Raw genomic sequence first — 113,762 nt, 5'->3', positions numbered from 1 at the left:
TCCTTAATTTCTCCCAAACGAGCTTTCTTATAAAGACCTTTAGTATCCCTATTTTCGCAAACTGAGATATCAGCAGCACAATAAACTTCAATAAAATCCTTAGATCCAATAATTTTTCTCACCTTATCTCTATCGCTAATAAATGGCGAAACGAATGCTGTAATAGTTATTATCCCAGCATTCATAAATAAATTCGCAACTTCGCCAATTCTTCTTATATTTTCTTCTCTATCTTCATCCGAAAAACCAAGATCTTTACATAAACCGTGTCTAATATTATCACCATCCAACACATAAGTCGAAAAACCATCTAAGTGTAAAACTTCATTTAAAGCATTAGCCAAAGTACTTTTCCCAGAACCAGATAAACCTGTAAACCAGATAACCATACCTTTATGACCTCTCATTTTCTCTAACTTTTCTCTATCAATAGTTAAGTTGTGCCACTTTATATTGGTTGACTTTGTTTGATCTTGTTCTTTCATTTTTTACTTCATCAAAATTAGAAACCTATCCTAACCCTTGCTTCATAAATTTTGAAATCCCTCTTTACGAAGAAACTCAATTGATTTCGATACCATATCACCCTGTAACTGGATATTGCTATCAATTAATGTTCCTCCAGTCCCACAAAAAACTTTAATTTTTTTTAGTAATTCTTTTAATAAAATTTCGTCCTCAGTGCCTAAACCTCTAATTAAAGTTATAGTTTTGCCCTTTTTACCTTTTTTTTGTTTTGAAATATTTATTTTTGATCTTTTATTAAAAGTATCTACCTTAGCTGTTTCTTCAGATTTCTTTTCTTGATTATCAAATTCGATCCAATTCTTTTTTCCCATTATTTTCAATATAATCTATAGTTAGTTAATACTTATTCTATAGAAAAAGTGGTAAGTACATTTTCTCGCAAAGATCAAAACTATAAAAATGACGATTTAAATCAACCCTCCATAGAGGGAAGATTTGGAAAATATGGTGGTCAATATGTTCCTGAAACGCTAATGCCCGCTCTTTTTGAGCTTGAAGACGCTGCGTCTAATGCATGGAAAGATAAACTTTTTGTAGAAGAATTGAATCACCTACTCAAGACTTATGTAGGAAGAGAAACACCACTTTATGAAGCCAAAAGACTTACTGAACATTACAAAAATAAACAAGCAACTCCTAGGATATGGCTTAAAAGAGAAGATTTAAATCATACTGGGGCTCACAAAATTAATAATGCTCTTGGACAAGCTTTATTGGCAATAAGAATGGGCAAAAAAAGAATAATTGCAGAAACTGGAGCAGGTCAGCACGGAGTTGCTACTGCTACTGTTTGTGCGAGATTTGGCTTGAAATGTATTATCTACATGGGTGCTGAAGATATAAAAAGGCAATCCCTTAACGTTTTCAGAATGAAACTTTTAGGAGCTGAAGTTAAAGTTGTAAATTCTGGAACTGCAACACTTAAGGATGCTACTAGTGAGGCCATTAGAGATTGGGTTTCTAATGTCGAAACCACACACTACATTTTAGGATCTGTTGCAGGCCCACACCCTTTCCCAAAGATTGTGCGCGATTTTCATGCAGTTATAGGTGAAGAAACTAAAAAACAATGTTTGGAATCATTTGGATCTTTACCCGATATTTTGCTTGCTTGTGTAGGTGGAGGATCAAATGCAATGGGGCTTTTCCATCCTTTTGTTAAAGAAACTTCTGTGCGGCTTATTGGAGTTGAAGCCGCAGGAAGCGGAGTTGATACTGACAAACATGCTGCCACTATCACTAAAGGGTCAGTTGGAATTTTGCATGGATCAATGAGTCTTCTCTTGCAAGATGATAATGGTCAAGTACAAGAAGCTCACTCAATAAGTGCAGGTTTAGATTACCCTGGAGTAGGTCCTGAACATAGCCATTTAAAAGATATAGGCAGAGCAGAATATGGATCAGTCACAGATCAAGAAGCTTTGGACGCTTTAAAACTTGTTAGTGAACTAGAAGGAATTATACCTGCACTTGAAACTGCCCATGCTTTTGCTTGGTTAGATAAATTATGCCCTACTCTTGAAAAAGATACTAATATAGTAATCAATTGCTCTGGTAGAGGCGACAAAGATGTTAATACTGTTGCATCTTCATTAGATATTTAATCAATACCTTGGGATTGATGGGTCAATATATCTACTCCATCCATCAATACCCTCCTCCAAATTCCATATTTCGCTCACAATATTATTATCCAAGCACCATTGTGAAAAGTTATAACTCCTTATTCCTGCATGACAAGTAACTACAATTTCTCTGTCTAATAAACCAGCAAATATTTCTTCAACATATTCAGATGTGACTTTACTAATTGGTATATGTAAAAATTCTTTTGAGAAGCGAGCTATTTCAAGCTCTGACTGTTCTCTTACATCAATCAAAACTGGATCTTCTTTCTCAGAATTAAACCAATCATTGAGACTAGAAGCATTTATAGATTTTGGATAAATTCCCAATTTATAGGATAAATTATGTGTTATTTACAATTTAATAAATTAAGTTGCAGTAGGAAATTTATTGTTAAAAATAAAAATAAACATTGATAATGAAACTTAGATTAGTAGCAATAATACTATTATTATCTTTATTACTTTTTTTTGGTTTTAAAAAAGTTTCTGCTAATAAAAATAAAGAGCAAAGTACAAATATTGAGCAACTAAATATCTTAAGATATATACCTGAAAACAATAAATTATTATTTATTTCAAATTTAGATAGTTTTCATATTGTTAATAATAATGAAAAAGATAAAAATTCAACAAACAAAGATGACTTTGTTTTAATAAAAGACTCTATATTAGATTACTTAGGTATAGATCTAGGCAACAATAAATTAGAAGATATCTATAACAATGAACTTATAATCACATTTTTTGAAAATAATAAAAAGCTTAAAGATGATATTTTGATTATCTTTAAAATTAAGCCAGAAAAAACAATAGACGATTTATTAAATTTGCCTAATAAAATTGATCAAATTGATAAGATAATTTCAATTAATAGAGAAAACAAAATAAATTTCCTTAACTATATATACCGGACCGACGATAATTATATAATTGCCTCATCAGATAAAAAATTGATCAAAAATAGTATTAAATCCAGTAATTATTTTAAAGAAAAAAAATTTCAATATGACGGAGAACTTTCTGGACTCAAAAATCAAAAAAATATATTAATTACAAAAAAATTTGGGGAAAGTATATTTTTTGATAAGGCAGTTTTTACTGAGAATAAAGGGGATATTATAGCTACAACATTTGACTTAAAAAATAAACGTTTAATTTTAAAATCATATTTACTAAATAATAAAAAAAATATTGATATTCTTGCTTATGATAAGTTTATAAATAAAAAAAATAAGCATAAAGATAATCCTCAAGTTTCAATTTTTACTGAAATTAAAAATTTTGAAAAATATCTAAAACCTCTTATGAATAATTTTGAATTAAGTTTTTTTGAAGATTTTAACCAAAATACAAATCAAAACATCTTAATGCTTAATTCAAAAAAAGATTGGCTTTTTACATTTGAAAAAAATCCCGAAAATCAATTTGATTTAAGTGCTTTAAAAAAACTAAAAGATTTCAACAAATATACTTTGAAAAAAAATGAAGATACTTACTCAATATATTCCAAAGATATTCTTGAAGAAAAAAATGATGCAATAAAACATTTAACTTTTGAAAATATCTATTTAATAGAATCAGGAGGGTTGCAATTCTTAAGTAATTTTTTAATAGATAGCAAAAAATTAGAAACAATCTCAAAAGAATTTTTCAACCTAAAAAGTTATAAAGACAAATCAACTTTTCTTTACACAAAAGTTGATATCAAAGATGAAAATTCCAATAAAATAAGATATTTACCTGATTTGGAAGATCTTAATTTTCTTACTACAAATATTCTAAAAATATCAAATGAAGAATATCTAGAAATCATAAGTCAATCTATTCCAGAAAAAAATCCAATTCTTTATACAGAAACAAGTTTTAAAATACCTTAACAAGGTTATCCAAATAAGCTTCAAAGACAATCATTTGAAATTTTTGTGAAGTTAATAACTTGTGGTTAATTAAAAAATATTTGACTATCTTTAATCTATAAGTATTTGATATTGAAATTAAGCAATTGGACAGTAACAAACTAATTTTAAAACCAGGATTAGAGGGTGTCCCAGTTACTAATTCATCTATCTGTGATATTGACGGCAACAAAGGTAAATTATTGTACAGAGGGTTCTCCATTGAGGAACTATCCAAAAAAAGCAGTTTTTTAGAAACTGCTTACCTTTTGATTTGGGGTGAATTGCCCACGGCTATTCAACTTAGAGATTTTGAACAAGAAGTCCAGATGCATCGAAGGTTAAGTTTTAGAGTCAGAGATATGATGAAATGTTTTCCTGCTACCGGTCATCCTATGGATGCTCTTCAATCTAGTGCAGCTTCTTTGGGGTTATTCTATTCACGTAGAGCAATAGATGATCCTAATTACATTTACAACGCAGTGATAAGACTAATAGCAAAAATTCCAACAATGATTGCTGCGTTTCAACTTATTAGAAAAGGACAAGACCCAATTCAACCAAGAGATGATTTAACTTACTCATCAAATTTTCTTTACATGCTGACTGAAAAAGAACAAGATCCTATAGCTGCAAAAGTTTTTGACAGGTGTTTAATCCTACATGCCGAACATAGTTTAAACGCAAGTACATTTAGCGCTAGAGTTACTGCAAGTACTCTTACAGACCCATATGCTGTCATCGCCTCTGCAGTAGGAACCCTTGCTGGCCCACTGCATGGAGGAGCAAATGAGGACGTAATTGCAATGTTAGAAGAGATTAAAACTCCAGAAAATGCTGGGTCTTTTTTAGATAATGCAATTAAAAATAAAAGTAAGATAATGGGCTTCGGCCACAGAGAATATAAAGTTAAAGATCCAAGAGCAATAATTCTACAAAAACTGGCAGAAGAGCTTTTTATTAGATTTGGAGCAGATGAAATGTATGAAGTTGCTAAATCACTTGAGGCAGAGGCAATACCAAGACTTGGACCTAAAGGTATATTCCCTAACGTGGATTTTTATTCTGGTCTTGTTTATAGAAAACTTGGTATTCCTCGTGATTTATTTACTCCAATTTTTGCCATATCTAGAGTGGCTGGTTGGTTAGCTCATTGGAGAGAGCAACTTGGAGCAAACAGAATTTTCAGGCCATCGCAAATCTATACGGGTTCAGCACCAAGAGATTGGATCAGCCTAGAAAATAGAGAATAATATTTGCAGCTTTTCATAAAAAACACACATATTGTTTGTGAAGAGTTAATCTATTAAGTAAATAACATAAAAATTTTGGAATACGGATTAGATCTCGAATATAGTTTTAATGAATTTTTAAAAGGCTTTGGCCTTTCCAGCGAAATCGCCCATATAATTTGGCTCCCTCTGCCAATGCTTTTGGTTTTGGTAGCGGCAGTAGTTGGTGTTTTAGTAACAGTTTGGCTTGAAAGAAAAATATCTGCTGCTGCTCAGCAAAGAATAGGTCCTGAATATGCAGGAGCACTTGGCGTACTCCAACCAATTGCAGATGGGCTTAAGTTACTTGTTAAAGAGGATATTATTCCTGCTAAAGCGGATGGAATTCTCTTTACTGCAGGACCTATATTAGTACTTGTCCCAGTGATTCTATCCTGGTTAATTGTTCCTTTTGGACAAAATCTTTTAATAAGTAATGTTGGTATTGGAATTTTCCTATGGATTGCTTTAAGCAGTATCCAGCCAATAGGACTTCTCATGAGCGGATATGCATCAAATAATAAGTATTCTTTATTAGGAGGTTTAAGAGCAGCAGCTCAATCAATTAGTTATGAAATTCCTCTAGCTTTATCTGTACTAGCTATTGTACTAATGACAAATTCTCTAAGTACTATTGACATTGTCAACCAACAAAGTGGTGCTGGAATCTTAAGTTGGAATATATGGAGACAACCAGTTGGTTTTATAGTCTTTTGGATTTGTGCTCTTGCAGAATGTGAGAGACTTCCATTTGACTTACCCGAAGCTGAAGAAGAATTAGTTGCAGGATATCAAACTGAATATGCAGGGATGAAATTCGCATTGTTCTACCTAGGTAGTTACATTAATCTAATCCTTTCAGCTTTATTGGTATCAATACTTTATTTGGGAGGATGGGGTTTTCCTGTTCCAGTTGAATTAATAGCTAAGTTTCTAAACTTGCCCATTAATGCACCCTTTTTACAAGTGTTCACTGCATCAATAGGAATTGTAATGACTGTATTGAAAGCATATCTTTTAGTTTTCATTGCAATATTATTGCGTTGGACAACTCCTAGAGTAAGAATAGATCAACTATTAGACCTTGGATGGAAGTTTCTTCTTCCAATTTCTCTTGCTAATCTTTTGATAACTGCAGGATTAAAACTTGCTTTTCCGCAATTCTTTGGTGGTTAAACTTAAGTAAAAATACTTAAATTTAAAATTAATCCACTAAAATAAAATAACTAAGTAAATTCTTCAAAATGAAAAATTTTCTTCAACAAATAAATAGCTATATCAAAGAAGCATTTAATGCTGGTAAATATTTATATAATGGCTTATCAGTAACTTTTGATCATCTTCGAAGAAGACCTGTTACAGTCCAATATCCATATGAAAAATTAATACCTTCTGAGAGATATAGAGGAAGAATACATTATGAATTTGATAAATGTATTGCTTGTGAAGTTTGCGTGAGAGTTTGCCCCATAAATCTACCAGTTGTTGATTGGGTAATGAATAAAGAAACTAAAAAAAAGGAACTTAGAAATTACTCTATAGACTTTGGAGTTTGTATATTTTGCGGAAATTGTGTTGAATATTGTCCAACTAATTGTCTTTCTATGACCGAAGAATATGAATTAGCTACTTTTGACAGACACAATCTAAATTTTGATAATGTCGCACTTGGTAGGTTACCTACAAACGTCACAACAGATCCTTCAGTTAAACCTCTAAGAGAACTTGCCTATCTTCCTAAAGGTGTCATGGACCCTCATGAAATCCCAGCTTCAGATACTAGAGTTGGTAAATTACCAGAAGAAGTCTATGATTGGATGAGGCCAGAATCCAATAAAAATAAAGATAAAGTTTCTAATTCAAACAATTAATTTCCATTAATTTATGTCCATTGCAATAACAACTCAAATTATTTGTTTTACAGTTTTATCTTTAGTTATCCTTATCGGAGCACTTGGTGTTGTATTACTCGAAAGTATTGTTTATTCAGCCTTTCTTCTAGGAGGAGTTTTCATGAGTGTGGCAGGATTATATCTTCTTTTAAATGCAAGTTTTGTTGCTGCAGCTCAAGTATTAGTTTATGTAGGTGCAGTTAATGTATTAATAATATTTGCAATAATGTTAGTCAATAAAAAAGAAGATTTAAAGCCCATAAGTGACATTAAATCAAGAAGAATCATATCAACATCAATATGTTTAACCCTGCTTAGCCTGTTAATAAGAGTTGACTTGACTAATGTATGGCGCCTATCAAATCCTCAAAACTCTATAGGAGAAGAATCAACTATCAGAATTGGTGAACATCTATTTAGTGATTATTTACTACCATTTGAAGTAGCATCAGTTTTACTATTAATGGCAATGATTGGAGCTATTGTATTAGCTAGAAGAGATGTAATGAGCAAGGATATTTCTACTGGATTACCAGTTGATCAAGAATTAATTGAAAAATCATCAGAACCATTACTTACAAATAAAAATTAACCATTCACTTTTCTTATGATGAATTTAGAATCAATTCCTATTCAAGCATTTTTAATAGTATCTTCAGCACTTTTCTGTATTGGGATTTGGGGATTATTAAATAGCAGAAATGCAGTAAGAGTACTTATGAGCATTGAGTTAATGCTAAATGCAGTAAATATAAACTTAATGACGTTTTCTTCCTATGTTGATAATAATTTAATTCAAGGACAAGTTTTTACAATCTTTGTAATTACTGTGGCTGCCGCAGAAGCAGCAGTTGGATTAGCTATCTTATTATCCCTTTATAGGAATAGGGTGACTGTAGATATGGAAAGTTTTAATTTATTAAAATGGTAAAAACACTAAATGAAACTTTCATTAGTGCTTATTGTATATCGTTCAGATAGTTCTATTGCTCAAGAGGCTTCTCAATTCTGTGAAGAGGTCCTCAAAGCTAAAAATATAAAATCAAAAATAATTGAAAGTGATTTTTATAAAGATGAAATTGAAAAATATTTTTGCAATTTAGAATTAAGACCAAATATTGGCATAGTTCTTGGTGGAGATGGAACCTTTCTAAAATGTGCAAATGCTTTATCTGATTATGATATTCCATTGTTGAGTATTAATATTGGTGGTAATTTGGGTTTTCTTACGCAAGAAAAAGATTTTTTGTTCGATAAATCTTTTATTGAAATTCTTGAAAACGAAGAATATAAAATTGACTTTCGTAATAGATTAAATTGTAAAGTTTGTATTAATGGGACAAGTTCTGAAAAAAAGATTATAAAAAGCTACGATGCCTTAAATGATTTTTATTTTAAATCTGTTGAAGGAGACATTTCTCCAACCAACCAAATACAAATTGAAATAGATAACGAGAAGGTTAATGAATACAAAGGTGATGGATTAATTATATCTACATCTACTGGTTCGACAGCCTACTCAATGGCCGCAGGGGGGCCAATTGTCCACCCTAGTATTGATGCAATGATAATTAACCCTATATGCCCGATGAGTTTAGCTAGTAGACCAATAGTTATACCTAATACAAGTAAGGTAATCATAAAACCTGTAAAAAAAAGTAAAGGGGGAATTAAATTATGGAGAGACGGTTCAAAATGTATGACCATTAAGGAAAATTATTATTGTGAGATCATAAAAGGTCAATCACCTTGCAAAATAATAAAGTTTAAAAAAAGCACAAGCTACTATAATACCCTAATAAAAAAACTAGATTGGAAAGGTGATTTATCTCAAAAAAATTTCAAAAATTAAATGGCCTTAGAGATAGAAAGAAGATTTCTTATAAAAAATGATAATTGGAAAGAATTCATAAATAAAAAAATTTATATTGAACAAGGATATTTATCTAAAAGTTTAGATGGTTGGATTATTAGGGTAAGGCTAATAGGCAAAAACTCTAAAATTGCACTTAAGAAACATATCAAGGGCTTTACCAACTTTGAATTTGAGTACTCCATTCCACGAAGTGATGCTGAAACAATAATGTCAAATCTTTCAAATACAATTAAAAAAGATAGATTCTTTCTAGAAATTGAAAAAAAATCTTGGATTATAGATTGCTTTAAAGAAAATAATTATCCACTTGAAATTGCAGAAATTGAACTTTCTAATGAAGAGGAAGATTTATTTCTTCCATCTTTCATTTCAAGAGAAATTACTGGGCTGACCCATTATTCCAATTTCAGTCTCGCTAACAATCCTTTTTCACAGTGGAAAGATGACTAGTTAATAACTTTCAAAAGTATCTAGTCAAAAGAACCAATTATCCTTTATATTTTCTTTATATTTAAGCAAATTATTTTTTATTTTCTTCAGATGTATGGTATTTATGACAAAGAAGGTATATTAAGATTTGTTGATTCAGACAAGGATGCTTGTATTGCATATGCAGAACTCTTTGAATTAGGGTCTACAAATTATTGTCTAGTTGATTTGGCTAATGATACAAAAAAAGTAAAGTCTAATACTAATCTTGATCAGAGTCTGGGAGTGTACAACAATTAAATCCATCTCTACAAATCTTGCCGTTGTCCATTGCCCAATTCAAAAGTGCAACTCTGTTTTTAGAACCAGTTTTTGTAAACATATTACTTACATGATTATCAACAGTTCTTTTACTAATAGTAAGTTTTACCGCAATTTCTTGATTTGTAAGTCCATCAGCTACGAGATCAATGATTTCCATCTCTCTTGCTGAGAGACCCATCATATCAATGTTGTTTACTTCTTCTTCAACCATTTGCATTTAAACAGTTCCTTTTTTATATTAATTAAGTTTAGCAATCTCAGTACACTTGTTAACCAACTAGGAAACAAAAGCAATTGAAATCAAAACTTCAGAAGACTTTAGAAAAAAAATCTAAGGTAATAACGGCAGAGTTAATGCCGCCAAGAGGTGGAAGCCCCATAAGATCTCTTAAGATAGCACAACTTTTGAAAGATAAGGTACATGCTGTTAACATTACCGATGGAAGTAGAGCTGTAATGAGAATGTGCAGCTTGGCAATGTCTAAACTATTACTGGAAAATGGCATAGAACCAGTAATGCAAATTTCTTGCAGAGATCGTAATAAAATTGCTTTACAATCAGACATTCTTGGAGCAAATGCTTTAGGAATTAGAAACATCTTATGCATTACCGGTGATTCAGTAAAAGCTGGGGATCAACAAAATGCCAAGGCCGTACATGAGTTTGAGTCTGTTAGATTACTTCAACAAATTCAGGCTTTCAATAAAGGAATTGATCCTACCCTAGGAGAACTTTGCGATAAAAAAACATTTATTTTTGCAGGTGCTGCTGCTGATCCAAATTGCAGAAATAAAAGAAGTCTCGAAAATAGAATGAGAAAGAAAAAAGAGGCTGGAGCTGGATTTATACAAACTCAAATGGTTATGGAAAAAGAAAATTTGATAGAGTTTTGTGAAAAAATTAGCAAGCCTCTTGAAATTCCCGTAATTGCAGGAGTATTCCTATTGAAGTCTTACAAAAACGCTCTCTTTATAAACAAATACGTTCCAGGTGCAAACATCCCAGAAAATATCTTAAAGCGTCTTAAAGATGCTAAAGAGCCATTACAAGAAGGCATTAAAATTGCAGCTGAACAAGCTCATGATTTTATGAATATCGCAAATGGTGTTCATTTAATGGCCGTAAAAGCAGAGCACTTAATTCCCGAGATTATTGAAAAAGCTAATCTTAGTCTGGAATATTAATCAAATCAGTACCTAATAATTCTGCCATAGCTTTCTGTTGAGGCGATGGCTCAGTCAAATCAGATCTTCTTGAATCAGCTATTAACCAATCTAAAGATGCATCTTGCAAATCAAAATGATCTCCATTTTTCCCAACACAATATTTACCAAACACTAACTTATCCATAAGTCTTACACCTTTACCAATTTTAGAATAATCAAAAATAATTGAGTTATCTATAGTTGCGCCCTCGCAAATGCAACAACTTGGTCCAATCATGGAAGGGCCAATAATAGTTGCTCCATCCTCGATCCTAGTCATACCTCCTATATAAACCGGCCCGGTAATATTAACCTTTTCCCAGTTAGCCGCTACATTCAAGCCAGTAAAAACTCCGGGTTTTATTTCCTTACCTGGTATTTGTACTTGTCTTACCTTACCTAGTAATACATTTCTGATGGCAGTCCAATAATCAGGAACTTTTCCAATATCTACCCATTCAAAATCCATTGGTAATGCAAAAAATGGTAAATCCATTTCAACAAGTTTAGGGAAAAGATCAGCTCCAATATCAAATTTCTCTGCTGAAGGTATGTAATTAAAAATTTCGGGTTCGAAAAGATAAATTCCTGTATTTATAGAGTCACTTAAAGCTTGATCAACTGTTGGCTTTTCCTGAAAAGCCTTTATCCTCCCATTTTCATCAGACACTACAACACCGTAACTTGATACTTGATCTTTAGTTACCTTCTTTGTTATCAAGCTCGCAATCGCTCCTTTCTGCTTATGTTTTTTAACAGCTTGAGTTAAATCTAAATCAACTAAAGCATCACCACATAACACAACAAAAGTTTCATCAAAGAAATTTTGAAAATCCTGAATTTTTTTTAATCCTCCTGCAGATCCCAAAGCATCACCTATTAGTTCCCCGTCTTCAATTCTTCCCTCAAAACTATAAGCAATTTCTACTCCAAATCTTTGCCCATCTCTAAAATAATTTTCAATTTCTTCAGCGAGATGAGAAACATTTACCATTATTTCCTTAAAGTTATGTTCTCTTAAAAGTTCCAAGAGAAACTCCATAACGGGTTTTTGTAAAATCGGAATCATCGGTTTCGGAATAACATGAGTAATAGGCTGAACACGTGTACCTTTACCTGCCGCAAGTATCATTGCCTTCATAAATTCAAAACCATTTTTTAAAATTATACGTTATTACTATTAAGCTTCTAAGCAGCCGAGGAAGAGACATTACTTACCTCAAGATTTTCTATAGGCAGTTGAGCTAAGCCACCATCAGGTATTATTCTTTTAATTTGAATTGGACCATACAAGGAATTAATTTGTTTGATTTCAATTTTGTTTTCAGATGATAAAAATAACAAAGCCCAAAAAACTCCCAAACGATCTTTATCTAAGTCATTTTTTACAACTGTTTGCCATTTTTTGACTAAATATTCAAAGTCTGTCCATTGTAATGCTTTTTCCCATCCGTCGATAAATTTCCCCAATGCTTTAGTTGTTTCTGGAAGTTTCTCGCGATGTGCTAAAGATTTTACTTGAGAAATTAAAGCCTTATCAGAATATTTTTTATTTCTTTTTCTCTTCATAAGCAGAAGATCTTGGGTTTCTATAACTTCTGCTATGGACTCTAACTGACTTACAAGTTCTCCCAACGTTGTTGTACGTTTAAGAATTGGTTGGGCAATTGATCTTCTTCTTAGATATTTTTCAGGATATTTTGGGACGTCAAATTCTTTATCTATCCAATCTTGATCATCCAAATCAAATTCATCTTCAAAGTCTGAAGAATTCTCTTTAAAAACATCAGCTTCCAAAACCTCAGCCTTAAGATTAACTAGTACGGAAGCCGCAAAAAATGCTTCGCTGGTCTCGGCTAAATCCTTCTGATATGAGATTTGACTATTTGAAGATTGATTAAAAGTATAAGTGTATTGCTCTAAAAAACTATCAATTACACTTATTACATCAATATCCCATGGATCAAGCTCACCTTTACCTGCGGCATCTTGAAGAAACTTAATCAACAATCTAGGGCCTAATTGTTGCCTATCAATAGGATTGAAATAAGTTATTTTAAAATAGATAAAATCTACTCACAAGATATCTTTTAATTTATTTAATGCCAAACAATATTGCATTAATTTAAAAAATTATATTGTTGGAGCTTTTAGGATATCATTTTTTTTAGTTCCTGAAAAAATATTTGCTTTAGCAGCACTTTTAATGGCAGTTAAATCTCTATCGACTAAATTATTGATAGATGCAATATAACTTTCAGTAACTAATCTTGGGTATAAACCTATTCCAATAATCGGTAAAAGTAAACAGGCAATAATATAAACTTCCCTTGGCTCTGCATCTATGAGTTTTCGTTCTTCTATTAATTTAGGATTTTCTTTACCAAAGAAAATTTCTCGTAACATTGAAAGTAGATAAATAGGAGTAAGTATTACACCGATAGCTGCTAAAGAAGCCATCACTACCCTAAAAGGAAGAGTATACACTTCATCAGTAACAAATCCTGTAAAAACCATCAATTCGGAAACAAATCCGCTCATACCAGGCAAAGCAAGAGAAGCCAATGAGCAAGCAGTCCATAAGGCAAACATGATTCTCATTTTTTGTCCTACACCACTCATTTCATCAAGTTTAAGAGTTTTTGTTCTGTCATAGGTAGCACCAACAAGAAAAAATAAACTTGCACCGATTAATCCATGACTAACCATTTGCAGCATAGCTCCACTTGTTCCAAGGCTACTGAAACTGCCTATTCCAATAAGAACGAAACCCATATGACTTATCGAACTATATGCAATTTTTCTTTTAAGATTTCTTTGAGCAAAAGAAGTTAATGCAGCATAAATGATATTGACTACCCCTAGAACTATCAATAATGGAGCAAATTGAGCATGAGCGACGGGTAATAATTGTGCATTAAATCTTAAAAGAGCATATCCTCCCATCTTTAATAAAATTCCCGCTAGAAGCATATGAACTGGAGCTGTAGCCTCTCCATGAGCATCTGGAAGCCAAGTATGCAGGGGTACTATTGGAAGTTTCACACCAAATGCAATTAAAAGCCCTACATAGCATAAAATTTGGAATTTTTGACTAAAATCTTGAGCTGCCAAGTGAGAAAACTCAAAGTTAGGAATTTCTGTACCATAGAAACCCATTGCTAACGCGGCAAGAAGAATAAAGATAGAACTACCAGCTGTATAGATAATGAATTTTGTCGCAGCATATTGTCGATTTTTGCCACCCCATATAGCGAGTAATAAATAAACAGGAATTAACTCAAGTTCCCAAGTTAGAAAGAATAAAAGCATATCTTGTACGGCAAACACAGCGATTTGCCCACCATCCATAACCAATATTAAAAAGAAAAATAACTTTGGTTTGAACTTTACTGGCCATGCAGCAAGAACTGCTAAAGCAGTTATAAAACTAGTCAATAATATTAACGGCATAGACATACCATCAGCGCCAACAGACCAAGTAAGACCTAAATCAGGGAGCCAACTAATATTTTCTTTAAGTTGAACATTTTCATTACTAATATCAAAGCCATTTATGTATGAACCTACAGTTATTAAAAAAGTAATTAATGCAATAGACAATGCAAACCATCTCACCTCTTTGCCATCCCCTTTATCTGGAAAAAAAGGTATCACAAATGCACTACCAATTGGGAATAAAATTGAAGCAGATAACCAAGGAAAATTAGACAATCCAGCGCCCAAAGTTCCCAACATTTGTGTCGCAAAATGTGTATAAAAATAAGTACTCAATTTAATAAGAAATTTATCTTAAATAAAGTCTAGAAATTTTCTGTATTTTTTCACCCCAATGGACAGTGAAGACACACAATTGTAATTATGATACTTAAGGAGATTGAAAACCAAATATAGCAACTAGTAAAATGACTCCTCCAAAAACAATAAGCGCATAAAATTGAGCCCTACCAGTCTCAAAATATTTTAAACCTTCTCCACTTCCTAAAGTTACAAGTCCAGTAAGATTAACGACGCCATCAACAACCTTAGAATCAACCTCTAAAACTTCTTTAGCAAGTTTCCTACTACCCTTAACAAAAAGTTTTTCATTAATATCATCTAGATACCATTTGTTGGATAAAAATCGATTAATGCTAGGAAACTTTTCGGCAAATAAAACTGATAAATTAATTTTTTTCACAAAATATGCCTGATAAGCAATAATGATGCCAGCTGATGCGATAAGTACCGAGGCAATTGCTAAAGGCAAAAATTCTTTAAATTCGAAGGCTTTTGCAGCAGTCTCTGCTTCTTCAGGATCTAGTAAATTTGCAATTTTGCTATCCCATGGAAGTCCCATAAAACCAATTATTACCGACGGTACAGCTAGAAATACTAAGGGAAATGTCATTGACCAGGGTGACTCATGGATAGAGCCATGTTCTTCATGCTCTTCTTCATTTTCTTCATCTAGGTTTGTTTTAGAGGCTATTAGAAGCTGTTTTTGCAATTCTTTATTATCCCCTCTGAAATCTCCTTCAAATGTCAAGAAATAAAGCCTAAACATATAAAAAGCAGTCATACCAGCTGTTAAAAGTCCTACGAACCAAAAAGCTGGAAATGATATAAAAGCATTTCCGAGTATCTCGTCTTTACTCCAAAAACCTGCCAGTGGGGGAATTCCACTAATTGCTACACAACCTATTAAAAATGTTGTTGATGTGTATGGCATTTTTTTTCTTAAACCGCCCATTAATCTCATATCTTGAGCTAATACAGGCTGATGACCAACTACTTCTTCCATAGCATGTATTACTGAACCAGATCCCAAAAATAGCATTGCTTTAAAGCAAGCATGAGTTACTAAATGAAAAATTCCTGCAACTGGTGCTCCACAACCCATTGCGAGCATCATATACCCAAGCTGAGAAACTGTGCTATATGCTAAACCTTTTTTTAAATCCATTTGTGTCAAAGCTATAGAGGCTCCTAAAAAACAAGTAATGGTACCAACTAAAGCAATAATGAACTGAATAGAGGGGAATATTGAATACAAAGGTTGAAGTCTTGCTACAAGAAAGATTCCTGCTGCAACCATTGTTGCAGCATGGATAAGTGCAGAAATGGGTGTAGGACCTTCCATCGCATCAGGCAACCACACATGAAGAGGAAACTGAGCGGATTTAGCCATTGGCCCTAAAAAAACTAAAAAACAAAGTAATAAAGCAGCCCAAATAGGTATCGAATGGTCAGATATCGATTGAGAAATTCCAGTAGCTATTTCATTAAAATCAAAACTATTTGTAGCCCAAAATAGGCCAAGAATTCCTAGTAATAAACCAAAATCTCCCACTCTATTAACAACAAATGCTTTTTGTGCAGCGTGTGCAGCGCCATCCCTGTCGTACCAAAAACCAACTAATAAGTAAGAACACATCCCAACCAATTCCCAAAAAACATAAATTTCTAATAAATTCGGACTAACTATCAATCCCATCATTGAACTACTAAATAATGCTAAATATGTAAAAAATCTGACATATCCTTTGTCATGCGCCATGTAACCATGAGAGTAAATCATTACCAGCAAAGTTATTGTAGTTACTAACGCAAGCATTACACTCCCCAAAGGATCAAGGACAAATCCCATTGGAATTGTAAAATCCCCTGCATTGGCCCATACAAATAATTTTTCTACTGATTGATAACCATTAACTTGTTCAATTAAAGCTTTATAACTAATTACCGCAGAAATCCCAACGAAAGAAATCAGACCTACAGAAACTATTTCTCTTGAATTATTAATTTTCTTGTTAATGCTTATTAGTCCTAAGCCAGAAAGCACTGCTCCAATTAGTGGAAAAACGGGGATTAACCAGGCAATTTCTGAAGCTTGTGGCATTTTTTAAAGAATTTATATTTTGATTTTAAACTGTCAATTGAAAAATTCAGACAAAAATGATGAATTAAATGTTTTAACAGCAATATTTATATATTGATGAGACCACCAAAGTACGCCTATTGCAATTAATATGCCAACTTGAGATAACCTAAAAAATTCTTTAATCTTAAATTCTTGCCTCCCCTCAAATATCGCCAAGAAAGGAATTATGGAAGTATTTTTTTTAAAATTTTCAAATTCTTCTCCAAATCTATATGCTAATCTCTTATCGCCATGCCAGATTGCAAAAAGGTGATGCAAAACTAAGCCAATAGAAGTTACTAATGTGAATGATGTGCCAATCCATAAAGTATGTGCAAAACACCAAATTATCTGACCAAATGCTTGTGGATGTCTTGTGATTCGCATTATCCCAGTTCCATAGATTCGTACTTTAGGTTTTAAAACGGATGGAATTTCTAGCAAATTGTAAGTAGCGGGATATAAAAATAAAAAACTTATTGCAGTTAAGACCCAAACGACCATAAAAACAAAATTATTGCCCTGTAAATTCCATAATCTGATTCCGTCATATCTATGAGCCAAAAAATAACTAATCAAGATAATTGCAGATGGCAAACTTAGAAAAACAAAACATAACCGCCATAATCTTGGACCCATAATAGATTCTGCTTTGATTCTTAAAGCAGCTCCGCCACTATGAATAACCGCAAAAATCAAAATTAAAATTAAAATGATAAGCGAAGTTTTATGAGTCTCCATATATTTAAATTGTTCAAATAATTTTTGTTCTTAACAAGAATGCTCCTAAGCATTAGAATTATAAGAAATTGTAGGCATAATAGATGCCAGAATTACCATTTACACTCGACCAATTAAGAATATTAAAAGCTATAGCAGCGCAAGGAAGCTTTAAAAAAGCAGCAGATCTCTTATATGTAACCCAACCTGCCGTAAGTTTACAAATACAAAATTTAGAAAAACAACTGGAAATCACAATTTTCGACAGAGGTGGTAGGAAGGCTCTATTGACTGAAGGAGGGAGACTATTACTTGAATATTGTGAACGAATTTTGAATCAATGCGACGAAGCTTGCAAAGCTATTGAAGATTTAAATAGCTTAAAAGGTGGCACACTTGTCATTGGAGCGAGCCAAACAACGGGTACCTATTTAATGCCGAGAATGATAGGACTGTTCAGACAAAAATACCCTGATGTATCTGTTCAACTTCAAGTTCATAGTACAAGAAGAACTGGTTGGAGTGTGGCCAATGGACAAATTGACTTAGCCATTATTGGCGGGCAATTACCTGGAGATTTGGAAAATTTGCTACAAGTCATCCCATATGCCACTGATGAATTGGCATTAGTTTTACCATCTAAACATCCACTTTCGACCAAAAAAGAGCTTCTAAAAGAAGACTTATACAAATTAAATTTTGTAACGTTAGACTCACAATCTACAACAAGAAAAGTTGTTGATAAACTTCTTCAAGATTCTGGGCTTGATATTCAAAGATTAAAAATTGAGATGGAACTTAACTCTCTTGAAGCAATCAAGAATGCAGTTCAATCAGGTTTAGGAGCTTCCTTTTTGCCTGTGGTTTCCATTGAAAGAGAATTATCAGCTGGAACAATCCACAAAGCATTCGTAGCTGACTTAGAAGTTAAAAGAGAACTTAAATTAATTACTAATCCGTCAAGATATACGTCAAGAGCATCAGAAGTATTTAAAAAAAATATTCTGCCACAATTTGCTAGTTTAGAAAGCCCTTTAAGGCATATATAATTTTTCAAAACTGAATTGCTTCTTTATTAATACCTACTCCTCCGTCTTCGGCTTGTCCATCGCCTTTTATTATAAATTTATTTTCATTTACATCAGTCTGATAAACGCACTTAACTATTGGCTTATCTCTGATAGAACCAATATAAGCAAAAGTATTCATCCTTTGCTTACATTCTCTTACATCTTCATTACTAATTGCACCCTGTTTTTGTAAAACTGTCCAATTCTCTCTTCTAATAACACAACCCGGCTGAAGAGCTGGTTGCGTTACAAAACTCGTAGATGGATTTAGAGTCGTATACATTTCAACATCAATTACAAAAGCACTAGCACCCCATTGTCTGCAAAATTCAGGATCTGGAACAGCCATATCTAATTGTTGTTGACTTGCTATATTTCCCTGCCCGCCATCAGTTGTGCTGGTAATAGCGCTCCCGATACCAACTCCTAAAATTAATACTCCAGCAAGGACTGCTATGGTTCCTGTACTAAAATTGATCTTTTGTTCAGAAGAAGCAGGCAATCTATTATTTCTTTGACCATACGGATCAATGTCCCTTGGATTTGGTGAATAATAACTTCTATTTGAGCCTCTTCTTGGCCTTCTATTTGAGAATGATCTATTCACAGCACTTCATTTGTCTTTGGTAAACCCATTGAATAATTCATTACTCTACAATCAGGGTTATAGCTAAGCTGACCATTTTGAAGCAAAAATTTAATCAAACCTTCAATTTCTGATCCTATTTTTCGAAGTTCATAATCATCTAAATCCTTTCCTGCTCTCTCTTTTATTAATTCATTGAATTTTTCATTTATTTTATTTAGAGAATCTTCGTTCCAAATAAATTCGTTATCAGGATCTAAATCAAGAGTTAGTTTATTGGGATGAAACTTTAATTCTTCATCTACCACTTCGGCAGTAAAAATTCTTACATGCCTAGTAGTCGATTTTAAAAGCATTTTTTCCATAATTTTAAGAAATAATCAACGAAAAAAACTATTATGTTCTAACTTTAATGTAGCTTATTAGTAAGTGTTAATTTATTTCTTGATTTAATAATGCGTGTTGTAATTGCTGGTGCAGGTTTAGCAGGTTTATCTTGTGCTAAATATTTAGTCGATAATGGACACATCCCTATCGTACTTGAAGCTAGAGATGTTTTAGGCGGTAAAGTTGCCGCATGGAAAGATGAAGATGGAGATTGGTATGAAACTGGGTTACATATATTTTTTGGAGCCTACCCAAATATGTTGCAACTTTTTAAGGAACTGGATATTGAAGATAGACTCCAATGGAAAAGTCATTCAATGATTTTTAATCAGCCATCAGAGCCCGGAACTTACAGCAGATTTGATTTTCCCGATATACCCGCGCCAGTTAATGGTGTATCAGCAATACTAAGCAATAATGATATGCTTTCATGGAATGAAAAGATTCTTTTTGGGTTAGGTTTAGTGCCTGCAATGTTGAGAGGACAAAAGTACTTAGATAAATGTGATACAAAATCATGGACAGATTGGCTAAAAGAGCACAATATACCGGAAAGAGTTAATGATGAAGTATTTATAGCGATGAGTAAAGCTCTTAATTTCATTGGACCGGATGAAATATCATCTACAGTTTTACTAACAGCATTAAACAGATTTCTACAAGAAAAAAATGGTTCTAAAATGGCATTTCTTGACGGAGCTCCTCCAGAAAGACTATGTCAACCAATTGTTGATTATATTACTGCTCGTGGTGGTGAAGTTCACATGAATAGTCCATTAAGGGAAATCAATCTTAATGAAGACAGCACTGTTAAAAGTTTTACTGTTGCCTCCTTAGATAAAAACGAAAAGAAAGAGCTAACGGCTGATGCTTATGTAAGTGCAATGCCTGTAGATCTCTTTAAATTAATGATCCCAAAACAATGGAAAGGGTTAGATGCTTTTTCAAAATTAGATGGCTTAAATGGTGTGCCAGTCATTAATATCCATTTATGGTTTGACAAAAAATTAACAGATATTGATCATTTATTATTTAGCAGATCACCACTGCTCAGCGTTTATGCAGATATGAGTATTACCTGCAAAGAATATGAAGATCCAAATAGATCAATGCTTGAGTTGGTTTTTGCACCAGCAAAAGATTGGATAAATAGGAGTGAGCAGGATATTGTTAATGCAACTATGGAGGAACTTAAAAAATTATTCCCAACTCATTTCATGGGAGACGATAAAACAAACTTACGAAAATATAAAGTAGTCAAAACTCCAAGATCTGTTTATAAAGCAGTTCCTGGATGCCAAGAGTTCAGACCTAGTCAAAAATCGCCTATTAAAAACTTCTTTTTAGCAGGTGATTATACTATGCAAAAATATTTAGCATCAATGGAGGGTGCTGTTTTAAGTGGTAAATTATGCGCAGAATCAATTAATAAGGAGTACTCCAAAATTCCTCAAAATGTTTCTGCATGAGATTTTCATCCCAGTAATTTAAAATTCATCTAAAACTTTTTGAAAAATTCAATTTCTCAACTAGATCAAGCATACGAGATATGCCGAAAAGAAACCCAAAAATGGGCTAAAACCTTTTACTTGGGAACGCTTCTGCTACCTGTAGAGAAAAGAAAAGCCATTTGGGCTATTTATGTTTGGTGTAGAAGAACAGATGAAATAATGGATAGCTTAGAAGCTTCAACTAAATCGCAAGATGAACTAGCAGAAAATTTAAACGAATGGGAAGAAAATACAAAGAATGTTTTTAAAGGCAACATTAAATCCGAATTAGATGCCGTTCTACTAGACACCATCGAAAAATATCCACAAAGTATTCAACCTTATCTAGACATGATAGATGGCCAGAGAATGGATCTTAATAAATTTAGATACAAAGATTTTGATGAATTAAAACTCTATTGTTATAGAGTCGCAGGGACAGTTGGTTTGATGACTCAGAATGTCATGGGAATTGATAGTGCGTACACATCCGCTCCATGGAGTGCCAAACCTGACCCCTCAGAAGCCGCTATAGCTCTAGGTATAGCTAATCAATTAACGAATATATTGAGAGATGTCGGCGAAGATAGGCAAAGAGGTAGAATTTATCTTCCTCAAGAGGATATTGAAAAATTTAATTATTCTGAAGAAAAACTTTTAAAAGGTGAAATAAACAAACAATGGAAAGCACTAATGAACTTTCAATTAAATAGAGCTCGCGATTGGTTCCAGAAATCTGAAGATGGAATCAAATGGTTATCTTCTGACGCAAGATGGCCTGTTTGGACATCCTTACGACTTTACAGAGGAATATTAGATTCTATAGAAAGGCTAGACTATGATGTCTTTAATAATAGAGCTTATGTAAAAAATTCAGTAAAAGCTTTTGAAATTCCTATATCTTTTTTAATTTCTCGAATTAGATGACTAAGCAGGAGTCTTCTGATTAGCCAACAAATCTTTTAATTTAGATAGTTCTCCAGCCCATCTTGGATCAGGAGCTTCTAAGTTAGGTGCATCACTGTGAACAATTTTCTTAAAGTCTTTCCGCTTCTTATTCTTATTTAATTTTCCACTATTTCTTTTATTTGAAGCAGAATCTTTCTTTTCTGATAGCTCTACTCTTAATTTAGAACCATTAAATTCAAAACCATTTAACTTTTGAATTAATAAATTAGCATTATCTTCATTATTAGAAGTCGCAAAACCAAAACCCCTGCATTCCTTAGTTTCCTTATCTAAAACTGCTTTAAATCTAATCGAATCAGAAACTGACTTTAAAAGTGTATCAAATTCTTTTGGATTAAATCCTTGTGGTAAGTTACCAATGTAAATGCGAATACTCATAAATTTTTAAAAATGATTTTGAAGTCTGAACTTCTAAACAAAACTAAGCTATGTGTATTTAATCACATTTTGGCGCATTTTGTTCAATCCATCGCTTTGCTTTATAAATAGCTTCATCAAAATTATTCAATCTCTTATATGCAAGTTCCTTAGAAAGATACTGTAAAAGCTCTCCCAAGATAGGTCCATCCTTGATTTCCAAATTTTTTTTAATTACATCACCATTAACTATGTTTGAGGGATGAAATAATTTATCATCGTTGTCACGCCATCTATGAAGCCAATCTAATTGTAAGTTTTCAGGTAAATAAAAAATAAAAGATGGCAGAAACATTTCTAATTCTTGATGTAATTTAAATCTGTCAAATTCATCTAACTGAGCGATATTTTTGTTTTTCAAGAGAAGGTGCCATTTTCGCAATAACTTATTTTTTGCAATATCAGCTTTACTAAATTGCAGTTTCTCTAAAGTTACAACATCTAAGATTTGAGCAATAAAAAATGATGGTAAATATTTATCTTGTTCTTCCTGATCAAGTTCTCCATAATTAATTTTCTCTAAATCCAAATAAAAAGAATCTTCAAATAAATTTTCAGTATCAAATATATTTAATTTTTTTATCAACAATACTGCATCAAGAGCATTTGCACCATTTACTATTTTCTGTATTTCATAAGTAATTCTCTCTTTTGCGACAAGATGTAAGTTCCTTTTATTTTTTTTTATAAAATCAAGTAATCTTGAATCAATTTTAAAATTCAATTCTGAAACAAATCGAAAACATCTTAAAATTCGTAAAGGATCATTTAATAAATTGTTTTCAGAATGAGTTCTAAGCAAAGAAATCTCAAGATCTTTAAGACCATTTAATGGATCAAACAAACTCTTCTTATCAAATAAAAAAGCAATTGAATTAATCGACAAATCTCTAGAACATAAATCTCCTTCTATGGAAGATGAAACTTGATTAGCAATATCAATATAAATATTGTTAAGAATAATTCTTACTACTTCTCTTTTTTTATCTAAAATTATTAATTTTGATCTAATATTATCTGCAATCTTTTTACCAATTTCAATTGCATTTAAAGGTACCACAATATCAACATCCAACTTTTCAGTTTTTCTTCCCAAAATAATATCTCTTATATAACCACCAACCAAATATGATCCTGTAGGTAAAAAACCTAAGATTAAATCCAAATTATGAACTTTTATACTTGTTTCTAATTCATCAATTATTAGTGTATGATCTGTGTGAAAGCTCTTTTTCATTTTATTTATTAATTATGTGCATTTGCATCAACTGTAAATGGGTTGATAGATGTATCACATATCATGATGTTGAAAATAATCATGGTGTTGATCATATTTGTGATCTACCTGATTTTAAAGCAAAAAAACCATTCATTCATGTCAATATAGTTAAAGATAATAATGGTGATTATAAAACTGATTGGGATGTTCAATCTTGTGAAAGTTTTGAAAATGAATTTGGTAAATGGTCTAAATGCAACCCTGGTATGGAATTACCTGTTTAAAGGTAATAGATGACAAATAAACTTCAACAAAGAGAAAATTTCTCTACATTAGTGATTCATAGCACAGATAATTCTTTTGGCTTTGGGTATAGAAAAAACAGTAATTCTGAATCTGATGAATTATTCATCAAAAAATTTGATAATGACCTTTGCAACATCTTAATAAATGATCTTAACAACTTCATTTCCAAAGAAAATTTACAAGAAATAAATAGGTTATCTGTCAGTGTAGGTCCTGCAAATTTTAATGCTTCTCGACTTATTGTAGTTTTAGCAAGAACTATCTCACAACAAATCAATTGTCCTCTAGACAGTTTTAGTTCATTTGAAATAATGGCAAAAAGAATTGCATCAAAAAATAATATCTTGATAAACAAAAAATCATTCTGGATCTACAAAAAATTAAAACGAAAGGGTGTTATTGCTGGTAAATATGAAATTTGTCATAACGAAAACAATCCCTCGGATCTAGTCATTCGAGAAACAGTTTTACCAAAAGTAGTCAAAGATCTTGATAGTAGAGAACCTTTTTTTGAAGCTATTTACGATGATAAAGAAGATTTAAGAGAACTATTAGATTTATCTAATAAAAATTTATTAAATTCAAATATAGATTCCTGGAAAAAAGTTTTGCCTCTTTACCCTCTTTCTCCAATTAACTAAATATTCATCCAATTAAAGAATTAATTTGATCTTGAAGATGCATTGTTACATAATTCAGATCATCTCTTGATGAACTTTGTGGAGGTTGAACAGGTTTTCCCACTTTAATAACTATTTTTGAAAATAAAGGAATAAAATATCTAAATCTTATTAGTCTATGTGAATTAACTATTGCAACAGGCAATAATAATTTTTGATTTTTAAAGGCTAATAATGCTGCACCTTGTTTGGGCTTATTTACTCGACCATTTTTTTGACGAGTGCCATCAATAAAAATTCCAATACAATTATCATCTGATAATTTCTTACATGCTGTTTTAATTGTGTTTTTATCAGCAATTCCTCTTCTTACAGGATACGCTCCACAAGCCTTGATAATAAAGCCGAGGAAAGGGATTCTAAAAAGCTCTGCCTTGGCCATAAAAGATATATTACGTCCAAGGGCATGCCCTAATAAAGGAGGATCAAGTAAAGAACCATGATTAGAAACCATGATAAAGGAATCTTTTTGCGGAATATTGTCTCTACCTATTAAATGACCTTTAAAAACAAATTTATAAATAGGAAATACAAAAAGCTTGCTAACTAATTCATAGATTAATTTTTGAATAGTATGATTTTTCATACAAATTAATAAGATATTTGATCAGAAGATGATACTTGAGAAATTTTTACATCTTTAAGATGTCTTTTTGCTAAACCACTTAGTACATTAGAAGGGCCAATTTCGACAATATGAAGATCACTATCTTTTGCCATTAAATCCATAGTTTCTCGCCACCTCACTCCATTACACATTTGCTTTTCTAATCTAATTTTAAGCTCGTTTGGATCGCTACACAGTGAAGGTTCATAATTACTTATCACAGGGAAAGAAGGATTGTTAAATTTAATCTTTTTTAAATACTCACAAAATTTTGATGAAGGTTCATTCATAAATGGTGAATGAAATGCTCCTGAAACATTTAATTTCAAGAATCTTTTACAAGCAATTTCTTTCGATAAATTATCTAAGGCTTCAGTAGATCCTGATAAGACAACTTGGGAAGAGCTATTATCATTAGCAATTACAATATCATCAATTTTTTGCACTAATAAATCAAGTTGATTTCTATCAAAACCAATTACTGCTGCCATAGATCCTTTACCAGCATTGACCATTAATTGAGACCTTTCTTTTATAAGAGAAACACAATCTTCGAATGAAAAAACATCCGAACAATATAGTGCAGTGATTTCTCCAAGACTGTGTCCCGCAACATAAGTTGGTTTAAATCCATTTTCCTTTAATGCATCTAATAAAATTGATTCAACTAAAAAAAGACAAATTTGTGTATTTTTTGTGTAATTCAAATCAAGAAGAGGATTTGTTGGTTCAGTATTTAATTCACAAATTTCAAATAAATTTCTCTCAAATATCTCAGAAGCATAGCTAAACCTCTCTTTTGTGATCGGCAGATTTTCAATTTGTTTTGCCATTCCAATTTTTTGCGAACCCTGTCCAGGGAATACCCATGCAACTTTCATAATGCTCCTTTTTTTAACCCCATTTAATTAGGGCTGCACCCCAACTTAGCCCAGCACCGAAACCACTTGTAGCAATAATATCATTTTGTTTAATTCTATAATCTCTTACAGCCTCATCCATCATTAGTGGAATTGTTGCTGCTGACGTATTGCCATATTTTTCTAAATTGCTAAGAATCTTTTCTCTGGGAATTTTTAACCTTTCTCCTACAGAATCCAATATTCTTTGATTAGCTTGATGCAACAAGAGCCAATCAACTTGATCAGAATTATATTTCATTTTTTTCAACAACTTTTGAAGAATTAGGGGAACTTCTTTAACTGCGAATTTATAAACTTCCTGACCATTCATCTGAATTGGAGAAAAACCTCCACTTAAAAAGTCAATTTCATCAACTATTGAATCCTTATTATTTATTGATGGAAGATTAAGAAAAGAACCCCTCCCCCCATCAGTTCTCATATCAAAACCTATAAAATTATCAAATTCATTTGTGGCTTCAATTGCTAATGCACCGGCACCATCTCCAAAGAGAATACAACTTCTTCTATCATTCCAATCAACAAAACTTGATAATTGATCTGCTCCAATAACAATAGCCCTTTTAAAACTACCCCCTTTTAAAAATTGTGAGGCTGTTATTAAGGCAAATAAAAAGCCACTACAAGCTGCAGTTAAATCGAAAGCTACAGCATTAGCTGCCCCTAATTTAGCTTGAATGGATGGAGCTGATCCAAATAAATCATGAGGAGTAGAAGTAGCTAAAACAATCAAATCAATCGTTTTAATATCCCAATTAGCCATTTCTATAGCAGTTAGAGCAGCCTTATAGCCCATCTCAGTAACATTATCTTCTACGCTCGAGATTCTTCTCTCAGAAATACCAGTTCTAGATTGTATCCATTCATTGCTTGTATCAACCTTTTGACTAATTTTTTGATTGGTTAGGATTTGATCAGGTACATAACTTCCACTTCCCTTGAATGACACTCCAATCTGATTAAAATTTATTCCTTCCAAAAGAATTTTTTAGTTACTTATATTAGTCAAACATAAATTTGACTCAATATGTTTTATGAATTTAAAACTTGAAGCTTTTGCAGTTGATTTAAATTGTCCATAACACCATGATTTACTGCAGAGTGGGCCAAGCGAAGAGCACTAACTACTGATAAAGATTTGCTACTTCCATGACCAATAACGCAAATACCATTCACCCCAAGTAATAAAGCTCCTCCATGTTCGGCATGATCTAACCTTTTCTTAATTCTTAGTAGATTACTTCTTAAAAAAGCTGAACCAACTTTCCCCCTTCTTCCACGAGGTAGCTCAGATCTCAAAATATCTAATAAAACTCCTCCCACAGATTCAAGAAATTTCAATAATATATTTCCAGTAAATCCATCACAGACTACTACGTCGAAACTACCTGATAATACATCTCTCCCTTCACAGTTACCTCCAAAATCAAAACTTTTTTCAGAGGAAAGTAATTCATATGTTTTTAGGGATAAATCATTACCTTTACATTCTTCTTCTCCAATATTTAAAAGACCAATTCTTGGTTTTTTTACTTGTAAGACATCCTTTGCATAAATATTACCTAGAAGTGCAAATTGATGCAGATAAGATGGCTTACAATCAGTATTAGCACCGACATCTAAAACTAATACCGGGCGAGTTTGATCCCTTGTTGGAAATAATGCTCCTATGGCTGGTCTATCAATCCCTTTCAATCGCCCAATTCTAAATATGGCAGAAGCCATCATGGCGCCTGAATTACCCGCTGAATAAACAGCTTCAGCTTTATTATTTTTTACTAAATCCATTGCAACATTTATACTTGCATTTTTCCTTTTTCTAACTGCAGTAGCTTCTTCATTCATCCCAATAGGATCTCCACTATCAATTAATTCAAGACGATTATTATCAACTGCATTTTCTAACAATTCTGCTAAACCTGTTTTTTCTGCTGCAACTTTAACTGTTTCAATTTTGCCTACGAATTTTATATTTATTGGAAATCTACTTATTGCTTCAAGGCAACCCTCAAGAATTGGACCAGGAGCATAATCTCCACCCATACCATCAACAGCAATCCAAATTCTTTTAGATTGAGATTCTTCCACCCTATCTAAAATATTATCGTTATTTTGTAATCTTTTTAATGGGTCAAAAACTAATGGCTGTAATGTATTTTTAGCTATTGAGCTAGCATTTGAAACAACACTGCTGGCGGTATTCACAACAGATTCAGCGCTTGAAACCACATTACCTGCAACATTACCTGCAACATTACTCGCGACATTACTAGCTGTGCTCACGACAGAGCCAGCACTAGAAACTACATTACCCGCAACATTACTAGCAGTTACCGCAGAACTAGCAGCAGTATCTACTAATGAAGTTACAGCCGTGTTTCTTTTGTACCAGATAACTAATCTTCTGATAGCTCTGGGCTTGTTAATTTTTTGTGCACTTTCTTTCCCCATTTATTTACCATCAAAAGGAGTAATATCTACAATTCTTTGAAAAAGATATCCTGTGCCCCTCGCTGTTAATATCAATTCAGGATTTGCTGGATCAGCCTCAAGTTTTGATCTTAATCTTGATATATGGACATCGACTACTCTCGTATCTACATGTCTCTCAGGTGTATATCCCCAAACTTCCTTCAAAATTTCTCCTCTACTAAAAGGCTCACCTGACCTACTTACCAAAAGCTCTAAAAGACTAAATTCCATACCGGTTAATCTAATTCTCTCATCGCTTTTAAAAACTTGTCTTCGATTTGTATCAATTTTTATATCAGTAACTAAAATTAATCCTGAATTAGGCATTCCAGGAATTTGTTCTTTGTCAATTCTTCTTAAAACACATCTAATTCTAGCTTCTAATTCCTTAGGACTAAATGGTTTAACAACATAATCATCAGCACCTAATTCTAAACCTGTTATCCTGTCTGCAACATCTCCTAACGCAGTTAACATAACAATGGGAACATCAGAATCTTTCCTTAATTCTTGACAAACTCCATAGCCATCTAATTTTGGCATCATAACGTCAAGTACTACTAAATCAGGCTCATAATCTTTAAATAACTTTAATGCTTCTTTACCATCACTTGCAGTTACTACTTTGTAACCAATCATGGAGAGGCGCGTCTCCAAAATTCTTCTAATACTTGCCTCGTCATCTGCGACAAGAATTGTTTCTTTAGTTTGACTAGATAGAGCCATTTGTTTCTATTAGCTAATCAGTAAGAGAATTAATTATTATCCTAATCTAACTTGTAGAGGGGCAATATCCCAAACATTCTAGTTCTAATACTTGATTAAAAAACTAAATGTCTAGCAAATTATCTACTTTTATTTGTCAGAATTGCGGATCTGAAACTTCACAATATTTTGGTAGATGCTTAAATTGCAACTCATGGAATTCCATTGTTGAAGAAATAAAAAGTAAGAGGTCTAAATATCAAGAAATAAAAAATAGTAAACAATCTATACCATTTAACGAGATTTCATCAAAAAAAATATCAAGATTTACAAGTGGTTTTAGGGAATTTGATCGAGTGCTTGGAGGTGGAATCGTACCTGGATCTGTTGTTTTACTTGGAGGAGAACCAGGCATAGGTAAAAGCACAATAGTTCTTCAATCAGCAGGAAAAATATCTCTCAATGAGAAAGTTTTATATGTAACTGCAGAAGAATCTTTAGAACAAGTAAAAATTAGGTGGGAAAGATTAAATCAAAGTAGTATTGATTTAAAAATTTTTGCAGAAACCAACTTATCCCTAATTATTGAAGAAATCAAACGGTTAAATCCAAGTTTCGCAATTATTGATAGTATTCAAGCCATCCATAATCATGAAATGGAAAGTTCGCCAGGATCGGTCTCTCAAGTAAGAGCATGTTCATCTGAATTGCAAAATCTCGCCAAAGACAATAACATTGCCCTTTTAATCATTGGTCATGTCACCAAAGATGGTGCTTTAGCTGGCCCTAAAACTCTGGAGCACTTAGTTGATACAGTAATAAACTTTGAAGGAGATAATATTTCCTCACATAGATTATTAAGAAGTATAAAAAATCGATTTGGATCAACCTTTGAAATTGGAATTTTTGAAATGCTTGAACAGGGCTTACGAGAGATAAAAAATCCAAGTTCAATTTTTACAAATAAAGAAAATATTTCAGGTGTAACAACTACTATTACAAATGAAGGTACTAGACCATTAGCAGTTGATATACAAGCACTTGTAAATAAAACTTTCTACAGTAACCCAAGACGAACTACAACTGGAATTAGCATAAATAGATTACATCAAATTCTAGCTGTTATTGAAAAACACGTAGGCATAAAATTATCTGAATTTGATTGTTATATAGCTACTGGCGGGGGTTTTGAGATTAATGATCCTTCATCTGACTTAGGTGTAGCAATATCAATTTTATCAAGTTTGAAAAATATTCCTCCTTTAGTAAATAGCTCATTTATTGGGGAATTGGGATTGAGCGGTCAGGTTAGAAAATCTAATAACCTTCGAACAAAGATAGAAGAAGCTATAAGACTAGGTATCAAAAATATCGTAGTACCAAAATTAGAGGAGGAAATAAATAATAATTTTCAAAATCTAATAAATATCAAAGAAATTTCCAATATTAAAGAAGCAGTTGACTATTCTTTATCAGAGTAAAAAAATTACAGGTATATATCTATTGAACTTCTTCCTGAGTTTTTCAACCAATTTTCAATATCTAGATACCCACCTGGATAAAGTCTCACTGCTTTAGACCAGACTTCAGCAGCTTTATCAAACCAAATATCTCTCTGATCTAAATCACCATTTTGCTCTGCATATCTTCCCCTTTTCTCATAAATTAAACCTATATTTTTCAAGCATGATGGCTGTTTGGGATTTTCTTCTAATGCTTTTTCATAAGTTTCAATAGACAAATCCTCTTCACCATTACTCATATATATTATTGCCATATTTTTTAAAGTCTCGCCCCTATCAATTTTATTTTCTTCAAGCAGTAAACTCTCTTTATAATACTCTAACGCCTCCGAATAATCCCCATTATTTTGTGCAGCTAAGCCATCTCTATAATATATATAGGCCTTTTTTTCTTTCTCAGCGATAGGCATTATTTTTACAATAGATTCAGCAATTACAGTAAAAGCTTTATCAATAAAGTTGTCTCTGTTTTGATTACTAGGCACTGTTCTAAATCTAAATAAAATTAATATAGTAATTTAAAAAATAACTATTTAAAAAATCTATTACATTTATTATTATAGTTAAAAATAAGGTCAAGCATTAACTTGCTTTTAAAGTGAAAAATATGGAGAGCATTCAATTAAACATTACAGGAATGAAGTGCGGAGGTTGTGTTAGTACTGTTGAAAAAATATTGAATAATTCTGACGGTATTGAAAATGTTTCTGTTAACTTGCTTACTGAAAGTGCATATTTTGAAATTACCCAGAATCATATAGAGATAGAATCAGTTCTCGAAAATCTAAAAGAGAATGGTTTCCCATCAAAGATTTACATCAATGATTTTTCAAAAAAAATAAATAAATCAGAACTAGAAAAAAAAAAGAAATGGAATAATCAATGGAAAAAACTAACTTTTGCCCTATTACTTTTATTCTTTTCAGGTTTAGGTCATCTAGCAGAAGGAAGATATATAAATTTTCCAATATTAGGTAATATATTATTTCACGCTTCATTAGCAACGTTAGCTCTATTATTTCCTGGCAGAGGAATAATTATTAATGGATTTAAATCATTTATTAAGAACCATCCAGATATGGATTCTTTAGTAGCCCTTGGAGTAATTAGCGCATATACAACAAGTCTTCTATCACTAATATTTCCTGCCACTGGTTTTCCTTGTTTTTTTAATGAACCAGTTATGCTGTTAGGCTTCATACTAATTGGGCGTTTCTTAGAAGAAAGAGCAAGATATCAAACTGGTTCATCCATTGGAGAATTATTAGATCTTCAACCAGAAATGGCAAATATCTACACAGAAGACAATCACATAAAGTCGATAAGAGTAAATACTTTAAGACCTGATCAAGAGATTCAAGTTTTAGCAGGAGACAGAGTACCTGCTGACTGTATCGTTACACAAGGTAATTCATATGTTGATGTTTCACATATTACTGGAGAATCCAAACCTATCGAGGTAAAAGAAGGCGAAATTCTATCTAGTGGGTCTTTAAACCTTAATTCAACTCTCAGACTTAAAGTACAAAAGGTCGGAGGGGATTCTTCTCTTGCAAAACTAGTAAATCTTATTGAGTCTGTAAACGCAAGAAAACCTCGTATTCAAAGAGTTGCTGATGAAATTGCAGGCAAATTTACTTACTTTGTACTTATTTTTGCTACTTTAACCTTCTTCTTTTGGTGGAAGGGGGCAAGAAACATATGGCCAGATTTATTAAGTCATAATAATCAATTAATCACACATTCAAGCCACACACTTCATAGTTCGCTTGGTAGTAATGCTGAGAATTTCCTTAGTTTAGCAATTCAATTGTCAATTGCTGTTTTAGTAATAGCTTGTCCTTGTGCCTTAGGTTTAGCAACCCCAACAGTAATAACTGTTGCATCAGGTAAAGCAGCAAAAAAAGGAGTTTTATTTAAAGGAGGTGACAAAATAGAAATGGCTTCAAAAATTAATCATATTATTTTTGACAAGACAGGTACTTTAACAAAAGGTAAGCCTTTCATTGTTGATTATAAAAATAATGATGATCATTCATTTTTATTAAGAATAGCTGCCAGTTTAGAAAAGGAAAGCAGGCATCCAATCGCAGATGCCTTAATTCAAGAAGCAAAAAAACAAAATTTAAGTTTATTTCCAATAAAAAAAATTTTCAATCATACAGGTAGAGGTATTTCTGGAGAACTAGAGTCAATTGATGGACTTATAAATATTGGAAATATTGAATGGCTAGTAAGTAAAGGAATAATTATTGATAGTGATGCAAAAAAAGTCATTGAAAATGAAGAGACAAAAACGAACACCATCATTGGAGTCAGTATCAAAGATAAGTTATTAGGCTTTGTCTTCTTAGGAGACTTACTCAGAGATGATTCAATTAAAACAGTTCAAAATTTAAGAGAAAACAAATTTAAAATTAATATTTTAAGTGGTGATAGGAAACAAACAGTTTTAGCTTTAGCAAAAAAAATTGGTTGTAAAGAAACAGAAGTAAAATGGGATCTTCTTCCTGAAATGAAGCTAAAGACTATAGAAAATTTAAAAATTAATAATAAAGTAGCAATGATTGGTGATGGAATTAATGATGTTCCAGCCTTAGCATCTTCAGACCTAGGAATTGCGGTGGGATCAGGTACTCAAATAGCCAAGGCAAATGCAGATGTAGTATTGATGGGAGATCAACTTAATAGATTACCCTACGCCTTTAATCTTGCAAAAAATACTATAAGAAAAATAAAGCAAAATCTAACATGGGCTTTTGGTTACAACTTACTAGCTATCCCTTTAGCAGCGGGCATTTTATTCCCTAAATACGGTATTCTTCTTACTCCCTCAATAGCAGCATTATTGATGGCTATTAGTTCTATTACAGTTGTAATCAATGCTTTATCTTTGGATTGAATGAAAGGAAAATTTATCGTTATTGAGGGTATTGATGGATGTGGTAAAACCACCCAAATAGATGAACTATCTAAGTGGCTACCCAACAGTGGTTTAATAAAGAAAGGGTCTAAATTAATCACAACTAGAGAGCCAGGAGGCAGTCTTTTAGGAAAAAAACTTAGAGGACTGATTCTTGATAATAATAAAAATAACAAGCCTTCATCTCTTGCGGAATTATTACTTTATTCAGCGGATAGAGCTGAACACGTTTCCAAAATTATTTCACCTGCTTTAAATAATAATGATTGGGTAATAAGTGATAGATTTTCTGATTCCACACTGGCTTATCAAGGTTATGGAAGAAATATAAATTTAGAAATAATTAAAAATATTGAATCTATTGTGTGTCAAGGAGCATCCCCTGATCTCACTTTCTTCTTAGAAATTTCTCCAGAAGAGAGCATATTCCGAAGAAAAAATGAAATTCCAGACAGAATAGAATCAGAAGGTATTAGATTTTTAGAAAAAGTAAATGAAGGATTCAAACTAATTGCCAAACAAAAAAACTGGAAAGTAATATCAGCTTCACAAAATATTCAAACTATTTCTAATCAAATTAAAGAGACTTTGCTAAACAATTTTTCTAATAACAAATGATTAAGGTTAAAAAAGATAATTTTTTCTTGAATGAAGAAGTCAATACCTGTCTTAACAACATAATTAAAAATAAATCATTTGCTAATGGTTATATATTTTATGGTGCTGAAGGACTAGGTAAAAAGCAAACTGCTCTTCAATTTATACAAGAGATTTTCAAAAAGTCTTCACCAAGCAAAAATCTTGAAGAGAAAATTAAAAACAATAACCATCCTGATTTTTTAATTATTGAACCTGATTCTCTTTTAGAAACAAAAAGTTCAGGTGGTTCCGATCTTGAAAAAAAAACAAAAAGTGGATCTGAGATTATTAAAATTGCTCAAATACGTAATATCAAAACTTTTCTTAGTCAAAAATCAATAAACTCAGAAAAAAAAATTGTTTTAATTATTGATGCACACCTCTTAAACGAAGCAGCCTCAAATTGCCTTTTAAAAACTCTAGAAGAACCTAGTAACGGCATTTTTATTTTACTAACATCTAAATTAAACCTTCTCTTAGATACGATCATCTCAAGATGTCAAATCGTAAGATTTCGATCTTTTTCTAGTCAACAAATAAAGTCTATTTTAAAAGAATATTTAGATACTTCTAAATCAAATATTAATGCAAAATTAGAATTTGAAGATTTAATAAACTCTGCAAATGGATCTCCAAATCAATTATTGAAAAATATTGAAATTTGGAATGATTTTTCAGATGAAATTATAATTAAATTGAATTCTCCAGTAAAAAATAGTCTCGAAATATTAGAAATATCTAAATTAATATCTGAAAAATTAGAAATTTTTCAACAGATCAGTTTAGTAAATTTAATTCAAACTGTTTGGTGGAGAAAGACAAAAAATATAGGTTTAGTTAAAAAACTTGAAAAATTAAAATACCTCTTAAGAAAAAGCATCCAACCAAGGTTGGCATGGGAAATTACTTTTTTAAAAATTTCGATGGAAGATATATGATTTTAATCTACTGCAGAATTAATCAAATCAGGATTTCTGGTTTTAATAAACTCCTGCCTTGCAGTTTCAACTTGAGAACCAATAGGTAACTCAAGACAATATCCAGCACCGTATACAGTTTTTATATAAATAGGTTTACGGGGATCGGGTTCAAGTTTAGTGCGCAAGTGTCTAATATGAACTCTTATTGTCTCAATATCATCATCAGGTTCATATCCCCATACTTCTTTAAGAATTAATGCTGGCGATACAGTTTGACCATGCCTCTGCAAAAGACAATGGAGTAGTTCAAATTCAAGATGCGTTAACCTAACAGGAGATTCAAACCATATAGCTTCAAATCTTTCCGGAACAAGAGTTAATGGGCCATAATTTAATATTTCTTGCTGGTTACTAGAATTTAATTGTGCTCTGTTGGTTCTTCTTAATAAAGCTTTTATGCGCACGTGTAACTCTTCTAGATCGAATGGTTTAGTAATGTAATCATCTGCTCCAGAATTAAACCCAGTAACTTTATCTTTAAGGCCGCCCAAAGCAGTTATCATCAAAATTGGTATATTCGATGTTCTTTCATCTCTTCTTAGTCGCTGGCATAAAGTTAATCCATCAACACTTGGTAGCATTAAATCTAAGAGTATTAAATCTGGTGAGTATTGAAGAGCTAATGCTTGTCCTTTAATTCCATCTTCAGCTTTTTGGACATCGAAACCAGAATGTTCTAAATGCCTAGCAACTAAATCACGCATGTCACGATCGTCTTCAATTAAAAGGATTGAAATTTTCATATTAATAAACTATTAAATTAAAATTAAGTTTTGGTAATATGATTCTCTCAAGAATTTATAAAGATTGCTGAATTAGTGTTAACAATTTTATCAATTCAATTTATCAAATAACTAAGTAATAACAGTCGATTAGGGAGAAATTACAAATTTTTAAAAAGTTTAAATTTTAGAATTTCTTCCGATTCTATTTACTTTTTCTTCATAATCAAGGAATTATTAGAAACAAACCATGGTTTAAATTGAAAGATTATCCGACTAAGATTTGCAATGTTAAGTTTAGAAAAATTTAATTAATTGGATATTTTCAGTTTTCAAATAATAGTTAACAAAGTTAATATTTTTGATTTCTCCAGAATGATTAAACTCATAATTTTGTATATATTAAAAAAAAATTTAAATATCTATGAAAAACAAGTCTATTATCTATTCTGATTTATCAAAAAAACAACTAGAAACTCTTAAAGAACTATACATTCAAAAAAAAGTTGAATCAATGAGTCACCAAGAACTTAAACAATATGTATTAGAAATTATTTCTCATCAGATAAACGACACTATTGGCAAAGAAGAGGAAATGGAGGCATGGAGAGAAATGTCAGCTTTTTTTGGAGAACAATTTGAAATAAATATCTTAGAAATACAAACAAAATACAATGACAATATAAACGTAATTGAAACAGAAATAGATTCTCAGAAGCAAAGAATAGAATTACTTGAAAGAAATAATTTGGATCAAGAAAAAAAGGATATGTGGGATGATTAGAATTTCCCAAATGGTGTAGTAATTCAAATGATATAAACAAAATATGTCTTAATTTTAAAAAATGAAAATCATTCAAAGAGCTTATTTTTTTTATGGAGAATTTAGTAAATGTTCTAATTACTGTTCTAAAAAATATTTTCTTAATTAATAACTAAAGTTTAAAAAAGGGGTAAATTGAATTTTGTTTAATGTTCTATATACTGTTCTTAATATTATATCAAATATACTGATTTTATCTTCAGCAAACCACTATTTGAAAAATATGAGGTCAAAGAAATAAAAAAGTCACCTTTTAAGGGTGACTTTAGATAACTTTTTAAATTTATAAACTCCCCGGGCGGGATTCGAACCTGCGACCAATCGATTAACAGTCGATCGCTCTACCGCTGAGCTACCGAGGAATATAGGATGAATCTAGCTCTTTAAAGTGCCTTATGACAAGTACAAGGATCAATTATATTGAAATTTTGATGGTTCTTGCCAACTAGATAAAAAACCATTTTTTAACTCTGCTACTGCATCAGCATAAGTTAATTCTTCATAACGATGTGTAATCCACAAAGCAGATAAAGGTTTTCTATGGTCACTTGTAAGATTTTTAATAGTTCGTAAAACTTTTAATTGGCTGGTTTGATCAAGTAAAGCTGTAGGCTCATCTAAAAGAATAAAATTTCTATTACTAATCAGAGCACATGCAATACTTAAGCGTTGTTTTTGTCCACCGCTTAAAGTATGAACTGGCCTTTTTTCAAAACCAGTCATTCCTACCTGATCAAGCACATATTCAATTTTTTTATTAATTTCATTTTGATTTATATTCTGATTAATATTAATCAAAAGTTCACTCCTACAATTTGGCATCAATATTTGATGATCAGGGTTTTGAAACACCATGCCAATATTTGCATTAGAAACAATGTCACCATTTTTGGGGTTGACTATTCCATTAATTAATTTTAAGAGAGTACTCTTTCCGCTCCCGTTTTTACCTACCACCATCCAAAAACCAGGTTTTTTTATTGAAAAGTTACATTTAAAAATTAAATTTTCTTTTTCTCCAGGATATGAAAAAGAAACATCTTTGAATTTTATATGAGGTATTTCATTTTCAAAGGATTCTCGCATTAATTCAATCAATCTATATTGAGAGAAAATCCTGGTCTTTTAGCTCCTCCTGCTACTGACGATTTTTCATATATCTGAACAGAAATAATTTCTTTAGCTCTTACAGCAATTACTTTATCTTGCACTTTGTCACACCTTAATTCGATCAAGTTTGAGGATTCTAAAGTTTCATTCATAGAACTTTTTATTTCTTCATAAATTCTTTTAACATCATCAATTTCTTTCTTCTGAATTGAAAGTGGAAAAGGTGAATATCTCAGACTTAGTTCCAACGAATACATAAACATAATTAAAGCTACCTCTTATATTACTAAATATTTTTTCCGCAGGAAGTTATTAAAATTAAATTATTTTGAGAAAATTATATAAAAGAACATTAAATACAATTATTATTATGATAGGAGATTTTATTTTGCATTTTAAAAAATAATTTTCATGGAAATAGCAAATGATATAACTTCTCTAGTGGGAAATACTCCATTAGTAAAATTAAATCGAATCAGAAAGTATTTTGATTGTTATCCAGAAATAATAGCCAAACTAGAAAGTTTCAATCCATCAGCTTCCGTCAAGGATAGGATCGCTTATTCAATGTTGTGTAAAGCTGAAGAAGAAGGATTGATAACACCAGATAAAACAACGTTAATTGAAGCAACTAGTGGGAATACTGGCATCGCATTAGCAATGGTTGCTGCAGCAAAAGGCTATAAATTGATATTAACTATGCCTGATACTATGAGTATTGAGAGAAGGGCAATGTTGAGAGCATATGGAGCTGAATTACAGCTAACTCCAGGAAAAGACGGAATGAAAGGAGCTTTAGATTTAGCTAATGAGTTGTCTTCAACTATTGCAAATAGCTATCAATTTAATCAGTTTGAAAACTTTGCTAATCCAGATATTCATGAAAGAACAACAGCCCAAGAAATATGGTCTCAATCCAATAACAATTTAGATGGACTAGTTACAGGGGTCGGCACAGGAGGAACAATTACTGGTTGTGCACGTTTTTTGAAAAAAGTTAATCCAAATTGCAAAATTTATGCCGTAGAGCCAAAAAAAAGTGCTGTGATTTCTGGAGAAAAAGCAGGCTCACATTCGATTCAAGGAATTGGAGCGGGTTTCGTACCAAAAGTACTTAATACGAAATTAATTGATGAAATTATAAAAATAGATGACGATGAAGCATTTTATTTTGGGCGTTTATTAGCTCGATTGGAAGGTCTTTTATCTGGTATCAGCAGTGGAGCAGCTTTAGCAGCAACTATAAAAATCGGCAAAAGAAAAGAACTAATGAAAAAAAGATTGATAGTTATTCTTCCAAGTTTTGGAGAAAGATATTTATCAACAGCAATGTTTGAATCTAATACCTCAATTCAAGCCAGAAAAGATGGTTATCTTTAATGCAAAATTTATAAAAATGGAAAAAAATTTATATGAAGAATTAGGTCTCAAAAACAATGCAACCAGAAGTGAAATTAAATCTTCATATCGCTCTTTAGTTAAGCAACATCATCCTGATGCAGGCGGAAAGAAAGAACGATTTCTTGCAATACAAAATGCCTGGGAAACTCTAAATGACCCTATCAAAAAGCAACAATACGATAGCAGTTTTTTCTCTTCCAGTTCATCATTTGATTCATTTAATGAAAATTGGGAAGAGAAATTTAATTCAAAAAAATATAATTCTTCAATTAAGGACAAAGAAGTTGAAACATGGATTAAAGAGATTTATAGTCCGATAAATAGATTAATTAGTCAAATAATTAAACCTTTGAATAACGAAATAAAAGAACTATCTGCGGATCCATATGATGACCAACTTATGGAAAATTTTTGCAGGTACATAATTCTTTCAAAAAATAAAATAGAAAAAGTTGAAAAAATTTATAACAAAAAAATAGTTCCAAAGTCTATTACAGCTTTAGGCCTTAATCTTTATCATTGTTTTTCACAAGTTAAAGATGCGCTATCAGAATTTGATAGATATACACAAGGATACGTAGATAATTACTTATTTGATGGCAAAGAAATGATCAAAGAAGCAAAAAGAATCCAATCAAAGATGTCTACAGAGAAAAAAAATAAAAACTTTTAGATATAAAAATTTTAATGAGTATATTCTTTAAGTTGATCTAATTTCAACCAAACATCTGGAACAGGTCTCCGCCATCGAACCTGAGCATATTCGTCTTTAAGTGAAAGAATCTCTCCGGGACCTTCAAAGACATAATTAGGTAGATCATTATCACTAGCTAACGCTTCGATACTTTTTATATAATTTTCTTTATCGACAAAAACTAAGCTTCCTTTCTTGAGAGGTTTCTTTGGAATAGAATCTGTCATAATAAATTCAAGAAAGTTATTTGAAATTTATTATACAAAAACTTGTTTGAAAAATATTGAAAAAAATTTATACCGGAATAATAATTACAAACTTCTAAAAAATTTAATAGCCTTAAATGATAAACATCAATATGATATGCGTCTTTTACTACTTGGCTGCACTGGATTTGTTGGGAAAGAATTAGTTCCAACACTACTCAATGAAAATCACGAAATATACATTGTAAGTAGAAAACCCATTAGTAAATTAAAGGTTGATTTAGATTTTAATAAGTTTAAGTTTTTTCAAATAGATTTATCAAAAGAAAAAAACTGGAATAACGAAAATCTTCTAAATATCCTAAGAGAGACCGATGGAATTATTAACCTGATGGGAGAACCCATAGCAGAAAAAAAATGGACTTCTGAACAAAAACAGGAGATTGAAATTAGTCGTATTAATACTACTAAATTTATGATGAAGACCCTTAAAAATTTAAAAATAAATCCAAAAGTCATTATAAATGGATCAGCAATAGGTTATTACGGTACAAGTTTGTCTGGTGAATTCTCTGAAAATAGTATTGGAGGAAAAGACTTTTTAGCTAATCTTTGCAAAAAATGGGAAGCGGTCGCTGCTGAAAAACCATTTTTCTCAAGGTTAGTTATTTTTAGAATTGGAATAGTTCTAGAGGCAGATGGAGGAGCATTAGGAAAAATGCTCCCTATATTTAAAGTTGGATTAGGTGGACCAATTGGAGATGGTAAGCAATGGATGAGTTGGATTCATAGAACTGATTTATGTGCATTAATTACTCAAGCATTAGTTGATAAAAAGTTTTCGGGAGTATTTAATGCTGTTGCACCAAATCCAGTATTAATGAGAGAATTTTCTCAGACTTTAGGCAAATGTCTGAATAGACCTAATTTACTTCCAGTGCCTGGAGCGGTTTTAAAAATATTGTTAGGAGATGGAGCAAAAGTTGTATTGGAAGGACAAAAAGTAATAAGCAGTAAACTTAAAAACTATACTTTTAAGTATCCTCTTCTTGAGAAAGCAATTTACGCCTCCACCAAGAATTAATACCGTTTACTAAAGCACCAATAATAAGAATTGTTATCAATGGAACTACAAGAGGATTCCAAACTATCTGAATAAAATTAATAAAAATAAATATGCCATTAAATTGCATGATGATTGCAAAAATAAAAAATATTGCAAAAAAAATAACTGTAAATAAATTTATTAATAACAAATTATCGATAATTTGTTTTAACTTATTTTGATTATTCTCCTTAGTCATTTTTTATAACAATATTCATATCATCAACCATTTTAAGACAAGCTTTGTTTTCACCCAGTCTTTTTTTAGCATTTTCATTACATGAGATCATAAACTTCTTATTAAGCTGTATAAGGTAAATTATTTTTATAATCAATTTTATTGTCTGATTGATTTGATCATTCTTATCTTTATAATTAGTGGCACAAAAAACATATTTTCCTAGCAAACGTCTTTGCGCTTCTGCAAAAGTTTTTGTAAATTGTGGACCTTTACCTTCAATCTGAATAACTGGTTTTCCTAATCCAATCGCTTGCTCTGCTGCTGTTCCTGCCATGCTGATACAGCATCTACTTTTGTATAATATTTTGTCAAAATTATTCCAATATATATTCACTTCTAAAAATTTATATTGAAATTTCAAGAGATTATTTTCTTTAATATTTTCTATTTTTAACCATCCTCTTTTTTGAAATATCTCCTTTATTTTGAATGAAGATAGAGCATTAACTATTGCAAAATTAAACTGAATTTTTTGAAAATATCTTAAATCTGACAATGCCTCTAATACCTCTAAAATAGAAACAAAATTATCTAAAATCTCAGGGAATCTACTTCCTGGAAATAATCCAATACTAAATTCAGCTTTATTTAATTCTTTTTTTCTAGGAAAAAACTTATCCATAAATGGGTTGCCTAAGAAAGACACTTTCTTTTTTAATTGCAATGTTAAATCATTAGCTGTAAGGGAATCTCTCGTATATATTTTTTTTGCTTTTTGTGAGAGCAAGAAAAATTTAGAAGGCCATGGTAATTTCAACTTCCCTTCATAATGGCTGGAATAAGCAACTAGATATGTAAAAAAATCTTTCTTACAAAACCAGGCAAAAAAAACTGGCACAATATCTCCAATTACAAAAAAATAATCATATTTTTTTTTAATTGTAAAAGTTAAATATAATCTTTTTAAGACATAAAATATTTCTCCTCCTAATAACTCAGTAAGTCTTCCCTTAAGAGAATTATAGCCAATTCCTCCAGTTCTAAATTCTTTAGTTTTACCGATAATCTTAATTTGTTCTTTTTCGTAATGGTTTCCCTTACCAACAATTGGCAAAGCATGAACAGAATAACCACTTTTTACGAATTGTTTAGCTATTAGACTGCCAGATAGATCTTCTCCATGCCCATTACTTAATATTAAAATCTTAAACAATTTAAAATTCCAACCATTTTTTTACTTTGGTTAACTCAGGCCAATCTGGATATCTACTTAATCCGTCTTCAACTGATTCTTTCAACTCACTTTTCACATCTGGCATCATCATAGACATTTTCTTTATTAACTCAATATGATCCCTAACACCTTTATTATTGGTAGCCAAAAGAGCTAAAGACAAATTCATTCTTGCTTGTGGATCTTGCTGATTTAATCGAACCGCTTGTCTGGCAGCTGACAAAGCTTCTTCATTATTTTTCAAAAGTAATTGAAGCCATGATAAACAAGTCCAAGCAGCAAAATGATTTGGAATTTGGTGTATAATTTTTTGAAAATCCTGAACGATTGGAATTAAATCTTGCCCTGCTTTATATCTTGATAAAGCTGCATTAAAATCCTCTTCGATCGGATTAATTTCGTTATTCATTATTTATTAAACTGCAAAGGAGCTTCCACAACCACAAGTTTGAGAGGCATTGGGATTTACAAAATTAAAGCCACCTCCAATTAATTCCTTACTAAAATCTAACTGCATTCCATAAATATATAAAAGACTTTTAGGATCACAAACCACTTGAAAGCTTTGATCAGCTTTTAATGAATAATCATAAACTTTATCATCAGGACTTATTTCATCGGTTCCTATAAAATCCATCGTATAACTCATTCCACTACAACCGCCTGATCTTACTCCCACCCTTAGTGCTTTTTTATCACTTTGGCCCTTCAATAAATTTGAAATTTGTTCTATAGCATCATTCGTAATTAAGATACCTTTGCCATCATCAGAATTTTTAATTTCCTGTTTAACTTCTACATTTTCCATAAACATAGGATTTCTACTATTTATAATATAAAAACTTAATCGAGAGGATGCATAGAACAAACGTTATCCAAACTTGATTTGTTATAATTATTAGAAAAAAGTGAAAATTGCAATAGTTGGTTCTGGATTAGCTGGTCTTACAGCAGCAGTCAATTTAGTTGATGAAGGTCACGAAGTAGAAATTTTCGAGAGCAGGTCATTTTGGGGAGGTAAAGTAGGAAGTTGGGAAGATAAGGATGGTAACCACATAGAAATGGGCTTACATGTATTTTTTTATAATTATGCAAATCTTTTTAAATTAATGAACAAAGTGGGAGCTCTAGACAATTTACTCCCGAAAGACCATACTCATCTATTTATTAATAATGGTGGTAATTTAAAATCTTTAGACTTCAGATTCCCTTTAGGTGCTCCATTTAATGGACTTAAAGCTTTTTTTACCACCGAACAACTAACTTGGGTAGATAAGTTCAGGAATGCCTTAGCTTTAGGGACAAGCCCAATAGTTAGAGGATTGATAGATTATGAAGGCGCAATGAAAATAATTAGAGATCTAGATAAAATTAGTTTTAAAGAATGGTTTTTAAACCATGGTGGAAGTGAAAAAAGCTTAGAAAGAATGTGGGATCCTATCGCATACGCTTTAGGTTTTATTAATTGCAAAGATATTTCAGCAAGATGCATGCTAACTATATTTATGATGTTTGCTTCAAAAACAGAAGCCTCAAAACTTAATCTTTTAAAAGGTTCTCCGCATAAGTGGTTAACTCAACCTATTGTCGACTACATCACAAACAAAGGCGCAAAAATACATCTTAACCATAAGGTAGAAGAAATCATTTATGAAAAGGAATCTTCCTCTTATTCAGTAAATCAATTAAAAATATCTTCTCCTGAAGGAATTAAGGCAGTGTTTGCAGATAAATTTCTAGCTGCCTGTGATGTTCCTGGAATAAAAAAAATAATTCCAAAAGAATGGTATCAATTTAAAGAATTTGAAGGTTTAAAAAAACTTAGAGCTGTAGCTGTAGCCACAATCCAATTAAGATACGACGGTTGGGTTACTGAATTAGAAAAAGATAATACTGGAAACGAACCAATTGGACTAGATAACCTTCTTTATTCTGCTGATGCCTCTTTCAGTTGTTTTGCTGATTTAGCACTAGCAAGTCCAGCAGACTATAGAAAAAAAGATATGGGATCGCTTCTCCAATGTGTTTTAACTCCTGGCGATAGATGGATGGGAAGATCCACAGAAAGAATTACAAAAGCAATAGATAAAGAGGTTCGCCGTCTATTCCCATCCTCAAAAAACCTTAAATTGCTTTGGAGTAACGTGGTACAAATTCCACAATCACTCTATAGAGAAGCTCCCGGTATGGAACCTTTCAGACCCGATCAAAAAACATCTATATCTAATTTCTTCATGGCTGGTAGTTATACAAAACAAGATTATATAGACTCTATGGAGGGAGCTACAATGAGTGGTCATTTAGCTGCCGCCGCAATTTTAGAGAAGAAAGCCGAATTAGCAAAAAATCTTGCAGTAAGTTAATTCATGGGTACTTGGCTAAAACATGACGTTATAACAATTGTTAATGCGCCTCTTGAAAATGTATGGGATACATGGAGCGATTTAGACTCAATGTCACTTTGGATGAGCTGGATTGAATCTGTAAAAACAGTTGACGAAGAAACTAATACGTTACCAGATTTAACAGAATGGACTTTAGCTGCAAATGGCTTTAGGTTTAAATGGAAAGCTCAAATTACAGAAAGGGTTGAAAAAAGCAAACTCAAATGGAAATCAATAGGAGGTTTACCAACTGAGGGATCAGTAGTTTTCGAAAGTAAAACTGATCAAATCACTACGGTCAATTTAGCCATAACTTATGAACTACCAAAAATGATTGCTCGGTTTATGGAAGAAAATATTTTAGGCAAAATGGTTACAAACGAATTACAGGCCAATATTGATAGGTTCAAAGATTTAGTTGAAAAGAACTATACAAAAAATTTTTCTAACTAAAAATATTAATTGCTACATCTAGTAGTCCTTCAAAAGTATATTTTTGTGCCTGACTATCAAATCTTCCAAAAATCTTGTTACATATTTTTGTTGTCTGAGGTCCAATAGTTAATAACTTAATTTGATCAAAATATTCTAACCATTTTTTACCAAGATTTTTTTCTAGTAAAAAAGCAGCATTTACTACGGTTTTACCACTTGAGAAAATAATTGCATCAACTTTTCGATTAGAAATAATATCAATTGTTTCTTCCGGAATTGATTCAGGACATCTAGTCTCATATGCAGCAACCTCAAATACACGAGAACCAGCCTTTCTAAATTGATCTGCAATGAAATCCCTACCACCTGTTTGAACTCTTGGTACAAAAACTCGAAGTCCATAACCAGATACTGGGAAATTATCAATTAAACTTTCAGCAACAAATTCTGGAGGTATGAAATCAGCCTTAATCCCAAAATCATCAAGAGTTTTTGAGGTTTTTTCTCCGACTACGGCGATTTTTGTTTTTTTAGAACATTCTTTTAATGAACTATTAAAGTATCTAAGTCTTTTATCCACAAATTTGATCCCATTACTACTGGAAAAAATAATCCAATGAAAATCATTTATTTGATTTAATGCTTCGTCAAGAGGATTCAAATCATCTGGATCACCAATACTTATTGCAGGTAAATCAAATACATTAGCGCCCTTGCTTATGAATATCTTTTTTATATCCAATATCCCTTCTTTTGATCGAGTAATAATTATATTTCTTTGATCAAGGGGTAGATCAACTTTTGGCATCCTTGTCCTCAACATTATGATTTTGATTTTTATTTTTTAATTCATCGAGAAGTTTCAAGACTGATAATCCTTTATCAAGAACAACATCGTCTTTAAAAATTATCTCTGGAACTCTTCTCATCTCAATTCTTTTTCCTAAACTATGCCTTATAGAACTTTTAGCAGTATTCAAGTTTTCAACAATCTCTGTCCTCACTTTCTCTTGAGCAGTTGAAGTTATATAAATTTTACAGTGTTGCAAATCACCTGATAAATCAATCTTAGAAATATTGACGAAATGATCTCTAATAAGATCATTTTCTAAATCATTCTGCAAAATAAGGGTTATTTCTTTCTTCAAAAGAGAAGAAACTTTTTCAAGACGGTAGTTATTCGGCATTATGGTTGTAAATTTATTGGGTTTGTCATCGCTTGCAAGACAAAATAAACAGTTATGAAAGCACTTAAGACAGAAGATATCAAACCTACTATTGTGAGTGGATTTGATCTATTCTTGAATAAAGGTTCAAGCAAAGCAACAAGTCCCCCTACAATGATGGATATCAAATACTTTGGATATCTTGCAACATTAGAGAAAAATTCGCCCATCAGCTCCACAAATAGATTACTTTTTTAGCTAGGTTTTAACAAACATTAAACAGCATGATTACATTATATCAATTTAGGCATAGTGCTTTTTGTTTAAAAACAAGAATGGCTCTTCATGCAAAAAAAATACAATATCGAGTTGAAGAAGTAACACCTGGAATAGGCCAATTTGAAATCTTTAAATTATCAGGTCAAAAACAAGTACCTGTAATAGTTGATAGTAATGATCAAGTTATTAATGACTCTTCAACTATTTGCGAATATATAGATAAAAAAAATGATAACAATCCACTATTTCCAGAGGACCCAATATTATTTGCACAATGCAAACTAATTGAAGACTGGGCAGATACTACAATGGCTACAACTTGTAGAAAAGCATTAATAAAATCTGCAATAGAAAATCCACAGCTAAGAACAGCATTACTTCCAGATGAACTACCTTCTACAGTTAAAAGTATTGTTGATAAATTACCTCTTGAAAATCTTAGTAAAATTTCTAATGTAGTTTTGTCTTCTAAAGATAATTTAGAACTCCAAAAATTACTGGAAGCTTTATCAAAATCCTTGATCAACAAGAAATATTTAGTTGGAGATCGTTTATCAATTGCAGATATTTCAATTGCTGCTCAATTATCCCTTCTTAAATTTCCAAAGTCTGCAGGACCAATTCTTTCAGGAGAGGGGAGCCAAGAATATATAAACAACCCTTATTTAGAAAATCTTTTCATTTGGAGGAACAACTTAGAGGAATATCTATTTAGTGCTAACTCTCAATAAATTCAAATGTCAATTTATATTTATTTGTTTTTATAGCATGAATAGAAGGATCACCAACTTTTGAACCATAAGAAGCAACATATTGCACTCCACATATTGATGGTTTCATTGAATTATCAACATCCAATATTTCTTCGGAACATTTTTGAAATTTACTAATGGTCTCTACCTGATTAATCCTTGAAGCACCTGGCTTATGTGCAGTTTGTATAACAAGCTCATCTGCGAAAAAAATATCATCGTCTTGGATCTGATTTCTCCCTGTAATTCTTGAATCGATATAAAAATCATCTTTTAAATAGGTAATTTGATTATTAATAGATTGAGGATCATTTACAACCTTGATTAAGGTATCACCAAATATTGCTTTTCCAATAGATTCAGAATTTTTTGCACGATTACCAACAACTAAATCTGAATCATTCTTAAAGAAATTTACTTTATAAATAACTGGCTCTTCTGAATTATTAATTATATCTTGAGAAGTGACAAGCCAATTCCCTTCGAACCATTTAGGATATATTAAGTCCTCAGAAGTATCCGACAATTTAAAATTTGGTAAATATAGTTCTGGCCATTGATTTACACGATTTTCCAAAAACTCTCGTACATTAGAATCGACAAAAGCAAAAGAACTTTCTAAAAAAATTACTTGAAAAATCAAGCAAAGAACTAATCCAAGAAGAATCTTCATTATGTCAAATCCACTAATAAGAGCATCAGATCATTATGTATTATTAGAGCCAGATTCAAAAGAAAAAATTGTACCAAAGCAAGAAGCAATTTTATGGTTAAAGAATTGGTTCAGTAAGACAGAAACACAAACAATATATCAAAATATAGAAGATCCTGATCAGGAATTTTTTGAAGAATTATTAGAAAGCACTTATGAATTAGAAATAAAATTAGGATACGTTATCAAATGGTTTGCAGTAAGAATTGAACCAGATTAACTAATTATTTCTTTATGAATTGCATTAATTATTTTCATAGCTACTTCTTCAATATTTTCCCTTTTTACTTGAATTCTTAAATCTGCTTGAGAATACAAATTTTCTCTAGATTGAAAAATGCTCATATATAAATCATTTAGATTCTTTCCCTGAAGAAGTGGTCTATTTTCAATTTCATTTTTCAATCTTTCAATTGCTATATCTTTGTCTAGATCTATCCAAGCAATTATTCCCTGTCTTAAGATTCCCCAGTTTTCCGATTTGGTAACTATTCCTCCCCCAGTTGAGATTACTAATGAAGGAATTTTGATAGTTTCTTTAAGGCAGTTTGCTTCTAATTCACGGAATTTCTCTTCTCCTTCATCATTAAAAATTTGATTAATAGATTTTTTTGCCAACTTCTCTATTAATGAATCTAAATCAATGTATTTATACTTCAATAATTCAGCCAACTTCAAACCAGTTTTTGACTTGCCTGAACCCATCATTCCTATTAAAAATATGCTTCTGCCCTTTAAAGTAAGAACTGTTTTTTTGATAATGGTTTGTTCCATAAAGACAAAAGCGTATTTAAAACCTTAAGATAGTATTATCGCAGAAAGGTATGACTTCTACACAATCCAAACCATTACATGGAAAAGGACGTGAATGCGTCATAACTCGACGTGCCTGCTTTAGTTCTAGTCACCGTTATTGGCTCCCTGAAAAAAGCCCAGAAGAAAATTTATCTCTTTTTGGGAAGTGCAGTATTGCACCAGGTCATGGTCATAATTATGAACTAATTGTTTCAATGGGTGGAGAACTAGACTCTAATGGAATGGTACTTAATCTCTCTGATGTAAAACACTCTATTAAAGATAAGGTGACTGGACAATTAGATTTTCATTTTTTAAATGATGTCTGGCCTGAATTTAATGTTAATAATCAAGAGGGTATACTTCCTACAACTGAAGCATTAGTAAAGGTCATTTGGAGTCGGCTAAAGGATGATTTACCTCTTACAAGTCTAAGACTTTATGAAAACCCAAATTTATGGGCAGATTATTTTGGAAAAAACATGGAAGCATTTTTAACAGTACAAACTCATTTTGCAGCCGCTCATAGACTTGCAAAAGAAGAGGTATCCTTTGATGAAAACAAAAAAATCTATGGGAAGTGTGCCAGAGTTAATGGACATGGTCATAACTATCTTGTCGAAATAACTGTAAAAGGAGACATTGATAAAAGAACAGGAATGGTTTGCGACTTATCTGCCCTCCAAGAGATAATTAATGATTTGGTTGTTGAACAACTAGATCATACTTTTCTAAATAAAGACATCGAATTTTTTCATAATTGTGTTCCAACCGCTGAAAATATAGCTTTATATATTTCTGATATCCTTAAAAAGCCAATATATAACCTTGGTGCAACATTACACAAAATAAGACTCCAAGAGAGTCCGAATAACGCTGCAGAAATTCATGTTGATCAAAAGTTAACCAATTCATTAAATTTGAAATTTGCAAATAATTTAGTCACACAAACTTGAGTATCCCAAGAGTAATAATTGTTATAGCATCAAGTCTTGATGGGAGAATTGCATTTCCTAGAGGAGGAGAATCGCATCTTGGAAGTGAAGAAGATAAAAAAATGTTAAATCAACACTTATCAAAGGTTGATGCTACGATTTTTGGTTTAGGTACTTTAATAGCTCATCAATCAACTTATTTAATTAAAAATCTCAATGATAATGACGAAGTCCATATATCAAAAAGACAACCAATTTCTATAGTTGCTTCAAATAGCAAAAACTTTAACAGTAATTGGATATACTTTCGTCAACCAATTAGAAGATGGCTAATAAGCTCAAGTAAAGTTGATAATTCTTCTAATAATGACTTCGAAAAACAACTCTTTTTCAAAGATTCATGGGGGAAAACTTTAATTTCACTAAAAAAACTAGGGATAAATAATCTAGCTCTTCTAGGAGGTGCAAAACTTATAAATTCATTTATAAAAGAGGATCTAATAACGGATATAAAAATTACAATAATTCCACGAATTATTGGAGGAAGATATACATGGATCCCTCCAGAACAAACAAATGAGATTTTTAATCTCAAAAGACTATGGGAAATAAAATCAATTAAAAATTTAATGAATAATGAAATCCATGTTCATTACAAAAAAATTTGAAATAGATTCAATAATAAATGAACCAAAAAATACATAAAGTTGAAGTCAAATTATCAATTAAAGAAATCTCCAAGGAGATATGGAATGAATTAGCAAATGAAATCAATAATCCATTTTATGAATGGACTTGGCTTAAAAACCTTGAAATATCAAAAAGTGTTTCAAGAGAAACTGGTTGGCAGCCTCTATATTTTGTTGCTTATAAGAATGAAGAAATATTAGGTATCGCTCCACTTTTCTTAAAAAGTCATAGCTATGGAGAATTCATTTTTGATCAATCATTTGCACGATTGGCTCAAGAGCTTAATTTAAATTATTACCCTAAATTAATTGGAATGAGCCCTTATAGTCCTGTAAATGGATATCAATTTCTTTATAAAAAAAATAAAGATAAGAAAGAAATTACAAATTTACTTATAAAAAATATAGAAAGCTTTGCGATTACAAACAAAATTTTAAGTTGTAATTTTTTATATATTGATGAAAGCTGGGGCAACCATCTTAAATCTTTGGGATACTATGAATGGATAAATTCCAGCAGTGAATGGAGAAGTAATGGAGAAAAAACGTTTGATGATTTTCTTTCTAGATTTAATTCTAATCAGAGAAAAAATATCAAAAAAGAGAGGAAATCAATTACTAAACAAGATATTAAAATAAAAATTTTTAATAAAGATGATATCAACCAAGAAATCCTCAAAAAAATGCATAATTTTTATGAACAGCATTGCTCGAGGTGGGGAGTTTGGGGAAGTAAATATCTAACATCTACATTTTTCGAAAAAATTGTTGATAATAAAAAAAATCTTTTACTTTTTAGCGCATCAAAAAATAATTCAAATGATATTTTTGCTATGTCGATGTGCGTTAAAAATAAAAACAACTTATGGGGTAGATATTGGGGTAGTGAAGAAGACATATCTAATTTACATTTTGAATTATGTTACTACCAGCCAATTGAATGGGCAATAAAAAATAGTATCTATTTTTTTGATCCTGGGGCAGGTGGTAAACATAAAAGGCGGAGGGGGTTTTTTGCAAAAAGCACCATTAGCTTGCATAAGTGGTTTGACAAAAATATGGAAAATATAATTTATCCTTGGCTAAATGAAGTTAATAAACAAACCGAGACCGAAATTGAATTTGAGAATGATTCTATACCCTTTAAATAAAAAATTATTTGGCTTTATGGAAGATTATATTAGTAATATAGTTTTTATTAACTTCTAAGGATGGATTCTAGTAAAAGTTTAGATGAAAAAATCAAGATTGATAATAATCTTTCCAACCGATACATAGACTTAGATCCAAATGGTTATTTTATTATAAAAGTAGATTTAGAAGAAAATAAAATAATTTTAGAGCACTTTTTAAATAACATCGATGAGGAAGGCTATGCGGTTGACCCCGAAACAAATGAACCAATCAAATGCAACTCTCAAAATAAAAGAGTTAGTAATGAAGTTTTTAAAGGTATTAGTGCGAAACAACTTGGAATATTGATCACTGAAGAAAGAAATGACTTAATAACCAGATTCGACCATGCTCTATATTTAGGCCGGGAACTACAAAAAGCAGAGGAATGTTTATACAAAAAATTACCATATAGCCAAGATTAAGAAATTAAACGAAAAAATCTAATCTTTTCATCTGATGTTAAATTAAATGAAAATAAAAAAATTAATGAACATCATTTTCTATTTTGCATTTATTGGTTTTGGTTTTGGAGCTGCTTTCGCATTAGATAAGCTCTTAAGAGCAGTTAAATTAATTTAAAAAACTACAAAATTTTAATAATCTCACCATACAAATCATATTCATCTGCAAAAGTAATATTTGCTTCAACAAATTTACCAATATAATTTTTCAAATCAATTTTATCTTTAACAGATAAAATTACAGTTCCATCAATTTCAGGAGCGAAATTATAGGACCGACCTATTAATTCGTTATTGTCTGATATTTTTTCTACCAAAATCTTCATTTTTGAACCAACATATGTCTGATTTTTATCTTTAGAGATATTTTGTTGAACTGAAATAACGTTATCTTTTCTTGCCTCTGCAACCTCTAGAGATACTTTATTTGGTAAATGAAAAGCTGTAGTTCCTTCCTCAGGAGAAAAAATAAACACTCCAACATGATCAAATTTGTGCCTATCCAAAAATTGGAGAAGATGTTCAAAATGTTCTTTTTTTTCTCCTGGGAAACCAACAATGAGACTAGTTCTTAACACAGCAGATGGAATTTCTTCTCTAATTTTCTCCAAAATTGATTCATTCAAAGAAGCTTGCCAAGGTCTATTCATACTCTTCAACACATCGGGATGACTATGCTGAAGTGGCAAATCAAAGTAAGGTACTATATTCTTTGAATCTTTGAAAGCTCTAATAACTTCATCAGTTAAACCTGTTGGATAAGCATAATGTATCCTTATCCAAGGAATTGAAACTTTAGAAAGCTCATTCAAAAGTTTGGCTAATGATGGTTTTCCATAAATATCTTGACCATAATTAGTTGTTATTTGACTAATTAATATGATTTCTTGAATACCCTTTTTTGCAAGACTTTTGGCTTCTGATACTATAGATTCTATTGTTCTACTTCTTTGAGGACCTCTCAACTTAGGAATAATACAAAAAGCGCAATTGTAGTTGCAGCCTTCAGCGATGCGAAGATAAGCAACAAATTTATTTTTATCTACAAAACGAGGCATTTCCTCATCTGCGATAAATTCGGGTATTTTTGAAACTTCATTAACGATTTCCCCTTGTTCTACTCTGTCTAAAACCTTGGCTATCTTTTGATAATCTCCTGTTCCAACCAAACCTTTTATTTCAGGGATTTCTCTTATAAGCTCATCTTTAAAATGCTGAGCCATACAGCCTGCAACTATTACTTCCTTTCCTTGATTTGTATATTCTAGAATTTTTCTTATAGATTCTTCTCTAGCTGTTTCAATAAAACTGCAAGTATTTACAACAACAACATTTGCATCATTTATATTGCTGTCAACTTCATAACCCTCTTTATCTAATAAGCCTTGCATATGTTCAGTATCAACAAGATTTTTCTCACAGCCAACATGACTGAATGCAACCTTAGATAGTTTTTTTTCTTTTACATTGAGACTATTTTGTTTCACAACTTAAAAAATAAGAATTAAAAGATTTAAACAGCATTTCGTATATAACTCTCATGCCAAGATAATATTAGGATAGATAATGTAAATAACAAACCTTCTTTTTTATGGCCCTTAAGACTTTAAACAGAAGAAATAAAAAAGATTTGAAATGGCCGAAAATCATAATTGCAATTCTTAGCACTATAGGCATAGTTGATACAGGTTCAATTACTTTAAAAAACTGGGGAATATTTACTTCGCTTTCATGCCCAGGGATACAAAATGGTTGTGAAACAGTTTTAAATAGTCCTTGGGGTACTTTATTTGAAAATAATAAAGTTAATATACCTCTCTCATTAGCTGGATTTATAACATATTTATCAATATTAATTATCACAATAATACTCTCGCTTAATTTAATTTCCCCAAAAGAAAAACTAAATAAGTTTTTATGGTGGTTAGTATTTCTAATTTCTTGTGCTTCATCAACATTTAGCTTTTTATTGATAAATATAATGTTTTTTAAAATTCAAGCATATTGCTTTTTTTGTATACTTTCAGCAATTTTATCGTTTTCTATCTTTATAATTTCTATTATTGGAGCAAAGTTCGAGAGTAGAGAACCTATGATTTTTAGAGGTTTCATTGTAGCCATTAGTGTCCTGCTGGGGGGACTAATTTGGTCAACAAACGTTGACCCCTCTAATGCTATTGATATTGCAAACCCCACTGAAAATGTATCCCCAATAATTTCCACCTCAAGCTCCCCCCAGAAGGTAAAGTTTGCAAAATTTTTAAGTGAAAACAATATTGTTATGTATAGTGCATACTGGTGCCCGCATTGCCACGATCAGAAACAATTATTTGGTAAGGAAGCAGTTAAAGAATTAAAAGTAGTTGAGTGTGCTAAAGATGGTAAAGATAATGAGTATGAGCTATGCCAAACAAAAGGAATAAGTGGATTTCCTTCTTGGGAAATCAATGGAGAAATTATTAGTGGTACGCGTGACTTAAATGAATTAGCGACAAAAACCGACTATCATGGAGATCTTAATTTTTAATAAATCTTTTTTGAATTTTTTGATCTAACTGTTGTCTAGTATGGCATTCCCAATTTTTATCTTTATCAGGGAAATCATCTCTATAATGCCCTCCTCTACTTTCTTCTCTAAAGAGACAAGCTTTTAATAAAGTTATTGTTGTTATTTGTCTATTCTTTAAATCAAGTAAAAGATTTAATGCTCTTCTATTACGTTCACTAAGTTTTATTTTTTGATCAAATTTTATTTTTTCAAGACTATTTAGTAAATCATTTTTATTTAATTTATCTATATCATTTTGAATATAATTTAAAAATTTACTCATATTTACCTTATTTCGCGATACACCTAAATTTAACCAACAAAGTTTTCTTAGTTCATCAATTTTTTCAGCAATTATAGAAATTTGATGTTCTTTAGGATCTTCAATATTAAACTCTTGAAATGATCTATCAAATTTTTCAAATTTAGAAAAGTCATTCAAAACAATTGAAGACATTTTTCTTGCGAAAACAAGACACTCCATCAATGAATTACTTGCCAGTCTATTAGCACCATGCACACCTGTAGAAGCAACTTCTCCAACGGCATATAATCCTTTTCTTGTTGAAGATGCATTTAGATCAGTTTTAACACCTCCCATCCAATAATGAGCTGCAGGAGCTACTGGAATAACCTCATTTAAAGGGTTAACGCCATAATCCTGACATCGACTTAAGATCGTAGGGAAGCGCTCTACAATTTTTTCTGGGTCAATATAACGAAGATCTAAGCCAACATGGTCTACATTATTATCATGCATATTTTTCATAATTGCTCTACTTACCTGATCTCTAGTTGCTAGATCACGATTTTCAAGATTTTTAACTGGACTTTCACCATTTTTATCAACTAATATCGCTCCTTCCCCTCTAAGCGCCTCAGATATTAAGAAGCAAGGTGCACCATAAAATTTTAAAGCTGTTGGATGAAATTGCACGAACTCTAAATCTTCGATAGCAGCTCCTGCTTTCCATGCAAGAGCAATCCCTTCACCAGAGGATTGAGCAGGATTCGTTGTATTTGTAAATAAGTGCCCACCCCCACCTGTAGCCAAAACAACAGCTCTAGATTTAATCCAATATAAATTTGCTCCATCAAGAACCTGAACTCCTCTACATTCTTTATTCTCAATGAGAAGTTCAGTTACTCTTACACCCCTGCAATGAAGAATATTTTTTTCATTTTCAATATGATCTTCTAGAACTTCAACTAATGCTCTTCCAGTACGATCTTTAACATGTAAGACTCTTCTTCGTGAATGGGCTGCTTCCAAGGTAGTAGCTAGTTGATCAGAGCTTTGATCAAAAATCATCCCTAAATTCTGCAACCTTTCTACACATCCTGGAGCTTCTTTAACTAACATTTCTACAGCTTGAAAATCACATAATCCATCACCTGCTTTTAAAGTATCCTCAGCATGAAGATCAAATGAATCATCTTGTCTAACAACAGATGCAATTCCGCCTTGAGCCCATCTACTGGAAGATATCTTACTAGTATTTCTATTTAAAAGAAGCACTTTTAAATTTGAGGGTAATTCAAGACAAGTCATAAGGCCAGCTGCTCCAGCGCCTATAACGATTACATCCCAATTGTTGATTGGTATCGGTTCTTGCGAAAATGGAGGCCTTAACATTAAACCAATCCACTAAAAGTTGGTTGCAGAATTGCTAAAACAATAAAAATACCATCAACAATTAATGTCGTTTGAATTACGTAACCAGAAACTAAGAGTGCTTTACCACTAGTGGTATTAATTGTACCAGAATCTAAAATTTCTTTTGAAATAAACCAAAGTATAAGAGCAACAAAAACGATAATAGATAATGATTTTATTTGAATAAGACTCTCTGAAGTTTGTTGAAGAATCATGGGTGCATTTTCAGAATCTGCTGTAATTACCTGCCTCCATTGATCCATGATTCCAATTAAAAATATTGTAATGTCGGTAACTGCGGTTCCAAATAAAGAAGAGATATAAAAACTTGAACCTATTTTCCAATTAGTACCAAATCCAATTAAAGCTAATGGGAGAACTACAGCTTCAACAGGTATGTGTAGGATAGGAAATGGGCTCAACCATCCCCAGAACAAACATCCACCAAGCCAACTACCTGATATACCAAGTAATAATGAACTGACAATAAACCACTTATTTGATCCTTTTTGATTCAAAACAACTGCCACTAAGACAATAACAAAAGTAAAACAAAGGGCACTTATTGGTTCTAATCTAACCCAGGGGGCTTGAACAAAAATAGGTAAAATTACAAAAAAAGAAGACCACAATCTTAAAGATAAAGGGTTTGATAAAAAACTATTTTCGTATGAATCAACTGTATTATGGGATTCATAGTTGAATTTATCTTTTACTTCTAAATTTTTTGTAATTAATTCTTTCAATGAAAAACGTTATTTTAATTAATCTAAATCGTGTTTTAGAAAACTGCGAATGCCATATTTTAATAAATAAAAGGCCCATAATTTCACACCTATATTTAGTTTTTTAAAAGTATTTAATACACTTTGAGTCATATATAAGTCTAGAATAAATATAAATAAGAGTATTGGGCCTTTAATTGTGTGGCAAGAAATTAATTACAAAGAAGATCCCGCTGACCTTTTGGTTCCTGATATTACTTATAAAATAAACCCTGCAGAAATTGAAAGTATTGAAGCTAATTCTATTGCTGAAGAAATAGGTTTTGAATCAGGTGATTCAATTATTAGTATTAACGGGAAAAAGCCAAGAGATTTAATTGATTATCAGATTCTGATTAGTGAAGAAATTTTAGACATATCAGTTTTAGATAAAAATCATGGGATTCACAATATAAATATTGAAAAAGATCAAGACGTTAATTTAGGTTTAAATTTTAAAGATGCATTATTTGATTCAATCAAGCAATGCAATAATAGATGTCCATTTTGTTTTATTGATCAACAGCCAAGTGGTAAAAGAAAAAGCCTTTATATAAAAGATGATGATTATAGATTAAGTTTCCTATATGGCTCTTATTTAACTCTCACGAATTTGAAAAAAGAAGACTGGGAAAGAATTGCTATGCAAAAACTATCCCCACTTTTTATTTCAGTTCATGCTACTGATCCGGCCACAAGAGAAAAATTATTAAAAAATAAAAAAGCAGGAGTGATACTTGATCAAATTTCGTGGTTTGAAAAAAACTCTATTCAAATACATGCTCAAATTGTTGTTTGTCCAGATATAAATGATGGGGATATTCTTGAGAAATCAATTTTGGAACTTGCTGAATTCTACAAAAAAACCTCTCAAACAGTACTTTCAGTAGCAATAGTTCCTGTAGGACTTACAAAATTTAGACCTGAAAATGATGGCTTAAAATCAATAAGCCCAGAATACGCCAAAAAAACTATTAAAAAAGTAGAGAGAATTCAAGCCTCTCTACAAAATACTCTTGGAACTCGTTTTTGTTGGCTAGCAGACGAATGGTATTTAATTGCCGGTACAAATTTACCTAGTTACAAAACCTACGAAAATATGCCACAAGAATCTAATGGAGTTGGGACTATTAGAAACTTTCTAGAAGCATTACGAGAGAAGACTCAAAACCTACCCCAAAAAGTAAAAAGGCCAAAAAAAGTTAGTTGGATTGTTGGTAAATTAGTTTATGAAGCCCTAATTCCTACAGTTAAGAAATTAAACTTAATTAATGGATTAACAATTAAGTTATATGGTTTGCCAAGTATTTATTGGGGTCAAGATCAAGTTGTTACAGGTCTTCTTACTGGAGAAGATCTAATTTACGGGCTGAAAAATAAGGATTTAGGAGAAGCTGTTTACATCCCCTCTATTATGTTAAAAATGAATACTGATTTATTTTTAGATGATAAAAATATTCAAGAAGTTGAGAATCAAATAAATACTAAAATTCACGTTCTTGATGATTCAAATGATATTATTAATACTTTAATTGGTTAATCGAATATTTTCGAAACTATAAAACATGCTTAGAAGAGTAATAAATCCTTTCTTATTATTTCCGCTTACTCTAAGTATGAATACCTTTAGTATTCTATCGAGCGAAACAAAAAATTACATTGATAATGTTTTAGAAGAAAAATCAAATATTACTTTTGTTGACTATCAAGAAATAGAAAAACTTGTACTAAATAATCAAGAATTAAAATCATTACAAAACCAAGTAGCCTCTGCAAGCTTTAATCTTTCCAGTCAAATTGCCAAAAGATACCCATCCTTAGATTTTCAAGCCAATGGGTTACCAAAATATGTCGCAGGTAAAAAATATAATAGCAATTCACCTACTTATAAAACATCACAATTTACGGCTAATCCCTCCCTTAATATTAAATGGGATTTAATTGCCCCGCTAAGAGGATCTGAAATTAAAATTGCCAAAACAAATTACAAAATTGCAGAAAATAATTATGAGATTAAGAAAAAAGATTTAATTCAGGAAGCAAGAATCAGATATCACAAATACAAAAAGTCATATCAAGATATTCAAAATAAAAAATTCACACTTGATTTATCAATTACAAGTTTAGAAAATGCTAAAGCGAAGCTAGATGCTGGAATAGGTACAAAATTTGAAGTTCTTGAAGCAGAAGCTCAATTATCTCGAGATCAACAATCTCTTAATGAAAAGAAAATAGAAAATGAAATTAATAAAATTTCTCTTAAAGAGATTATTAATGTTAAGGGAGATTTCGAAACTAATAAAGAGCAAAATCTCATAGGGTTTTGGAATCATAAATTGAATAAGAATATTAATGAGGGTTTGGATAAAAATCTTTCCTTAAAAAACCTTATCCTTCAAAAATCAATCAAAAAGAACCAAGCAGAGAGCTTTTTAGCTCAAAATAAGCCAAATATCTATATCAGTAATTCACTATCTAGTACATTTTCAAAAGGTGACTCTCTAGCAACTAATATCGACTCTGAAGAATCTGGATCTAATTATACAAATACCATAAGTCTAAATTTTGCATGGAGTATTTTTGATGGTGGACAAAATAAGAACTCTTTCAAATCAAAAATAGCAGATGCAGAATCCGAAAAATATGCTTATGAAAATCTAAAAAATGTTTTAACCACAAGTATTAGTAAAGCCTATTTAAATCTTAAATTAAATGAAGAAAAAATAATCTCCTCTCTTAAAGAAATTGAATCTAGCAAAGAGTCTGTAAGACTTTCCAGACTTAGATATGATGTCGGGATATCAACTCTAAAAGATGTTCTTGTTAGGCAAAGTGAATTAAGTAATGCGAAATCAAAAAATATTAATGCAATATATAATTACAATCTGAATATAGATGAATTAGAGAGATTAACTTTCCTTGATAAAAGTAAAAATTGTTTGAGTAGTAAAAATACTAAAATTAATAATACAGATTCTATTTGCAATATATAAAGATGAATCCACCAAATTTAACTAATAAGCAACTACATGAATTAGATTCTTTATTTGAATTGGTTAGTCAACGTCAAACAAAAGATTTTGGAAATATTAGCGCCAGCAATAAAGCCGATGGATCATTATTAACAAGTTGTGATTTATGGAGTGACAAAACAATCGTAGATGGCTTAGCTTCAATATCTCCAGGTGAAGGCGTCCTTAGTGAAGAAGGGCAAAAGTTAATTCCAAATTCAAAAGCTTACTGGGTGGTCGATCCACTCGATGGGACAACAAATTTTGCTGCTGGTATTCCTTACTGGTCTATATCTGTAGCAAGGTTCGTTGATGGTAAACCACAATCTTCTTTTTTAATAATTCCTACATTGAAAAAAAAGTTTGTATCCATTAAAGGTAAAGGGGTTTGGTTAAATAACAAAAAAATTGACCCTAGCCAAAATAATCTTCAAAGTGAATGCATTTCTTTATGTAGTAGATCAATAAAAATTTTGCAAAAAAAACCAAATTCAGTATTTCCTGGCAAAATCAGACTCTTAGGTGTATCGAGTTTAAATCTTACGAGTGTAGCGATGGGACAAACTTTTGGAGCAATAGAATCAACCCCTAAGATATGGGATATTGCAGCAGCCTGGCTGCTACTAGAAGAACTCAATTGTTCTATAGAGTGGTTAGAAAAAGATCCTTTAAATTTAGTTTCAGGAGAAGACTTGAGCGATGTTAATTTTCCATTAATTGCTTGTAGATCTAAAGAAAAATTTGAAATTTTAAAGCCATGGGGCAACTTATTATTAGAAAAATAGTTGCATGATAAATCAATAATTGCTTGAAAAATTTCTTAATCCGATACAATAAAAACTAAGTAAATAAATAAAATATTTGAAGAAAATTAATATGCAGAGAAGTTCAACATGGATACTGAAAAGTTTATGGGGAGCTTGTGAGAGATGGAGCAAATCTGATTGTGTTGATTTAAGCGCTGCATTTGCATACTACACACTTCAATCATTTTTTCCCATCCTTCTAATTTCTCTTTCAATAGCTTCATGGTTCCTAGGAAAACAAGAAGGATTAGATCAACAAATAATTGCCATTGCTGCTCAAATTTTACCTCCTTCAGTAGTTGAGTTAGTAGAAACAACATTATTTAATTTGATAGATCAAGGTTTTGGAGCAGGTATCCTTGGGGCTATGTTTTTGCTTTTCACCGCGGGAAATGCATATCTATCTCTTCAAAGAGGTTCGGATAGGCTTTGGGAGGACGAAATTCCTTCTAAAAAAGTTAATGCTGCTTGGAGAGTGCAAGCTTCGAAGTTTCTCCGAAATAGAGTTGAAGCCTTTTTAATAGTATTCTTTATTGGTTTTTTAATGGTACTAGATCAAATTAGTGCAAATCTTAGGATGATCCCAAGTAACGTTTTAGAAAATCTTTCAAAATCTAATAATCTTATTTCTGATTTATTATTAAAGTTGCCGCTATTACAAGTTGGTCAATTTGCAATACCACTTATTGGCTTTTCTTTAATGGCTCTTTTATTACAAGCACTTTTACCCAGTAGAAAAGTTCCATTGAAACCACTTTTACCTGGAGCTTTTCTTATTGGAATTGGCCTAACCACTTTGAACCTAGCAGTGAGTAAAAGTATTCTCTCACTAGGAGTAAGATTTCAAGCATACGGTTTTATTGGAGGTTTTCTTGTACTTACTTTATGGGTATGGCTATTAGGAGTGATTTTATATTTTGGACAGTGTTGGAGCGTAGTAATTGCTAGTATGACTCTAGTAAATAAAAAAAGAAATTATAGATAAGGATAACTAAAGTGAATTATTTTTTAAAAGCTAATAAAAATCTTCTTACCTACTCATTAATCATACTTATAGTTATTCCCATTTTTGGAATTAACTTTTTCATAAGCATTGTTGGAAATATCCTACTTCTTTTATTTTTAATTCCCCTTCTATTATTAGTTTTAGTGTTCATGGGTTTTAACTCTTACAAATCTAAAATTAATACATGCAGTAATTGCGGGGCAATATCATTAGGCTTAAGTGAAACATGCATGAATTGCGGTGCAGATTTAGAGAATATAACTAAGAAAAATCAATTAGATAAAAAGCCCAGTGAAAGTACCATTGAAGTGGAAGCAGAGGAAATTAAGTAAAATACTATCCTATTCCAATTTGTCGAAGAATACTTTGTCCAGTAATTAATTCAGTACCAAGTCCGATCAAAATTCCCATCATTGCCATACGGCCATTCCAAGTTTCTGCGAAATTTACGAATCCAAATCTTGGTTGATTTTCATCATTCATAATTAACTAAATTATCTATCAAATTATTTTAACGTTTTAAGGGGAAATTTATGATAAATAAATTAATTATTTATTTAACATGTCTTACACCATCAACAGGTCGATACTCATCTCCAGTTAACTCCTCAAATACAATGGCTGGCAATCCTGTATCAAACATTGTTTGCAATGCTTCTTTTAACATAGGATTCCAACCTCCAGTACTAACTTTTCCATGTCGTACAGTCCAGTCCCAAGTCCCTTGAAGATCTCTGGGTAATCTACCTTCTCTATCTCTTCGAGCAACTAAGTCTAAAGATTCAACTATACCAACAATTACTGGATTTTTACCGTAAGAAGGAGTAAGACTTAGTTCAAGCCTCACTGGATCTTCTTTAACCATCTTTAAACGGAACCTTGGTGGCAACTTGAGTGATCTTATTACCGCTGAGACAATTTTTGTTCTTAATTCCAATTTTTTTCCTTTAATGTAATTTGATTAATCAGATGTTGAACCTTTTTCTTCTAATGTAGTGTCATTGTCATTTGAAAATCTAACTGTTAGTAGTTCCTCTTCTGTTATTTTTCCCGATTTATCTAAAAGTTCTGGATGTATTGTGTACTTGTTTTGTTTAAAACTGGAAGTACTCAATCGTTGATTTTTATTATCGGATATACCCCAGCCATTAGACATAACTTTAAAAGCTTTCCACACTAAATAAGTTAAGGCTGCAGAATATATTATTGGAAATAGAATAGTCATCAGTCTTATAAATTTAGTTAGTTATATGATAAACATAATAGCTCGAAAAAAAGAAATTTAGCTACTTTAAGTTATTTAATTATTCTCTAGATTAAATAAATTAAATTTGTAGTTATATTTAAATTACACTGATATGGTGTATTAAATCTCTCGAAGTACATAAAAAATCAAAATTGAAAAGAGACATCCAAAAGCTATTAATAATCGTCTCATTAATTACAATGGGCATTAGACATCCTGCAAAAGTAATATCCCAAACATTAAGCAAGCCAAAAATTAATGAAGTTAATTTATATTCGAACAAATCTTTTATAACTAAAGCTGTAGAAAGAACCGGTGCAGCTGTGGTGACAATTGATACTCAAAGATATGTTAAAAAAAGAAATTTTCCAAGAAATTCTCAACTATTTTTAGACCCATATTTTGAAAGATTTTTTGGATTAGATTTAAATAACGAAAATCGACCAAGGATAGAGCAAAACCAAGGCAGTGGATTTATATTTGCAGATGGACTTGTAATGACCAATGCTCATGTAGTGAATGGATCAGATAAGGTAATTGTTGGTTTAACCAATGGCAAAAAATTAAACGCTAAACTGATAGGTCAAGACTCTTTTACTGATTTAGCTGTGCTAAAGATTGAAGGGAAAGGGCCTTGGCCAAAAGCAAAATTGGGCGATTCTGCAAAGATTAAAGTTGGTGATTGGGCTATAGCAGTTGGAAATCCATTTGGATTGGAAAACACAGTTACGCTTGGTATTATTAGTAATCTAAATAGAAACGTAAATCAATTAGGAATATATGATAAAAAACTTGAACTGATACAAACTGACGCTGCTATTAATCCTGGCAATTCTGGAGGTCCACTGTTGAATAGCGATGGAGAAGTAATTGGTATTAATACCTTGATAAGATCAGGTCCAGGAGCCGGTTTGAGTTTCGCAATCCCAATTAATAAAGCTAAAGAAATTGCCTATCAACTTTTAAACAATGGGAAAGTAATACATCCTATGATTGGAATTAGCCTAATAGAAGAAAGTGTTTCTGAGAGAAAAAATAATGTCGTAAAAGTTGGATATGTAGTACCGAACAGTCCAGCTGAAAAAAGTGGAATCAAGATAGATGATATTTTAATTAAAATAGACAATAAAGATATTGAAACCGCATCAGACGTAATAGAACAAATTAGTAAAAATGGTATCAAAAAACAAGTAAATATATTATTAAAGCGTAAAAATAAATTTATTAAATTAAAAGTAATACCAACTGATATTACTAATCTACAAAATAAATAAAAAATTTAATTGTTATTCCGTTTAAGTATTTCCACACATCTAGAAATACATCTACCATCGCTTACATCACAGGAAGTAATGCATTCAAAATAACTTTCAATAGGATCAGAAATTTGAATCTTTTTTTCTTGGAAATCGTAATTTTTCATTTAAGTTATTAAAACCTATTCTGTATTTTTAAGATTAATCAAGGACGATAAACTATGTAAAGATAAATGAGTGATCTTACTTAGCCAAGTGTAAATTTTATTAAAAGTAATCAAATTTTTTGGCTTTGAGTTTTTTCTAAAAAATATTCATAATTACCGTCATATGAATATAACTTTGAATCTTTAATTTCAATAATTCTATTTGCAACCTTTGAAATAAAATACCGATCATGAGAAATGATTAATAATGAACCTTTATAATTTTTAATTGCTAATTCTAAGTTTTCCTTAGATTGCAGATCCAAATGATTAGTTGGTTCGTCCAAAAGAAGGAAATTACTAGGATTAATAATCATGAGCGCCAATGCTAATCTTGCCTTTTCTCCCCCACTGAGTTGTTTAATATATTTAAAAACAGTTTCATTTTGAAAGCCAAAACCCCCTAAAAATGTTCTAACTTTTTTTTGGGACCATTCTGGAGACTTATTACATATTAAATCAATAACCGTTTCATCAAGTGAAAGCGCTTCAGCCTGATTCTGTTCATAATAGTTAGTAATTATATTATGTTTACCAAGATTAATTTCTCCAATTTCAGGAGATATTTTTTTCATAATAATTTTAAGCAATGTAGATTTGCCGCATCCATTAGGGCCCAATATTGCTATTTTCTCCCCAGAAGAAATCTTTAAATTAATATCTAGAAAAAGAATTTTATCCTCGAAACTATGGGACAAATTTTTAATATTTAGAACTAATTTTCCAGAGCGAGGGCACTCTGGAAAATTAAAAACAGGACTTTTTGATTTTGCTATGGGAGCCTCAATTTTAGTAATCTTTTTTAATTGTTTTTCTCTACTCTTTGCTTGAGAACTTCTTGTTGCACTAGCTCTAAATCTATCTATATACCTCTTTTGTAACTCAATTTCTTTTTGTTGTAATTGATATGCTTTATTTTGTGATTCTTCATTCAAAGATTTCTGTTCGACAAAAAAAGAATAGTTCCCATTATATGTTTCAGATATTCCTCTATCTACAAAAATTATTTTTTTACATAATTTATCTAAGAAATATCTATCATGGCTAATTATAATCACTGCAATTTTAAGCGATGATAGATATTCTTCCAACCAAAAAATAGTTTCTAAATCTAAATGATTGGTTGGTTCATCCAATAAAAGTAAATCTGGTTTTTGTAAGATTATTTTTCCAAGAGCAACTTTCATCTGCCAACCACCTGAGAAGTTGCCAACTAATTTATCAGCATCTGCTAAAGAAAAGCCTAATTTTGGTAATATTTTTTCTACATCAGATTGCATTTTATAACCTCCTAACGCTTCAAATTTTGCTTGATATTTTGCGAGTTGATTAACAAGTATTTCAAGTTCATCGGAATTTTTTTTTATATCCAACGATTTCATTTTATTCTCAATTTCTAAAAGTTTAATGGCAACAATTTGTATATCTATAAAAGAACTTTCTAATTCCTGTCTCACTGAAAAATTCAAATTACAATCAAACTCTTGCTTTAAATGGGCAATTTTAGGATTTCCCTCTTTGATGATCGTTCCACTTGTTTGCTCTTCCTCTCCAATTAAAATCTTAAATTGGGTTGATTTACCTGCACCATTAGAACCAACTAAGCCAACTTTTTCTCCTTTCTTAATCTCCCAACTAATATTTTTTAAAACAACATCTGTAGAATAAATTTTGCTTACACCTTCAAATCTAATCACTGTTTTAAAAATAGAATTTACAAAATCTGTGGCTTATTTACTAAAAAATATTTTGTGGAATAAAATTAAATCATGAAAAGAATAGAACAAATTGTAGTGATTTTCATAGCTGCAGCTCTTGCAATTCCAAGTTATTGGTTTTTTTGGACTTTAGCTGGTGGTGGTGGTTACAACAAAAGAATAAAACCTATTCCAAATCCTAATAATAATAATTATTCGAAACCTGTTCCTAAAGACCTCCTCGAGCCTTAATTAACCACATTTTAGTTGCCTCATCATCGATAGTACTCAAATATTCAATAACCTCTTCTTTAGTCACAGAAATATTTAACTCGTTGCCAATGTCGCATATTTTATCTAAGGCTTTTTTGGGATTAGTTAGGGCTGTCATAAAAAGACTTTGTTTCTTTTTGGAATCGTTTGCTATTAACTTATAGAGCTTTTCAGCATTACTGGACATGTTTTTAAAATCTATTTATTAATAGATTATTACTTCAAGCTACATTTTGTTCATTATATTTATTATTAGATAAATCATTATCCACATCTTTTATCTCTTTTGCAGAGGCATCTGCCATACTTCTTGCGTCTAAACATAAAACTTTTCTTAATTTCGCAAAGTTAGCTGCGTGAGATTTTCTGCCATCTTTTTGAGCACAGTACTCAGACTGCTGAAGAATATGATGAAGATGAGTTAACAAATATGGACTAATTACAGCTGATACCAAAACATCACTATTTTCATTGTCGTGATAATTAGAATTAACTAATTTTTTTTTCTTTTTATCAATAATAGACCTTTTAGGAGAATCAAGTTTTCTTGAATTTTTCATGGAGCATAAAAATTAATTAATTGATACGGACATAAATTTCCTTACTAATAATATACACAAAGATAGTATCCTTGACTAACTGTGTATACTAATAAGTAACAGTTATCAACTTTGACTCATGGCTACCCGCCAAAACTCAACTAATGGGAAGCCTAAATCCCCCAGAATTCAAGTAGTTCTCCCAGAATTAATATGTGAGCAGTTAACTATTTTAGCCAATAATGAATCTAGGACAGTAAGTAATATGGCAAAAGTGTTAATACAAGAGGGTATAAAAAAATATTTCGAAAAAGAAAGTAAATCACCTGTTTCAGAAAATAATTTAAATACTGATAAATTTAGAGATGAACTTGAAAAACAAAGTGTCAGAAGATTAAAAAGAGCTCCTCAAAGGATTAGATACTATAAAAAATCTGATTAAAAATAATTAATTTTGAGGCAATTTCTGTAAATCTGCAGTTTTACCCATAACTACCAAAATGTTTCCTCTTTCCAAAATATATTTTGCTGGAGGATTAACTGTTAACTCTTCAGCAGGTCCTGCAGCAAGAACATTGACTAAATAATTTTTTCTCAAATTTAAATCTCTTAAAGATCTTCCAATAAATTCTTCTGGAACAGTTATTTCATCTATACCAGTTTGATTATCTAGTTCTAATCTCTCGATTAGGTTTGGTCTTACTAATTCTAAACCTAATCTTTCTCCTTGCATCCTAGATGGGAAAACAACTTTGTCTGCACCAACTCTTTTTAACATTTTTTCGTGCAAGTCACTGGTAGCTCTCGCTATTACTCTTTTCACTTTGCTACCTTCACTATCCTTAGCAATAAGAGTTGTAGTTATACTTGCTTCAATAGGTTCACTAATACCCACTACAACAGTATTCATTTCAAGAATTCCCGATTCCTTCATAGACTCTTCATCAGTACAATCTACAACTCTCGCTTCTATCGAAGGTTCTAATTGCCTTAAATCATCAATAGCTTTTTCCGAATAATCTGCAGCCAAAACATCAGCACCATTACTAATAAGTTCTCTGCAAACTGCAGTTCCAAATCTTCCAACGCCGACAACTGCAAAAGTGAGTTCTTCATTTTCTTTCTTTTGAGTCCACTTCCACCAATCAGCCATAATAAAACTCAGTCAATTCTAAACGTATAGATCAGCCCTAGGATAGCCAATTCTCTTTTGCCTATCTATTCTACTCTTATAAAGAGCCTGCCAAAGTGCACTTAAAAGCAAAAGGATCCCGAGTCTGCCCACAAACATACCCACAATAAGAATAAATTGACCAAAATGATTTAATTTTGAGGTTAAACCAATATCAAAACCAACTGTTGCAAATGCTGATATGCAAGTGAACAGAATTTCTAGAAATGTGAATGATTCTTTTTTAACAAAAGTATTAGTTGTACTAAGCAACATTGCCATTAAAAGAACAAAAAGCAAAGATCCAACTGTGATTCCAACTGCCTTAAGAATAACTTTATCTGAAATTAATCTATTGCTAATAATTACATCTTTCTGACCTCTTAAAGTTGATCTGGTTGCAGCCATTAAAGCAATAAATGTAGTTGTTTTTATGCCTCCACCAGTACCTCCTGTACTTGCTCCAATAAACATAAGCGTCATTAATAATAAGAGGCCCGTATCTGAGATAGAGTTCAAAGAAATCGGAAAATTTGTAAAGCCTGCAGTTCTTGCACTAACTGTTTCGAAGATAGATGACATTAACCGTTCAAACAAATTTAAATCATTAAAAAATTGACTATTTAGTAGTGATTCAGTGATAAAGAATCCAAATGATCCGAACAATATTAGAGACAAACTTGTCCTAATAACTAGTCTGGAATGAAGGCTTAATTTCTTATAAGAAAGACTTTTTTTATGACTCCAAATATCATCAATAACCCGCCAACCCAATCCACCCATAACAATGAGAAAAACAAAAACACTATTCACCAAATAATTTGTCCTATAGTCTTGAAGACTATTTGACATTAACGAAAATCCTGCATTGTTATAGGCAGAAATGCTGTGAAAAATCGAGGACCATAGTCTTTCCCAATTGTTTTGAATGTCTACAAATCCAAAAGAATATAAGACAATTGCGCCCAAAGATATAATAATAATCGCAGTAATAGCAATGCTTTGAAAAGTTCGACCAATTCCTCCAACTCCAAATTCATCTAAAGTCTTTCCTTTATCTAATCTAGTTCTTAACTTTGTCCCCTTTACAACAAACCCTTGTAAAAATGTTGTAATAGCCATTAATCCTAGACCTCCTGATAAAAGCATAAAAGCTAAGAAAACTTGGCCAAAGAAATTTAAATCATTACCAATATCTATTATGGTTAAGCCAGTAACGGTTATTGCAGAAGTAGATGTAAAAAATGCTTCCCACAAACCAACCTTTGAAGATGAACATAATGGAGAGCTCAAAATTAAAGTTCCAAGGCAAATAATAAACAAGCCTGTAACAATAGTAAATTGAGGTACAGATAGCTTTTTGTAAGCATCTTTTAACTTATAAACCTTGCTTGTGAATTTCACGATATTATCCGTAATTTAAAATTATCAATGCTGGCACAGTAAAAGACATTATAAGTGTTAATCCTGCGCCGTATTTTGCGATATCAAAAAATCTATATCTTCCAGGACCATAAACCATTAAATTTGTTTGATAACCCATTGGAGTCAAGAAAGATTGACTTGCACCAAACAAAACAAGCATTATTAAAGCGCTTGGTGAAATTTCTAAAACATTTGAGAATTCAATAGCAACAGGCAAAATCAAAGCAACCGAAGCAGCATTACTTATAAATTGCGTAAGAATAACTGTAGAAACAAAAATTACGACTAATGCAAAATAAAGAGGCATTCCGTTAAGGGCAAAATTTAGATTAACTGCAATTACATCTGCTAATCCAGTTATCTGCATAGCTACACTAAAACACGATAAAGATCCCAGCAATAAAATAACGTCTAACCTAATTGATTTTTGTATCTCTGCAGGTCTTAAACATCCACAAGCCACCATTGCAATCACTGCCAAAAGAACTGAACCTACTAATGGAATATTAGAAACCGAAGGTAAAATGACCATTCCTATTGCAATTGCAATCGATATAGGTTTTTTTATCAAAAAAGGTAAGTCATCTTCGAATTGATCTAAAATAAGCAAATCATTACTAGCTTGCAAACCTCTTATTGAATCTAGAGGTGCTTGCAATAATAAAACATCTCCAGCCCTTAAAACAGCTTGGCCTAATCTCTCCTGAACAGTTTGCTGACCTCTTCTTAATGCTAAAACTGTTGCATTATGACGCTGCCTAAATCTTAATTCTCTCAAACTTGCACCGGCTAAAGTTGAACCAGCTGGTAACAAGGCTTCAAAGGTCTTAGTACCTTCATCATCTGAGAAAACATTAGCCCCATCGAACGATGTTTTGTTTTCTCCTAACAGAATAGTATGTTCCTGTTGCAGCCTAAATAAGTCTGCCCTTGTAACGCGGATTATTAATCTATCATTCGGTTCGATCTTTCTATCAGCCAAAGGAGGAAGAATAACTTTTCCATTTCGTTGCAATTCCAGAACATCAACGTCAAATCGTCTTTGCAATCTACTATTTCTGACAGATTGTCCAACTAATTCTGAAGTAGAAGGAATGGTAACTTCGGTAAAATATATATTCATATCACCATTTTTAATAAACTCCTTATCTCTCCCTCTATCTGGTAAAAGCATGTCAGAAACTAGAATCATATAGGTTGTACCTATCAGCCATACAGGAATTCCTATTGAAGTCAAACTAAATAATTCCAAACCTCCGTAACCTAATTGTTGACTAATATCACTTACAAGAAGATTTACTGAGCTACCTAATAATGTCAGAGTTCCTCCAAGCAAAGTAGCAAAAGAAAGAGGTAATAAAACTTTTGATGGTGATATATTTCTTCGCTCGCACCAACTTTCAATTAAAGGTAACAAAGATGCTACTACTGGAGTATTAGGTACAATTCCAGATATTGGAGCAATCAAAAAAGCTATTAAAGAAATTAATTTCCTTGGAGTTCGAATACTTTCAGAAGAAATCAATTCTCTTACTCTGTCTAAGGCACCACTTTTAAATAATGCTGAGGAAACTGCAAATAAACCCATAAGGGTAATTAAAGAAGGGCTACCAAATCCAGCTAAAGCTTTTTCAGGAGAGAGAACCCCAGTAGATATAAATATTCCGACACATAACAAACCAGTCAATTCTGGTGCAATAGTATTTCTAATAAATAAAATTATTGACATTATTAAAACAACTACCGTTATAAACGCATCAAAATTATTACTAACTACTGCAATTAAATTCATACAAAACTTATTTAACTCAATATACCCAAAAACAATATTTCAAAAAAGTTTAATTCGAATAATCTTTTTTAAGAAACTTTTTAAAAATAGATTTTTTTTGGAATATCCATGAAGATGCAGATTTTAAGCTTTCTGTAATATCAGGCAACCTGGAAGCATATATAAGTCTTCTTGCCTCAAAAGCCAATTTCCCAGATAAAGTAACCCCAAGCCCAGAAATTGAAGCTTCGCCTATTCCTAAACTAATCATTTCACCGTTGTCTTGAAATTCAAAGGGTAAAGGATCTTTTCCTTGAACTAAAAGTTCTAAATTATTAGCAAGATGATTTCCTTCCTGCATAGCGACCTGAGCAGTTATGGGTAAATCCTCCATTCCTTCAATAACTGAAATATCACCAATAGCAAAACAGTTTTTATGGTTTTCTATTTGCAAGTTATTATTAACTAAAATTCGTCCAAATTTTTTTGTTATTTGATCAGTTTCTAAGTAAGACAAATTAGGTTTAACACCTGCTGTCCAAATAACAATATCTTTATCCAAGGAAGTTATTCCAACCTCACTAGAAATAGTAATTTTAGTTTCTGAGACCTCTTTAACTGTGGAATTCAAAAGAACATTGATTTTTCTTTTTTCTAATGCCTTCTCTGCTTGTTCTCTATTAAAAATTTTGTTTTTATTGAGGATTTCGTTTGATTTTTCTATTACATTAATTTCAAATTGGTCTGTAAATATATCTTTAATTTTGCATGCCAACTCGATACCAGAGGGACCACCTCCAACTATAAATAACTTTTTATGCAAGGCAGTATTTTGTGATTTTTTTAAAAAATAATTTAATTTATTTAAATCGTTAACATCATTAAAAAAATAACAATTTTCATCTACACCTTTTATAAAAAAACTATTTGGAATAGATCCTGTACAGATAACGAGATATTGATAACTTAATTTTAATTCATCACTAAATTCAAGAATATTTTCTTTGAAGTCAATTTTGGTTAAACAATTTCTTAAAAAAGTTATACCCGCATCAGAAAAAATATTTGCAAATTTTGGGTTGGCTTCCCAACTGCTTATCTCTTTACTTAAAACTTCGTACATTAAAGGTTTAAATATAAAGTTAGTTTCAGAATCAACTACAAGAATAGGTAAAGAAGGATTAAGTTTCTTTAAATTCAAAGCAAATGTCATACCTGCAAAACCTGCTCCAACTATTACTATTGGTTTTTGTATTGATTTCATTAGAGAAATATTGATATGCGTAAATGTATTATTAAACTATACGAATAATTTATAAATTGAGCGAAATAAAATTAAACTCATAATCAAACTGAAGAATGATTGAAAAAATTCACAAAGATATTCAAACTAACTTGAGGAAATATAATCAAGATCTTGTAGATATGAAGCCTCAAGCAATGCTTACATGGGGTTATAAAAAATTTGATAAACAATTTGCTATTACAACAAGTTTTGGTATACAGTCATCAGTCCTTTTAGATATGGTCAGCAAATTATCCCTACAAAAAAAAATCAAAATATTTTGGATAGATACAGGTTACCTTCCTCCAGAAACATACCATTACGCTGAAAAGCTTATTGATAATTTATCCTTAGAAGTTGAAGTTCTGCAAAGTGAATTATCTCCAGCAAGAATGGAAGCCAAATATGGAAAACTTTGGGAAACAAAAAAAGAGAGTGATTTAGATAAGTATCATGAATTGAGAAAGATAAAACCTTTAGAAAATGGTCTAGAAAAATATGATATTTCCTGCTGGGCAAACGGCGTTAGATCAAGTCAAACAGAAAATAGAAACAAAATGAAATTCATAGACGTAATTCGTCAAAGGCTCTCTTTAAGACCTTTATTAAATTGGACAAATAAAGATATTTTTTATTATATGGAAGAGAATAATTTGCCTGCCCATCCACTTTTTATCAAAGGTTATTCTTCTGTAGGAGATTGGCATTCAAGCAGTCCCGATGGTCTTGAAACAAAGGGCAGAGATACAAGATTTGGAGGAATTAAACAAGAATGTGGGATTCACACTAATAATTAAATTGATCATAGAAAAATGGTCTCAGAAATAAATTTTTTATTAGTAGGCAATAGTAGGCTTCATTGGGCTCAATATTCTAAAAATCAATCTAAATTCTTCCATACCAAAAAAGAGCAAAAAGTTCCCGAAAATATAGATCTTGATCAATTAATTTGGGCTTCTGTAGGAAATCTTCCAAATTTTTTGCTGAGAAAAGAAAATGAAATAAAAACTAAAGACATCCAATTATCAAATCTTCCTGATTATTTTGGAGTTGATAGAGCTCTTGCCTGTATTGCCGCTTTTAAAATTATTGAAAACCCTTTCAAAAAAGATTTGCTAATTGCAGATTTTGGAACAATATTATCAATAACAAAATTGAATTCAAATGGATCTATTATTGGAGGTCAACTTCTTCCAGGTTTTCTAACACAATTAAAATCAATGGAACAAAATACAAAAAATCTTAAAGTTCCCAAAAAATATGATATTCCTATCAAAGATTTTTTAATTAATACAGAACAAGCAATCTTAAAAGGAGTAATCAACTCTCTTAATGGCGTGATTAATAGTTTATTTAATCCCGAAAAGGATATTTTAATAATTTGTGGGGGAGACTCTCAATTAATCACAAAATCTCTAAAAACTAAAAAAGAAAATATTATCAATGCTCCTAATTTAGTTATGGAGGGGATGATTATTCACCACCTATCTATAAAAAAATTAGCTTAACCCAAGGTCTGCAATTATATGATCAGCCATTATTGCTGCTTTTACCTTTAAGTAAATTTTTTCTATGTTACCTTCAGTATCAATTAAAAAAGTATTTCTCATCATTCCCATATATTCTTTTCCCATGAATTTTTTCAGACCGTAGCTATCGTAATCAGAAGAAACTTTGAAAGGTTCAGGATCAGTTAAAAGAATAAAAGGTAAATTAAATTTTTCTATAAACCTCTGATGAGAGGATGCATTATCCTTACTAATACCAAGCACAACAATATTATTTTTTTGGAGTAAATCCCAATTCTCTTTAAAGTTACATGCTTCTTTAGTACATCCAGGAGTATTATCTTTTGGATAAAAATATAGTATTATTCTTTTACCTTTAAAGTCACTAAGAGAAACTTCTTTCTCAAAAGAATCTTTTAATTTAAATTCTGGTGCTTTGTCGCCAACCTTAAGAGCCATTGAAATTATTAAATGAGTATGAATATAAAATACCAAAAATTTGGTTTTATGAGATTAAAGGTGTGCAAGATGTCGCAACTATAGAAGAAATTAAAACTGCAAAAAAACTAACAAATTCAAGATCAAAGATTTTCTTAGAAACAAGAGCTTATTTGCGCCAATCACTTTCAACACTTTTTGATTTAGACCCCCTAGAAATTCCAATTAATGCTCAACCTGGAGAACCTCCAAGTTTACCCTCTGGCATGGGAAATATCAGTTTAAGTCATTGTAAAGATGCCATTATTATAGTCTGGCATAAAGGCAAAATAGGTATTGATATTGAGAGAGCAGATAGAGATTTTAACCATATAAAATTTGCAAAAAAATATTTTTTTCATACCAATAAATCAAACCATAATAATTATTTAACAAAAAATATGATATTAAATCAATGGTGTGCTGTTGAAGCGGCTATAAAATGGGATCACGGAAAAATCGCTAAAGACATTAAATATTGGCAATTTTTTGAAAAGCCTAAAGAATTAATTCATAAGAAGAAAAATATACATTTAAATTATTCACAGATTAACTTCCATAATTGGACTATCGCTTTAGCCTACGAAGAAAGAACTTCTTTATATCCTGAGATTATTTGTTGTTCGAAAAATTTTTAATTTTCTTTTCTTCTAAGCAGTTCATCATATTGAGTTTTTTCCCATCCATTATTATTTGGTTCCCATATTTTGAAACCTCTTAAAGATTTAGGAAGATATTCTTGTACGACCCAATTACCTGGATAATTATGAGGATTTACATAACTATTAGAATTATTTTTTAAATGAAGTGGAACATCAAAAGCATTAGTAGATTTGATTGTTTCAATTGCTTTAAAAATACTTTTCGTACTATTACTTTTTAGAGAAATAGCTAAGTATAAAGAAGCCTGCGTTAAAAAATATAATCCTTCTGGAAAACCAACTCTATCGAAAGCATCACAACAGGATTGTACAACTACTATGGCATTAGGATCAGCTATTCCAATATCTTCACTGGCAGATATAAGAAGTCGTCTAAAAATAAAATTAGGATCTTCACCAGCCTCCAGCATATTGGCAAGCCAGAATAAAGTTGCATCTGGATCAGAGCCTCTAATGGACTTGATAAAGGCACTTATTACATCGTAGTGATTTTGACCATTTTTATCGTAAACAATATTTTTCTTTTGTAGTGCATCCTCTGCTATTGAGAGATTAATATTGATTTCTTTAGCATCATTTTCAGAAGTTGTTTCTATGGCCATCTCTAGCGCATTGATTAATGTCCTTGCATCTCCGCCAGAAAATTTAATTAAATGACTTATAGCATCTTGAGTTAAATAAACCTTTTTTGAATCTTTTTGTTTTGAATAGTGATTAATGACTTTTTGTATTATTTTCTGTAAATCATTTTCTGCCAAAGGAAGTAATGTGAAAATACGAGACCTGCTAACAAGCGCTTTATTAACAGCAAAGAAAGGGTTTTCAGTTGTAGCACCAATAAAAGTTATAGTTCCATTTTCTATTGAAGGTAATAAAGCATCTTGCTGAAGTGATGTAAATCTATGAACCTCATCGATAAATAAAATTGTTTTTCTTTTTGAATTTATTAATCTATCTTTTGCATTAGCGATTTCATTTCTTAATTCTTTAACACTTGATAATACTGCATTTAACCTAATTAATTTTGACCGCGTATTAAAAGAAATAATTTCAATTAGAGTAGTTTTTCCAACACCCGGAGGGCCAGAAAAAATAAAATTACTAACCTTATCATTTAATATTGCACTTCTTAAAAGCGAATTCTCATTCAGGATTGGTTGTTGACCAAAAAAATCTTCCAAATTCTTTGGTCTTAATTTATCTGCCAAAGGTGCATTGTTTTCTATTTGAGAATAATTAGTAAATAAATTTTCTGAATGCATATAAATAAAATCAAAAAATTATTACTTTCAATTCTATGTAATTACTGTAGGATTTTCCATTTGAGTAAGTTTTGAAATGTTCAATAAAGCGTCTAAATCATCTATTAGAGGTTTCAAAGCGATCTGAGGATTTAACGAAAGATTCTGTTGAGGATCGAAAAACTTCTCAAAGTAAAGTCTTAATGTTGCACCCTTAGTTCCAGTTCCAGAAAGGCGCACAATTACTCGAGAATTATCATCAAGGACCAATCTTAAACCTTGATTTTCACTTATGGAATTATCAACGGGATCTAAATATGAAAAGTTATCTGCAACTTTAACTAAATGGCCAGCAAAACTATTTCCTTTTAAATTTTCGAGTAAAGAAGTTAGATTACCAAAGATTTGATTAGCAATATTTGAGGAAATTGCCTCATAATCATGTCTTGAATAATAATTCCTACCAAATTGTTTCCAATGATTCTGCATCAAATCACTTACCGAACATTTTTTCTCAGCTAAAACTTGTAACCAATACAACACTGCCCATAGTCCATCTTTTTCTCTCACATGATTACTACCTGTTCCGAAACTTTCTTCTCCACATAAAGTAATTAAATTAGAATCTAAAAGATTACCAAAAAACTTCCAGCCAGTAGGTGTCTCGAAACAAGGTATATTTAATGCTCGCGCGACATTATCAACCGCTGAGCTGGTTGGCATGGATCGTGCCACACCTGTAATACCATCTTTATAACCAGGTACACATTTTGTGTTAGCAGTGATAACTGCAAGGCTATCACTAGGATTTACAAAACATCCACTTCCTAAAATCATATTCCTATCTCCATCTCCATCGCATGCAGCACCAAAACTATAAGATTTTTTATTTAGTAACAAATCAGCCAAGTGGGATGCGTAAGTAAGATTAGGATCAGGATGTAAACCTCCAAAATCTTTTAACGGGTTACCATTCATGACACAATCTGGTGCAAGACCCATTTTTTCAACAAAAATATTTTTTGCATATGGACCTGTAACCGCATTCATTGCATCAAAGATTAACGAGAAGTCTTTTTTTAAAAAATCACTAATTTGGTCAAAGTCAAAAATTTTCTCCATCAAATTAGAATAATCTGTTAATCCATCAATAATTTCTAAGGTAGTTTCGTCGTAATGATAAGTACCATATTTACTAAAATCAGGTAATTGAATTTTACAAATTTTATAACTTGTTAGTAATTGTGAAGACTTAAAAATCTTATTAGTAATTATCTCAGGAGCTGGACCACCATTCGAGATATTCAATTTCACTCCAAAGTCGCCATCAATCCCACCAGGATTATGGCTTGCAGAAAGAATAATTCCACCTATAGCGTTTTCTTTTCTAATTAAATGTGAGGTCGCAGGAGTAGATAATAATCCGTATCTTGGAACAATAACCTTTTGAACTTTATGAGCAATGCATATTTGGACAATTTTTTCTATTGCTTCAATATTGCCATATCTGCCATCACCACCAACTACTAATGTTGAACCTTTTAAATCTCCTAATGATTGTAAAATTGCTTCAATAAAAACTTCTAGATAATGTTCTTCCTGAAACTTTAAAGTACTTTTTCTTAATCCAGAAGTACCTGGTTTTTGATCTAAAAAAGGAGAATTAATATTAATTACACTAACTTGATTCATATTTTTAAGAAAACTTTCAAAAATCTAACTAAATTAATGAGGCATTTCGGAAGTTCTTAACATAGCGATAAACCATAATGAAGAAATTAATAATGCACTAAGAATTCCGTAGTTAACACCAAATTTAGAAATTGTAATTGGAACTATTAATGGAAAAGTTAATGCTCCAAACAATGGGGTAAAAGCTACAATTTTTTTCAGCATTAATTTAATTTATCAAAACCATTCAGTCTCAGCATTATCTTTTTCATTAGTATCGTCAAGTGGAGTAGATCTATCAAATTTCATTGATATACTTTTTTCTTGCTCACCAGACACATCAACAGCTTTAATATCATATTTTTGAGTCCCGTCTCTAAATGGAACTTGAATTCTAAAAGTACCATCTGCAGCAAGAGGTACATCTTCTCCACCTATTGTTAGTTTTGCAGAAGGCTCTGTAGCTCCATAAACAATTAATTCAGCATCAGCAACGAGCCAAAAAGATCTATTTTTAACAATTCCGCTTCCAGAATCATTTAAACCTGATGACCATTTACCAGCACCTGAGTCTGTAAGATTATCGTTAAGGTTTGTTGAATTTAAGTTTTCCATAAATTCTTCAGAACCAACTTTTCTTCTGAGAGGAATATTAGTTGCTGCTTGGTATAACCTTTCATGCATACCATTTTGTTCTGAAACAACAGAATTAGAAATATCTGGTATTGACTCAGAAGTAGAATCTAAATTAAAAGGCACAAATTTATCAAGAATTTGCTCAGAGGGATGAGACCCAGGAACATGGCTTATTGAAGAAAATGCCAATGACATCCAGTTAAAACCATATTTGTAACCTAATTCAACTTTATAATCTCTATCTGCAAGTGGGATCGGCAAGTACCACTCAGTACTGTAACTATCAACTGCTATCTCCCTAAGTGTTCCTTGATTCAAGTTGCTTCCTTCAGAACCAGATGCATCAAATAATCGTAAACATAATTTATTGGCTCCTAAAGATTGTGCTTTTTCTCTATCTGCATCAGAAATTTGCCAGAAAACATAAGCCCAATCTGGATCTCGCGGTAGGAAAACTACATTTGTTTTAACTTCTTCACTACTGTTGAAAGAATTGGACTCAGCAGTTTCTTCAGGTTTTGACTGAGAAGCTACAATGTAGGTTTTTTTTGTAGATTTTTCTTGATATTTAAGTATTAAATCGACTAAAACAGCTTTTGTTTTGCGACTATACAGCGGAACCGATAATTTACTTGCTTCTTGACGTAATTGTCTGAGGGTTAGTGAGAGTAATTGATCTTTATTCATGATCCCATCAGCCACTTTAAATTCTCCGTTTTTGTTTGGGATCAGTATGTTCTTTTTTTTTAGGAATTGTGTGTCTTTTTGGCCTGTCGTCAGGATCCTCTGACTACTAAAGAATTCTCAAAATTAATATTTCTCTTCAAAACAGTTGGTATCAATGCAGTTAATTAATTTTCAGATCTTTTTGAAATGTAAATTAATTTTCTTTTTTTTTAAATTTTATTACCTGAATTTGTTAACGACTCAACAAAAATATATTTTTTCTTCGGGATCAGTTAAATAAAAAAGAATTCAGCGTTGTTCAACTAGAAGTACTAAATCATCTATCTCTAAATCCTGAATACTTTTACCTATTTTTTTTGAAAAAGCACTTAATTTTTTAGAAGTGGATTCTAACTGCTTATAAAAAAGATCACTAAATTTTTTATCATCAAATTTTTTGGATTGGTCATCACACCATTCTCTCAGGGGATTTTTATTTTGATATTCCAAACTATTATCTAAATTAATAATTTTTAAAATTTGAAGACAATGAGCGAGAATTCTTAAATGATGTTTCTGCATTATAGGTAGATCAAGATTATCAATTTCTTGAATAGTTTCTATATTTAATAGGTTAGACAAGGGATCAAGATGATTAGACATTAATTTTTAGTTTTAATAAAGGAAAAAAACTCAATATTGGGGGTATCTTTCGTTAGAGTATATAAAGCTAATTGTAATAAGTTATTTTTGATAACATGGTCAACGAAAATTTAGTTAAAGATGTAGTAAAAGAGCCTTACAAATATGGTTTCGTTACTGATATTGAAACTGAAAAAATAGAAAAGGGATTAAATGAAGATATCATAAAATTAATTTCACAGAAAAAAGAAGAGCCTAAATTTCTTCTTGATTTCAGATTAAAAGCCTTTAAAAGATGGCAAAAAATGAAAGAGCCTGATTGGGCAGCATTAGGATATAAAAAAATTGATTATCAAGATATTATTTATTACTCTGCTCCAAAGCAAAAAGAGAAAATTTCTAGCTTAGATGAAGTTGATCCCAAACTTCTTGAGACTTTTGACAAATTAGGAATCCCCCTCACGGAGCAAAAAAAACTCACAAATGTAGCAGTAGATGCCGTCTTTGATAGTGTTTCTATAGCCACAACTTTTAGAGAAGAACTTGCTGAACATGGAGTTATATTTTGCTCAATTAGTGAAGCAGTAAAAAATCACGCGGATTTGATTGAAAAATATTTAGGTACAGTAGTTCCAGCTAGTGATAATTATTTTGCAGCACTAAATTCTGCAGTTTTTAGTGATGGTTCTTTTGTTTATATCCCAAAAGGTGTTACCTGCCCTATGGATCTATCTTCCTACTTCAGAATTAATAGTGGAGATTCAGGACAATTCGAAAGAACATTAATCATTGCTGAAGAATCAAGTTCTGTAAGTTATCTAGAAGGTTGTACAGCTCCAATGTTTGATACAAATACCCTACATGCAGCAGTTGTGGAGCTTATAGCATTAGACGACGCCTCAATAAAATATTCAACAGTGCAAAATTGGTATGCTGGTGATGAAGAAGGTATTGGTGGAATTTTTAATTTTGTCACCAAGAGAGGAAAATGTCTAGGTAAGAGAAGTAAAATTAGCTGGTCTCAAGTTGAAACAGGGTCTGCAATTACATGGAAATATCCTAGCTGTCTTCTTTTAGGGGAAGAATCTGTAGGAGAATTTTATTCAGTGGCTCTCACCAATAATCTTCAGCAAGCAGATACCGGCACAAAAATGATACATATTGGTCCTAAGACCAAATCAACTATTGTTAGCAAAGGTATTAGTGCAGGTAACTCAAAAAATAGCTACAGGGGTCTTGTCAAAATGGGAACAAAAGCTACAGGATCAAGAAATTACAGTCAATGTGATTCAATGTTAATAGGGGATCAAGCTTCTGCAAATACATTCCCTTACATCAAATCTCAACAACCCAATTCTGAAATTGAGCATGAAGCAAGCACATGTAGAATCTCAGAAGACCAACTTTTTTATCTCCAAAGCAGAGGTATAGAATTTGAGGAGGCAGTATCTATGATGGTCAGCGGTTTTTGCAGAGATGTATTTAATCAATTACCTATGGAATTTGCTGCTGAAGCAGATAAGTTACTGGCACTTAAACTAGAGGGATCAGTAGGTTAATTAAACAATTTCTAAAGTGAAATGCAAAGTAAAATGAAAGAATCAGATCCAATTTTAGAAGTTGAAAATCTCTCTGCATCTACTGATAATCTTCCAATTTTAAAAGGGGTTTCACTTACTGTCTATCCTGGAGAAATCCATGCCATTATGGGAAGAAATGGATGTGGCAAAAGTACTCTTTCGAAAATCATTGCAGGACATCCCTCGTATAATATTACAAATGGCGACATAAAATTTTTAGGTGAAAACATCAACTCTCTAGAACCTGAAGAGAGATCTCAATCAGGAATTTTTCTTGGTTTTCAATATCCAATTGAGATTCCAGGTGTAAGTAATCTTGAGTTTCTTAGAGTTTCAACTAATGCTAGAAGGAAATTCCTCAACAAAGAAGAATTAGATACTTTTGATTTTGAAGAATTAGTTAAAGAAAAGTTAGAAATTGTGAAAATGGATCATGCATTCCTATCAAGGAGTGTAAATCAAGGATTTTCTGGAGGTGAAAAAAAAAGAAATGAAATTCTGCAAATGGCTTTACTTGAGCCCAAGATAGCAATATTAGATGAGACCGATTCTGGTCTAGATATTGATGCTCTAAGGATAGTGGCTTCAGGAATTAAAAAAATATCTAATGCACAAACTGGGATTATACTTATTACCCACTATCAAAGATTATTAGATGAAATTGAACCAAATTATGTCCATGTAATGTCAGACGGACAAATCATAAAAACAGGTGAGAGTGATCTTGCTTTAGAGCTTGAGAAAAAAGGGTATGAATGGACTGATAACTTTATAAAAGAGACCTAAGTAAATGGAAATTATTGAAAAAATAAAAACTAATAAATCGATTGATAATCAAACAGAAATACAAAAAATCTGTCTAAATAAATTACAATCAAGTCCCCTCCCTAATCCTAAAAGTGAACAATGGAGACTTTCAAATAAATCAAAATTTTCAGAGTTTTTAGACTACTCGGTCAATGAAACAGATCCAAAATTTGATACACCTTTTCCGAACATTTCTCAAAGTAATATTAGGTTAGTAATTGGGAATAATTTCCAAATTGATTTAATAGAGGAAAATTATTCAATAAAGCAACTAAGTGAGGATAAATTAGTTAAATATATCAAGGAACAGATATCTTGTTTTGATCACAACGAAAATTGGAGTGACTTACTAAACCTGTCTTTAAACTGTACAAAAAATACCTTGGGATTAAAAATAAGTGGATCAGAAATTCCTCCTATTGAAATTTTTAGTCACTCATCAAGTAACTCTTTAAACGCAAAAACCCTGGTAATATTTATAGAAAAGGATTGTGATATTGATTTATTACAAGTAAATCTTGGTAAAGACAACTCTTCATTATCTCAATCAACGTTCTTTTGTTTAGAAGAAAATAGTTCCGTAAATCATGGTGTTGTTTCTTACGGTGAAAACAAATCAAATCTATTAAATTCTCTCAATGTAATTCAACGAAAAAATAGCGAATACAATTTAGGATCTTTACATTTCAAATTTAATTATGCAAGATTTGAAATTCGTATTACACAATCTGAAGGAAACGCTAAAACCAATATTAAAGGTATGCAAATAACAAAAAAAGACGAACAAATTTCTACTTATACAAAAATAGACTTTAATGGCCCAAATGGATTTCTAGATCAAATCAACAAATCACTTGCTGACGATGAATCTCATGCAATATTTGAAGGTTCAATAATAGTTCCTAAAATTGCCCAGAAAACTGATGCTTCTCAATTAAGTAGGAATTTACTTTTATCAAATCTCGCACAAATAGATACCAAACCTCAATTAGAAATAATTGCTGATGACGTCAAATGCAAACATGGAGCTACAATATCGCAATTAAATGAAGATGAACTTTTTTATATGAGATCAAGAGGGATCACATTACCAGAAGCAAGTAAACTACAATTAAGTTCATACTTTCAAGAAATAATTTCATTTATTCCCGTTTCAAAAGATAGATGGGATTTGCTTGATAAACTTTTAAATGAAAAATAATGGAAACGATTCAAAATTTTCCTGAAATAACTAAGAAAGACTTTCCTCTTTTAAATAACAACATAAAAAATAATGAGCAAATCATTTATTTAGACCATGCTGCAACCACGCAAAAACCAATTCAAGTCTTGAAAAAAATTGATGAATATTATAGAAATTTTAATGCCAATGTACATAGAGGAGCTCATCAATTAAGTGCTAAAGCGACAGAAGAATTTGAAAATGCAAGATTTTCAATTAGTAAATACATCAAAGCAAATTCGCCAAAAGAAATTATTTTCACAAGAAATGCTACTGAAGCAATAAATCTAGCAGCTAGATCATGGGGCGAATATTCATTAGGAGAAAACGATGAAATTCTTCTATCAATAATGGAGCATCATAGCAATATTGTTCCATGGCAAATGGTTGCAGCGAAAAATAAGTGTAAATTAAAATTTATAGGCATCGATAAAAATGGGCAATTAGATTTAGACGATTTTAAGTCAAAACTAACCTCTAGAACAAAGCTTGTTAGCCTAGTACATGTAAGTAATACTCTAGGTTGCTGTAATCCAATCAAAGAGATAACTAAATTAGCTAAACAAAAAGGTTCTCTAGTATTAATAGATGCATGTCAAAGTTTGGCGCATCAAAAACTAGATGTAATAGATCTTGATATTGATTTTTTAGCGGGATCAGGACATAAACTTTGCGGTCCTACAGGAATTGGTTTCCTCTGGTCAAGACAAGAAATTCTTGAAAAAATTCCTCCTTTCTTTGGAGGTGGCGAAATGATTCAAGATGTCTTTGAAGAGACAAGTACCTGGGCTGATCTCCCACATAAATTCGAAGCTGGAACTCCAGCCATTGCAGAAGCAATAGGCCTTGCGGAAGCAATTAATTATATAAACACTATAGGATTAAATGAAATTAATGAATATGAAAAGACTATTACTAAATATTTATTTGAAAAATTAAATCAAATAGAAAATATTGAAATTATAGGTCCACCGCCGGAGATAGATCCAGACAGAGCCTCACTTGCCACCTTTTATATAAAAAATATACATTCAAATGATATTGCTGAAATTCTTGATTCAAAAGGAATTTGCATCAGAAGTGGTCACCATTGCTGTCAACCTCTTCACAGATACATCGGAATTAAATCAACAGCTAGAATCAGTATGAATTTCACAACCAATAAGGAGGAAATTGATATATTTCTTGAAAAATTAAAAGATACTATTGATTTTCTAAAAATCAATTCTTAAATATTCAAAGCATTTTTTAAAAATTCCATAGATTTTTGCATTACTATTTCTTTATTTTCAATATTTCTAAAACCGTGCCCCTCATTATCAAAAAAAATAACTTCTGAATATTTATTATTCTGAATCAAAATTTCCTGGATTTTAAAAGTTTGTTTATAAGAAATTACTTTATCTTTTTTTCCATGAAACAATAAGATAGGTTTTTTTATTTTGTTAATATGATTTATCGGTGATCTATTTATATAATCATCATGATTTTGTGCATAAATTCCTACCAAAGAATTTAAATAATCTTTTTCAAACCTATGAGTGTTGTAATGCATATCCTTCAAATCAATAACAGGATATTTACAAATTGCTGCTGTAAAAATAGACCCATATAATAAACAATTCAGGGCAGTTAACCCACCAGCACTATTCCCAAAAATTACTACTTTTTCACTATCAACTTGATTTGATTTAATCAATTCAAGAGCTAGTGCTTTGCAATCATAAGAATCAACAATACCCCATTTACAATTCAACCTCTCTATATATGCTTTGCCAAATCCTGATGATCCTCCATAATTAACTTCAGCAACAAAAAATCCCTTCGAAGTCCAATATTGAACCTCAGAATTATATGATCCATCAAAACATGAAGTTGGTCCGCTATGTGCTCTAACAAGGAGCGGTGGCTTTCTAAAATTTTCTACGAGCGGCCTATAAAGAAAAGAATGAGTAGATTGAGCTTCAAAACCTTTAAACCAAAATGTTTCAGGTTTTGAACAAACTTTTATATATTCAGCATTTATTTCCTCAAAAACATTTGATAAAACTTCCTTTTTAAAATCAATTTCAAGTAAATTTCCAAGAAAATCAGATCCATGACCTTTCAAAACTACTTTCTTCTCAAAAACACTGAAATCACTTATTGAGGTAAAAGGAGTAGAAAATTCTTTAACGCATTGAAGATCTTTATATTGTTCAACTACTAAATTATTTTCTTTTTTTGCTAAACAAAATAAATCTTTTATATCCCCTGAAAAAAATGTTATTCCTGAGACCCACTGAGGTACTCCATATTCAACAAAATTTCTCTCTACTCTTTTTTTAATAAAAATATTCTCAATTTTACTAGCATCTAAAAACAATAAGTTCCACCATCCAGAACTATCTTCAGAACATACTAAAAGAGTTTCACTTATCCAATAAGGATGAAAAAAAGAAACGTTTTTTTTGGCATTAATCAGCTTATCTGAGAATTTTTTTATTTTTGTTATCTCTCCATCTAAGTCAATTTGAGCAAAAAAAAGATCATTTTTCTCCCAAGGCATATATGGAGAACCCCACTCGACCCAAGAAAGTAAGCTAACAGAAGAATTACAAGATAATTCTCCAGCGAAATTTTTAAATTTTTTTATTCGGTAAATATCTTGTTTAGTTTTTTTTAGGTTTAAAGAAAATAAGTAATCTCTATTATTTATTTCACAAATACCATATAAAAAATTTTTTTGAGAAATAACAAACGAAGAATCAAAATTTCCATCAATTGATTTAGATAGTTGTCTTGGTTCTTGAACTGAATCGAGATATCTTTTTTGACTTCTATAATTTGATGCAACCTCTTTAAAAATTTGAAACCAAACTGCGTTGGTAATCTGATCAATCCATATCAAATAAAAATTATTTTTTAAATATATACATTTATAAGATTTACCACCATATCCATGAAAGTTATTTTTAATATTATATTTTTTACTTGTTAATTTCTGAGGAAACGCCTCTTTTTTATTAAATGGTCTTGCAAAAATGGCATTTTCATTTTGACCTTCACCAACAAGATCAATCCAAAAAATGATATCCCTAATAATAGTTAATTCTTTAAAAGATTTCTTTTTAGATACAGTTTGCCTAACTTTTAACTGATCATCATTACTCATTTAAAAAAACTATAAAGAATGCAAATTAAAGTGCTAGTATTTTTATAGCTAAACTCTTAAGTAAAAACCTTTTTTTTTAACGTGGCAAACCATTTTTCACAACTTGCAAAAAAGTCAAGAACAAATGGAAACGCAGAAAAAATTGCAAAAGAACAATCAGGTAAGCCATTTCTAGACATTTATAAACTTGGTGATGATGTATTGAGACAAAATTCCAAAAGAATAACTAAGGTTGATGAATCGATTAGAAAACTTGCAAGAGAAATGCTTCAAAGCATGTATGCAGCTAAAGGAATTGGACTTGCTGCACCTCAAATTGGAATCAACAAAGAGCTTCTTGTCATAGACGTAAATTTTGAAGATTCAGCAGCAGAACCTTTAATATTAATCAATCCAGAAATTACAGACTTTGGAACAACCCTTAATTCATACGAAGAAGGCTGCTTGAGTATACCTGGTGTCTATTTAAATGTAGTGAGACCATCAACTATAAAATTAAAATTTAGAGATGAAATGGGACGACCACGTAAAATGAAAGCAGATGGACTTCTGGCGAGGTGTATTCAACACGAAATGGATCACTTAAATGGAATATTATTTGTAGATAGAGTTACATCAAAAGATGATTTGAACAAAGAACTTTTAAAAGAAGGGTTTAACGAAAAAGACGTTATCTCAATTAATTAATTTAATGACTGAAACAACAATATTTCAAAAAATCATTAATGAAGAAATACCCTGCGATAAGCTTTATGAAGATAAGTTTTGTATTGCTTTTAATGATATCCAGGCACAAGCACCAGTTCATTTTTTAGTGATTCCAAAAAAGCCAATTATAAGTTTATTAGATTGTATTGAAGAGGATGTAAATTTATTAGGGCATTTACTTTATGTGGGTAGCAAAATAGCTAAATCAAAAAATTTAACTAATTGGAGAACAGTAATTAATACTGGAGCAGAATCAGGACAAACAGTTTTTCATTTACATATTCATTTTTTATCTGGAAGAAAAATGAATTGGCCTCCAGGTTAAAACTCTCGAAAGAAATGTTAATGGGTTATAAATAAGTAAAAACAAAATGAATACCCCAGATTCCCTAAATACAGAATCCAAAAATTTATTCAATTTAATCTCAAAAAATTGGGAAGAGCTAGACAATTCACTCAAAACTAAGTTAATTAAAATTTGGAGAGTTTTAACTTATAAATGGCAATTACAAATTTTATTTAATTTACCTTTTTTACTATGGTGGGCATTAGATAAATCTTTTCCAAAAATTCATGAATTTGATGCAACAATCTTGAATTACTTGAATTTACCTGACTGGGCACTTTCCTTTATTGGCTTTGGTCAATAGACTTCTAAAAGTTATAATTTATCCTATAAAACTTTTGAGTAATGAAAACAGTAGTTAATAATAAATCCAAATTTATCTTGCAATTACAAAAATTAAGGAAGCTATCTCAGCCATTTTTTCTTCCCATAGATCAATGTAATGGATTCCAGTTCATATGGCTTTTGATTTCTCTTTTATTTTGTGTGGGTGGAGTAGTACTTGTGGGTCTTACAGGAATAATAAGTTTTTTTGAAAGCTTTCAACCAATTTTTCTTGAAAAGTATTTCGGAGGTGTAGTAAGTACTGTCAATTCAATTTGGGCTGGGAGTTGGGGATTGCTTTTCTCTGCATTATTTCTAATTGGATCAGGAAGCTTTTTTAGCTTAAGACGTCAATTAAAAAACCGTAGATGGTTACATTGGTTATTCCTTGCGATAATTGTATTAATGCTTTTAGCTGTAAACGGAATAAACGCAGGTATTGGATTCATTGCAAGAGATTTAACAAATGCTTTGGTAGAAAAACAAGAAGATGGATTTTATCGGATATTGGGAATTTACGCTTGTTGTTTCGCTGTGGCCTTACCAATACGGGTTTCCCAAATATTTTTTACATATAAGTTAGGAATAATTTGGAGAGAATGGCTTTCAAAAAGTCTAGTCAAAGATTATATGACTAATAAAGCTTATTACCAGTTAAATCCCAATGATGAAGAACAAACCGATGTAGATAATCCCGATCAAAGAATCACAGATGATACCCGAGCTTTTACCGGGCAAAGTCTCTCTTTCACATTAGGTATTTTTGATGCCCTACTAACATTTTCACTTAATATTCTTATTTTATGGAGTATTAGTACAACACTTACTTTTTCTTTATTTGGTTACGCCGCATTTGCAACTTCTATCCTCTTAATTGCTGGAAAAAATCTTGTAAAGATTGACTTTGATCAACTCAGATATGAAGCAGATTTTCGATATGGCTTAGTACATATTCGAGATAATGCTGAATCAATAGCCTTTTATTCTGGGGAGAATCCTGAGCGAAGTGAAACTGAAAGACGCTTAGGAGAAGTGGTGAGAAACTTTAATTTACTGATTATATGGAGAGTAATAATAGACGTCATGAGAAGATCCATTAATTATGCAGGAAATTTCTTTCCATATTTAATAATGGCAATCCCTTACTTTAAAGGTGATATTGATTATGGACGCTTTATTCAAGCAAGCTTTGCATTTGGAATGGTTGAAGGTTCGTTATTTTTCATTGTTAATCAAATCGAAGAACTTGCAAAATTTACTGCTGGTATTGGCAGATTAGAAGGATTCCAATCAAAAGTTGAATCCATTAGCAAAACCAACCCAACACTTAATCAAAACGTTATTTCAGATTACCCCTCAATTCTTATTAATAATGCTGACCTTTGCCCACCAGGATCAAATAAAACAATAATTAAAAATTTAAATTTGAGCATCGACAATAATCAATCACTTTTGGTAGTAGGACCATCTGGGTGCGGTAAAACATCTTTACTAAGAATGATTAGTGGTTTATGGGAACCCGATCAGGGAGTAATTAAAAAACCAAAAATTGGGGAATTATTATTCATACCTCAAAAACCATACATGTTACTTGGTTCTTTAAGGGAACAATTATGTTATCCCACAGAAGTTAATAAATTTAGTGATGAACATCTTACTTCTGTACTTCATGAAGTAAATTTAAAAACCTTAGTGGATCGGTATCCTAATCTTGATATCAAACAAGATTGGCCACGAATTCTTTCCTTAGGTGAGCAACAAAGATTGGCTTTTGCAAGACTCTTACTAAATTCTCCAAGATTTGCAGTACTAGATGAAGCAACAAGTGCTTTAGATATTAATACTGAAAAAAAACTATATAGTTTACTAAAGGAACGAGAACTTTCTCTAATAAGTGTTGGACATAGACCTAGCTTAATAGATTTTCACGAAAATATTTTAGAATTAAATGGACAAGGAGACTGGAAATTATTGACTTCTGATAAGTATAATTTTAAGGATTAACAAAAAAAATGAATTCCAAAGAAGAACAAACTAACTCAGAAGTCACTAATTTAGAGAATGAGAGTTTTATAGAAGAGCAAAAAGATCCTAATCAGATCAATGAACAAATTGAAGATAATAAATTAGATGAAAAATCTATAGAAATTAAAGATGAATATAAATTTGGATGGAGTTGGTATTCTGAAATAACTAATGGAAGATTTGCAATGATTGGCTTCTTTGCAATAGTATTGATTGAATTATTTAGTAAACAATCGTTTTTAAAATGGGCAGGAATCTTATAATTAATCATCAAATCTAGAACTGTTATCCCTTGGTTTCTTCTTATTTGTTCCAACGTTATACCTACTATTTTGATTTTTTGAACTTGATCTAGATGAAGAGCTCACTCTCCGAGTATCACGTGTTTTTTTGGCTTGATTAGCATCTTTAAATGAAGCATCTTCTACTTTAGTTGTTGAAGTTTGCTGCCTTATAGAGGATCTAGTAGGTTTCTTTCTTAATGGAGAAGAATCACTAGGAGCAGAGATATTATCTTGTCTAGATACTGTACGATTCATTCTTGGTCTAGACCCTGTTTTAACTTCATCGCGAGATAAATTTCTTCTTTCACCAAAGTTATTTGTTTCTGGTTGTTTACTATTTCTATCTTCAGAAGTCTGTCTTCTCCTTCTTATAGGTTCGTCATTTTCAAACTGACTTATTCCCCTTGTAGATGGCCTGCTTCTACTTGCTGCGGCAGATGGTATCGCTCTTGAAACGTTCCTCCTAGGAGATCTCCCCTGAATATAGTCTTCTTCAAATTCATCTTCTTGAGGTTTAAATCTTCTGGATGGTCTTTCAGATTCTTCAAACCTATCATAATCGTCATTAAATCGGCCTCTAGAATTTCTGGGACCATCAGAAATAGGATCATCATCAAAATAAGATGATCTTCTAGCTTGATCAGTAGCAACTCCCCTCAATCGCACACTTTCATATGCGAAAAAAACTGTAGTTCCTGCAAGTAAAAACTGACCAAACTGAAGGATAGGATCTAACCTCCAGCCTTGAAAAAATAATATTCCTCCACACAAAAGTCCAATTGCTGCGAAAAAAACATCATAATCCCTTGCCAAGGCAGGCTTAAAGGACCTCAAGAAATAAAGGCCTCCCCCACATACAGCGAGAACTATACCAACAATACTGGCCCAATTGAGACTAGCATTGACCACATTCTTTCTCCAAAAATTTATTTTTTAAAGGATTACTTGTATCCCATATATATAGTGTACTTAAAACTTCTACAAAAACTAGCGTCTTCCAGTAGAAGTACGATCGAGGGAATCTTTCTGGCTAACAAAAATCAAAAATGCAGTAGCTGGAACAACGATAAGTAAGGCAGCCGCAATAAAACTACCTATCATACCAACTGCTGAATTATTAGCAACTTCAGCAGAAAAATCTGCGGCTATTAATAAATTTGAGATTTGAAACACTTTTTAAATATTAAATTCTCAATTTATAATACGAATTAAATACGTTTCAATGGGTTATTTATTAAGATGAGTTAAATAATTGTGATTTCTTGCTTGTAAACTCTCTTAAAATCTTAGATATTAGTTTAGGAATTTCTCTTTCATATCTAACTATAGTTTTTCTAATAAGATTAATACTTACTTGGTATCCAAAAATTGATTTAAATAAAGGTTTATGGTTATTAATTTCAATACCATCAAGCTCTATTCTTAATTTAACAAGAAAACTAATTCCTCCTATTGGAGGTGTTGATGTTGGACCCGTAATTTGGATCGGAGTTATAAGCTTTTTAAGAGAAATTTTAGTCGGTCAGCAAGGGCTTGTAAAACTTGCATTACATACACATATTTCATAGAAATAATTAATTATTTCTCAGTAATTTGGCAATAATTCTTCTTCTACATATTTAGTATGTATCTTACCCTGCTTAAATTTAGATTTATTTAGTAAAGTTAGATGAAAGTTAATTGTTGTAGGAATACCAGTGACCGCACATTCATTTAAAGCCCTATTCATACGTTTAATTGCAGTATTACGATCTTTTCCCCAGACTATTAATTTACCAATTAATGAGTCATAGAAAGGAGGTATTTCATAGCCTGTATAAACATGACTATCCACCCTTACACCAGGGCCACCAGGAGGAAGCCACCCAGTTATTTTTCCAGGTGATGGTCGGAAATTGTGAGAAGGATCTTCAGCATTGATTCTACATTCAATGGCATGACCGTTTAAATGGATATCATCCTGACTAAATTCCAAGTTTGCTCCGCTTGCGATTTTAATTTGCTCAGCTATTAAATCTACTCCTGTAACCATTTCAGTAACAGGATGTTCAACTTGAATCCTAGTATTCATTTCCATAAAATAAAAATTATCATCATCATCAACTAAAAATTCAACTGTCCCCGCTCCTTCGTAGCCGATACTTTTTGCAGCAGCAATAGCTGCGTTCCCCATTTTTTTTCTTAGCGCAGGGTTAATTGCAGGACTGGGAGACTCTTCTAGTAACTTCTGATGTCTTCTTTGAACTGAACAATCTCGCTCTCCTAAGTGAACAACATTACCCGACCTGTCAGCCAAAATTTGAATTTCTACATGTCTTGGCTTCTTTATAAATTTCTCCATATATAAACCATCATTACCAAAAGCTGCTTCTGCTTCGCCTTGAGCTGCTTTAAACATTTTTTCTAGATTATTGGAGTTTTCAACCAACCTCATACCTCTTCCGCCTCCTCCAGCAGTCGCTTTAATAATTACCGGATAGCCAATATCATCTGCCAATTTATAAGCCTCATCAACATTTGATAACAAGCCTTTACTGCCAGGTACTGTTGGAACTCCAACTGCTTCCATAGTTTCTTTAGCTGTAGATTTATCTCCCATAGATCTAATAGCTTTAGGAGATGGGCCAATAAAAACTATGCCATGATCGTTACACATCTCAGCAAATTTATCATTTTCCGCAAGAAATCCATAACCAGGATGAATAGCATCAACTCCTCTTGATGTAGCAGCAGCAAGTATATTTGGAATATTTAAATAACTCTTATTACTTAATGAATCTCCGACGCAAACCGCCTCATCAGCAAGCTGAACATGCAATGCTTTTTTATCAACAGTGCTAAAAACTGCAACTGTTGCAATCCCTAGTTCTCTACAACTTCTGACAATTCGTAAAGCTATTTCTCCACGATTAGCAATTAAAACTTTTTCAACCATTATGAAAATAAAATTGAAGAAATGAAATGACTTAAAATAAAAAATTATTTGCCAAAGTATTCAACAAATTTTTTTAGTAATCAGAGGACATTTTTTACAATACAACCTAAAACGTTATATATGTATAAATATTTGTTTTATGCAATAGAAAAATAATCATGATCTTCAAAAATTCTCTTTTCGAACTAGATCCTTATTTCAGCCAATAATGTATGATATTTTTAAGGTTTAGGTATCCCCCGGTTGCTTAAAACCCTTTGCGGACGTGGCGGAATTGGTAGACGCGCACGTCTAAGGAGCGTGTGGCTTCGGCCTTGCGAGTTCAAGTCTCGCCGTCCGCATTTAATGTATTCTGGCTTGACTGCAATGAAAAAAAAATCAGTTGCAGTAGTTATAATTTCCAATGGTCCTGGTGAATTAACCACATGGGTAAATCCTGTAATAGATGAGCTTAAAAAAGTAAATAGATCATTACGTGATTACGATAAACAAGATATCACTCTTAGATTAGTCCTTGTTCCTTGCCCAAATGCCACCGGTAAAGAATTTTTAGTTGCAAATTCATGGAATAAATTCGAATTAATTACAAAATCCAAAAGTTTTTGGAAATTATTAATAAATCCACATTCTTTTGCATATTGGCCCAAAAAAGGGGTGGTTATTTTCCTTGGTGGGGATCAATTTTGGAGCATTTTATTAGCTAAAAGATTAGGTTATTTAAATATTACATATGCTGAATGGGTTTCACGATGGCCTAAATGGACCAACGCAATCGCTGCTATGAATGTAAAAGTAAAAGAGTCAATACCTAAAAGATATAAATATAAATGTAAGATAATTGGCGATTTGATGGCAGATATCAAACTTAATAGCAAAATATCATTAAGAAATAAAGAAAAACATCATATTGCATTATTGCCTGGTTCTAAGAAAGCAAAGCTTTCTGTTGGAATTCCTTTCTTCTTAGAACTTGCAGATCATATCGCTGAAGAAAATCAAAATATAAATTTTATAATTCCCATTGCCCCAACTACTGATAAAAGTGAATATTTATTTTTTCAAAGCAATAAAAATCCAATTGCTAAATATTACTCATCAAAAATCAAAACAATTAAAAACTTTAAAGACTCTCTTTTTGATTATGTAATTGAAACATCAAAAAATACAAAGATTTATCTAATCAAGAAACATCCTTGCTATGAAATATTAAAAGAATGTGATCTTGCAATTACAACTGTTGGAGCAAATACTGCAGAATTAGCAGCAATTAGTCTTCCAATGTTAGTAATTCTGCCAACTCAACATTTAAATATGATGAATGCCTGGGATGGTATTTTTGGAGTAATAGGAAAAATTTCATTAATAAATAGATTACTAACTTTTATAATCAAAAATTTTTATTTTAAAAAAAAGAAATTTTTTGCTTGGCCAAATATTAAAGCTAAAAGAATGATTGTCCCTGAAAGGATAGGGAATATTTCACCAATAAAAATTGCAAGAGAAGTATTATTTCTTATTAAAAATAGAGATCAATTAAAAAGTATTAGGGATAATCTACACAAAGAAAGAGGCGATAAAGGTGCTGCAAAAAAACTTGCTTCTATAATTCTTAATTCAATAAAAAAACTTTAACAATTACCAGGGGTCATCAATTTCAAACTTTTCTGATTTTTTATTATCTTGAACTAAATTTTGTTCGTTTAGTGGTTCAATATCTAAAGTTTCAGTTGCATTTTGAATTGGTCTTTTCGAAGCTAAATTAGTAGTTGATTGTTTTTTTTGCTTTAAATCAATATTATTTTTTTCATTTATTTGATTAACAATATTTTGATTCTGGATCTGATCAGAATCATCATTATCCATGTATAGCTTTTTTCTATTATTTAGTTCTGCTTCAGAACCCTTTATTTCAATATATTCAAGTTCATCTTCATAATCATCTTCATAATCATCTTCATAATCATCTTGTTCAACAACTTCTTCATATTCCTCGACCAAATTGTTTTGCTGTTCTGATTCAGAACCTGAAAGTAACTGATTCTCAACAGGTACAAGATTTGCTGAGTATCCATTGACTTCCCTTTCATCCCATGAAGAACCCCCGACTCCTAGTTTCTCAAGTAGTCCACTACTTAGTTGCTTCAGTTTTTCTTCCGCACCCTCATAAACAATAATCCTATCAGTACCACTACTTACAATTTCCTCAACAGGTATTTCCCAAGTACTTAAAACTCCCTCGCCTAAAAGCGGAACACCAACAGCACCCATAACAAGAGATATCAAATCCCCAGTCTCAATATCAAAAGAAAAGCCAAGAACTCTTCCCAGAAGTTGTCCAGATTCTGTAATCACTTGACAATTAATTACCTTCCCATACCTTTCTGGAGAAAAACTTTCACTTAAAGAATCTAGGGAGTCAACTAATATGACATCTCCAACTTGCTTAATACTTTCTAAAGGCATCCATTTTGGCAAACCTGGTAAAAATCTTGTAAGTGGATTATCTCTTAGTCCCAAAGCGACCACCTCTCTTCTATCAATATCAACAACAACTTCGCCAACTACGCCTAGCCGTCTTCCAGTATCAGTAGTTATCACTTGTGTTCCCATTAATTCTGACCTTAACCATAAACGTTCACTAGGAACCGAGTTAGGGAGATTCTTATTAGCAGATGTGTTAGACAAGCTCATAAATTTCTTTTTATCATTCTGACGTATAAATTTAAAAAAGTGTGTTTATGCAGCATTTGGTAACCCAAGAACTTGAGTATTAGCACCTCTTGCTTGCGCAACCCCAATTGTTCGTTCAGATGCACTAATCATAGGCCTTCTATGACTTACGACTATAAATTGAGCATTTGATGACTGATTTGATATTAGTTTTGACAACCTTTCAACATTAATGCCATCTAAAAAACTATCAACCTCGTCTAATGCATAAAAAGGTGAAGGCTTATACTTTTGCAAAGCAAATAAAAAACTTAAAGCGGTTAACGATTTTTCACCACCTGACATAGAAGCTAATCTTCTGACATTTTTTCCCTTGGGATGAGCCACTAAAGTTAATCCTCCTTCTAAAGGAGAATTAGGATTTTCAAGTTGAAGAAATCCATCTCCATCAGATAAATTTGCAAAAATTTCTCTAAAATGTCTATCAACTTCTGTAAATGCTTGCATAAAAGCTTCTTGACGCATCGTAGATACAGTTTCTATTCTCAGCAATAATTCAGATCTTTCATTAGATAGAATTTCTAATTTTTCTCGCAAACCATTTAATCTCTCAATTAATTCTTCTAGTTCATCAAGAGCTAACATATTGACAGGTTCTAAGCTTTCTAGTTTTGCATTTATAATCGAAATTTCTGATTGCAAAGATTCAAGACCCTTCCCTTCATATTCTCCAAACTCCGGGGAAGGATTAGGTAGATCTTTTTTATAATTTTCTAATTTTATTTTCTCGCTCCTCATCTCTTCTTTGAGGGAATGCATATCCCTTTCAAGATATTCAAGCTTTAACAGATAGTTATTATATTCTTGCCTTTTATTTGAAATTGAAGAGTTTAATTCATCTCTTTTCCTTCTCAATAAACCTAAATTCTTCTCTAGAGAATTTTTTTGATTATCGAGATCTGAAAGCTCTTTTTTAAATTGATCCCTTTTTTCTATCCATTCACTATGAGCAATTGCGAGTTGTTTAATAGATTCCTGCAAGTTTTTTTCTTGTAGTAAAGTAATTTTTAATGAATTATTGATACGCTCTTTATTTAAAGCGAATTGATTCTTTTTATCTAATAATGTATTTCTCTCTTTAATAAGTAATTCAAGTTTTTTATCAAGATTATTAAAATCGTCATTAAAAGCTATTAATGATGATTTTTGATTTTTTTCATAATTTGCCTTTTGAATGGTTTGTAGTTGATCAAACTTATCGTGATAAGGCTTCAATTGATTTTTTAAATGACCTAACTCTTTAACTAATAAATTATTAGCAGTATCAAGTTTATTTAATCTCGATTTACAATCCTCAATTCTTTGCAAGACAGCTTTAAGAGAATCTTGATTTACTTCAATTTCTTTATTAAATGAGGCCCAATCCTCAATTATTTGACTGCGGTTAGAATTCAAAATACTAAGTCTATTATTTTTTAGTATCAAATCATTATTTGACTCTTTTAAAGCTTCTTCGATAACTAATAATCTTTCTTTTATAGGACTGGAATCATCATTATCATTATTAATTCCAAACCTATAAGCCAAATCTTTATTTAACTTACTGCCTCCTGTAATAGCACCACTTGCTTCTAATAATTCACCACTTAAGGTAACCAACCTATTTTTTTGTATAGATAACCTAGCTGAGGATAAGTCTGAAAAAACCAAAGTATCTCCAAAAACATATCGAAAAACATCTGAATAAACTTCATCAAAAGTAATTAGATTAATAGCTTTATCAATAAATCCATTCTCCCTGTTATTTTCAAATCTTGAAATTGCATAATTCTTTTTTTGACTTTTAATTCTATTTAAAGGTAAAAAAGTTAATCTTCCCGCTTTCTTCTTTTTAAGAATTTCAATTGCTTTTGCAGCAATATGATCATTATCAACAACAATTTGTCCTAACCTATTTCCAGCAGCAATTTCTAATGCATATCTATTTTTCTCACTAACCTCTCCAAGTTGAGCTACATAACCATGTATACCCTCTAAGCCTGCCTCTAAGAGAATTCTGAGAGCATATGAACCTCTAGATTCGTTTAAAGCTTCCTTCCTGCTTTCGAATCTAGATAAATCCTTTTCAAGCCTTAATTGCTCGTTATTTAGCCTTGATTTAGTTTTAATTAATAAATCGATTTCATTTTTTAAAGAATGAATTTCTGCGCTATTACTTGCCAAGTTTTTATTCTTTGTATCGGATGTCTCTTTTTTTCTTTGATTTCCCTGAAAAAGTTTCTGCTTTTCTAAGTCTAAGGATTCGATCTGTGACAATATCTCATCTTTTTGAATATTATTTTGAATCGTTTCTTCTTCAAGTTTCCTTTTTTTTATTTCTAAAGGATTAATTTGATTTTTTATACTTTCAAGCTCAGCGTTTAATTTGATACTTTGTTTTGAGAATTCTCCAGATTCTCCAGCCGCATCAGAAAGTTTTTTTCTAGATAGTTTGTGTTTTAAAGTGAGATCATCAATTTGAAAGTTCAATTGATTTAAAAAATTATCATCGAAATTTTCTTGTCTCATCTTTTCTGACTCAATATTCCTCTTAGAAATTGCAATTTCATCTCTCTGTTTTTGTAATTTAATACCTTCTTCTTTATTCAGACTTGATATCCTATCAAGTTCTCTCAAGCTAGAATTAATACTTCCAATATCAGAATTCACTTTTATCAATTTATCCTCTCCTTTCTCCTTAAGCTCATCAACAAGTATTTTCAAAGCATCTTCTAAAACTGATATTTCTTTACTAATAGATTCTTTTTCTTTATTAAATAAGATTTTATTTTTTTCAATTTCACTTTCTTTTTTTTCTATAGATTCAACATGCTTAACTTGTTTTTCATAAATAAGAACTTTCTCTAATTCCATTATTTGTAATAGTTTTGCCTTTAACTCTTTATATCGCTTTGCTTTTTCACATTCTTTTTCAAGCTTATTTTTACTAGATTGCAATTCATTTTCTAAAATTTCACATCTTTCTTGTCTTTCGAAAACGTCATTTAATTTTGCATTAGTTTGTTCTATTCTTGTATCAAAAAGTGCTACTCCTGCTAATTCATCAATAAGATTTCTCCTCTCCTTATTATTCATTGATACTATTCTTGTTACATCACCCTGCATAACAACATTGCTGCCCTCAGGATCAACACTGATATCTCTTAATATTCTCTGTATTTGTTGCAAGGTACATTGTTTTCCATCAGAAGTATAAGTAGAAGCATAAGAACCACCTGGCATAAGCCTTAATTTTCTAGAAACTAACCATTCTTTTTGACCTTTATTAAGGGCGATTTCTTCTTCTTCTAGTTCCAAAGGCGGAAGGTCCTCTCTGGGAGACCAATCTTGAATATTAAATTTTACCGATACAGATGTTTCTGATGACTTACCCTCTTTAACTTTGGAGTTATTTATTAGATCAGGTAATCTTTCAGCCCTCATACCTCTACTATTAGCTAGACCTAAACAAAATAAAATTCCATCTAAAATATTACTTTTCCCAGAACCGTTAGGACCCGTAACCACCGTAAAACCTTCTTCAAGAGGTATTTTTACATTTCCCCCAAAAGATTTAAAATTTTCAAACTCGACCTGATTGATATGTACCAATCTCAAGTCTCAATAGCTAAATAAGAATAACTAATTTGCAAAAATTCTCAATAGGAATATTACGTTTATTTATAAATAAATATTAATAACTTTTGCTCAATCTACAAGAATTAGCCGAAATTTCAAACAAGCCATAAAGAAGTTCACCATCCAAAATGAATCGATAATTTTCACAGTCCAAGTCTGTAGAAACGTTTTTAAATATTCCATGATCAATTCTTTTTACAAAACCTCTATTATCAGAAAGTTCATGTTCTATCCTGGAAAGCCATATAAGTCTATGATTTGGCTGCTTAGAAATTTCTATAGAAGCTTGATTTAATAAAGGTAGTTTTAAAAATTTCCAAGTTAAACAATCTATTCCATTTTCAACAAGAAAATCATAATGAATATCTTTAGACTTAGCATTATAAACTTCATGTTCGAGCAAAACCCATTTATCCATTATGTAGTTGATAAATAAATTAAATCTTTTTGCAAAACAAAGTTTAGATAAAGATATTTTTTCTTAAAGATGATCCCTTTTATTTAATTACCTGCATCAGGAACAAATCTTAAAGCGATGAATAGCAAACTTCCAGCTCCAGCGATAGCTGCAGCTACTAATCCAAAATCTGTAGGGATTGTGCGAGATGCAAAAATTAATGATGCAAATGTAATATCCATGATGAAATTTAAACTCATTTAATAATTCCAGTAATAGCTTAACAAAAGCTTCTTGCAGAACAGAGTAGATAAATAAAATGTAAATAAACTTTTATATGTTTTTATTCTATATAAATCCCACAATTATTTAGATAAGGGTTCCAAATTAAGAAAATAGGGTCTAATCTTAAAATAAATTAAGTTTAATAATGGAGACTTACCATCCTCCCAAAGAAGTAGAAGATAAAGAAGATAACTCTAATCTTCCTGAAAGAGAGGTTCTCTCGGAAAAATGGTTACTCGAAAAGATTGACAGTTTAATACCTTTAATAAAAGAAAAATGGCCTAACATTGCACAACAAACCCTTGAAGCCACAAAAGGGAGTATTGACGATTTAGTTGAAGTAATAGCAAGCCATAGTGGAACCTCAGCAATTAGAATAAAAAGCCAACTATTTGAAATAATTGATTCAATAAGAGAAAACAATTGGGAAATATCAGAAAAAATTGAGCCTATAGAAAGTCAATTAGAAGAATTATTAGAAGAACTTAACAATACACTTAGACCAAAAATAGAAAGTCCTATAAGAAAAAAACCATTATTATCTATTGCTATTGCTGCTGGTATTGGTTTACTAATAGGAACGCTCCTAAACAGTGGTAGAAAATAATATGGAAAAACCAAAAAATAAAAACTTTGCAAATACCGCCTCCAGAATTTCAGCGATTGCCAGTTCAGTTATGGATTTGCATGTAAGAATAGCTCTTCAAGAAGTAGATAGAGAAAAAAGAAGATTAATTAGTGGTGGAATATTTTTGGCAATTGGCAGCACATTATTATTATTAGTACTAATTTGCATCCATATTATTTTCTACCTTTTTCTAAAAAAATATAATAATTGGAATATTGAATATAATTTATTACTCATAATATTTATCGATTTAGTTCTTGCAGGCTTAAGTTTAAAACTTGGAGGAAAATTAGCCAAAGGACCATATCTTCCTCAAACATTAGAGGGTTTAGGCAAGACAACAAAAGCAGTTTTAGGCAAAAAATAAATTACCTTATTAAATACTTTATCCATCTACAATCTATTCCCCCATTACTAACAGGAATTTTCAATGAAGATTTCATTTTCAAATATTTTGTTAGTTTTGGATTTCCACTTAGCAGCCAAAATTCCCAACCTGAAAAATTATTCTTTAGGAAGATTCCCATTTGTTCATATAAATAAATTAATTCATTTTCATCGCCTAATTTTTTGCCGTATGGAGGATTACATATGATTATCCCAGGTGTGCAACTTAATTGGAGTGCTAAAAAATCATTATTTATAAGCTCAATATAATTTTCTAGTCCAGCTAATGATATGTTTACATTCGCCTGCTCAAAAACCTTTTTATTAATTTCACATCCTATTATTGTTGGCAATTTTTCATAATTTATAATTTTATTTTTTGCCTTATTTTTTTCATTAAGATAAATATCTTTCCTAAAGTCCAACCAATTCTCAAAAAGATATACTTGATCAATATTTATAGGAACTCCAAGGTATTGGTTGACTGCCTCAATTAAAAAAGTTCCCGAGCCGCACATAAAATCTATTAATGGAACTTTGCCATTCCATTGAGTCATATTTATCAATCCAGAAGCTAAATTTTCTTTTAATGGAGCATTTCCTATTGCAGGTCTATAGCCTCTTTTGTGTAAGCTTTCAACGCTGCTTTGAAGACTGAGAATTGCTTTATTATTATTTAAGTGCAGATGAATTATAAAATCAGGATTAACTAGAGAAATATTTGATCTTTTATTCCAAACTGCCTGTTGTAAATCAGTTATAGAATTTTTTACTTCAAGAGCAGTGAAATGAGTATGACTTAAAGAAGATGTTCGCCCAGTCACTTGAACATTAAAGGTTTTATCAAAGTGCAACCAATTTAACCAATCAAATGAATCTCTAACCCCCGCATATAAAGATTGCTTGTCATAGCAATTAAAACTTGCAATTTCTCTATAAAAACGAAACGCTAATCTGGAATAGAAATGAACTCTATAAAAAGTTTCAAAATCACATTCAAAATTAACAAATCTTTTATAAGTATTAATATTAAAGCCGCCTAAATTTGAAATTTCATCTGCTAAAGATTTCTCTAGTCCCTCCGGAGATGATGCCACTACATTCATATACGATAAAACTTAGTAAAAAAACTATTCAATAACCATTTTGCCTGTCAGAATATAAATGTCCAATTGGACTAGGTGATCTCAACCGATGTTTCGGACAGCGGTTCGATTCCGCTCAACTCCACTATTTGGGGTTGTAATGGTTTCGACGGGGCATAAGGAAGGTGACTGAAGCCGGCTCGGTTAGAGCAAAAACACAAATGCTAACAAAATCGTTAGTTTCTCCCGTCAAACAGCACCAGTTGCTGCTTGATCCAAAAGGAGATGGGGTTATATCAGCCTTATCAACCAAATGATACGAGGAGTCTGGAAGGACTCCACTTTTTTCAATAACTAAGAAGTTGTAGTAGATAATTTATGAGTGTGTAAATATTGCTGCAATTACGTGTATTAAAAAGAATTTTTTTAATTTTATAAGTATAAATACTGAGAAGATAAGTTTTAAATTAATTTATCTTATTAAGAAATCCAATCTTGCAAAATGGAATCTAATAAAAAACTAAATGACTTGATAATAAATCTCAAACCAAAAGTTATTAGATTCACTGGTGAAAAATTTCCCAATGAACTATGGAATAGTAGTTGTCAAATCAAAAAAAATAAGAAAATATCTAGCTAAAAATTTAATTAATTACTCGAAAAAGGATTTTTCGGCATTTTTTTTAAACATTTTTTTGAAACTTCCTGAAGTACTTTAAATTCATTTTTTTTTAAATTCCAATTAAATACATTAGATACATCTATAACTTGTGATTTTTTTCGCATTCCAACAAGTGGAATAGTTCCTTGATAACAACACCAATTAATTGCTACTTGCGCTTGGGAAACTGATCTTTGATGCGCAATTCTTTTTAGACACCTCCGCAATTCATATGTTGGTTTTTTATAGTTTTCAAATAAGGAATTACGAATAAAACTTTTTTCTTTATTTTCTTCTTTATCTGGATCAATACAAAGTATTCCAAAGGACAAAGGACTATAAGCAAAGAAATCAATATTATTTTCGTCGCAAATTTTTTTTACCTGATATTGTTTTCCTAAATCGGGAGCAAGCAAAGAAAACTGTATTTGAACACTCTTTAGGTTCTGATTTCTTTTTGCTAAAAAATTAATTAATTTCATCAATCTTTTAGGGCCTATATTTGATAAGCCTATTTGAAAATCAAAGCCTTCATCTTTTAAATCGCAAAGATTATTCAACAGCCCTAATTCCTGCCAAGGATTGTATTTCGCAGTTGACCAATGTAATTGAACTATATCTAATTTGTTATTAAGTCTCTCTAAACTTTTCAAAAAAGGTTTATTAAAGCCTCTGTTACCTATTCTCCAGGGATAAGGTGCAAGTTTGGTTGCTACTTGTATTCTTTTTTTCTTTGCTGAAGGAGTATTTAGTAAAAATTTTCCTATCAACAATTCACTTCTGCCCTTAAGATTCCCAGTACCGTAAGAATCTGCAGTATCAATTAGATCGAAACCTCTTCGTAACGCTTCATCATATGTCTCACGTAAATCATCGTCATTTGTAGATTGATAATTCCAGAAAAGCTTATTCCCCCAAGACCACGTACCTAATCCAATTCTTTTCTTCACTAGCCAATTTAAATAAGGAACTTTATAAGGTTATCTAAAAATATTAACTTCTTTAAAATATTTCAAAAAATAAGTTTTAAAGCATTAAAAATCAGTTTCTCTTGACATTAAGAAATTATTCTCCAAAGTAAGAGAAATAAAAATAAAAAATTGTTCATTACCGTTTGCGGACAAAAAGGGGGGGTTGCCAAGACCTGTACAAGTATTCACCTTGCAAGTGTTTGGCACTCTGAAGGTAAAAAAGTTTGCATAGTGGATGCAGACAAGAATAGATCTGCTTTAGCATACGCATCAAGAGGCAATCTTCCATTTCCAGTTTTCCCCGTCAGTTCAGCTGCTAAAGCATCAAGATCATCAGAAATTGTAATAACTGATGGCCAGGCTAGCAGTGATCAAGAAGAACTTAAACACTTAGCGTATGGTTCAGATTTAGTTATCTTGCCTACAACTGCAAAAGCAAGATCAGTAGAATTAACTGTTGAACTAGCTAATTTATTAAGCAACTTAAAAGTTAACCATGCTGTAGTAATAGTAAAAGTTGATTTTAGACAGCAAAAAGCAGCGCAACAAGCCAAAGCAGCTCTAGAAAATTATGGTTTATATGTTTTTGATACATTTATACCCTTACTCTCAGCATTTGATAAAGCAGAAGCCGCTGGCAATGCTGTATTTGAAGCTGTAGACGATTTAGGCAGATCAGATCCTCGTCGAATGACGGGCTGGTCTGCTTATTGTTCAATTGCCTCACAAATTCCATGCCTGATTTCGAAGCCCTCATCCGACACCAACAACTTAAACAACCAACAACCAATAAGCGCTTAAAAGTAGTTGATTCTCCTAATTTAGAAGAAGAAGAAAAAAAAGAAGAAGCAATAATTAGACAATCTGGATTATTAGTTAATTTTTTTGGAGGTTTTATAGGCTCTGTAATTGGAACTTTAACAATACTATTTCTCTATATTAATGAATATCTACCATTAGATTTACTAAAACTTAAGTAGTATATTCGCTATTGATAAAGACATATAGCATAAAAGTCAGTTATAGCAATAGATCTCACGGATTAAGTTAGTGGTTTATTGGTGGTTTATTTGAATTTTAATATCTGAAAACGATTGATATAACTAGGACAGTGGTTTATTAGTGGTTTATTCCAAATAAAAATGGTGCATTTACTGATGAAAAGAAGGATATATATAGCACAACCAAAAATGCAAAATAAACTAAAAGTATAAAAACTAGTCAAAATCTCATGAAAAAATTATTGGCATTTTCATTAATTAGTTCCTCGATATTTCTAGGAATCAATACACTAAATGCAGAAGAATATGAGGCCTTCGGAATAGATTATTCAGGAGATGCATCTATTGGAAATAGAGTATGGGGTGTTTTGGATGGTCAAAAAACACTACTTAGTACAAAAGTGTTTGATAATAATGGTTGGACACCAGCAGAATCATATATAAACGCAAAAACTGGCGAGATAATGGTTAGAGGAGCAGGGACTAAATTTCATGCTTACAATTGGAAAACAGATACTTGGCGAGATATCTCAGATAATGGTAATTTTCAAAAGTATTTTGTAAAACCGATGTCAGTTGGAACAACTGCCGATAGTTCAATACAAATTGGAGCAGATGCTAATGATATTGATGTTGTTGAAGATGGTTTGAATATTGATGGTGCTGCTGTTATTACTAAAAATACTGACGGATCAATTCAACTTGGAGCAGATGGTAATGATATAGATGTTGTTGAAGATGGTTTGAATATTGATGGTGCTGCTGTTATTACTAAAAATACTGACGGATCAATTCAACTTGGAGCAGATGGTAATGATATAGATGTCGTAGCAGATGGTTTGAACATTGATGGAACTGCTGTTATTACAAAAAATGCTGATGGCACAATCCAAATCGGAACAGATGAAAACGATATTGATATAACTTCAGAGGGACTTGCAATTGATGGAGAACCATTAATTACCAAGAAAGCAAATGGAGAATTACATATTGGTAAGAACTCATGGATAACAAAAGAAGAAAATGGAAGACAAAAAGTTTATGCGAAAGATGCCAATGGAAATCCAATTCCTATCGATTACACAAATGGGACCAAGTTACTTATTAATGGAAGAGATGTAGAACAGTCAATCAATAATGTTGGTGCTTTAAGTGCCGCCCTAACAGGATTGCCCACAGTTCCTACAGATACAACCCTTGCTTGCGGATTAGGAACTGGAACTCATGGAGGTGATTTTGCTTTTTCTGGTGGCTGTGCTTCTAAAGTTAATGACAAATTATCAATTAACTATGCGGCGTCAATGACAATGCCAGGTCAAGATTATGCCGGTGATTTTGAAGATACTTTTTCCGCTAGAGCAGGATTTGTTTGGAAATTAGGTAAGGCCACAAAACCTATTCAAATTAGTATGAATGAAAAAGAGAATTTCGAAACAAAAATCAAAACTCTAGAAGAAAAAAATAAACAACTCTTAGCAAGGCTAGAAAGATTAGAAAAAGTCGCACTTGGAGATCTTAAATCAAAAGATTTAGCAGTTTATAAACTCAAATAATTAATTTACTGGTTTATTACCGGTTTATGAATTTTTAGAAACGCTGAGATCGCTTGCCCTGCAATGGATCTCAACTAAGTAGTATACTCGCTATTGATACATATATAACCCCAAATCCATTGGTATCACTGGGTTCTTACTTCCAAAATTAGTGTTATATAGGTGTTACAAACCTTTTTTCACAGGGTCAAACCAATTGGTATCACTGAACTAGTGTTATAAAGGTGCTACAACAACATGAAATTAAATATTACTTAGGGTCAGTTATCTTTATTTAATTAATTATTCTTTGTTATCAACATCTTCTAATAATGTTGAATCAAATAATTCAAGAATCTTTCCTTCTTTGTTAACTAATCTGTGGGCAGTATGTGTTGCAAAATATTTATTTACTCCATGACTGATTGCTGTCGAATAATCATAAAAAGTATCTAATCTTTTCCATTCACCCTTAATAGTCAACATTTCAAGGTGGACTTTATTTTTTTCAAAAAATTCTTTATCAGGTACTTTCATTTCTTAAATAAATCTTGAATGACATAAATATCCTCTGCGTTTGGATATTTTTGCTTAAAGACGCTGATCGCACTATTTGGCGAAATAGCAAATAAATTTATTTTTATCCTGTATGAATCGACTAAACCTGATATCAAATATTTTTTCATTTTTAATATGAATACTCCTTGTATCTTTGATCAACTGATTGATCTCTAAGGTTCTCGAAGTAAATAGAATTAGTTTTTATTGTACTTACCGTTAAGTAAAGCAAAGACTGTCTTCTCCCAACCCAACGGCGCTTTTTAAAATCATAACGAGGATAAGAATATCCAGTTTTTCTCTCGTCAATACCACAAGACCTTAATGGACAATTTAAAAACCAATTATGGAAGTCAATAATTTCTTTATTTTGAATACTTGAAAATTTTTTATTTAAATTTTTTTCCCATGCATCATTATCTATTTGAACTCTAATTTTAATTAAATAAGCACACCATAAATATCCATTTGGATCGCGGAAAGAACCATTTACAGGTGGTATCTCTGGCAAATAGATAGGATTTGGACTGTTTTTTATCCATTGGTCAAAAGCAATTTTATCTGAATCATTCATCAAACTATTTTCCAACCAAGAATCAAATTCTTTTAAATGATGTTTATATAGCATTATTGATGAAGATTGTTAGTAAGTTTTTTTTCTAATACTTTTGATTTCCAATATTCTTCAATTAATTCTTTAGTTTTCCAATATTCTTCAACTACAACAACACTTACTTTTTTAAGTGCTCTAAAAGTATTTACGTATCGTTGATAATCATCTTTAGGAGAACAGTCCCAAAAATATTCTTCTCTCTCATCTATTGAAAAACGACTAGAAGGAACTTTTTCAATCCAATTGAGAAAGTAATTTACCTCAGAATCAACAGAAATATAACTTACATTAATGTAATTCAACCAATCAATCCCATTTATGTAGACCAAGATATCAAATACAAATCCGCGTTTATGTGATCCTATCGAACATTCAACTGGAGGGATTTTTGGAATGTAAATATCAAGTGGACTATCGTATATCCATTTTTGGAAATTTGTTTTTTCAGGTTCTTTTATTGCAGCATTATTCATCCAATTCTCGAATGCTTGTCTCTGCTCATTTATAACCAGCATTTTTAATTTTAATTAATAAGAAATAAGCCACATAGCATTATTCTGCATCTGCTCTAAATTAAATAAACAAGATCTTTATATTTTTTGAAGTATGAAAATTTACCATTTCATAATTGCAAGTTTATTAGCAATACCATCTTTAATGTTCACTCCAAATGCAGAAGCGCATAAACACTTTAATAAGGTCAAAAATATAACTTCATCTGAAAAAATAACAAATAATGGTTATGAGATCTTGAAGGAAAAAAATTATATTCATGCAAGTAAAAAATTCTCAGAAGCATTAAAAACTAATCCAAAAAACAAATTTGCATTACTTTTAAGAGCGTATTCAAAAAAAGAATTAAAAGACTATAAAAGTGCACTAAAAGATTTAAATACTATATTGAAAATCGATTCAGAATATAATGCTGCAGTAGCACTTCGAGCATGGGTCAATATTAAATTAGAAAATTATCCAGAGGCGATGGATGATTATTCAAAATTAATAGCATATGATCTTATGCTTAAAGATTCATATGGAAATAGGGGATTTCTAAAAGAGATTATGCAAGATAAAGAAGGAGCATGCTCAGACTGGCAAAAAAGTGGCGCATTGGGCAATGAAAAAGCATCTTCCGCTTTTGAAAATCATTGCAAATCTGTTTGAACCAATAAGACTGTAAAAAAATATTTAACTTACTTTCAAATTAAATTTCTTTTCTGCCTCAATCTCATAAAATTTTTCATCCTCTTTGATTAAATAAACACTTATTTTTTTATGTGCTTTTTTATCAAAATATCCAGTTCGCTGATCTATATAAAAACGAATAGTTGGAATATCTCCAATCCAATTTAAGTATTTGATTACCTCTGAATCGATAGAAATATATTTGTACTCTTTGTTGATATAACTCATCCAATCAAAATGATCGATAGATACCGTTATATCAAATACATATCCGTTGTAATCACCCTGGCACCAACCTGCTGATATAGTGCATCCTACTGGAGGTATTTTTGGAATGTAAATATCAAGTGGACTATTGTATATCCAGTTATGGAAATTTGTTTTTTCGGGTTCTTTTATTGCTGCATTATTCATCCAATTCTCGAATTCTTGTCTATTTGAATTGATAACCAACATTTTTAGTTTTAATTAATAAGAGATAAGCCACATAGCATTATTCTGCATCTGCTCTAAATTAAATAAACAAGATCTTTATATTATTTGAAGTATGAAAATTTACCCTTTAATAGTTTCTATTTTCTTTGCAACAACACCAACGATATTTAGCGATAAATCGAAAGCAAAAAGTATTATTCCTGATACTAATAAATCAATAGAACTTAGCGCAGAAGGCGACAAGAAACGATACTTCTATGATGATCATAAAAGTGCGATAGAAGATTATACAGAGTCATTAAAATTCAATTCAAAGAATACTTATGCATTATTTAGTAGAGCATATTCAAAGAGTGAATTAAAGGATTATCAAGGTGCTGTAGAAGATCTAAATCAACTACTAGCAATAGATCCTACTAATGGACCTGCTTTATATAATCGCGCAAGAGCGAATGCAAATTTAAAAAGAAATATAAGTGCTATTAAAGATTATTCAAAAGCAATTTCCAAAGAAATAGAACTTCAACATTCATACTTCAATAGAGGAATACTTAAAGAACTTATTGGGGATGCTAAAGGCGCATGTGATGACTGGGGAAAAGGAATTGAGAAGGGAAATAGAAATAAAAGAGCAAAAAATGTTTTTGCAGAGAATTGTTTACCAAGCAATTTTGCAAGATTTGAACTAAAGACTAAAAATAATCTAATTATGAAAAGAGCAAGAGAAAGAAATCTTGCAGGCGATAGGCGAGGCGCTTGTGAAGATTATCAATTAGCAAAAAGTAATGGATATGTAGCACCAAAAAAATATAAACTCTTCTATAAGGTCATTACAGACCCATACTGTTTCCTTAGAACCCTTTAAATGGCAACCTTTGATGAGTTTTATTCATCATTAGATTCTGATCCAAGAATCAGAGGTAAGCAGTTTGAAAAATTTATAAAGTGGTTCCTTAAAAATGATCCAGTTTGGGAATCACAGGTAAAAAATATTTGGTTATGGGATGAGCATCCTAAAAGGAGTGAATGGGGTCCAGATTGTGGAATAGATTTAGTTTTTGAAGACTTCCAAAATAAAACTTGGGCAGTTCAGGCAAAATGCTTTGCACCTGAATCAAGTATCAAGAAAGAAGATATGGATAGTTTTATCTCAGAGTCTTCTGATTCCAGATTTCAAGGTCGCTTATTAGTAGCAAGCACTGATCGCATTGGAAATAATGCTGATCGGTTACTTCACAGACATAAAGTCATAAGATATTTGCTTAATGATTTTCGCAATTCACAAATCATCTTTCCTAATCATATAAAAGACTTATCAAACGGAAAGAGAAAAAAAATAAAAGACCCTAGAAAACATCAAAAAAAAGCAATAAATGCAGTCATTCAAGGACTCAAGACTGCAAATCGTGGGCAAGTTTTAATGGCATGTGGGACAGGTAAAACGCTTACTAGTTTATGGATTAAAGAAGCATTAAAAGCGAAAAACGTTCTTGTTTTACTACCATCATTAAGTCTCTTATCACAGACACTAAAAGAATGGAATGCTAATGCATCGGAACCATTCAAATGGATCTGTGTATGTTCCGATAAATCTGTAGCAAAAAAGAATAAAACAAATGATGAATGGATAACAAATACATCCGAAATAGGAGTTCCAGTTACTAGTGAAATTAAGGAAATAAATAATTTTCTAAAAGAAAGAGGATCTAAAGTTATTTTTTCGACATACCAGTCATCTCACTTGATTGAAAAGGTCCATTTAGACGAAAAAGCACATAAATTTGATCTAATTTTTGCGGATGAAGCACACCGTTGCACAGGAATAGTATCTGATGCCTATGGATGTGTTCTTGATGAAGTAAGAATTAGAGGTGACAAAAGATTATTCTTAACGGCAACTCCAAGAGTCCTATCAAATCAAATCAAATCAAAAGCAAATATAAATGATATTGAAATTGCATCTATGGACGATACTAATATCTTTGGGGAAATTCTCTATCAACTTAAATTCTCAGAAGCAATAAAAAAAGAGATTTTATCTGACTATCAAGTTGTAGTTATTGGAGTTGATAACGAGATGATTAAAGAAAAAATTATTAACAGAGATTTTGTTTCAACTGATGGAGAAGATTTATTGGATGCGGAAACATTGGCTTCAAAAATTGCTTTAACAAAAGCAATTAAAGATTTCGGATTAAAACGAGTTATCACTTTTCATAGCAGAGTTGAGTCATCAGAAAGATTTGCTCAAGATCTTGAAAAAATTATTCAACTTATACCGAAAAAAGATCTTCCAGCAGGGGTAATCCAATCAGATTATGTTTCTGGTGCTATGAAAACAAAAGAACGTAATGACAAAATTGAGAAACTAAAAAATCTTGATAAAGGAGAAATAAGAATACTCACAAATGCAAAATGTCTATCAGAAGGAGTTGATGTTCCCACTTTAGATGGAGTTGGATTTATTGATCCTAGATATAGTCAAATTGATATTATCCAAGCAGTTGGAAGAGCAATACGAAAAAGTGATGATAAATCAAGCGGGACAATTCTCATTCCTGTCTTTATAGGAAATAGTTTTAATACAGAGGATGAAATTCTAAAAAGTAGATTTAAAAGCGTTTGGCAAGTAATCCTTGCACTTAAATCACAAGATGACACATTAATGGAATACATCGATCAATTAAGAGTCAATTTAGGTAAAAGAAAATTCAAAGCAGAAGAAAGAGAAGGATTAGGAAAAATTAAATTAGATTTTCCAGCAAGAATTAAACCTGAATTCGTAAATTCGATCCAAACCTTATTAGTCAGAAATACTTCTGAAGATTGGATGGAAAATTATGGAAAATTATTAGATTTCAAAGAAAAGCATGGGCATACGAAAGTACCATCAAAAGAACCAATTCTTGGGACTTGGGTAAATAGAATGAGAACAAGAAAACATAAGTTATCACAAGAAAAGATAAAAAAACTAAATGATATGGGGTTTATTTGGGATATCTTGTCTTATGAATGGAACGAAAAAATAACTCTTCTTAAAAAATTTAAAGAAAAACATGGTCATACAAAAGTTCCTCAAAAAGAACCCATTTTTGGACTGTGGGTATCTACTCTCAGAAGAAGGAAAAATGATCTTCCTTCAGAAAGGATACAGGAGTTAGATGATATCGGATTTATTTGGGATATCTTGTCTTATGAATGGAACGAAAAAATAACTCTTCTTAAAAAATTTAAAGAAAAACATGGTCATACAAAAGTTCCCGTTCAAACCCCAATAATAGGTAGGTGGATTATTGATAT

General features: G+C 31.4%; 130 protein-coding genes and 2 tRNA genes (2 of these 132 cut by a window edge). 64 read left to right on the top strand and 68 right to left on the bottom strand.

The annotated features are described in order from the left end of the window. A protein-coding gene (gene cysC / locus A9601_RS10010; RefSeq protein WP_011817659.1) for an adenylyl-sulfate kinase crosses the window boundary here: on the bottom strand, positions 1–485 show its 5' portion. The gene continues 139 nt to the left of window position 1, outside the view; the window shows 485 of its 624 coding nt (coding positions 1–485); it begins with the start codon at positions 483–485; its stop codon lies beyond the left edge, outside the window. 42 nt (positions 486–527) lie between these two features. Next, positions 528–839 carry a translation initiation factor SUI1 gene (locus tag A9601_RS10005; protein WP_041484503.1) on the bottom strand — a complete coding sequence of 104 codons (312 nt, stop codon included), beginning with the start codon at positions 837–839 and terminating at the stop codon, positions 528–530. A 48-nt stretch (positions 840–887) separates the two neighbouring features. Here A9601_RS10005 and trpB point away from each other — a divergent pair, with 48 nt between their 5' ends. Beyond that, on the top strand, positions 888–2,132 hold the full coding sequence (trpB, locus tag A9601_RS10000) for a tryptophan synthase subunit beta (RefSeq protein ID WP_011817657.1): 1,245 nt from the start codon (positions 888–890) through the stop codon (positions 2,130–2,132). Here the strand turns inward: trpB and A9601_RS09995 are convergent, their stop codons facing one another. Next, a complete protein-coding gene (locus tag A9601_RS09995; RefSeq protein WP_011817656.1) occupies positions 2,133–2,483 on the bottom strand; it encodes a rhodanese-like domain-containing protein in 351 nt (116 codons plus the stop codon). Positions 2,484–2,572: 89 nt separating this feature from the next. On the opposite strand from A9601_RS09995, the gene A9601_RS09990 reads away from it, so the two are divergent. The 8 genes from A9601_RS09990 (at position 2,573) to A9601_RS09955 (ending at position 9,540) form a co-directional block, all read left to right on the top strand. Beyond that, entirely contained in the window at positions 2,573–4,033 is a 1,461-nt protein-coding gene (locus A9601_RS09990; RefSeq protein WP_011817655.1) for a hypothetical protein, read from the top strand. Positions 4,034–4,158: 125 nt separating this feature from the next. Further along, complete coding sequence (locus tag A9601_RS09985) at positions 4,159–5,304, top strand: citrate synthase (protein ID WP_011817654.1); 1,146 nt, start codon at positions 4,159–4,161, stop codon at positions 5,302–5,304. A gap of 75 nt (positions 5,305–5,379) precedes the next feature. Further along, positions 5,380–6,498 carry an NADH-quinone oxidoreductase subunit NuoH gene (gene nuoH / locus A9601_RS09980; protein WP_011817653.1) on the top strand — a complete coding sequence of 373 codons (1,119 nt, stop codon included), beginning with the start codon at positions 5,380–5,382 and terminating at the stop codon, positions 6,496–6,498. Between the two features lie 68 nt (positions 6,499–6,566). Beyond that, positions 6,567–7,193, top strand: coding sequence for an NAD(P)H-quinone oxidoreductase subunit I (ndhI, locus tag A9601_RS09975; RefSeq protein WP_011817652.1), 627 nt, complete (start codon positions 6,567–6,569; stop codon positions 7,191–7,193). Between the two features lie 13 nt (positions 7,194–7,206). Further along, positions 7,207–7,806, top strand: coding sequence for an NADH-quinone oxidoreductase subunit J (locus A9601_RS09970; protein ID WP_011817651.1), 600 nt, complete (start codon positions 7,207–7,209; stop codon positions 7,804–7,806). An 18-nt stretch (positions 7,807–7,824) separates the two neighbouring features. Further along, complete coding sequence (gene nuoK / locus A9601_RS09965; RefSeq protein WP_041484502.1) at positions 7,825–8,145, top strand: NADH-quinone oxidoreductase subunit NuoK; 321 nt, start codon at positions 7,825–7,827, stop codon at positions 8,143–8,145. A 9-nt stretch (positions 8,146–8,154) separates the two neighbouring features. After that, the gene (locus A9601_RS09960; RefSeq protein ID WP_011817649.1) at positions 8,155–9,066 is read left to right on the top strand and encodes an NAD(+) kinase; all 912 of its coding nucleotides are present in this window, start codon (positions 8,155–8,157) and stop codon (positions 9,064–9,066) included. Then, positions 9,067–9,540, top strand: a complete 474-nt coding sequence (locus A9601_RS09955; protein ID WP_011817648.1) for a CYTH domain-containing protein — start codon at positions 9,067–9,069, stop codon at positions 9,538–9,540. Positions 9,541–9,781: 241 nt separating this feature from the next. Here A9601_RS09955 and A9601_RS09945 read toward each other — a convergent pair whose 3' ends face one another. Next, positions 9,782–10,060, bottom strand: coding sequence for a helix-turn-helix domain-containing protein (locus tag A9601_RS09945; protein ID WP_011817646.1), 279 nt, complete (start codon positions 10,058–10,060; stop codon positions 9,782–9,784). Positions 10,061–10,137: 77 nt separating this feature from the next. Between A9601_RS09945 and A9601_RS09940 the strand changes: the two genes are divergently transcribed. After that, positions 10,138–11,028: a methylenetetrahydrofolate reductase gene (locus tag A9601_RS09940; RefSeq protein WP_011817645.1), complete on the top strand. Its 891-nt coding sequence runs from the start codon at positions 10,138–10,140 to the stop codon at positions 11,026–11,028. Here A9601_RS09940 and A9601_RS09935 read toward each other — a convergent pair. The 5 genes from A9601_RS09935 to A9601_RS09915 all read right to left on the bottom strand — a co-directional run bounded on the left by A9601_RS09935 (position 11,012) and on the right by A9601_RS09915 (position 17,692). Then, a complete protein-coding gene (locus tag A9601_RS09935) occupies positions 11,012–12,190 on the bottom strand; it encodes a nucleotidyltransferase family protein (protein WP_011817644.1) in 1,179 nt (392 codons plus the stop codon). The two genes, A9601_RS09940 and A9601_RS09935, sit on opposite strands and share 17 nt — an antisense overlap. Positions 12,191–12,237: 47 nt before the next feature. Further along, positions 12,238–13,059, bottom strand: a complete 822-nt coding sequence (locus A9601_RS09930; RefSeq protein WP_011817643.1) for a segregation/condensation protein A — start codon at positions 13,057–13,059, stop codon at positions 12,238–12,240. Between the two features lie 123 nt (positions 13,060–13,182). Further along, positions 13,183–14,787, bottom strand: coding sequence for an NAD(P)H-quinone oxidoreductase subunit 4 (locus A9601_RS09925; RefSeq protein ID WP_011817642.1), 1,605 nt, complete (start codon positions 14,785–14,787; stop codon positions 13,183–13,185). Between the two features lie 130 nt (positions 14,788–14,917). Beyond that, a complete protein-coding gene (locus A9601_RS09920) occupies positions 14,918–16,930 on the bottom strand; it encodes an NAD(P)H-quinone oxidoreductase subunit 5 (RefSeq protein ID WP_011817641.1) in 2,013 nt (670 codons plus the stop codon). Between the two features lie 33 nt (positions 16,931–16,963). Beyond that, entirely contained in the window at positions 16,964–17,692 is a 729-nt protein-coding gene (locus A9601_RS09915) for an NnrU family protein (protein WP_011817640.1), read from the bottom strand. Positions 17,693–17,775: 83 nt separating this feature from the next. Between A9601_RS09915 and A9601_RS09910 the strand changes: the two genes are divergently transcribed. Further along, positions 17,776–18,720: a LysR family transcriptional regulator gene (locus A9601_RS09910; RefSeq protein ID WP_011817639.1), complete on the top strand. Its 945-nt coding sequence runs from the start codon at positions 17,776–17,778 to the stop codon at positions 18,718–18,720. A gap of 4 nt (positions 18,721–18,724) precedes the next feature. Here the strand turns inward: A9601_RS09910 and A9601_RS09905 are convergent, their stop codons facing one another. Next, a complete protein-coding gene (locus A9601_RS09905; RefSeq protein ID WP_011817638.1) occupies positions 18,725–19,348 on the bottom strand; it encodes a DUF3172 domain-containing protein in 624 nt (207 codons plus the stop codon). Then, a complete protein-coding gene (gene ndhM, locus A9601_RS09900; RefSeq protein ID WP_011817637.1) occupies positions 19,345–19,692 on the bottom strand; it encodes an NAD(P)H-quinone oxidoreductase subunit M in 348 nt (115 codons plus the stop codon). The genes A9601_RS09905 and ndhM overlap by 4 nt, the downstream gene beginning before the upstream one ends. 90 nt (positions 19,693–19,782) lie before the next feature. On the opposite strand from ndhM, the gene pds reads away from it, so the two are divergent. Both pds and A9601_RS09890 read left to right on the top strand, forming a co-directional pair. Then, positions 19,783–21,183, top strand: coding sequence for a 15-cis-phytoene desaturase (pds, locus tag A9601_RS09895; protein WP_011817636.1), 1,401 nt, complete (start codon positions 19,783–19,785; stop codon positions 21,181–21,183). A gap of 39 nt (positions 21,184–21,222) precedes the next feature. After that, positions 21,223–22,131: a phytoene synthase gene (locus A9601_RS09890; protein WP_011817635.1), complete on the top strand. Its 909-nt coding sequence runs from the start codon at positions 21,223–21,225 to the stop codon at positions 22,129–22,131. On the opposite strand, the gene A9601_RS09885 is transcribed toward A9601_RS09890, so the two are convergent. Further along, positions 22,132–22,551: an RNA recognition motif domain-containing protein gene (locus A9601_RS09885; protein WP_011817634.1), complete on the bottom strand. Its 420-nt coding sequence runs from the start codon at positions 22,549–22,551 to the stop codon at positions 22,132–22,134. A gap of 58 nt (positions 22,552–22,609) precedes the next feature. Further along, positions 22,610–23,827 carry a CCA tRNA nucleotidyltransferase gene (locus A9601_RS09880; RefSeq protein ID WP_011817633.1) on the bottom strand — a complete coding sequence of 406 codons (1,218 nt, stop codon included), beginning with the start codon at positions 23,825–23,827 and terminating at the stop codon, positions 22,610–22,612. A 14-nt stretch (positions 23,828–23,841) separates the two neighbouring features. On the opposite strand from A9601_RS09880, the gene A9601_RS09875 reads away from it, so the two are divergent. Further along, a complete protein-coding gene (locus A9601_RS09875) occupies positions 23,842–24,093 on the top strand; it encodes a Ycf34 family protein (protein WP_011817632.1) in 252 nt (83 codons plus the stop codon). A 9-nt stretch (positions 24,094–24,102) separates the two neighbouring features. Continuing rightward, a complete protein-coding gene (locus A9601_RS09870; protein ID WP_011817631.1) occupies positions 24,103–24,756 on the top strand; it encodes a molecular chaperone in 654 nt (217 codons plus the stop codon). Positions 24,757–24,760: 4 nt separating this feature from the next. On the opposite strand, the gene A9601_RS09865 is transcribed toward A9601_RS09870, so the two are convergent. Genes A9601_RS09865 through rpaB form a run of 5 tightly spaced genes read right to left on the bottom strand, consistent with a single transcriptional unit; the run spans position 24,761 to position 29,523 of the window. Beyond that, a complete protein-coding gene (locus A9601_RS09865) occupies positions 24,761–25,381 on the bottom strand; it encodes a lysophospholipid acyltransferase family protein (protein ID WP_011817630.1) in 621 nt (206 codons plus the stop codon). 5 nt (positions 25,382–25,386) lie between these two features. Beyond that, positions 25,387–26,283: an ACP S-malonyltransferase gene (gene fabD, locus A9601_RS09860; RefSeq protein ID WP_011817629.1), complete on the bottom strand. Its 897-nt coding sequence runs from the start codon at positions 26,281–26,283 to the stop codon at positions 25,387–25,389. Positions 26,284–26,296: 13 nt separating this feature from the next. After that, on the bottom strand, positions 26,297–27,304 hold the full coding sequence (locus A9601_RS09855) for a beta-ketoacyl-ACP synthase III (protein WP_011817628.1): 1,008 nt from the start codon (positions 27,302–27,304) through the stop codon (positions 26,297–26,299). 53 nt (positions 27,305–27,357) lie between these two features. Then, on the bottom strand, positions 27,358–28,776 hold the full coding sequence (gene plsX, locus A9601_RS09850) for a phosphate acyltransferase PlsX (protein ID WP_011817627.1): 1,419 nt from the start codon (positions 28,774–28,776) through the stop codon (positions 27,358–27,360). After that, positions 28,777–29,523: a response regulator transcription factor RpaB gene (gene rpaB, locus A9601_RS09845; RefSeq protein WP_011817626.1), complete on the bottom strand. Its 747-nt coding sequence runs from the start codon at positions 29,521–29,523 to the stop codon at positions 28,777–28,779. 107 nt (positions 29,524–29,630) lie between these two features. Here rpaB and radA point away from each other — a divergent pair, with 107 nt between their 5' ends. Beyond that, positions 29,631–30,983 (top strand): DNA repair protein RadA, encoded by a 1,353-nt coding sequence (radA, locus tag A9601_RS09840; protein WP_011817625.1) that lies wholly within the window; start codon positions 29,631–29,633, stop codon positions 30,981–30,983. A gap of 5 nt (positions 30,984–30,988) precedes the next feature. On the opposite strand, the gene A9601_RS09835 is transcribed toward radA, so the two are convergent. After that, entirely contained in the window at positions 30,989–31,510 is a 522-nt protein-coding gene (locus tag A9601_RS09835) for a photosystem I assembly protein Ycf3 (RefSeq protein ID WP_011817624.1), read from the bottom strand. Between the two features lie 122 nt (positions 31,511–31,632). On the opposite strand from A9601_RS09835, the gene A9601_RS09830 reads away from it, so the two are divergent. The 3 genes from A9601_RS09830 to A9601_RS09820 are packed head-to-tail and all read left to right on the top strand — an operon-like array spanning position 31,633 to position 35,525. Further along, on the top strand, positions 31,633–33,927 hold the full coding sequence (locus tag A9601_RS09830) for a heavy metal translocating P-type ATPase (protein ID WP_011817623.1): 2,295 nt from the start codon (positions 31,633–31,635) through the stop codon (positions 33,925–33,927). Then, entirely contained in the window at positions 33,928–34,566 is a 639-nt protein-coding gene (gene tmk / locus A9601_RS09825; protein WP_011817622.1) for a dTMP kinase, read from the top strand. Then, positions 34,563–35,525, top strand: coding sequence for a DNA polymerase III subunit delta' (locus A9601_RS09820; protein WP_011817621.1), 963 nt, complete (start codon positions 34,563–34,565; stop codon positions 35,523–35,525). The genes tmk and A9601_RS09820 overlap by 4 nt, the downstream gene beginning before the upstream one ends. Positions 35,526–35,527: 2 nt before the next feature. On the opposite strand, the gene A9601_RS09815 is transcribed toward A9601_RS09820, so the two are convergent. Further along, on the bottom strand, positions 35,528–36,310 hold the full coding sequence (locus A9601_RS09815; protein WP_011817620.1) for a response regulator transcription factor: 783 nt from the start codon (positions 36,308–36,310) through the stop codon (positions 35,528–35,530). Between the two features lie 403 nt (positions 36,311–36,713). Between A9601_RS09815 and A9601_RS09810 the strand changes: the two genes are divergently transcribed. Next, on the top strand, positions 36,714–37,073 hold the full coding sequence (locus tag A9601_RS09810) for a DUF7326 family protein (RefSeq protein WP_011817619.1): 360 nt from the start codon (positions 36,714–36,716) through the stop codon (positions 37,071–37,073). 329 nt (positions 37,074–37,402) lie between these two features. Here the strand turns inward: A9601_RS09810 and A9601_RS09805 are convergent. The 3 genes from A9601_RS09805 to A9601_RS09795 all read right to left on the bottom strand — a co-directional run bounded on the left by A9601_RS09805 (position 37,403) and on the right by A9601_RS09795 (position 38,479). Continuing rightward, positions 37,403–37,474: transfer RNA gene (locus A9601_RS09805), tRNA-Asn, on the bottom strand. A gap of 49 nt (positions 37,475–37,523) precedes the next feature. Next, on the bottom strand, positions 37,524–38,198 hold the full coding sequence (locus A9601_RS09800) for an ABC transporter ATP-binding protein (protein WP_011817618.1): 675 nt from the start codon (positions 38,196–38,198) through the stop codon (positions 37,524–37,526). Positions 38,199–38,206: 8 nt separating this feature from the next. After that, positions 38,207–38,479: a hypothetical protein gene (locus A9601_RS09795; RefSeq protein WP_041484501.1), complete on the bottom strand. Its 273-nt coding sequence runs from the start codon at positions 38,477–38,479 to the stop codon at positions 38,207–38,209. Positions 38,480–38,633: 154 nt separating this feature from the next. Between A9601_RS09795 and cysK the strand changes: the two genes are divergently transcribed. Together cysK and A9601_RS09785 are read left to right on the top strand one after the other, a co-directional pair. Further along, positions 38,634–39,602, top strand: a complete 969-nt coding sequence (cysK, locus tag A9601_RS09790) for a cysteine synthase A (protein WP_011817616.1) — start codon at positions 38,634–38,636, stop codon at positions 39,600–39,602. Positions 39,603–39,618: 16 nt separating this feature from the next. After that, positions 39,619–40,296: a J domain-containing protein gene (locus A9601_RS09785; RefSeq protein ID WP_041484584.1), complete on the top strand. Its 678-nt coding sequence runs from the start codon at positions 39,619–39,621 to the stop codon at positions 40,294–40,296. A gap of 11 nt (positions 40,297–40,307) precedes the next feature. Here the strand turns inward: A9601_RS09785 and A9601_RS09780 are convergent, their stop codons facing one another. Beyond that, positions 40,308–40,544 carry an NAD(P)H-quinone oxidoreductase subunit O gene (locus tag A9601_RS09780; protein ID WP_011817614.1) on the bottom strand — a complete coding sequence of 79 codons (237 nt, stop codon included), beginning with the start codon at positions 40,542–40,544 and terminating at the stop codon, positions 40,308–40,310. Between the two features lie 136 nt (positions 40,545–40,680). On the opposite strand from A9601_RS09780, the gene A9601_RS09775 reads away from it, so the two are divergent. Then, on the top strand, positions 40,681–41,607 hold the full coding sequence (locus A9601_RS09775) for a TIGR01777 family oxidoreductase (protein ID WP_011817613.1): 927 nt from the start codon (positions 40,681–40,683) through the stop codon (positions 41,605–41,607). On the opposite strand, the gene A9601_RS18985 is transcribed toward A9601_RS09775, so the two are convergent. Genes A9601_RS18985 through A9601_RS09755 form a run of 4 tightly spaced genes read right to left on the bottom strand, consistent with a single transcriptional unit; the run spans position 41,558 to position 43,851 of the window. Further along, positions 41,558–41,827: a hypothetical protein gene (locus A9601_RS18985; RefSeq protein WP_011817612.1), complete on the bottom strand. Its 270-nt coding sequence runs from the start codon at positions 41,825–41,827 to the stop codon at positions 41,558–41,560. The genes A9601_RS09775 and A9601_RS18985 overlap by 50 nt on opposite strands. Continuing rightward, entirely contained in the window at positions 41,820–43,022 is a 1,203-nt protein-coding gene (locus tag A9601_RS09765) for a lipid-A-disaccharide synthase-related protein (protein WP_011817611.1), read from the bottom strand. The genes A9601_RS18985 and A9601_RS09765 overlap by 8 nt, the downstream gene beginning before the upstream one ends. A gap of 1 nt (position 43,023) precedes the next feature. Beyond that, positions 43,024–43,452 (bottom strand): tetratricopeptide repeat protein, encoded by a 429-nt coding sequence (locus A9601_RS09760; protein WP_011817610.1) that lies wholly within the window; start codon positions 43,450–43,452, stop codon positions 43,024–43,026. A gap of 6 nt (positions 43,453–43,458) precedes the next feature. Then, the gene (locus A9601_RS09755) at positions 43,459–43,851 is read right to left on the bottom strand and encodes a HesB/IscA family protein (protein WP_041484500.1); all 393 of its coding nucleotides are present in this window, start codon (positions 43,849–43,851) and stop codon (positions 43,459–43,461) included. Positions 43,852–43,951: 100 nt separating this feature from the next. On the opposite strand from A9601_RS09755, the gene zds reads away from it, so the two are divergent. Together zds and A9601_RS09745 are read left to right on the top strand one after the other, a co-directional pair. After that, on the top strand, positions 43,952–45,406 hold the full coding sequence (zds, locus tag A9601_RS09750) for a 9,9'-di-cis-zeta-carotene desaturase (RefSeq protein WP_011817608.1): 1,455 nt from the start codon (positions 43,952–43,954) through the stop codon (positions 45,404–45,406). 3 nt (positions 45,407–45,409) lie between these two features. Beyond that, complete coding sequence (locus A9601_RS09745; RefSeq protein WP_011817607.1) at positions 45,410–45,880, top strand: SRPBCC family protein; 471 nt, start codon at positions 45,410–45,412, stop codon at positions 45,878–45,880. Here A9601_RS09745 and A9601_RS09740 read toward each other — a convergent pair. From A9601_RS09740 to A9601_RS09730, 3 genes are read right to left on the bottom strand one after another with little or no spacing between them, the layout of a single operon-like run. Beyond that, positions 45,873–46,670 carry a uroporphyrinogen-III synthase gene (locus A9601_RS09740; RefSeq protein WP_011817606.1) on the bottom strand — a complete coding sequence of 266 codons (798 nt, stop codon included), beginning with the start codon at positions 46,668–46,670 and terminating at the stop codon, positions 45,873–45,875. The two genes, A9601_RS09745 and A9601_RS09740, sit on opposite strands and share 8 nt — an antisense overlap. After that, the gene (gene rbfA, locus A9601_RS09735; protein WP_011817605.1) at positions 46,657–47,049 is read right to left on the bottom strand and encodes a 30S ribosome-binding factor RbfA; all 393 of its coding nucleotides are present in this window, start codon (positions 47,047–47,049) and stop codon (positions 46,657–46,659) included. The genes A9601_RS09740 and rbfA overlap by 14 nt, the downstream gene beginning before the upstream one ends. Continuing rightward, positions 47,049–47,258 carry a DUF751 family protein gene (locus tag A9601_RS09730; RefSeq protein WP_002806502.1) on the bottom strand — a complete coding sequence of 70 codons (210 nt, stop codon included), beginning with the start codon at positions 47,256–47,258 and terminating at the stop codon, positions 47,049–47,051. Before A9601_RS09730 ends, rbfA begins: the two co-directional genes overlap by 1 nt. A gap of 54 nt (positions 47,259–47,312) precedes the next feature. On the opposite strand from A9601_RS09730, the gene A9601_RS09725 reads away from it, so the two are divergent. Further along, positions 47,313–48,038: a glutathione S-transferase family protein gene (locus A9601_RS09725; RefSeq protein ID WP_011817603.1), complete on the top strand. Its 726-nt coding sequence runs from the start codon at positions 47,313–47,315 to the stop codon at positions 48,036–48,038. On the opposite strand, the gene A9601_RS09720 is transcribed toward A9601_RS09725, so the two are convergent. Then, positions 48,025–48,732, bottom strand: a complete 708-nt coding sequence (locus A9601_RS09720) for a DUF6816 family protein (RefSeq protein ID WP_011817602.1) — start codon at positions 48,730–48,732, stop codon at positions 48,025–48,027. The two genes, A9601_RS09725 and A9601_RS09720, sit on opposite strands and share 14 nt — an antisense overlap. Position 48,733: 1 nt before the next feature. On the opposite strand from A9601_RS09720, the gene A9601_RS09715 reads away from it, so the two are divergent. Then, positions 48,734–48,991 carry a chlororespiratory reduction protein 7 gene (locus A9601_RS09715; RefSeq protein WP_011817601.1) on the top strand — a complete coding sequence of 86 codons (258 nt, stop codon included), beginning with the start codon at positions 48,734–48,736 and terminating at the stop codon, positions 48,989–48,991. On the opposite strand, the gene A9601_RS09710 is transcribed toward A9601_RS09715, so the two are convergent. After that, positions 48,988–49,545: a shikimate kinase gene (locus A9601_RS09710; RefSeq protein WP_011817600.1), complete on the bottom strand. Its 558-nt coding sequence runs from the start codon at positions 49,543–49,545 to the stop codon at positions 48,988–48,990. The genes A9601_RS09715 and A9601_RS09710 overlap by 4 nt on opposite strands. 50 nt (positions 49,546–49,595) lie before the next feature. Here A9601_RS09710 and A9601_RS09705 point away from each other — a divergent pair, with 50 nt between their 5' ends. From A9601_RS09705 to petL, 5 genes are all read left to right on the top strand, one after another. After that, on the top strand, positions 49,596–50,522 hold the full coding sequence (locus A9601_RS09705) for a 6-pyruvoyl trahydropterin synthase family protein (protein ID WP_011817599.1): 927 nt from the start codon (positions 49,596–49,598) through the stop codon (positions 50,520–50,522). Further along, positions 50,519–51,169 carry a RibD family protein gene (locus A9601_RS09700; protein ID WP_011817598.1) on the top strand — a complete coding sequence of 217 codons (651 nt, stop codon included), beginning with the start codon at positions 50,519–50,521 and terminating at the stop codon, positions 51,167–51,169. The genes A9601_RS09705 and A9601_RS09700 overlap by 4 nt, the downstream gene beginning before the upstream one ends. Before the next feature lie 17 nt (positions 51,170–51,186). Next, complete coding sequence (locus A9601_RS09695) at positions 51,187–52,341, top strand: peptidogalycan biosysnthesis protein (RefSeq protein ID WP_011817597.1); 1,155 nt, start codon at positions 51,187–51,189, stop codon at positions 52,339–52,341. 60 nt (positions 52,342–52,401) lie between these two features. Then, a complete protein-coding gene (locus A9601_RS09690; RefSeq protein ID WP_011817596.1) occupies positions 52,402–52,788 on the top strand; it encodes a DUF4346 domain-containing protein in 387 nt (128 codons plus the stop codon). 64 nt (positions 52,789–52,852) lie between these two features. Next, positions 52,853–52,945 (top strand): cytochrome b6-f complex subunit PetL, encoded by a 93-nt coding sequence (gene petL, locus A9601_RS09685; protein WP_011375671.1) that lies wholly within the window; start codon positions 52,853–52,855, stop codon positions 52,943–52,945. A 4-nt stretch (positions 52,946–52,949) separates the two neighbouring features. On the opposite strand, the gene rimO is transcribed toward petL, so the two are convergent. Beyond that, positions 52,950–54,314: a 30S ribosomal protein S12 methylthiotransferase RimO gene (gene rimO, locus A9601_RS09680; protein ID WP_011817594.1), complete on the bottom strand. Its 1,365-nt coding sequence runs from the start codon at positions 54,312–54,314 to the stop codon at positions 52,950–52,952. A gap of 104 nt (positions 54,315–54,418) precedes the next feature. Between rimO and A9601_RS09675 the strand changes: the two genes are divergently transcribed. Next, on the top strand, positions 54,419–55,354 hold the full coding sequence (locus A9601_RS09675) for a vitamin K epoxide reductase family protein (protein ID WP_011817593.1): 936 nt from the start codon (positions 54,419–54,421) through the stop codon (positions 55,352–55,354). On the opposite strand, the gene nadB is transcribed toward A9601_RS09675, so the two are convergent. Both nadB and A9601_RS09665 read right to left on the bottom strand, forming a co-directional pair. Further along, positions 55,344–57,011 (bottom strand): L-aspartate oxidase, encoded by a 1,668-nt coding sequence (gene nadB, locus A9601_RS09670; protein ID WP_011817592.1) that lies wholly within the window; start codon positions 57,009–57,011, stop codon positions 55,344–55,346. The genes A9601_RS09675 and nadB overlap by 11 nt on opposite strands. Then, positions 57,011–57,778, bottom strand: coding sequence for a DUF3120 domain-containing protein (locus tag A9601_RS09665; RefSeq protein WP_011817591.1), 768 nt, complete (start codon positions 57,776–57,778; stop codon positions 57,011–57,013). Before A9601_RS09665 ends, nadB begins: the two co-directional genes overlap by 1 nt. A gap of 178 nt (positions 57,779–57,956) precedes the next feature. Here A9601_RS09665 and A9601_RS09660 point away from each other — a divergent pair, with 178 nt between their 5' ends. The 5 genes from A9601_RS09660 (at position 57,957) to A9601_RS09640 (ending at position 62,951) form a co-directional block, all read left to right on the top strand. Then, the gene (locus tag A9601_RS09660) at positions 57,957–59,336 is read left to right on the top strand and encodes a TIGR03279 family radical SAM protein (protein ID WP_011817590.1); all 1,380 of its coding nucleotides are present in this window, start codon (positions 57,957–57,959) and stop codon (positions 59,334–59,336) included. 25 nt (positions 59,337–59,361) lie between these two features. Further along, complete coding sequence (locus A9601_RS09655) at positions 59,362–60,789, top strand: TolC family protein (protein WP_011817589.1); 1,428 nt, start codon at positions 59,362–59,364, stop codon at positions 60,787–60,789. Positions 60,790–60,791: 2 nt separating this feature from the next. Further along, on the top strand, positions 60,792–61,592 hold the full coding sequence (locus A9601_RS09650) for an inositol monophosphatase family protein (RefSeq protein ID WP_011817588.1): 801 nt from the start codon (positions 60,792–60,794) through the stop codon (positions 61,590–61,592). Between the two features lie 91 nt (positions 61,593–61,683). Then, entirely contained in the window at positions 61,684–62,598 is a 915-nt protein-coding gene (locus A9601_RS09645) for a YihY/virulence factor BrkB family protein (RefSeq protein WP_011817587.1), read from the top strand. Positions 62,599–62,609: 11 nt separating this feature from the next. Continuing rightward, on the top strand, positions 62,610–62,951 hold the full coding sequence (locus A9601_RS09640) for a hypothetical protein (protein ID WP_011817586.1): 342 nt from the start codon (positions 62,610–62,612) through the stop codon (positions 62,949–62,951). 4 nt (positions 62,952–62,955) lie between these two features. Here the strand turns inward: A9601_RS09640 and A9601_RS09635 are convergent, their stop codons facing one another. The 3 genes from A9601_RS09635 to A9601_RS09625 all read right to left on the bottom strand — a co-directional run bounded on the left by A9601_RS09635 (position 62,956) and on the right by A9601_RS09625 (position 63,844). Beyond that, positions 62,956–63,102, bottom strand: a complete 147-nt coding sequence (locus A9601_RS09635) for a high light inducible protein (protein ID WP_011375661.1) — start codon at positions 63,100–63,102, stop codon at positions 62,956–62,958. A 70-nt stretch (positions 63,103–63,172) separates the two neighbouring features. Further along, the gene (locus A9601_RS09630) at positions 63,173–63,556 is read right to left on the bottom strand and encodes a hypothetical protein (RefSeq protein ID WP_011817585.1); all 384 of its coding nucleotides are present in this window, start codon (positions 63,554–63,556) and stop codon (positions 63,173–63,175) included. Between the two features lie 24 nt (positions 63,557–63,580). Then, entirely contained in the window at positions 63,581–63,844 is a 264-nt protein-coding gene (locus A9601_RS09625; RefSeq protein ID WP_011817584.1) for a DUF2973 domain-containing protein, read from the bottom strand. Positions 63,845–64,065: 221 nt separating this feature from the next. Between A9601_RS09625 and A9601_RS09620 the strand changes: the two genes are divergently transcribed. Further along, the gene (locus A9601_RS09620) at positions 64,066–65,139 is read left to right on the top strand and encodes a trypsin-like peptidase domain-containing protein (protein ID WP_011817583.1); all 1,074 of its coding nucleotides are present in this window, start codon (positions 64,066–64,068) and stop codon (positions 65,137–65,139) included. 5 nt (positions 65,140–65,144) lie between these two features. Here A9601_RS09620 and A9601_RS18535 read toward each other — a convergent pair whose 3' ends face one another. Together A9601_RS18535 and A9601_RS09615 are read right to left on the bottom strand one after the other, a co-directional pair. Further along, positions 65,145–65,288, bottom strand: a complete 144-nt coding sequence (locus A9601_RS18535; RefSeq protein WP_011817582.1) for a hypothetical protein — start codon at positions 65,286–65,288, stop codon at positions 65,145–65,147. A gap of 110 nt (positions 65,289–65,398) precedes the next feature. Then, positions 65,399–67,024: an ABC-F family ATP-binding cassette domain-containing protein gene (locus A9601_RS09615; RefSeq protein ID WP_011817581.1), complete on the bottom strand. Its 1,626-nt coding sequence runs from the start codon at positions 67,022–67,024 to the stop codon at positions 65,399–65,401. A gap of 72 nt (positions 67,025–67,096) precedes the next feature. Between A9601_RS09615 and A9601_RS09610 the strand changes: the two genes are divergently transcribed. Beyond that, positions 67,097–67,276, top strand: a complete 180-nt coding sequence (locus tag A9601_RS09610; protein WP_011817579.1) for a hypothetical protein — start codon at positions 67,097–67,099, stop codon at positions 67,274–67,276. Here the strand turns inward: A9601_RS09610 and A9601_RS09605 are convergent. Both A9601_RS09605 and A9601_RS09600 read right to left on the bottom strand, forming a co-directional pair. Beyond that, positions 67,254–67,484 carry a hypothetical protein gene (locus A9601_RS09605; RefSeq protein WP_011817578.1) on the bottom strand — a complete coding sequence of 77 codons (231 nt, stop codon included), beginning with the start codon at positions 67,482–67,484 and terminating at the stop codon, positions 67,254–67,256. The genes A9601_RS09610 and A9601_RS09605 overlap by 23 nt on opposite strands. 34 nt (positions 67,485–67,518) lie before the next feature. Further along, entirely contained in the window at positions 67,519–67,857 is a 339-nt protein-coding gene (locus tag A9601_RS09600; RefSeq protein WP_011817577.1) for a hypothetical protein, read from the bottom strand. Positions 67,858–67,975: 118 nt separating this feature from the next. Here A9601_RS09600 and A9601_RS09595 point away from each other — a divergent pair, with 118 nt between their 5' ends. Next, complete coding sequence (locus A9601_RS09595) at positions 67,976–68,278, top strand: ribbon-helix-helix domain-containing protein (protein WP_011817576.1); 303 nt, start codon at positions 67,976–67,978, stop codon at positions 68,276–68,278. A gap of 6 nt (positions 68,279–68,284) precedes the next feature. On the opposite strand, the gene A9601_RS09590 is transcribed toward A9601_RS09595, so the two are convergent. Genes A9601_RS09590 through A9601_RS09575 form a run of 4 tightly spaced genes read right to left on the bottom strand, consistent with a single transcriptional unit; the run spans position 68,285 to position 73,467 of the window. Then, positions 68,285–68,989, bottom strand: a complete 705-nt coding sequence (locus A9601_RS09590) for a potassium channel family protein (RefSeq protein WP_011817575.1) — start codon at positions 68,987–68,989, stop codon at positions 68,285–68,287. Positions 68,990–69,007: 18 nt separating this feature from the next. Further along, a complete protein-coding gene (locus A9601_RS09585; RefSeq protein ID WP_011817574.1) occupies positions 69,008–70,411 on the bottom strand; it encodes a potassium transporter TrkG in 1,404 nt (467 codons plus the stop codon). A gap of 4 nt (positions 70,412–70,415) precedes the next feature. Then, positions 70,416–72,224, bottom strand: a complete 1,809-nt coding sequence (locus A9601_RS09580; RefSeq protein ID WP_011817573.1) for an SLC13 family permease — start codon at positions 72,222–72,224, stop codon at positions 70,416–70,418. 49 nt (positions 72,225–72,273) lie between these two features. Further along, complete coding sequence (locus A9601_RS09575) at positions 72,274–73,467, bottom strand: NAD(P)/FAD-dependent oxidoreductase (protein WP_011817572.1); 1,194 nt, start codon at positions 73,465–73,467, stop codon at positions 72,274–72,276. A gap of 95 nt (positions 73,468–73,562) precedes the next feature. On the opposite strand from A9601_RS09575, the gene A9601_RS09570 reads away from it, so the two are divergent. Both A9601_RS09570 and A9601_RS09565 read left to right on the top strand, forming a co-directional pair. Beyond that, complete coding sequence (locus tag A9601_RS09570; protein ID WP_011817571.1) at positions 73,563–74,285, top strand: phosphoadenylyl-sulfate reductase; 723 nt, start codon at positions 73,563–73,565, stop codon at positions 74,283–74,285. Between the two features lie 15 nt (positions 74,286–74,300). Continuing rightward, positions 74,301–74,996 carry a type III pantothenate kinase gene (locus tag A9601_RS09565; RefSeq protein WP_011817570.1) on the top strand — a complete coding sequence of 232 codons (696 nt, stop codon included), beginning with the start codon at positions 74,301–74,303 and terminating at the stop codon, positions 74,994–74,996. Here A9601_RS09565 and bcp read toward each other — a convergent pair. Beyond that, the gene (gene bcp, locus A9601_RS09560) at positions 74,988–75,455 is read right to left on the bottom strand and encodes a thioredoxin-dependent thiol peroxidase (RefSeq protein WP_011817569.1); all 468 of its coding nucleotides are present in this window, start codon (positions 75,453–75,455) and stop codon (positions 74,988–74,990) included. The genes A9601_RS09565 and bcp overlap by 9 nt on opposite strands. Between bcp and A9601_RS09555 the strand changes: the two genes are divergently transcribed. Then, complete coding sequence (locus A9601_RS09555) at positions 75,455–76,111, top strand: 4'-phosphopantetheinyl transferase family protein (protein ID WP_011817568.1); 657 nt, start codon at positions 75,455–75,457, stop codon at positions 76,109–76,111. The genes bcp and A9601_RS09555 overlap by 1 nt on opposite strands. On the opposite strand, the gene A9601_RS09550 is transcribed toward A9601_RS09555, so the two are convergent. From A9601_RS09550 to A9601_RS09530, 5 genes are all read right to left on the bottom strand, one after another. After that, the gene (locus A9601_RS09550; RefSeq protein WP_011817567.1) at positions 76,108–77,397 is read right to left on the bottom strand and encodes an AAA family ATPase; all 1,290 of its coding nucleotides are present in this window, start codon (positions 77,395–77,397) and stop codon (positions 76,108–76,110) included. The genes A9601_RS09555 and A9601_RS09550 overlap by 4 nt on opposite strands. Positions 77,398–77,430: 33 nt before the next feature. After that, complete coding sequence (locus A9601_RS09545; RefSeq protein ID WP_011817566.1) at positions 77,431–79,068, bottom strand: alpha-D-glucose phosphate-specific phosphoglucomutase; 1,638 nt, start codon at positions 79,066–79,068, stop codon at positions 77,431–77,433. A gap of 33 nt (positions 79,069–79,101) precedes the next feature. Continuing rightward, a complete protein-coding gene (locus tag A9601_RS18465; protein WP_011375642.1) occupies positions 79,102–79,272 on the bottom strand; it encodes a hypothetical protein in 171 nt (56 codons plus the stop codon). Between the two features lie 12 nt (positions 79,273–79,284). Next, the gene (locus A9601_RS09535; RefSeq protein WP_011817565.1) at positions 79,285–80,385 is read right to left on the bottom strand and encodes a DUF4912 domain-containing protein; all 1,101 of its coding nucleotides are present in this window, start codon (positions 80,383–80,385) and stop codon (positions 79,285–79,287) included. 273 nt (positions 80,386–80,658) lie between these two features. Then, entirely contained in the window at positions 80,659–81,012 is a 354-nt protein-coding gene (locus tag A9601_RS09530; protein WP_011817564.1) for a hypothetical protein, read from the bottom strand. A 95-nt stretch (positions 81,013–81,107) separates the two neighbouring features. Between A9601_RS09530 and sufB the strand changes: the two genes are divergently transcribed. Genes sufB through A9601_RS09510 form a run of 4 tightly spaced genes read left to right on the top strand, consistent with a single transcriptional unit; the run spans position 81,108 to position 85,832 of the window. After that, complete coding sequence (sufB, locus tag A9601_RS09525) at positions 81,108–82,550, top strand: Fe-S cluster assembly protein SufB (protein ID WP_011817563.1); 1,443 nt, start codon at positions 81,108–81,110, stop codon at positions 82,548–82,550. Positions 82,551–82,571: 21 nt separating this feature from the next. Next, positions 82,572–83,357: a Fe-S cluster assembly ATPase SufC gene (gene sufC, locus A9601_RS09520; protein WP_011817562.1), complete on the top strand. Its 786-nt coding sequence runs from the start codon at positions 82,572–82,574 to the stop codon at positions 83,355–83,357. A gap of 4 nt (positions 83,358–83,361) precedes the next feature. After that, positions 83,362–84,579 (top strand): SufD family Fe-S cluster assembly protein, encoded by a 1,218-nt coding sequence (locus A9601_RS09515; RefSeq protein ID WP_011817561.1) that lies wholly within the window; start codon positions 83,362–83,364, stop codon positions 84,577–84,579. Then, a complete protein-coding gene (locus tag A9601_RS09510) occupies positions 84,579–85,832 on the top strand; it encodes an aminotransferase class V-fold PLP-dependent enzyme (protein WP_011817560.1) in 1,254 nt (417 codons plus the stop codon). Before A9601_RS09515 ends, A9601_RS09510 begins: the two co-directional genes overlap by 1 nt. Here A9601_RS09510 and A9601_RS09505 read toward each other — a convergent pair. Continuing rightward, positions 85,829–87,754: an alpha/beta hydrolase family protein gene (locus A9601_RS09505; RefSeq protein ID WP_011817559.1), complete on the bottom strand. Its 1,926-nt coding sequence runs from the start codon at positions 87,752–87,754 to the stop codon at positions 85,829–85,831. The two genes, A9601_RS09510 and A9601_RS09505, sit on opposite strands and share 4 nt — an antisense overlap. A gap of 81 nt (positions 87,755–87,835) precedes the next feature. Between A9601_RS09505 and def the strand changes: the two genes are divergently transcribed. Genes def through A9601_RS09480 form a run of 5 tightly spaced genes read left to right on the top strand, consistent with a single transcriptional unit; the run spans position 87,836 to position 91,420 of the window. Then, on the top strand, positions 87,836–88,441 hold the full coding sequence (def, locus tag A9601_RS09500) for a peptide deformylase (RefSeq protein WP_011817558.1): 606 nt from the start codon (positions 87,836–87,838) through the stop codon (positions 88,439–88,441). 4 nt (positions 88,442–88,445) lie between these two features. After that, positions 88,446–88,787, top strand: coding sequence for a histidine triad nucleotide-binding protein (locus A9601_RS09495; protein ID WP_011817557.1), 342 nt, complete (start codon positions 88,446–88,448; stop codon positions 88,785–88,787). A gap of 46 nt (positions 88,788–88,833) precedes the next feature. After that, positions 88,834–89,112, top strand: coding sequence for a hypothetical protein (locus A9601_RS09490; protein WP_011817556.1), 279 nt, complete (start codon positions 88,834–88,836; stop codon positions 89,110–89,112). 41 nt (positions 89,113–89,153) lie between these two features. After that, complete coding sequence (locus tag A9601_RS09485; RefSeq protein ID WP_011817555.1) at positions 89,154–91,136, top strand: ABC transporter ATP-binding protein/permease; 1,983 nt, start codon at positions 89,154–89,156, stop codon at positions 91,134–91,136. Positions 91,137–91,144: 8 nt separating this feature from the next. After that, entirely contained in the window at positions 91,145–91,420 is a 276-nt protein-coding gene (locus A9601_RS09480; RefSeq protein ID WP_011817554.1) for a chlorophyll a/b-binding protein, read from the top strand. Here A9601_RS09480 and A9601_RS09475 read toward each other — a convergent pair whose 3' ends face one another. After that, positions 91,421–92,350 (bottom strand): Ycf66 family protein, encoded by a 930-nt coding sequence (locus A9601_RS09475; RefSeq protein ID WP_011817553.1) that lies wholly within the window; start codon positions 92,348–92,350, stop codon positions 91,421–91,423. A 78-nt stretch (positions 92,351–92,428) separates the two neighbouring features. Beyond that, positions 92,429–92,614, bottom strand: a complete 186-nt coding sequence (gene psbX / locus A9601_RS09470; RefSeq protein ID WP_011817552.1) for a photosystem II reaction center X protein — start codon at positions 92,612–92,614, stop codon at positions 92,429–92,431. Positions 92,615–92,703: 89 nt separating this feature from the next. On the opposite strand from psbX, the gene A9601_RS09465 reads away from it, so the two are divergent. Then, entirely contained in the window at positions 92,704–93,009 is a 306-nt protein-coding gene (locus A9601_RS09465) for a YggT family protein (RefSeq protein WP_011817551.1), read from the top strand. A 17-nt stretch (positions 93,010–93,026) separates the two neighbouring features. Here the strand turns inward: A9601_RS09465 and accC are convergent, their stop codons facing one another. Then, positions 93,027–94,376 (bottom strand): acetyl-CoA carboxylase biotin carboxylase subunit, encoded by a 1,350-nt coding sequence (accC, locus tag A9601_RS09460; protein WP_011817550.1) that lies wholly within the window; start codon positions 94,374–94,376, stop codon positions 93,027–93,029. A 259-nt stretch (positions 94,377–94,635) separates the two neighbouring features. On the opposite strand from accC, the gene A9601_RS09455 reads away from it, so the two are divergent. Together A9601_RS09455 and A9601_RS09450 are read left to right on the top strand one after the other, a co-directional pair. Further along, positions 94,636–94,717, top strand: a tRNA-Leu gene (locus A9601_RS09455). 4 nt (positions 94,718–94,721) lie between these two features. Next, positions 94,722–96,008 carry a hypothetical protein gene (locus A9601_RS09450; protein WP_041484497.1) on the top strand — a complete coding sequence of 429 codons (1,287 nt, stop codon included), beginning with the start codon at positions 94,722–94,724 and terminating at the stop codon, positions 96,006–96,008. A 3-nt stretch (positions 96,009–96,011) separates the two neighbouring features. Here the strand turns inward: A9601_RS09450 and A9601_RS09445 are convergent, their stop codons facing one another. From A9601_RS09445 to A9601_RS18460, 4 genes are all read right to left on the bottom strand, one after another. Then, positions 96,012–97,067 (bottom strand): PRC-barrel domain-containing protein, encoded by a 1,056-nt coding sequence (locus tag A9601_RS09445; RefSeq protein WP_011817548.1) that lies wholly within the window; start codon positions 97,065–97,067, stop codon positions 96,012–96,014. A 45-nt stretch (positions 97,068–97,112) separates the two neighbouring features. Beyond that, entirely contained in the window at positions 97,113–100,703 is a 3,591-nt protein-coding gene (gene smc, locus A9601_RS09440) for a chromosome segregation protein SMC (RefSeq protein ID WP_011817547.1), read from the bottom strand. A gap of 76 nt (positions 100,704–100,779) precedes the next feature. Further along, positions 100,780–101,142 carry a hypothetical protein gene (locus tag A9601_RS09435; RefSeq protein WP_011817546.1) on the bottom strand — a complete coding sequence of 121 codons (363 nt, stop codon included), beginning with the start codon at positions 101,140–101,142 and terminating at the stop codon, positions 100,780–100,782. 83 nt (positions 101,143–101,225) lie between these two features. Next, complete coding sequence (locus A9601_RS18460; RefSeq protein WP_100883046.1) at positions 101,226–101,363, bottom strand: hypothetical protein; 138 nt, start codon at positions 101,361–101,363, stop codon at positions 101,226–101,228. 188 nt (positions 101,364–101,551) lie between these two features. Here A9601_RS18460 and A9601_RS09430 point away from each other — a divergent pair, with 188 nt between their 5' ends. Together A9601_RS09430 and A9601_RS09425 are read left to right on the top strand one after the other, a co-directional pair. Further along, positions 101,552–102,013, top strand: a complete 462-nt coding sequence (locus A9601_RS09430; protein WP_011817544.1) for a DUF883 C-terminal domain-containing protein — start codon at positions 101,552–101,554, stop codon at positions 102,011–102,013. Between the two features lies 1 nt (position 102,014). Beyond that, positions 102,015–102,401, top strand: coding sequence for a phage holin family protein (locus A9601_RS09425; protein WP_011817543.1), 387 nt, complete (start codon positions 102,015–102,017; stop codon positions 102,399–102,401). 1 nt (position 102,402) lies between these two features. Here the strand turns inward: A9601_RS09425 and A9601_RS09420 are convergent, their stop codons facing one another. Together A9601_RS09420 and A9601_RS09415 are read right to left on the bottom strand one after the other, a co-directional pair. Beyond that, positions 102,403–103,527, bottom strand: coding sequence for a THUMP domain-containing class I SAM-dependent RNA methyltransferase (locus tag A9601_RS09420; protein WP_011817542.1), 1,125 nt, complete (start codon positions 103,525–103,527; stop codon positions 102,403–102,405). Between the two features lie 627 nt (positions 103,528–104,154). Further along, complete coding sequence (locus A9601_RS09415) at positions 104,155–105,117, bottom strand: aldo/keto reductase (protein WP_011817540.1); 963 nt, start codon at positions 105,115–105,117, stop codon at positions 104,155–104,157. A gap of 150 nt (positions 105,118–105,267) precedes the next feature. Between A9601_RS09415 and A9601_RS09410 the strand changes: the two genes are divergently transcribed. The 3 genes from A9601_RS09410 (at position 105,268) to A9601_RS09405 (ending at position 107,692) form a co-directional block, all read left to right on the top strand. Further along, positions 105,268–105,939, top strand: a complete 672-nt coding sequence (locus tag A9601_RS09410) for an AAA family ATPase (protein WP_011817539.1) — start codon at positions 105,268–105,270, stop codon at positions 105,937–105,939. Further along, a complete protein-coding gene (locus A9601_RS18455; protein ID WP_143553599.1) occupies positions 105,873–106,118 on the top strand; it encodes a hypothetical protein in 246 nt (81 codons plus the stop codon). Before A9601_RS09410 ends, A9601_RS18455 begins: the two co-directional genes overlap by 67 nt. Before the next feature lie 251 nt (positions 106,119–106,369). Further along, the gene (locus A9601_RS09405) at positions 106,370–107,692 is read left to right on the top strand and encodes a YadA-like family protein (protein WP_011817538.1); all 1,323 of its coding nucleotides are present in this window, start codon (positions 106,370–106,372) and stop codon (positions 107,690–107,692) included. Positions 107,693–107,974: 282 nt separating this feature from the next. Here A9601_RS09405 and A9601_RS09400 read toward each other — a convergent pair whose 3' ends face one another. Genes A9601_RS09400 through A9601_RS09390 form a run of 4 tightly spaced genes read right to left on the bottom strand, consistent with a single transcriptional unit; the run spans position 107,975 to position 109,357 of the window. After that, positions 107,975–108,208, bottom strand: a complete 234-nt coding sequence (locus A9601_RS09400; RefSeq protein ID WP_011817537.1) for a hypothetical protein — start codon at positions 108,206–108,208, stop codon at positions 107,975–107,977. Further along, the gene (locus A9601_RS18530) at positions 108,205–108,357 is read right to left on the bottom strand and encodes a hypothetical protein (RefSeq protein WP_011817536.1); all 153 of its coding nucleotides are present in this window, start codon (positions 108,355–108,357) and stop codon (positions 108,205–108,207) included. The genes A9601_RS09400 and A9601_RS18530 overlap by 4 nt, the downstream gene beginning before the upstream one ends. 2 nt (positions 108,358–108,359) lie before the next feature. Further along, positions 108,360–108,857, bottom strand: coding sequence for a hypothetical protein (locus A9601_RS09395; RefSeq protein WP_011817535.1), 498 nt, complete (start codon positions 108,855–108,857; stop codon positions 108,360–108,362). Then, positions 108,857–109,357 carry a hypothetical protein gene (locus tag A9601_RS09390; protein ID WP_011817534.1) on the bottom strand — a complete coding sequence of 167 codons (501 nt, stop codon included), beginning with the start codon at positions 109,355–109,357 and terminating at the stop codon, positions 108,857–108,859. Before A9601_RS09390 ends, A9601_RS09395 begins: the two co-directional genes overlap by 1 nt. Positions 109,358–109,448: 91 nt before the next feature. On the opposite strand from A9601_RS09390, the gene A9601_RS09385 reads away from it, so the two are divergent. Next, on the top strand, positions 109,449–110,006 hold the full coding sequence (locus tag A9601_RS09385; protein WP_011817533.1) for a tetratricopeptide repeat protein: 558 nt from the start codon (positions 109,449–109,451) through the stop codon (positions 110,004–110,006). Positions 110,007–110,030: 24 nt separating this feature from the next. On the opposite strand, the gene A9601_RS09380 is transcribed toward A9601_RS09385, so the two are convergent. Next, positions 110,031–110,483, bottom strand: coding sequence for a hypothetical protein (locus tag A9601_RS09380; RefSeq protein WP_011817532.1), 453 nt, complete (start codon positions 110,481–110,483; stop codon positions 110,031–110,033). A 91-nt stretch (positions 110,484–110,574) separates the two neighbouring features. Here A9601_RS09380 and A9601_RS09375 point away from each other — a divergent pair, with 91 nt between their 5' ends. Together A9601_RS09375 and A9601_RS09370 are read left to right on the top strand one after the other, a co-directional pair. After that, positions 110,575–111,327 carry a tetratricopeptide repeat protein gene (locus tag A9601_RS09375; RefSeq protein WP_011817531.1) on the top strand — a complete coding sequence of 251 codons (753 nt, stop codon included), beginning with the start codon at positions 110,575–110,577 and terminating at the stop codon, positions 111,325–111,327. After that, positions 111,328–113,762, top strand: partial view of a DEAD/DEAH box helicase gene (locus A9601_RS09370; RefSeq protein ID WP_011817530.1) — the 5' portion only. It continues 1,591 nt past the right edge of the window; only the first 2,435 of its 4,026 coding nucleotides appear in the window; the start codon lies at positions 111,328–111,330; the stop codon falls past the right edge of the window.

Source organism: Prochlorococcus marinus str. AS9601 (genome assembly GCF_000015645.1).
GTDB classification, from domain to species: Bacteria; Cyanobacteriota; Cyanobacteriia; order PCC-6307; family Cyanobiaceae; genus Prochlorococcus_A; species Prochlorococcus_A marinus_O.
The sequence above is the reverse complement of the archived record's forward strand: the minus strand, read 5'-3'. Positions and strand labels throughout refer to the sequence as shown.

What these genes read in the sequence shown, in the direction of transcription:
- A9601_RS09875 (WP_011817632.1), top strand. Translation starts at nt 23,842, where the DNA reads ATGTGCATTTGCATCAACTGTAAATGGGTTGATAGATGTATCACATAT.
- petL (WP_011375671.1), top strand. Translation starts at nt 52,853, where the DNA reads ATGAACATCATTTTCTATTTTGCATTTATTGGTTTTGGTTTTGGAGCT.
- A9601_RS09450 (WP_041484497.1), top strand. Translation starts at nt 94,722, where the DNA reads ATGTATTCTGGCTTGACTGCAATGAAAAAAAAATCAGTTGCAGTAGTT.
- A9601_RS09505 (WP_011817559.1), bottom strand. Translation starts at nt 87,754, where the DNA reads ATGAGTAATGATGATCAGTTAAAAGTTAGGCAAACTGTATCTAAAAAG.
- A9601_RS09970 (WP_011817651.1), top strand. Translation starts at nt 7,207, where the DNA reads ATGTCCATTGCAATAACAACTCAAATTATTTGTTTTACAGTTTTATCT.
- A9601_RS09395 (WP_011817535.1), bottom strand. Translation starts at nt 108,857, where the DNA reads ATGCTATATAAACATCATTTAAAAGAATTTGATTCTTGGTTGGAAAAT.
- cysK (WP_011817616.1), top strand. Translation starts at nt 38,634, where the DNA reads ATGGAAATAGCAAATGATATAACTTCTCTAGTGGGAAATACTCCATTA.
- A9601_RS09815 (WP_011817620.1), bottom strand. Translation starts at nt 36,310, where the DNA reads ATGAAAATTTCAATCCTTTTAATTGAAGACGATCGTGACATGCGTGAT.
- A9601_RS09955 (WP_011817648.1), top strand. Translation starts at nt 9,067, where the DNA reads ATGGCCTTAGAGATAGAAAGAAGATTTCTTATAAAAAATGATAATTGG.
- A9601_RS09400 (WP_011817537.1), bottom strand. Translation starts at nt 108,208, where the DNA reads ATGAAAGTACCTGATAAAGAATTTTTTGAAAAAAATAAAGTCCACCTT.
- A9601_RS18460 (WP_100883046.1), bottom strand. Translation starts at nt 101,363, where the DNA reads ATGGATATTACATTTGCATCATTAATTTTTGCATCTCGCACAATCCCT.
- A9601_RS09445 (WP_011817548.1), bottom strand. Translation starts at nt 97,067, where the DNA reads ATGAGCTTGTCTAACACATCTGCTAATAAGAATCTCCCTAACTCGGTT.
- A9601_RS09710 (WP_011817600.1), bottom strand. Translation starts at nt 49,545, where the DNA reads ATGGAACAAACCATTATCAAAAAAACAGTTCTTACTTTAAAGGGCAGA.
- A9601_RS09625 (WP_011817584.1), bottom strand. Translation starts at nt 63,844, where the DNA reads ATGACTATTCTATTTCCAATAATATATTCTGCAGCCTTAACTTATTTA.
- A9601_RS09435 (WP_011817546.1), bottom strand. Translation starts at nt 101,142, where the DNA reads ATGGATAAATGGGTTTTGCTCGAACATGAAGTTTATAATGCTAAGTCT.
- A9601_RS09830 (WP_011817623.1), top strand. Translation starts at nt 31,633, where the DNA reads ATGGAGAGCATTCAATTAAACATTACAGGAATGAAGTGCGGAGGTTGT.
- tmk (WP_011817622.1), top strand. Translation starts at nt 33,928, where the DNA reads ATGAAAGGAAAATTTATCGTTATTGAGGGTATTGATGGATGTGGTAAA.
- A9601_RS09550 (WP_011817567.1), bottom strand. Translation starts at nt 77,397, where the DNA reads ATGCATTCAGAAAATTTATTTACTAATTATTCTCAAATAGAAAACAAT.
- A9601_RS18455 (WP_143553599.1), top strand. Translation starts at nt 105,873, where the DNA reads ATGCCTGATTTCGAAGCCCTCATCCGACACCAACAACTTAAACAACCA.
- A9601_RS09380 (WP_011817532.1), bottom strand. Translation starts at nt 110,483, where the DNA reads ATGTTGGTTATCAATTCAAATAGACAAGAATTCGAGAATTGGATGAAT.
- A9601_RS09780 (WP_011817614.1), bottom strand. Translation starts at nt 40,544, where the DNA reads ATGACAGATTCTATTCCAAAGAAACCTCTCAAGAAAGGAAGCTTAGTT.
- A9601_RS18535 (WP_011817582.1), bottom strand. Translation starts at nt 65,288, where the DNA reads ATGAAAAATTACGATTTCCAAGAAAAAAAGATTCAAATTTCTGATCCT.
- A9601_RS09915 (WP_011817640.1), bottom strand. Translation starts at nt 17,692, where the DNA reads ATGGAGACTCATAAAACTTCGCTTATCATTTTAATTTTAATTTTGATT.
- A9601_RS09420 (WP_011817542.1), bottom strand. Translation starts at nt 103,527, where the DNA reads ATGAATGTAGTGGCATCATCTCCGGAGGGACTAGAGAAATCTTTAGCA.
- A9601_RS09390 (WP_011817534.1), bottom strand. Translation starts at nt 109,357, where the DNA reads ATGCTGGTTATAAATGAGCAGAGACAAGCATTCGAGAATTGGATGAAT.
- A9601_RS09530 (WP_011817564.1), bottom strand. Translation starts at nt 81,012, where the DNA reads ATGTCTAATCATCTTGATCCCTTGTCTAACCTATTAAATATAGAAACT.
- A9601_RS09870 (WP_011817631.1), top strand. Translation starts at nt 24,103, where the DNA reads ATGACAAATAAACTTCAACAAAGAGAAAATTTCTCTACATTAGTGATT.
- plsX (WP_011817627.1), bottom strand. Translation starts at nt 28,776, where the DNA reads ATGGGGAAAGAAAGTGCACAAAAAATTAACAAGCCCAGAGCTATCAGA.
- A9601_RS09515 (WP_011817561.1), top strand. Translation starts at nt 83,362, where the DNA reads ATGGAAATTATTGAAAAAATAAAAACTAATAAATCGATTGATAATCAA.
- A9601_RS09545 (WP_011817566.1), bottom strand. Translation starts at nt 79,068, where the DNA reads ATGAATCAAGTTAGTGTAATTAATATTAATTCTCCTTTTTTAGATCAA.
- A9601_RS09490 (WP_011817556.1), top strand. Translation starts at nt 88,834, where the DNA reads ATGAATACCCCAGATTCCCTAAATACAGAATCCAAAAATTTATTCAAT.
- A9601_RS09990 (WP_011817655.1), top strand. Translation starts at nt 2,573, where the DNA reads ATGAAACTTAGATTAGTAGCAATAATACTATTATTATCTTTATTACTT.
- A9601_RS09960 (WP_011817649.1), top strand. Translation starts at nt 8,155, where the DNA reads ATGAAACTTTCATTAGTGCTTATTGTATATCGTTCAGATAGTTCTATT.
- A9601_RS09580 (WP_011817573.1), bottom strand. Translation starts at nt 72,224, where the DNA reads ATGAATTTAATTGCAGTAGTTAGTAATAATTTTGATGCGTTTATAACG.
- A9601_RS09610 (WP_011817579.1), top strand. Translation starts at nt 67,097, where the DNA reads ATGAAAAGAATAGAACAAATTGTAGTGATTTTCATAGCTGCAGCTCTT.
- A9601_RS09740 (WP_011817606.1), bottom strand. Translation starts at nt 46,670, where the DNA reads ATGCCAAAAGTTGATCTACCCCTTGATCAAAGAAATATAATTATTACT.
- A9601_RS09655 (WP_011817589.1), top strand. Translation starts at nt 59,362, where the DNA reads ATGCTTAGAAGAGTAATAAATCCTTTCTTATTATTTCCGCTTACTCTA.
- A9601_RS09800 (WP_011817618.1), bottom strand. Translation starts at nt 38,198, where the DNA reads ATGCGAGAATCCTTTGAAAATGAAATACCTCATATAAAATTCAAAGAT.
- A9601_RS09600 (WP_011817577.1), bottom strand. Translation starts at nt 67,857, where the DNA reads ATGAAAAATTCAAGAAAACTTGATTCTCCTAAAAGGTCTATTATTGAT.
- A9601_RS09730 (WP_002806502.1), bottom strand. Translation starts at nt 47,258, where the DNA reads ATGGGCGAATTTTTCTCTAATGTTGCAAGATATCCAAAGTATTTGATA.
- A9601_RS09495 (WP_011817557.1), top strand. Translation starts at nt 88,446, where the DNA reads ATGACTGAAACAACAATATTTCAAAAAATCATTAATGAAGAAATACCC.
- rbfA (WP_011817605.1), bottom strand. Translation starts at nt 47,049, where the DNA reads ATGCCGAATAACTACCGTCTTGAAAAAGTTTCTTCTCTTTTGAAGAAA.
- A9601_RS09405 (WP_011817538.1), top strand. Translation starts at nt 106,370, where the DNA reads ATGAAAAAATTATTGGCATTTTCATTAATTAGTTCCTCGATATTTCTA.
- A9601_RS09695 (WP_011817597.1), top strand. Translation starts at nt 51,187, where the DNA reads ATGAACCAAAAAATACATAAAGTTGAAGTCAAATTATCAATTAAAGAA.
- A9601_RS09865 (WP_011817630.1), bottom strand. Translation starts at nt 25,381, where the DNA reads ATGAAAAATCATACTATTCAAAAATTAATCTATGAATTAGTTAGCAAG.
- A9601_RS09485 (WP_011817555.1), top strand. Translation starts at nt 89,154, where the DNA reads ATGAAAACAGTAGTTAATAATAAATCCAAATTTATCTTGCAATTACAA.
- A9601_RS09810 (WP_011817619.1), top strand. Translation starts at nt 36,714, where the DNA reads ATGAAAAACAAGTCTATTATCTATTCTGATTTATCAAAAAAACAACTA.
- nadB (WP_011817592.1), bottom strand. Translation starts at nt 57,011, where the DNA reads ATGTTAAGGCCTCCATTTTCGCAAGAACCGATACCAATCAACAATTGG.
- A9601_RS09880 (WP_011817633.1), bottom strand. Translation starts at nt 23,827, where the DNA reads ATGAAAAAGAGCTTTCACACAGATCATACACTAATAATTGATGAATTA.
- accC (WP_011817550.1), bottom strand. Translation starts at nt 94,376, where the DNA reads ATGGTTGAAAAAGTTTTAATTGCTAATCGTGGAGAAATAGCTTTACGA.
- A9601_RS09620 (WP_011817583.1), top strand. Translation starts at nt 64,066, where the DNA reads ATGGGCATTAGACATCCTGCAAAAGTAATATCCCAAACATTAAGCAAG.
- A9601_RS09795 (WP_041484501.1), bottom strand. Translation starts at nt 38,479, where the DNA reads ATGTATTCGTTGGAACTAAGTCTGAGATATTCACCTTTTCCACTTTCA.
- A9601_RS10005 (WP_041484503.1), bottom strand. Translation starts at nt 839, where the DNA reads ATGGGAAAAAAGAATTGGATCGAATTTGATAATCAAGAAAAGAAATCT.
- A9601_RS09720 (WP_011817602.1), bottom strand. Translation starts at nt 48,732, where the DNA reads ATGAAGATTCTTCTTGGATTAGTTCTTTGCTTGATTTTTCAAGTAATT.
- A9601_RS09480 (WP_011817554.1), top strand. Translation starts at nt 91,145, where the DNA reads ATGAATTCCAAAGAAGAACAAACTAACTCAGAAGTCACTAATTTAGAG.
- A9601_RS09820 (WP_011817621.1), top strand. Translation starts at nt 34,563, where the DNA reads ATGATTAAGGTTAAAAAAGATAATTTTTTCTTGAATGAAGAAGTCAAT.
- A9601_RS09705 (WP_011817599.1), top strand. Translation starts at nt 49,596, where the DNA reads ATGACTTCTACACAATCCAAACCATTACATGGAAAAGGACGTGAATGC.
- radA (WP_011817625.1), top strand. Translation starts at nt 29,631, where the DNA reads ATGTCTAGCAAATTATCTACTTTTATTTGTCAGAATTGCGGATCTGAA.
- A9601_RS09910 (WP_011817639.1), top strand. Translation starts at nt 17,776, where the DNA reads ATGCCAGAATTACCATTTACACTCGACCAATTAAGAATATTAAAAGCT.
- A9601_RS18530 (WP_011817536.1), bottom strand. Translation starts at nt 108,357, where the DNA reads ATGAAAAAATATTTGATATCAGGTTTAGTCGATTCATACAGGATAAAA.
- A9601_RS09575 (WP_011817572.1), bottom strand. Translation starts at nt 73,467, where the DNA reads ATGAAATCAATACAAAAACCAATAGTAATAGTTGGAGCAGGTTTTGCA.
- A9601_RS09920 (WP_011817641.1), bottom strand. Translation starts at nt 16,930, where the DNA reads ATGCCACAAGCTTCAGAAATTGCCTGGTTAATCCCCGTTTTTCCACTA.
- A9601_RS09725 (WP_011817603.1), top strand. Translation starts at nt 47,313, where the DNA reads ATGATTACATTATATCAATTTAGGCATAGTGCTTTTTGTTTAAAAACA.
- A9601_RS09635 (WP_011375661.1), bottom strand. Translation starts at nt 63,102, where the DNA reads ATGAATGATGAAAATCAACCAAGATTTGGATTCGTAAATTTCGCAGAA.
- A9601_RS09675 (WP_011817593.1), top strand. Translation starts at nt 54,419, where the DNA reads ATGGCCCTTAAGACTTTAAACAGAAGAAATAAAAAAGATTTGAAATGG.
- A9601_RS09885 (WP_011817634.1), bottom strand. Translation starts at nt 22,551, where the DNA reads ATGAGTATTCGCATTTACATTGGTAACTTACCACAAGGATTTAATCCA.
- A9601_RS09430 (WP_011817544.1), top strand. Translation starts at nt 101,552, where the DNA reads ATGGAGACTTACCATCCTCCCAAAGAAGTAGAAGATAAAGAAGATAAC.
- A9601_RS09590 (WP_011817575.1), bottom strand. Translation starts at nt 68,989, where the DNA reads ATGGCTGATTGGTGGAAGTGGACTCAAAAGAAAGAAAATGAAGAACTC.
- A9601_RS09925 (WP_011817642.1), bottom strand. Translation starts at nt 14,787, where the DNA reads ATGTTGGGAACTTTGGGCGCTGGATTGTCTAATTTTCCTTGGTTATCT.
- A9601_RS09605 (WP_011817578.1), bottom strand. Translation starts at nt 67,484, where the DNA reads ATGTCCAGTAATGCTGAAAAGCTCTATAAGTTAATAGCAAACGATTCC.
- A9601_RS09690 (WP_011817596.1), top strand. Translation starts at nt 52,402, where the DNA reads ATGGATTCTAGTAAAAGTTTAGATGAAAAAATCAAGATTGATAATAAT.
- nuoK (WP_041484502.1), top strand. Translation starts at nt 7,825, where the DNA reads ATGAATTTAGAATCAATTCCTATTCAAGCATTTTTAATAGTATCTTCA.
- A9601_RS09375 (WP_011817531.1), top strand. Translation starts at nt 110,575, where the DNA reads ATGAAAATTTACCCTTTAATAGTTTCTATTTTCTTTGCAACAACACCA.
- sufC (WP_011817562.1), top strand. Translation starts at nt 82,572, where the DNA reads ATGCAAAGTAAAATGAAAGAATCAGATCCAATTTTAGAAGTTGAAAAT.
- A9601_RS09745 (WP_011817607.1), top strand. Translation starts at nt 45,410, where the DNA reads ATGGGTACTTGGCTAAAACATGACGTTATAACAATTGTTAATGCGCCT.
- A9601_RS09510 (WP_011817560.1), top strand. Translation starts at nt 84,579, where the DNA reads ATGGAAACGATTCAAAATTTTCCTGAAATAACTAAGAAAGACTTTCCT.
- A9601_RS09645 (WP_011817587.1), top strand. Translation starts at nt 61,684, where the DNA reads ATGCAGAGAAGTTCAACATGGATACTGAAAAGTTTATGGGGAGCTTGT.
- pds (WP_011817636.1), top strand. Translation starts at nt 19,783, where the DNA reads ATGCGTGTTGTAATTGCTGGTGCAGGTTTAGCAGGTTTATCTTGTGCT.
- A9601_RS09425 (WP_011817543.1), top strand. Translation starts at nt 102,015, where the DNA reads ATGGAAAAACCAAAAAATAAAAACTTTGCAAATACCGCCTCCAGAATT.
- ndhI (WP_011817652.1), top strand. Translation starts at nt 6,567, where the DNA reads ATGAAAAATTTTCTTCAACAAATAAATAGCTATATCAAAGAAGCATTT.
- sufB (WP_011817563.1), top strand. Translation starts at nt 81,108, where the DNA reads ATGGTCAACGAAAATTTAGTTAAAGATGTAGTAAAAGAGCCTTACAAA.
- ndhM (WP_011817637.1), bottom strand. Translation starts at nt 19,692, where the DNA reads ATGGAAAAAATGCTTTTAAAATCGACTACTAGGCATGTAAGAATTTTT.
- fabD (WP_011817629.1), bottom strand. Translation starts at nt 26,283, where the DNA reads ATGAAAGTTGCATGGGTATTCCCTGGACAGGGTTCGCAAAAAATTGGA.
- A9601_RS09385 (WP_011817533.1), top strand. Translation starts at nt 109,449, where the DNA reads ATGAAAATTTACCATTTCATAATTGCAAGTTTATTAGCAATACCATCT.
- A9601_RS09595 (WP_011817576.1), top strand. Translation starts at nt 67,976, where the DNA reads ATGGCTACCCGCCAAAACTCAACTAATGGGAAGCCTAAATCCCCCAGA.
- A9601_RS09760 (WP_011817610.1), bottom strand. Translation starts at nt 43,452, where the DNA reads ATGAATAACGAAATTAATCCGATCGAAGAGGATTTTAATGCAGCTTTA.
- A9601_RS18985 (WP_011817612.1), bottom strand. Translation starts at nt 41,827, where the DNA reads ATGACTAAGGAGAATAATCAAAATAAGTTAAAACAAATTATCGATAAT.
- A9601_RS09785 (WP_041484584.1), top strand. Translation starts at nt 39,619, where the DNA reads ATGGAAAAAAATTTATATGAAGAATTAGGTCTCAAAAACAATGCAACC.
- A9601_RS09755 (WP_041484500.1), bottom strand. Translation starts at nt 43,851, where the DNA reads ATGGAAAATGTAGAAGTTAAACAGGAAATTAAAAATTCTGATGATGGC.
- A9601_RS18465 (WP_011375642.1), bottom strand. Translation starts at nt 79,272, where the DNA reads ATGCTGAAAAAAATTGTAGCTTTTACCCCATTGTTTGGAGCATTAACT.
- A9601_RS09570 (WP_011817571.1), top strand. Translation starts at nt 73,563, where the DNA reads ATGATTGAAAAAATTCACAAAGATATTCAAACTAACTTGAGGAAATAT.
- A9601_RS09945 (WP_011817646.1), bottom strand. Translation starts at nt 10,060, where the DNA reads ATGCAAATGGTTGAAGAAGAAGTAAACAACATTGATATGATGGGTCTC.
- rpaB (WP_011817626.1), bottom strand. Translation starts at nt 29,523, where the DNA reads ATGGCTCTATCTAGTCAAACTAAAGAAACAATTCTTGTCGCAGATGAC.
- bcp (WP_011817569.1), bottom strand. Translation starts at nt 75,455, where the DNA reads ATGGCTCTTAAGGTTGGCGACAAAGCACCAGAATTTAAATTAAAAGAT.
- A9601_RS09935 (WP_011817644.1), bottom strand. Translation starts at nt 12,190, where the DNA reads ATGAAGGCAATGATACTTGCGGCAGGTAAAGGTACACGTGTTCAGCCT.
- A9601_RS09565 (WP_011817570.1), top strand. Translation starts at nt 74,301, where the DNA reads ATGGTCTCAGAAATAAATTTTTTATTAGTAGGCAATAGTAGGCTTCAT.
- A9601_RS09775 (WP_011817613.1), top strand. Translation starts at nt 40,681, where the DNA reads ATGCGTCTTTTACTACTTGGCTGCACTGGATTTGTTGGGAAAGAATTA.
- A9601_RS09650 (WP_011817588.1), top strand. Translation starts at nt 60,792, where the DNA reads ATGAATCCACCAAATTTAACTAATAAGCAACTACATGAATTAGATTCT.
- A9601_RS09715 (WP_011817601.1), top strand. Translation starts at nt 48,734, where the DNA reads ATGTCAAATCCACTAATAAGAGCATCAGATCATTATGTATTATTAGAG.